Raw genomic sequence first — 115343 nt, 5'->3', positions numbered from 1 at the left:
CAGGCAATCCAAGTAATAATGTTCTAACTTTAAGATTTTCTCTTGCACTTAAATTTTCGTATAAGGGTGGCATCTCGATTAAAGCACCAATATCTGATAAATCATTTCTACTCCATTCATGTCCTTCAAACATAATTTCACCTGACGTCTTGTGTAACATACCTGTAATCATCTTTAATGTCGTAGATTTACCTGCACCATTAGGTCCTAGTAATCCATATACTGAATTTTCCTCAATTTTTAATGACACATTATTTACAGCTTTTTGTTTTCCAAAAACTTTTGTTAGCTCATTTGTTTCTAAAATATATTTGTTCATATTTTATTCCTCCTTTAATCTTGTAAATAGTATAAAAAATAATTTTAAGGATTCTGTAAGGAAAAAATATTTTTAAAAAGTAGCAAGAAAATTCTAATATATTAAATGTTTTGCATTTTTTTCTTTAGTCTTTTATGCCATATTTCATATACTTCATAAATAAAAAAGGCAGAACCAGAGTTCTGCCATAAATAACCATTATTTATCTTACAACTTCAATCTCCACCTTACTCTAAATCAAATTTTAAGGAATTGAAGTATTCTCTTTTTAATCCTATAGATATGCCTATTCTGTTCGAGTTTCAGCTAAATATATTCTCCATTCAGCTAATTCTTCAGGCAAATCATAAACAGTTTTTCCATTACATTCATAGATTTCAGAGATTCCTGGTGAGGTCTTAGAAAAAGTTTTCCAAGCTGTCACTAGTTCTTCTACAAATTGAATATTATGAGGTTCAAAAAAGTCATTAAATTTCGATAGTTCTTTACTATAAATTGTCACAACATTATAGCTATCAAGCATGATCTCATCATGACTTTTATGCCCACCAAATCCAAACTTACTTAGTCCATCATTAACAAGCAAATCACCGTATCTAATCAACAGTTCTAGGCATTCCTCTCTTGAACAACCATCAATATAATAAACATCCTTATGGGATTCCTTGATAATATTCTTTGCTATTACTTTTTCTCTATCAATACTGACAGGCAATTCCAAAATAAAAAACAAGGGCTCGTCATGAATCGCAATAAAGTGTTGAAAAACCTCTAATATTTTTTCTGAGTGTACATTCGCCATCAAATGATGTTCAGTTAACTTTGTAAATGATTCAAACAGGTTTTCTACCAAGGTAACTCGGTGACCTTTTACTAAATTCAACATTATGCGTCCTCCAGAGTATTTAGACAATATCCACATTTATAATTACATTATACCATTAAACCCCTAAAAAGACTGCAACTTCCCAGTCACAGTCTCTTATAAATCTACCTCAGTTCCTTCAAGGAAAGTTATTACAATTTGTCCAGCTTCTGAAATAGATTGATAGCATGTCAGACTATAGTATCCAGAAGCCATACTTGAACTATTACTCTGATTCTTACCCTCTATTCGATTAGAGAAGCTACCTTCACGCTTTTCATTATTTCTTTCGTTCACTTTTAAGAGCAGAGAAACACTCTCAGCGGTTCGCTGTTACCGTATCGTTTCGTCGTAAATTCCTTACTCTAAGACAGCTGTCCCATGGGCAGAACATCTTCTTCTACCTCGCTGATGCTTCAGCTCGTACAAGCAGTGATACCGCCTCAACGTGAGTTTTAGAGGACTAAATGGAGTCTGAATTGCCTGATAGAGATGTAGTATTGATTAAGCAATCAACAAATAATGTACAAAACAAAAATAAAGTACACTGCTTAATGAGTGTACTTTATCCTTCTAATTCAGTTTTATCAATGGTTTAGCTCTAGTTAAGTCGATTAGTTAAATGAATTTAGACTATTGCTTTTTATAACGACCATAAATTGTATGCTTAATGCTATAATTTATCTTCCAAATCTACTTCTTCATAATTTATCGGAATTAAAGCAACTTCACTGCTTAGAGTAGATTGTTTTTCATTTTCACTTATTTGAATGGCATTTTTTAATGAAAAAATAACTTCTCTTACAAGATTTAATAAATCTAATGTACACTCTTGCAATTCAATTTCAGTTAGATATAATCTGCTTTCGTCATTGTCTTTATTTACATCAATAAAATTCAATGTAATATTAGTAAATCTATGCTCTAAATAATTTCTAATAGTTTTTAATAGCTTTGCGTGTGGATTTGCTGTTAAAGAATTATCACCATTATCAAAATCTTTCGATATCCAGAATATAGAAGACAAACCAATATTTTTATCCAACAATTTATTTAAATTACTATTTGTTCTCCAGATTGAATGAAAATTTACTTGTCGAGGCATGATTTTTAGACAATAATATTCATTTATAAGCATTGCTACTTTATCTAATAATGAATATAGTGTTTTAAAAGCTGCTTTTAATCCTTCAATTCTGATAGAGTATTGTACGTAGTCTAGACAATCAATAAGATTAACATACTCGTCAGCATAATGAACCGAATCAATCTCAATGCTATTAAAACAGAGATAACGCGCATAAACATATTCTTGCTTAATTTGATTAAACATAGAAAAATATTTGTTTAAATCTTTATCTGATTGAAATAATAAACTTGGTAGTAAAAGATTATCATCATATCTATTTATATCGTCAGCTTGTAAGTCATTAAGTGGATTAAGATACAGCCCGTTGTTCCAACACCATTCGCGATACTTTTGTGAATTAGGATTATAATCGATGGTTTTACAAGAGCATTCATCTAAGTCTTTATAATTAAGATATTGTTCGTAAAGTTCAATAAATCGCTTTTCTGCATAATCAACTCTGTTTGGATCTGAAACAGTTATACTTGTTTCTATTAAATTTTTAATTTTTTTAATAAAGTGAAGATGTTCGTTATCATTCAAAAAATTACGATAATGATGTAGACAAATAGCCAAGTTACCACTAGCCATTGTGAATCTTGGATTGATTTGTATACATTTACAATACATCTTAATAGCTAACTGTTTTCTACCACAAGCATCTAATAGATTTGCGTAATTGGTGTATAGTGAACATAATAATGGGTGAATAAAGCTATTGTTCTCAGGATCTATATCAATATTATTTGAAATTTCGATAGCTTTTCTAAAGTAATAAATTTGTTGAACTGTACAATCGGTATCTATGTTGAATACTAGGTTATTACTTAGTTCAAATATATCACCATATGCTGTCCCAATAGAATAAAATAATTGAATTTTGGAAATATCATCAATAGTATTTTCCATATTTTTTCCAAATTCTATTAGTCTATAGATTTCCACTATATTTTTATGTTTAAAAGCATTATCGAAATCCTTTGACAATTTAAGTACACTATGATTAATTGGATTATTTGTTAACATCTTCATCCTAAATATTTCGATTTTAAATTTGATTTTCCTTTATTTTCTTGTTCTTCAACTAACATATCAGATAAAAACTCTTTTATCATATTAAGATTAAGAAAAATTCGAGTTGCAATAAATTTAAGTTATAATACCTTATATAAATTATAAATAGGGTAAACCTGATATCTTTCTTGAGTTTCTTTATCTAACTTAGTCCAAAATAAATCAGCTTGTGGTTTTGATTTTAATAACACTGATGCACCAAAACAAATTTCATCATTATCTTTATTATTTAATAAAATATTAGTAAGCTTCTCTATTTCAGTATTATCTAATTCACGATTTCTATATTTAATTTGAAGATCATTTATGATGCTTATGCTATTTTCTTTTATATGGTTCATGTTCCAGTCAGAAAGACGTTGAGCCCAGTTAAGCAACTGTTCTTTTTTTGAAACTTCTTCTGTCATATCGGCTGCAGCAACTATTTTTATTATGGTATCGTCAGCACACACGTTTTCTACACTACAGTCAACTAATCTTTGGTATGAGGCAATAACCGAATCAAAGTTACAGTTATCAATTGTTAACCAATCTTCGGGCCTAAAAACCTCAAATAAAGAAATATCCTCATCCTCGCCTCTCCTGCACCAAGGAGTTTCAGTGAAAATATCTATCATAGTTCCATTATTACCTTCATGAAATGCATATAGAGTACTAATATGTATGTTAGCAATCTTAAGATTAAACAATTTCGATTCCTCGTAATTTAACGCCACCTTGTTTTTTAATACTAGACCTGAATTAAGGATATTTAAATTTCTTTGAGATTGTTCATTAAAGAGGGATAAATCAAGCTCTTTTTTTATCCCCATTTTCTTTATGAAATTTGATATTTTCGACAATTCTTTTATATGGCTATCTAAATCAAGCGAATTAATATCCGATAAAGACCGTTCATCTAGTTCTATACTAATACCATTGAGTGTGAAAAATCCTACTTTTCCTAGTTCTTTAAGTGCCTGAGTACACTTTATAGCATCTGACAGCATATTAGGTCTTGAATAATTAAATTTAGGTTGAGCTTTCCCATTGTTAAAGGATATTTTAAAACCTTCCCCAAAATGAAGCTGTACCTCTCCGTCAGGAAAATAATGTCTCTCTATATCTTCAAAAATATAATCTCCTATCTCAATAATTAAATCTGTTGCTTCGAAAGTTTCAACAATCTCTATTGAATTTTCAAGTGGAATTTCGATGGCAGTTTCAGGATCCCTAAGATAAAGAAAGAGGTCGTGTTCCTTCTGGTAATTAAATATTCCTTCATGCCCCTGACCATAAAAGTAAAGCTTGATCTCTTTATTATTGGGTATATTTTCAATTGACATCCCATCGATATTTATAAAACTATGCTGTTTCTGACTATTAGTAACAAAATCAACTAACATCGAATAAATTTTTTGTTCATCTAGTTTATGAATCTGTACCGAAAGTGTTTTATAATTTGCAGACTTATTTTTTAATTTACTTCTTTTAATTATTTTCTTTATAGAAAAAGGTGGCAGTGATTTATAATAAATATCTTTTAAATTGCTATTCTCATCTAACCAAACTACGAATAAAACTACCCCACCGTTTTTTGAATACAATTCTAAATCACGCATATCTACTGGGAAAGATTTCATTGAATTGTTCTTACGTTTAGTTGCTTTAATTTGGACAGGTACTCTCCCAAATATTTCGCTCTTTTTCTCACTAGCATTTTTAAGAACATGAATTTCCCCATCCCACGCTGGAGTTTTATCATTGTTATCGAAATAAGTCTGAAGCAACTTATTTCTGTTAATAAATGTTGCCAGATATGAAACGCCTAACGTTTCAATTTGTCTATTATTTGCCAAATTATCACCTCATAACATAACACTATGTATTATTTATTATACCATCAACAAAATAAAAATCTATATCTTGTGTTCAATTGAAACTTAAATAAGCTTCAAAAAATGTACAATTGAACCACCACTTCTTCTACACCTATTAGAGTCGAAAATGTACAAATCAATTTCTTCGATTAGATGATATTATGTACTAGAAAACATACAAAATAACACTCCAGAATAATGTACAAAATAAAAATAAAGTACACTATTTAAAGAATGTACTTTATGCTTCTAATTCAGTTGTATCAATGATTTAGCTCTTGTTAAGTCAATTGTACATAAACTTTTAGTTTTTATAGGTTTGTTTTGTATCTCTTTCTATCCTAGATCCCTTTTAAACACAATAAAATCAGCAAATCTCATGGATTTACTGATTGTTTTCTTCTGTAACTTATTTTTCTACATATCGAAATGGAATCTTGCTACCACAGAGCCAATTATAGACTCGATCATTGACTTGAACGTTCATAGCTTCGTGGGCATATTCTGGCATGATTAAATGCTCTTTTGGACATTCTAATCGATTATAAATGGCAAACTGCGTTTCAGGATAACAGACATCATCATCCAGCCCTGTAATCATGTGAACCTGTCCTTTGATGCGATGGGCAAAATTTTTCACATCAATATAGGCTAAAGTCTGCATCAAACGATCTTCGGTTTCGTGAAATGGATCATGGAACTTGAAATAACGGAAAAGCTCGTCATAGGCCTCGCTGGTGTTTCCAATCTCTAATACACGTCTGAAATCTGATAAGAATGGATAAATGGCTACCGTTCGTTGTATACGAGGATTCAATCCAGCAGCAACTAAAGCCAAGGCGCCACCTTGTGAGGCTCCATAGCTGGCAAGTCTGCTGTCGTCAACTTGAGGAAGGCTGGCTACAATTTCAATTAACTGGTAAAGATCTAAGTAGACATCCTTATAAAAGAGCTGATCCGGACCTTCCACGGCTCCGCGTATAATCTGTCCTTTTACCGTATTTCCAAGTGGTGAACGATCTCCGTCTGTTGAATAGCCTGACTGCCCTCTTACGTCCATAGACACAACACCATAGCCAGCTACTGTATAAGCCAGCATGTCGGACCAATCCCAACAACGGCCCATATAGCCATGAAAATGGAAAATAACGGGAACTTTTTGATCCGTTTTGGGGAGAACAACCCGCGCATAAACAAGCCCATCTCGTGTTCCTTTAAAGGTTAATTCATAACATTGAACATTTGGAATGCTGAAATCTCGTTCTTCGAGCTTGTATTCAGGCAGTTCAGTCATCTTTGCTAGGGCTTGATCCCAAAAGCTATCAAAATCATCAGGAACATCATCCCGTCCCTTGTAAACTTTCATTGTCTCTAGTAATTTAGGATCCTTCATAAAATCCTCCTTAGGTATGTGTAATCGCTACCAAAAATGTACCATATTTACTTAAGGATTGCAAGAGACAAATAAAAATTACATAACCGAAATTATGTAATTTAATTATAGATTCAAAAATAGACTTAATTGTTTCACTAGATCTGGATTAGTGGGTAAAGCTGAATGATGAGCCTTACGACCGTTTAAATTCACTTCTGTATAGGCCTGATTGTCAAAAATAGATTGTGCTGCTTGTGCGCTAGAAAGAGGGACGATGCCATCTGATTTTCCAGCAAAGCTACCGACAAAATTAAGGACTTGTACTTCTTTTCCCAGGCGATGCTTCCATTTTTGAAAATCGTCAAACATTTCTTGATTGAATTGGTAAGGACTGCCAATAATAGCCAACTTGCTGACGGTTACCTTCTTTTTCTCTAAAAAGCCACTTTCCAATAAACCAGTCAAAACCAGTCCACCATTAGAATGCCCTACTGCCTTGAACTCTGAAAAATGATAGTGATCAAGAAGGTAGGTTAGAGCTATCTTAAGGGATTCAACTTGCTGCTTGATATTGCTGTAGCCATCTCGATTGTTCTCAAAGCCAATCACAATCATCGGATTCGGCTCTTTCGTATTCAGTCTTCCTTCCATCTCTATAGACTCATCTTTGTTGACTTTTATTTTTAAAAGACTTTGCTTTTTTCTAGAAAATCGATGGAGCATGCGGATGGTTCCATTGAATCGCTGGATACTGGCTGAACTCCCAGGTACAAAGATAATCGGTCTGATCGGAGGTTTCTTCGACCCTTTTGGGAATTCAAAGGGCTTGCTGTGCGAAGAAAACAATCTTGCAAAGAAACGAATGACTTGTTGAAATAGTTTTTTTAACATGTTTCCTCTAGTAGTAGTTTCTAAAAGAACCCAGAACAGTGTGTTCCAGGCCCATATTAGAAACGATTATTTCCGTTTTTTCTTATTCTTGCGCATTTGTTTGGCCATCTTGTTCATCGCCCGTTTCATCATAAATTCGCCGGCTTTTCCTTTGAGACCACCACCAAACATTTGGCTCATATCAGGCATTCCAGCGCCTCCACCAAGAGCTGACAAGTCAGGCATGCCACCTTGTCCCATCATACCTTCGAGGGCAGACATATCAGGCATTCCACCAGGCATATTCTTCGGCATGTTATTTGGATTAAGCCCCATTTGTTTCATCATCTTGTTCATATCGCCAGAGAGGACGCCTTGCATCATCTGTTTGGCTTGGTTAAAGTCCTTGATGAATTTATTGACTTCGACAAAGCTATTTCCTGAACCAGCAGCAATCCGACGACGACGGCTTGGATTTAACAAATCTGGATTTTCTCGTTCAGCTGGGGTCATGGATGATACGATCGCACGTTTGCGAGCAATTTCTCGTTCGTCGACCTTGAGGTTCTTCATGGCTGGATTGTTGGCCATACCTGGAAGCATCTTGAGCAGGTCTTCCATTGGTCCCATATTTTGAACTTGGTCTAATTGATCAATGAAATCGTTGAAATCGAAGGTATTTTCCCGCATCTTCTCAGCGAGTTCAAGGGAGCGTTTCTCATCGTATTCTTGAGAAGCCTTCTCGATCAGCGTCAGCATATCCCCCATACCGAGGATCCGGCCAGACATACGGTCTGGGTGGAAGGTTTCGATATCAGTGATTTTTTCACCAGTACCAGTGAACTTGATTGGTTTCCCAGTAATCTGACGGACAGAAAGGGCTGCACCACCACGGGTATCCCCATCGATCTTGGTCAAAATGACCCCGGTCACTTCGAGTTGTTCGTTAAACTCACGCGCCACATTGGCTGCTTCTTGACCAATCATGGCATCGACAACCAAGAGGATTTCATTTGGCTCGGCAAGGGCTTTAACATCCCGCAACTCGCCCATAAGTTTTTCATCGATTTGCAGACGACCAGCCGTATCGATCAAGACATAATCATTGTGATTGGCTCTCGCCTGCTCCAAACCTTGACGAACGATCTCAACTGCAGGGACTTCTGTACCAAGTGAGAAGACAGGAACATTGATCTGTTGACCAAGGGTCTTCAACTGGTCGATGGCTGCTGGACGATAGATATCGGCCGCAATCATCAAAGGACGTGCGTTTTCTTCATTGACCAATTTGTTGGCCAATTTACCCGCAAAGGTTGTTTTACCAGCCCCTTGAAGACCGACCATCATGATAATGGTTGGAATCTTTGGAGATTTGATAATTTCTGCTGTTTCTGAACCCAAAATGGCTGTCAATTCTTCATCGACAATCTTGACGATTTGTTGGGCAGGGTTCAAGGTTTCGATGACTTCATGACCTACAGCCCGCTCGCGGACGCGTTTGATGAAGTCTTTTACAACAGGAAGGGCAACGTCGGCCTCTAAGAGGGCTAGACGAATCTCTTTGGTTGCCTCTTGGACATCCGCTTCAGAGATTTTCCCTTTCTTACGAAGATTTTTAAAGACGTTCTGTAAACGTTCAGTTAAACTTTCAAATGCCATTATTTTCTCCTATTTTTTCAATTCAGTGGAAATCGTCCGAAATGTTGCAAACATTCTAGTTCTTCGGGTGTGACTTCTTTCATGATTTCATTTGGATATCCCCAACAGCTAAAACCTATTTGCATAGCCTTGGAGATATCATTGGGCGAGATAATCTGTAGTCGAGTAGGAAATACTTCCTCTGCGACTAATAGTTTGCAAGGTATTCCTTGATAAATGACCAGACTGCCCATAATCACTCCCGATTGTCAATGCTTGATAAAATTTCAACCTGCTCTTGTAGAAAAGTATCTTCCGGATAGCGTTCTAAAATCTGATCAAAAATCTGGCTACGTACAATGTAATCGGAATACATATGGAGTTTCATTTCGTAATCTTCCAAAATCTTTTCTGTACGTTTAATATTGTCATAGACCGCTTGACGGCTCACTCCAAACTCTTCTGCAATCTCAGCCAAGCTGTAGTCATCTGCGTAATAGAGCTCGATATAATTCATCTGCTTGTCCGTCAAGAGCGCTGCATAAAACTCAAAGAGCGCATTCATTCGGTTGGTTTTCTCAATTTCCATACCTTTCATTATATCAAAAAAGCCCGCTAAAGACTAGCGGGACTTGATGCTTTTTGAGCTTGAAATAAGAGGATACATCATTAGAGTTTCAGTGCCAACATATTGACCGTCATCCCAGCTGCAGTTCCCATCAAGAAGGTGGTATCTCCTTCCTTCACATAGCCATGATCCAGTGCATAGGCTAGGCCGAAAGGCACGGCCACCGAAACCATATTTCCATAATCACTGACAATATTGAGGTATTTGTCTTTGCCAACTCCCAATTTGTCCATGACGAGTGGTAAGGCACGACTTGCTTGGTGAGGGATAATGTAGTCTACAGCATCTTTAGAAATGCCTGATTTCTCTTGGAATTCTTGGAACATTTCTGGAATAACACGGGCAGAAAGCAAAAGAATCTTCTTCCCTTTCATATCAAACATGAAATCAGTCTTGGTTGCTTCAGAGTACAATTTCGGATGATAAGCTGTCAAACCACCACGAATTTCAGTATCATGGGCTCCCTCAGACCAGGTACGTTGCATACTGGCAATGATTCCTTTATCTTCCTTTGTTGCTTCAAAAATAAAGGCTGCAGCTCCATCACTAAACAATTCAAAGCTTTCTTTTTGTTTGGGATTTAGCCCTAGGCTTCCTACTTCACTAGATACAATCAGAACCCGACGGTATTCACCACCTTCAATCAGATAAGAAACAGTGCTTAAAGCAGATACAAAACTGGTACAAGTGGTATTGATATCCATAGCAGGAATCGTCAGTCCCTTGGCCACGCGCTCATGGATCAAAGCAGCTGTACAAGGAATGGGCTGAACTCCAACCGCACTAGCCGAAACCAGGCAGTCGATGTCTGCCATTTCAAGCCCCGCATGGTTTAAAGCCACTTCAATCGCACGCGCTGCAAGATCAATCTGTGTTTCTTCTCCTTCTTTCACGCGGTAACGAGTCTGGTCTTTGAAAGTTACGGTATGAGCTGGAAGCGCTGTTCCATAGCCTTTAATTTGCAAATGTCTTTTTACAGTAGTCATAGGATTCTCCTTTTATTGAAGTCGTTGAACACGTTTTAATTTACGTGTTGGGTCCCATTGGTAATCGATAAATTGAATACTTGGGAGAATGAATTGTTTTTGCTGAGCTAAGAGTTCAAATTGAGCAAAGATCGCTTGCTCCATAGACTCTGTCCGGTGACTCAAGGCAATGGTAATGGATCCATCTGCCAACTGAGTTACTTGATAGTCCTGAATATTTTCGACAAAGAGAATGCACCGTCGAATAAAATCCGGATAGATTATCTGGCTACTGCCATCTTCTTTATTGAAATAGAAGATATCGTCCGATCGTCCTTCGATCTTTGCGATTCGAGTAAAGACGGAACCACAAGGGCAAGGAGACTTTTCTTCCACCAAAATATCATTGAGGCGGTAGCGATAGATAGGTTGACTGGTTCGTTTGAAATCCGTAATAATCGGATAAAAGCGGCTATCATCAAGATACTCTTTTTCGACAGACAAAATATCTTCGTTGAGATGTAGATTGCCTTCTGAACAGGTACAAGCTAAAAATCCCTCTGTCGCTTGATAGACCTGATCAACCTTGTCTAGTTGAAAAGCTTTGGCGATGGTCTGTGCATCTCGATCTTCTAGGATCTCTGCGACAGAAACAACCTTGACAGGTTGAATCGCAAGTTGCTGATTGCTGACATAGTTGGCTAACTCAATCAAGGTTGAAGCTGGTGCGACCACAATGGTTGGTTGATAGTCTTTGAGACGCTCTAAATGCTCCTTGCTATCCTTGAAAATATCAAAATATTCCAAGCGAATAAGGCCTGAATTAATGGTTTGATAAAGTTCATTGTCCGCTCGTAAGAAAAAGGCAATGCGATGACCAAACAGTTTTCCTTTCGGTAGCATCTTGGCTAAGATCGCTGCAGCCCACATGCTTCTTTCTTTTTCTGTGGTGACAAAAACTCCTCGGTGGCCTGAAGTCCCAGAAGACAAGCCTACTGCTACTTCTCCATTCATCTCAGTAAAATCTCGCGTCTGTTCTCCGCGAATCGCCATTTCTAAAGCCTGATCTCGATCCACCCCTAGGGTATTGAGTTCATTGAAATGTGTCATCATAAACGATTTATCCATCGTTCCAAAGGATTCGGGAGAATGGGTTTGAAAATAGGGAGATTGAGAAGTGATAAATGCATGGTAGCGTGCCAATTGCTTATCTTGGTATCGCTTCAAGGCCTCTTTTGAACGGAATCGGTGGCACCATCTGGTTTCAATAAAGGTTTTCAGAAAGACTGTTTTTTTCATTTAAAATCCTTTCAATCCGATCTTGCGGGTCGTGGCTGACAACAACTTGAATACCATCTTGCAAGAGTGTCTCCAGAAAATCAGCTCCTTTTAAATAAGCCTTCTTATCATCCTGAACCAAGGAAGGGATCAGTCGCATTTGCCGTGTGTAAGGCAAGAGGTCCACTCCCCAAGAAAGATCTGCTCCAATAAAGAGCTTGAGCTCATCCAGATAAAGACAGCCTTGCCCTCTCGCATGCCCATCGATGGACGAAACAAGAATGCTCCCATCCCCAAAAAGATCCGCAGTCGGGCGGTAAGGGAAAGCTGGATGCCTTTGATTTGCTTTGAGACAAGTCACCCGATCCTTGAAGTCAGCTGGCAAAAACTCTTTAAAAATCAGATCTTTAAACTTCGGTTTTTGGTACACCTCATAGACTTCCTGGGTGACAAAGAAATGAGCATTTGGGAAAAGGGCTGCTCCGCCGAGATGATCAGGGTGCAGATGCGAAAGAATCACATAGGAAATGGATGCCGGGTCAATCCCACGCTCATGCAATAAATAATCGATCTGGTCTTCTTTTTTCATCTGCATTGGGGTGGCTAGACGGTACCAGAAATACCGAGCTTTTTTCTTAATCTCGTAGTGATAGCCGGTATCGTACAAAATATAACCTTTTTCACGGTGCTGAATCAAAAAGACACCTGCAGGAAATTGCATTTTTTCATTTGGAATTCCTTTAAATAAGAGACCAGAATGACTGCTACAATAGCCTGCTGGAAAATAATCAATGCGCTTGATCATGTTGGACATAGTTGTCAATCCCTTCTTCAATAGTCATTTTTGGATAGTAGCCAAGTTCGGTTTGGGCCTTTTGAATATCGAGGGTTTGGCTATATCGAAGGAGATAATAGGTATAGCGAGTCAATGGAGGTTCAGCTTTCAGATGGAATAAACGATATACCCCTTCAAGGCTATAGGCCGCACCTGCTACAAGACCTGCCGGAATTTTCCGATAGCGAATCGGTTCTCCCAATCCCTTTAATGTTGTTTCGATCAAATACTTAAAGGACTTTGGTTCCCCATTTGTAATATTATAAACTTGTCCGTGAGCTTCTTTTGCTTCCAGAGCCAAGCGAATGGCTAGGGCAACATTTTCCACGCAGGTCATATCCATGAGTTGCTCTCCTCCTCGAATCAAAGGAATTCCAATTTTTCGACTGAGGCGTAAGACACGAGGCAAAATACTGGTATCCCCCACACCAAATAATCCTCTAGGACGCAAGATGATACTTGGCACATCCGGATAGTCAGAAAAAAGTTTTTCAGACACCAATTTGCTTCGGATATAATTGTTGAGGTGATTTTCTTTTGGAGCATCACTTTCCATGATGTTTAATTGATCTTTTCCAGCCGCGTAAATACTAGGAGAAGATACGTAAACCAAGCGTTTTACCGCATATTCACGGCACAATTCAAGGACATTTTGAGTGCCAACTACATTCGCCTGATAGAAGGCCTTCCAAGGTCCCCAGGCAGTGGATAAAGCTCCTGCATGAACTACAGCATCAACAGACTGAAAGGCTTGTCTTAATTCCTCAATAGAGCTCAAATCCCCTTTGATAAATTGGACGCGCTCACCTTCCAGAGCCTTCCCATTTTTTTCGTTTCGGCCAAAAGCTACAATGGAATAGTCGTGATCTAATAACTCTTCGATCACGTATTTTCCAAGGAAGCCAGTCGCACCTGTTACAAGAATTTTCATAGTTTTCCATCCGTTCCACGTCTTAATAACCGTTGAATCTCAAACTCCAAGGTGTCCAACGGCTTGTAGGTTTTTGAAAGTTTGTTTAGTCTCTCTAACTTTTCCCAAGATTCTTTTTCTAATAGGGCATTGAAACCTGCTTGAATCTCTTCGGTGCGATTGCGATGAGCTTGAAAAGCAATTCCTGCTTCTACTCCTCGAATCGCATAGTCAAATTGGTCATAATCATGTGGCAAGATCAAGGCTGGTTTTTTAAATTCGATACATTGATAAAAGATTCCAGCTCCTCCATGATGAATGACATAGTCCATCTGCGGAATATATTCTTTGTAGGGCAGATATGAGACAACCGTCACATTTGGTGCTACTTCTTCTTCAGAAAAGTCTTTTGCCCCATCACCTAAGGTGACGAAAAAGTGACATTCTGGATGCTCTTTGGCCAAATGCTTGGTTTGTTCTAGCAAATTCTCCTTTGCCCAAGGCAACTGGGTTCCACATGTCACGAGTACCTTCGTCTTGTCGTCGTAAGGACGGAGATCTAAAGGATAATCTTCAGCTTTTTCAAGAGAAGTCCCCAAAGGGCCAAGCCAGGCATATTGATGAGGGAAATGTGTTTTCAACTCAAGCTCCATCATACCAATTCCAAAGATGGCATAAGGAGAGTAGATGGTCTCCACTCCATTTTGATTGTACAACTTGAAATTGTAACGTTTTAAGCGTTTGCGTAAGAGGAAGGCGCCACAGTATTTTCCAATGCGCGTGAGTTTACGGCATAGTGCTTGGATCTTCTCTTCCTTCTTTGTGCGCGCGACTCCCATCCCTCCGAAGAAGCAAGGAGGACCATAAGGAGTTTCGATTGCAAATTGGGTCGCCATGGTGGTAATCCAAGGAATTTCTAACTGTTCTGCCACAAAACCAGCTGATAGAGTGATAAAGTCAGCAATGACAATATCTGGACGATTGACACGCCACTCCTCTAGCAATTGATCCGATACATGATTAATCAAATCAAGACTCCTAGACAATTGCCGATAAGCTGAAAATAGATTGTGTTTCTTATCGTTATTAGCCGCACGTTCAAACTCTTCTACTTTGTCCTCTAGAATCGGAACGACTGTGAAGCCGAGACTTTCTGCGACGGCTTTTTTCTGAGGACCCGTGAAAACTCGGATTTCCATAGTTGGATCATCTAATAAGGGTTTAACGAGATTTAAAGTTGGGTACAGATGCCCACTCAAGGGAACAGCTACCACATCAATTTTAATTTTTTTCATTTTTTCCTGCCTTATATCTCTTATTTAAGCTTTAAAACCTGCATCTATCTATTAATTCGTAAAAAAAATCAAAAATTGAAGAAAAAATAAAATTTTTTTTAAAAATTTTTAAAAATTATCAATGTTGCCTTTACTATCACTATTTAGAAAGAATGAGTTCTCACTAAAAAAGCTCCCAAATGCCCGGAGAATCTGCCTCGGACATTTGAAGAGTTTTCTATTTTTACGATTTGCGAGCCTAGTTATTTTCCAAATAAAATTCGAACCGCTCGCCGACATACTGACTTTTTACATACTCAAAAGCCGTCCCATCTTCAAAATAAGAAACCTGTGTCAGACCTAAAATAGCCTGGCCTTTTGAAATCTGTAAATAGTCCGCAATCTTATCCTTGGCCAATCGCGCATAGATGGTCTGGTGCGACTTTCCAATCTTATAACCATGACGCTCCAAGGTTTGGAAGAAATGGCTGGTAACCTCTTCGCGATTGAAATTCTTAATAAATTTCTCTGGAATAGAGGCCACTTCATAAACAACAGGGATCCCATCAGCATACCGGACCCGTTCCATCCGAATGATGGTTTCTGTCTTATCAATGCCCAATTTGTCCACTTCTTGGAGGCTAGGAATGGTTTTCCGGTAAGAAATCACTTGGCTAGAAGGTTCCTTGCCTTGCGATTTCATAATCTCTGTAAAACTGGTTGTGCCTCGCATTTTTTCTTGAACGCGCGTGCTGGTGATAAAGGTACCACTTCCTACACGTCTTTCAAGCACTCCTTCTTCAACCAGAAGGGTAATAGCCTGACGAAGCGTCATCCGACTCACTTGAAATTTCTCAGCTAGATCGCGTTCGCTGGGAAGACGCTCCCCGATTTTCCATATTTTTTGATCAATCTCAGACTTAATCTGATCATGAATTTGAATGTAAGCTGGAATCATAACCTTGCTCTTTCTCTGTGTTATCTCTATTGTAGCGTAAAATTCCTAATTCTTCAATCAGAGATTGGTAAAGACAAGGCTTTTGTGTTAGAATAGAGGAAAGTAAATTTCTTTAAGAAGGGGATAAGATGACAAACCTATCAACTGATTTGCATGATGTTGAAAAAATCATTGTGCTTGACTACGGCAGCCAATACAATCAGCTTATTTCACGTCGGATTCGTGAAATTGGTGTCTTCTCAGAGTTGAAGAGCCACAAGATTTCTGCTGATGAAGTTCGTGCAATCAATCCAGTTGGGATCGTTCTTTCAGGCGGACCAAACTCTGTATACGAGGAAGGTTCTTTTGATATCGATCCTGAAATTTTCGAACTCGGTATTCCAATCCTTGGAATCTGTTACGGGATGCAATTATTGACCCATAAATTGGGCGGGAAGGTCGTTCCTGCAGGTGATGCTGGTAACCGCGAATATGGTCAATCTGAATTGACTTTGACAGAGTCTTCTGCTCTTTTTGCCGGCACACCAGACAAACAATTGGTCTTGATGAGTCATGGAGATGCTGTTACAGAAATTCCGGCTGACTTTATCCGCACTGGTACTTCTGCTGACTGTCCATTTGCATCCATTGAAGATCCAGACAAGAAAATCTATGGAATCCAATTCCACCCTGAGGTTCGTCACTCTGTTCACGGTTATGACATCTTGCGTAACTTTGCCTTGAACATCTGTGGGGCTAAAGGTGACTGGACCATGGACAACTTCATTGACATGCAGATCAAAAAAATCCGTGAAACCGTCGGAGACAAACGTGTCCTTCTTGGTCTTTCAGGTGGTGTTGACTCTTCTGTTGTTGGGGTTCTCCTTCAAAAAGCTATCGGCGATCAATTGATCTGTATCTTTGTAGACCACGGTCTTCTTCGTAAAGGCGAAGCCGATCAAGTGATGGAAATGCTTGGTGGCAAGTTTGGTTTGAACATCGTCAAAGCAGATGCTGCCAAACGTTTCTTAGACAAATTGGCTGGCGTATCTGATCCAGAACAAAAACGGAAGATCATCGGGAACGAGTTTGTTTATGTCTTTGATGACGAAGCAAGCAAACTCAAAGATGTGAAATTCTTGGCGCAAGGAACTCTCTACACTGACGTGATCGAGTCTGGTACGGATACTGCTCAAACCATCAAGTCTCACCACAATGTGGGTGGACTTCCAGAAGATATGCAATTTGAACTGGTCGAGCCACTGAACACTCTTTATAAAGATGAAGTTCGTGCGCTTGGTACTGAGCTTGGCATGCCAGACCACATCGTATGGCGCCAACCATTCCCAGGACCTGGTCTTGCGATCCGTGTTATGGGGGAAATCACTGAAGAAAAACTCGAAACTGTTCGTGAGTCAGATGCTATCCTTCGTGAAGAAATCGCTAAAGCTGGTCTTGACCGCGATATCTGGCAATACTTCACTGTTAACACTGGCGTTCGTTCAGTAGGTGTTATGGGAGACGGCCGTACTTACGACTACACTATCGCTATCCGCGCTATCACTTCTATCGATGGAATGACAGCTGACTTCGCTAAAATTCCTTGGGAAGTTCTCCAAAAAATCTCAGTCCGTATCGTAAACGAAGTTGACCACGTTAACCGCATCGTCTATGATATCACAAGTAAACCACCTGCAACTGTAGAGTGGGAATAAAAAAAAGGTCCGGGGGACCTTTTTTTTACGAGCTTAGAAATAACAGAGCGAGTTAAAGGTCCGGGGGACCTTGATTCACGAGCCTAACATAAAATATCTAATTAAGTATAAAAATAGGAAATCACACAAAAAGCACTCTGACTTCTTGTCAGGAGTGCTTTCGTACTATTTTTATCCAACTAATCCACTAAAAAATTTGACGATGGCATTCCAGATGGCTCCGAAGAATCCGGCAATGGCATTCCACGCATTTGTAAAGAAGTTTCCACTGTCTTTTAGAATAGCATTTGTATCAAAATTGAGATTGATATTATTAAAGGTATCGCCTGCCTTGTCTACGATACTATCTTTCAGATCCGACAAGGTCTTCGTAAAGCTTTTGCTGCTAATGACGCTACTCTTTGAAAGGTTGACTGCGAAATTTACGATCAAATTGACTTGGTTACCCGTCACAGTTGTATCTAACTTATAATTTTTCAGGGTTTCTTCGACGATCTTTCGAATATCATCCTTGCTTAAATCCTGATTATTCTGTTTGGCATTGGCTACTGCTGTTTTAATGTCGGTCAATGCTACGTTTAACTTATCAGCATCGAAGTTTTTCTTACCAGCGTTTTCTTCATTGATCCCGGATAGAGTTTTTAACTCTTCTTGGGCCAGATCTTTGCTTTCTTGAGAAACCTTGGCACCATTTTTCTCAAGCGAGTAATAAATACCAGCCAAGGCACTTTCACCAGTCACCTGTATAGGAGAAGCTACTGTAATTTGAGCATGCTGCAATCCAAGTGTAACGGCTGCATTACGATACATATCTGCAGTGACCTTGGTGATGTTTTGAGGTGTCACGATATTCACTTCTAGTGGCTTATTTTTGCCCAATTTTTGAATTTTAACAGAGGAATAAAGTTCCAAACTATCATCGTTGGCAACGTTCATAATCGAAGAATAAACCTCTTGTGTCATGGTCTTCCACTCTTCTTTATCTTTCGAACTATCGTAGTTCAAGAGACTCAAAGTTTGTTCGATTTGACTTTGGTCTAGTGAATAGCCCAAAACATAGTCTGGTTTGACATAGGTTTCGTCAATGACTTTCTGCACATTGCTATCTGCAGAAACCCGAGGGACAGCTGTAAATAAGGCTAAAGTCGTCGTTACAAACAATGCAATCTTCTTTAATTTCATCTTTTTCTTCTTTCTAACTCAAATCAACTCCGGGCATCTCTTATTACCTTTCTCACCTCACTAGAGATGAAAAAAGAAGTAAATAAAGAGTTTACCCACTTCAATTTTCATTATACAGTTGATTTCTTAAAACTAGCTTACAGTTTTTTTAAGAATGCATGACATTTTTATTTTCCCCAAAGAAACTGGATCAACAGCTTATCTACTATTGGATTTTCATGAAGTTGGCTATGCTGGGCACCTTTACCATCAATCTTTTCTTCACGGTAGCTTTTTGCGCGCTCTACTACTAGGTAGCGAAGGGCTTTCGAAGAAACATTGAGAACCGATCCATCCGTCTCTCCACCGATATCACCATAGATATTAAGCACATCGATTTGATTTTCAGGATAGACTTCCCGAAGAGCTAAAAGATGCTGGTACTGCTCATTCATTGCGGAGGGTTTACCAGTTTGCGTATCTAGAGTCAACCCCTGGGGTAGGTTCATCCCTTCGAGTCCAGCAACATGGTTTGCAATGGCGACCTGCTTGATAATTTTTGGTAAATTCTCATCACTTCCATGTTCTAGAAGATAATATAAGACAGACATATTTCCCATAGAATGAGCGACAAGGTTCATTTCTTTGAAATGATAGGTGTCTTGAAGCTTTTTGACTACCTGATAGGCATAATTGCTGATGACTTTTGGATCGGGCGTGCGATTGTTTTGGTATTCCACTTTGATAATTGGATTGACTGCACCTTTTGGAATGGTCCCTGTCAGCCTTACCTGCCCATCTTCAGCCACGTTTGCAGTGATGACGGTTTGTGTCACCCCTGCTTTTTTTGCCGCATCTGTCATATGTTTTTCTGCATTGGCACTCGATCCATAACCATGAAAAAATAAGGTAGGACGACTACTTTGTAGGTAATTCGTGTGGTCCAGATGCGTTTTTTGTTGATACTTCCCAAAAAATGAGATACATAGGAGAATCAACCCCAAAAGCAGCCCGTAGAATGATTTTTTGTTCAATAGGAACTCCTCAAGATAATTTAAAACTAACTAGTATTTTATCATAGCTATTCAATGATTTCAAAATATTGAGAATGAAAGAGCCAAAATACACAAAAGATCGAACAATTAAGGAGATAGATAAGAGGCCAGACTACTTGTCCGACCTCTGAATTGATTGATTAAAACCATGAAAATAACTTCATAATCGTCATATTGGTTTCTACTAAACGGGAATAATAAATGTTACCCCCATTAATGTAGAGTTCCATCCCGTTTAAAAGAGAGATAGGGTGGAGGTAAAGATAAGTTTCACCGGTTACATTGCCAAGACTTGGCGCTACTACATCCCGTGAATAAGCGCGGGCCAACTCTAGGGAATTGGTTCCACCGTGTTTTGCGACGTAATCGATGTAGTCTTTCCCAAAATTATAGGCTTGAACCGCAGTCCAGCTATCAACGCCTTTTTTCTTGGCTTCTTTTAACTCATCTGAAAGAGTTTGAATTCCTTGGCGAATACTGGCCTTATTATCACTAATAGTATTGGTCTCACCACTTGCACTCTCACTCGCCTGCATGACATCGTCTTCTCGACCTTTGGTCTCCGTATAGATCATAGCAAGAATGAGGTTTTCATTGGCCGTGGTGTCCTCCTCAGCAAGGACTTCTCTAACCAGGGAGCGGTACTGCATGACTTGTTTGACGTCATGATGGATCTGAATTCCCTTGTAGATTCCAAATATTAGTAAGATGAATAAGAAGATCTTCACTATACGTTTAATCATTATTTACTCTGTATATCCTCAATATTTTTGATCAAAATAGAATAGGTCCCATTCTCGTTTAGAATAAATTCAACAGATTCTGCATCTTCATAGACATTATTCGGAACGATCAGTTCAATTCCATTTGACAATGACAATTTCTGATTTTCGAACTTCTTCAACTGGCGACTTGCATCAATCTCTTCAAAAGTGACAGGCTCTGGTACAGCTTCTTTGACTTGGTCAATAAAACTGAGGCGAGCTGTCAGATTATCATCGAAGAGATCATTCGCTAATTTCTCAGGAGAGAGTTTATTTTCTTCCTCAATATGGTTAAAAATAGCTGATTTAACCTTTGATTGAAATTGAAAATCATCTGTGTTGAAGCTTTCCGCAATCTTCTGGGCTGTTTTTTCTAGTGCCTTGATCGATTTTTTAGGAGAGATCTTGGGTTGCGCCTGCAACAGATTCTCAGAAAAATAGTTCAAGAACGTCCCGTTGTACTTGATCCGTTTTTCAATCAAGTGGTATTTGCGGCTTTGAAGATTGATGACCAAGGCCTCATCAGCACCAGTGCCAAAACCAGGTAGATTATTTTGCGTCAGCTTGATCGGATTGTCCACTTCATCGCCAAGATGGGTCAGTGTTTCCCGTAAGGCAATCCGAAGAAAGGCAAAATGGTCTACCCCTTCTTTTGAGAATTGAATGAACACCAAATCGTTGGTCTTTTGATTCTCAGAGACGACAAATTCTTCCTTCCAACGATTCGCTACTGCGACAGATGTTTCTAACAGATCATCTGAAATCATCTCAAGAAAAGGATTGTCCTCTTCGAAAATACCGGTCCTGGCTTCATCGGAATAAACTCGCTCAATCTTCTTGCGCAAGTATTCCTCAATTTTAGGCGTGATATTGAGGAATTTATCTGCCAGATAGAGATCGGTATCATCTGGGATGAATTGATGAATGATGGCTTTCTTTACGTAAATATCCATAAGATGATTTAGTCCTCGTAAAGTGGGAAGGCATCTGTCAAGGCTTTGACTTGAGCACGCACCTCTTCTAATACTGCTTCTTTATCTGCATTCTTCAGCGCTTTGATCATGAGTTCAGCAACGGTGCGACTTTCTTTTTCACCAAAACCGCGAGCAGTGATGGCTGCTGCACCAATCCGAATCCCACTGGTCTTAAATGGAGACAAGGTTTCATAAGGAATAGAGTTCTTGTTGAGGGTAATGTTGACCTCGTCCAGTAAGTTTTGCGCCACTTTCCCATTTTCAACGACTTTAGTCACATCGACAAGGAAAAGGTGGTTCTCAGTTCCGCCTGAAATGACACGGAAATCAGGATCTTGCAAGAAGACATCAGCCATAGCCTGACTGTTCTTAATCACGTTAGCTGCATACTCTTTAAAGGCAGGATCCAACGCTTCTTTGAAAGCAACGGCTTTAGCTGCAACAACATGCTCTAGTGGTCCTCCTTGAATACCAGGGAAGATGGCAGAGTTAATTTTCTTAGCTAACTCCTCGTCATTAGTCAAGATCAAGCCACCACGAGGACCACGAAGGGTCTTGTGAGTGGTTGTTGTCGTGATATGGGCATAAGGAACTGGACTCGGGTGAAGACCTGCTGCAACTAGACCAGCAATATGGGCCATATCAACCATGAGCTTAGCTCCTACTGCATCTGCAACTTCACGGAATTTTGAGAAATCAATAATGTGAGAGTAGGCTGAGGCACCAGCAACAATGAGTTTTGGTTTGACTTCTTGGGCTTGTTTTAAGATGGCGTCAAAATCCAAGAGTTCTGTTTCCGGATCTACACTATAGGACACAAAGTTATAAGTTTGACCAGAGAAGCTCACAGAAGCTCCGTGCGTCAAATGCCCACCGGCAGCTAGATCCATCCCCATGACAGTGTCACCAGGTTCAATCAAGGCCATATAGGCAGCACAGTTGGCCTGACTACCTGAGTGGGGTTGAACATTGGCAAACTTAGCCCCAAAAATTTCCTTAGCGCGTTCGATGGCCAGGCTTTCGACGACATCTACGACATCAGTCCCACCGTAGTAACGGCGACCTGGATAACCTTCTGCATATTTATTGGTCAGAATAGACCCTTGCGCTGCCATAACCGCCTTAGAGACGACATTTTCAGAAGCAATCAACTCGATATTGTTTTGTTGGCGTTCCTCTTCTTTGGAAATAGCATTCCATAGGTCTGCATCATAGGCTTTGTAATCTTCTTTATCAAAAATCATAGGTCTACTCCTTATTAAATAATTTTTTATATACATTATGACAGAGGAAGGTCATCTTCCTCAAAAGAAAGCTCGGGCACTTGTGCAAGCAAGTCAGCTTTCGTAATCGAACCTTGTCGTAAAATCCTCGCTTTGGAACCAGAAATATCTAGGATAGTCGAATCTTGCCCAGTAAGGAAAGCATCGTCCTCAAAGCCAGGAATTACCTGATCAAATTCTTTTACAATAGCTTCATACTTTGTTCCGCTAGCATGTCCAGATAGATTTGCAGAAGGACCAACTAAAGGACCATATTTACGAATTAATTCCAAGGTCTTTGGATGGGCTGGCATCCGAAAGCCAACCGTAGACATCCCTGAATGAATCCATTCTGGCACCTTTTCATTAGCCTGAAGAATAATAGTTAAAGGCCCAGGTAAAAATGATTCAATCAGTTTTGTTAAATAGCTAGGTTGATTTTTCGAATAAATTCGAACATCTTCTTCGTCAGCTACATTCAAGTTTAGAGCTTTCTCTCTCGGTCTACGTTTTAATTCGTAAATATAATCAACTGCCTCTTGATCCAAAGCTTTGGCAAAAATACCATAGACGGTTTCAGTTGGTAGAATGACTGCCCGGCCAGCTTCTAATTCTTTCTCAAATAGATCCATTGTCCACCACCACCATTCTATCCTGTCCAAATTGGTCTTTCAGAACGCGAACTCGTTTGTTGGGAAAAGCTTCTTGAAAGAGCTCCTTTACTTTTTCTCCTTGTTTATAGCCGATTTCTAGATAGATCTTTCCATCTGGTATTAAAACACTTGGTGCTTGCTGGGCAATCTTTTCGTAGATGGCATATCCATCACGATCCGCAAAGAGAGCTAAGTGGGGTTCAGATGCTAAAACGTTAGCTCCAACTTCTTCTACATCGTCCCGTGAGATATAGGGTGGATTGGAAACAATCAAGTCGTAAGGACCTTTTAGAGCATCCAATACATCTGAAGATTTAAAGGAAAGGACTGCTTCTAATTGTTGAGCATTTTCTTGAGCAAGCTCCAAAGCCATTTCTGACACATCAGTAGCTTGAACCTGCCAGTTAGGTCTAGCGAGGGCTAAGCTAATGGCAATGGCACCACTTCCTGTTCCGATATCCAGAACTCGTAAGGCTTCTCCATCGTTTTCCTCAAGTATGAGAGTCACCAACTCCTCAGTCTCTGGGCGTGGAATCAGCACGCGCTTATCAACTGTAAAAACATGGCCACAAAATTCTGCGCTCCCAATAATATATTGGGCAGGGATGTGATGTTTCAACTGCTCAAAGATGGATAGAAGCAAGGCCTGATCCTCTACTTCCACTTCTTTTTGCAAGGCAAGGACAAAGTCTGTAAAGGTCCAGTTTTTTAAAGCTCGATACGCGAAGGAGAGGCTTTCTGCTTCCTCTCCAACGGCTATTAATTCTTCTTCATACTGGGCTAATAATGATCCCAACAACATTATTTGTTCAACTCTTCTAGTTTTTGTGTTTGATCATACAAGACCAAAGCATCGACCACTTCATCTAATTTACCAGATAAGATAGTATCCAGTTTTTGAAGGGTCAAACCAATCCGGTGATCAGTCACACGGTTTTGAGGGAAGTTATAAGTCCGGATCCGCTCTGAACGGTCACCAGTACCGATAGTTGACTTCCGCTCTGCGTCTTGCTCGTCTTGGGCAATCTGAGCGAAGTGGTCAGCCACACGCGCACGGATGATCTTCATGGCTTTTTCACGGTTCTTCTGTTGGGTCCGTTCTTCCTGCATCTCTACCTTGATATTGGTTGGCAAGTGGACGATACGAACGGCTGTTGCAACCTTGTTGACGTTTTGTCCACCCGCACCAGATGCGTGGTAGATATCAATCCGAAGGTCTTTTGGATCAATGTCGTACTCAACTTCTTCAATTTCTGGCATGACCAGAACGGTTGCTGTAGAGGTATGGACACGACCTTGGCTTTCCGTCACAGGGACCCGTTGTACCCGGTGGGCACCAGATTCATACTTGAGTTTCGAGTAGACCGATTGACCAGAAACCATGGCCACTACTTCTTTGATCCCGCCAACGCCATTGTAAGAGGCTTCCATGACTTCAAAGCGCCAGCCTTGGCTTTCCGCATATTTTTGGTACATCTGCAAGAGGTCGCCAGCAAACAATTGGGCTTCGTCTCCTCCAGCTGCTCCACGGATTTCCAAGATAATGTTCTTGTCATCGTTTGGATCTTTTGGAAGAAGTAAGATCTTCAGTTTTTCTTCGTACTCTTCTTTTTCAGCCTTAGCATCTTTTAGCTCTTGCTTGGCCATTTCTTCCAAGTCCGCATCGCCGCCTGCTTCCTTAATCATTTCCTCAGCGTCGACAATGTTTTGAAGGACTTGTTTGTACTCACGGTATGCTGTCACCGTATCACGAGTGGAAGCCTCTTCTTTTGAAAGCTCCATAAAGCGTTTGGTATCAGAGACCACATCGGGGTCACTCAATAATTCTCCTAACTCTTCGTATCGGTCTTCTACAGCTTGTAGTTGATCATAGATATTCATGTTTGCTCCTTAATTCTTGGTTGTTAGATCATAGATTGCTACAATTTCGTTTTCTATGACTTCGCCAGTTTCTTTAAATCCATAATGGAGATAGCAAGATCTCGCTTGATTATTTTCCGGTTCATAAGATAACCAAAGACTTGTTGCTTTTCCAGCTGGCTCTGTTCGAACAAAGTCAATGACCGCATCCATAGTCGGTTTAAAATAGCCTAAACCTTGAAATCGTTTATCGATCATAAAACGAAATAACAAGTAGTTCCCCTTGCTGATCCCAATTTTCTGGTCATAGGCAATCATAACAAAACCAACCAATACTACCTTATCATAAACTGCTAAGGGAGCTATAAAATCACCATTTTTATCATATACATAGGCTTCAGCTAAACTAATGGAATTGGATGCAATAAAATTCCTTTGGTTTGGATGAACTTCTAGATTTAAAACGTCAAAATAATTCTCTATTGTAACATCTTTTAAACAAATAGACATTATTATCCTCTCTAAAACGTTCTAGACGCTTTCAGTTGGTATGTCTGGATTAAAATAATGTTTGCGGCAAACGGAGATATAGGTCTCGTGTCCACCGATCTGGATCTGCTCTCCATCATAGACAGGTTTACCTGCTTGGGTACGCAAAACCATGGTCGCCTTGCGAGAACAGTATTGGCAGATGGTTTTGATCTCCTCGATCTTGTCGGCTAACAAGAGGAGGTGTTTGGAACCTTCAAAGAGTTCATTTCGAAAATCATTTTTGAGACCAAAAGCCATCACTGGCACATCCAGTTCATCAACGACTCTTGCCAGATCATAGACATGGTGGCGTTTCAAAAACTGAGCTTCATCGATTAAGACACAATAAGGTTTGATTGCTTGGTTTTTAATAAAGCCAAAGATATCGGTTTCGTCTTCGATCGCAACGGCTTCCCGTTTCATACCGATCCGGCTAGAAACAACTCCAAATCCATCACGCGTATCGATTGCTGAGGTCATGATGACGACGCTCTTGCCTTGCTCTTCATAATTATGGGCCACCTTCAAAATCTCAATGGTTTTACCAGAGTTCATGGTCCCATATTTATAATATAATTGTGCCATTTTCCTTCTGTTCTCTCTAAAATGTGTTTCATTATCATTTTACCATAATTTTGCTGACCTTTGTATCCCAAAATGTGATAAAATAGTCCTATAAAAAATTTAGGAGGTGGCCATATGCCATTTGTACGAATTGATCTATTTGAAGGACGCACTTTGGAACAAAAGAAAGCCCTCGCTAAAGAAGTAACGGAGGCTGTTGTCCGCAATACTGGCGCTCCTCAGTCAGCTGTTCACGTTATCATTAATGATATGCCTGAAGGAACCTACTTCCCTCAAGGTGAAATGCGCACCAAATAATATTTCCACTAAAAAAACCTTTCTTGCTTGTGATAACACATAGCAGGAAAGGTTTTTTCTTATTTTTCTTGTGCTTGACGTTCTGCTTTACGTTCTTCGAATTCTTCGTCACTCATCAAGGTTCCGCCGACATTAGCTGATTTAGCAAAGGCTGTATAGCGGCGCAACCATCCACTTGAAATCTTAGATTTGAAAGGTTTCAAGTGTTTACGGCGTTCTTCAAGCGTTACATCATCGACAAGCAAATCAAGGGTACGATTTGGAAGATCAATCACGATTTCATCCCCATCTTCGATTAAGGCGATATTACCACCTTCTGCTGCTTCTGGAGAAACGTGACCAATCGCAATCCCACGAGTAGCTCCTGAGAAACGACCATCCGTAATGAGAGCCACATCCTTACCAAGACCGCGTCCGACAATCTTAGAAGTTGGCGCAAGCATCTCTGGCATACCAGGACCACCTTGCGGACCTTCGTAACGAATGACAACGACATGTCCCTTCTTGACTGTTCCATTGTCAATCAACTCAAGTGCTTGATCTTGTGAATCGCAACAAATAGCCTTACCGCGGAAAGTGGTCACAGATGGATCGACACCACCGACCTTGATAACCGCTCCATCTTGAGCAATATTTCCGTAAAGGATAGACAAACCACCAACTGGTGAGATAGGATACTCAATTGGATGGATAATTTCTTCATTTTTGATTTCCGCACCAGCTACGTTTTCTTTCAAGGTTTTACCAGTAACTGTAATACGATCACCCTTAATAGCACCTTTTTTGATCAACTGATTGATAATGGCTGGAACACCACCAGCTTCGTGCACATCATGCATAGTGTAAACACTTGAAGGTGCAATTTTAGAGAGATAAGGTGTCTTCTTGGCAATTTCGTTGATATCTTTGAGATCATAGTCAATCCCTGCCTCTCGCGCAATCGCAAGCGTGTGGAGAACAGTATTGGTTGAACCACCCATGGCCATATCAAGCGCAAAGGCATCATCGATAGCTTCTTTGGTCACAATATCCCGTGGACGGATATCCTTTTTAATATTCTCAACCAATTGTTTGGCCGCTTGGCGAACCAATTCGCGGCGTTCATCCGAAACAGCTAGGATGGTACCATTACCTGGAAGAGCAAGGCCTAATACTTCCATCAAACAGTTCATGGAGTTGGCAGTAAACATACCAGAGCAAGAGCCACAAGTTGGGCAAGCATTTTTTTCCAAGAAATCCAGCTCATCCATGCTCATATCACCAGCTTGATAAGTACCTACAGCTTCAAACAAACTTGAGAGAGTCGCCTGATGCCCCGTCATGTCAACGCCACCCTTCATAGGGCCACCAGAACAAAATACGGCAGGCACATTGGTCCGCATAGCTGCCAAAATCATTCCTGGTGTAATCTTGTCACAGTTGGGAATATAGAAAACACCGTCAAACCAGTGGGCATTGATGACCGTTTCAGCAGTATCAGCGATCAACTCGCGAGATGGCAAACTATAACGCATCCCGATATGGCCCATAGCGATTCCGTCATCAACACCGATGGTATTAAATTCAAAAGGAATCCCACCGGCCTCGCGAATAGCTTCCTTGGCAATATCTGCTAATTCACGCAAGTGAACATGCCCTGGAACGATATCAATATAGGAGTTACAAATTGCAATAAAGGGCTTTTGCATATCTTTTGCTGATTTTACTTGCCCTGTTGCATAGAGGAGACCACGCGCTGGTGCTCGGTCGATCCCCATTTTGATCATATCACTTCTCATCTTGTTCTCCTTCTAGTTCTTCATTTCTACCTCCTAATCTTACCACTTTGAACTCAATTGTCAAGAACTTTCAGAAAATTTATAATATTCACGGCACATAAAAAGCCTGGTTTCCCAGACTTCATTTTAGTTTGCCTGCTTTTTTTCGATCTGCCAAAGCCGAAGCTGGTAACAAATTCCACTCACGACAAGGCTAGAAATAAGGCCGATCCAATAAGCATAGGGACCCAAGTTGGTCACATGATCAAGGAAAATCCCTAGTGGGATAGAGATACACCAATAACTAAAAACGCCTAATAAGAATGGAACCGTTGTATCCTTATAACCCCGCAAAATCCCTTGTAGGGGTGCTGCAAAAGTATCAGCCACTTGGAAAAAGAGGCTATAAGTCATGAAAATCGCTGTTTGCTGCACAAAGACTGGATCCTTGCCATATAGCCCTGCTAGTTGGAAGCGGAATGTATAGAGAAAGACGAGGGTGACAATGGCAAAGCCAAAGGCTGTCAGCCGTCCCAAACGGCAATATTGTTTGACCACTTCTGGTCTTCCTGCTCCCAGTTCGTAAGATACGATAATCGCCATGGTACTGGAGATACTAACCGGGAAAGCATACATCAGGGTTGAAAAATTCATGGCTGATTGGTGACTCGCAATGGTAAGTGATGGGAATTTTGCCATTAACAGACCAACGAGCGAGAAGATGATGACTTCTGCAAAGACAATTCCACCGATTGGAAGCCCAAGTCGCAATACTTCTTTCATCCCTTTAAAATCATAAGGCTGCGGCTTCCATAATTGGAAAGGTGCTACCTTAGGATGCTTGCACAAGATCAAAACCGCAATAACCAGCAAGACCCAGTAGGCCAGAGAGGTTCCAAGTCCTGCTCCTGCTCCTCCCATCTCAGGAAAACCAAATGCCCCATAGATCAGGATATAGTTAAAACAAGCATTCAAAGGCAAGAGCAAGAGCATCAAGTACATGGATAGACGCGTCATTCCCAAAGTATCGAGGAAGGTCCGCACGATACTAAAGAGCAACAAAGGTAAGATTCCTAGAGAAAGGAAATATAAATAGCGAATGGCTATTTGGGCAACAACATTTTCTAAACCGATCTGCCTGAGAATCATGGGCGCAATCCCCCAAACAAAGCCTATTAAGAGAATGGCCATACCAAATGACAGATAGAGGAATTGGTAAAAATCGCCAGCAATCCGTTCTTTATTTCCCTTGCCTAAATGATGCCCAACAATCGGCGTCAGCGCAGAGACAATCCCTGTCAGGAAAGTAAAAAATGGATTCCACAGACTGGTAGCTGTAGAAACACCAGCCAAATCAAGGGTCCGGTACTGACCAGTCATGGCTGTATCGACAAAGCTGGCTGAATAATTGGCTAATTGGTAGATTAAAATCGGCAAAAATAGACTCAAAAACAAGCGCAAGCGCTCTTTAAAGTGATAGGTTACATACATGATTCTAACTCTCTTCTCATCAAATAAGATTTTCTCCTCTTCCACTCTACTATATGTTTCTTTAAAAGTCAAAAAAACCGAAGATCCAAGGACCTCCGGTTCATGTGAGATTAGTTTTTGTTGCGGTTTAAAATAGCATTGAGAACGATCGCCAAGACACTGGCAACGACAATTCCGTTCGCAAAGAACATTTGGAATCCTGTTGGAAGGCCATTGAAGAGGGTGCTGTTGTTCAAACCAACCCCTGCAGCAATCGATACAGCAGCGATCAAGAAATTGTGCTCATTGTGTTCAAAATCAACACGCGCAAGAATCTGCATCCCTTGAATCGATACAAAACCAAACATGACTAGCATCGCTCCCCCAAGAACTGGACTTGGAATGATTTGTGCCAAAGCTCCAAACTTAGGAAGGAGACCTAGAAGTACAAGGAAACCAGCCGCATAGTAGATTGGAAGACGAGTCTTGATACCAGATAATTTCACCAAGCCAACGTTTTGTGAGAATCCAGTGTAAGGGAAGGTGTTGAAGATACCACCGAGGAGAACGGCCAACCCTTCAGCGCGGTACCCATTGCGAAGGCGCGTGCTATTAATTGGATCTTTGGTAATATCAGAAAGAGCGAGATAGACACCTGTTGATTCCACCATAGAAACTGTTGCGATGATACACATCATTAAGATGGAGGTGATTTCAAACTTAGGAGCTCCAAAGAAGAAAGGTGTTGGAACGTGAACGACTGGTGCTTGCGTCACAGGTGTGAAGTCTACCAAGCCCATAGAAGCCGCAATGGCAGTACCTACGATCAAACCAATCAAAATTGAAATGGATTTAATAAAACCAGTCGTATAGATATTAACGACTAAAATGATGAGAATGGTCACCACAGCCAAAATCAAGCTTTGAACGGTTGGTTTTGGCGCATTATTTCCCATATTTCCAATCGCTACTGGAATCAAAGTCAAACCAATGGTGGTAATAACGGATCCCGTTACAATAGATGGGAAGAGATTGGCAATCTTAGAGAAGAAACCAGAGACAAGGATGACATAAATCCCTGAGACAATCAAGGCACCAAACATGGCACCACTACCATGGCTAGCCCCGATCATGCTGAGAGGTGCCACAGACTGGAAGGCAACCCCAAGGACTACCGGAAGACCGATCCCAAAGTATTTATTGAGCTGCACTTGAAGGAAAGTCGCAACCCCACACATGAAGATATCTGTAGAGATGAGGTAGGTTAGTTGATGAGCATTATAGCCCAAAGCTCCTGCGATCATGATCGGCACCAAAATAGATCCCGAATACATGGCCAAAAGGTGTTGCAAGCCTAGAATGGCCGCCTGTGAATGGCTTTCTTGTTTTTGCATTAGATGTCTGCCTCCTTGAATACAACCTGACCATTTTCAAAACGGTCCAAACGTGCGAGGGATACAACTGGATATCCCAACTCTTCTAACAATCCCCGTCCATCTTGGAAGGATTTTTCAATCACGATCCCAATCGCTTCGACTTGAGCCCCGGCTTGTTCGATGATTTGAATCAATCCTTTGGCTGCTTGACCATTTGCAAGGAAATCGTCAATGATCAAAACCTTATCTGATGGATCCAAGAATTTACCCGCAATCGAAACGGTGCTGGTGACTTGCTTGGTAAAGGAATAAACCTCAGCCGTCAAGATACCCTCATTCATCGTGATGTTTTTCGCCTTCTTAGCAAAGATCATGGGAACATCCAAGGCTTCGGCTACATAAAGGGCCGGTGCGATTCCAGATGCTTCAATGGTCACGACTTTCGTCACACCAGCATCTTTGAACCGGTCCGCAAAGGTCTGACCAATTTCTTTCATCAATTTGAAATCCACTTGGTGGGTCAAAAAGGAATCCACCTTGAGGATATTCTCACCCAAAACATTGCCATCTTTTAAGATGCGCTCTTCAAGTAATTTCATACTTCCTCCTACTTTTTTAAAAAATCCTCTACTTCATTCACAAAACACAAAAAGGCCTGCTAAGCAAGCCTTGAAATCTCTCTAGAAAGAGAAATAATCCCGACTTACTTATTGTTAGGTGTTCCGGCACCTTGTAGAAACATCACGCCCATTCGTGAAATAAATAAGTAATTCAATTAGTGTGCATCGCCATTCCAGATAGAATTCTTAACGATCACATAGTCAACATGTTTCAAATCTGCTAATTTCCGGCCTCCTGCATAAGAGATCGAACTTTGCAAATCTTGTTCCATTTCTGTCAAGGTATCTTGCAAATGACCCTTGGCAGGCAATAAAATCTTCTTACCTTCGACGTTCTTATATGCACCTTTTTGGTACTCTGAAGCAGATCCATAGTACTCTTTGAAAGACTCTCCATCAATCTCTACTGTTTTACCAGGACTTTCAATATGTCCTGCAAAAAGAGAACCGATCATGACCATAGACGCCCCAAAACGAATCGATTTGGCAATATCGCCATGGGTCCGAATACCACCGTCCGCAATGATTGGCTTACGCGCTGCTTTTGAGCACCAGCGAAGAGCAGCCAATTGCCAACCACCTGTACCAAATCCAGTCTTCACTTTGGTGATACAAACCTTACCAGGGCCGATTCCGACCTTAGTCGCATCAGCTCCCGCATTTTCCAATTCACGAACAGCTTCAGGTGTTCCAACATTTCCAGCAATGACAAAGGTATCTGGTAATTCTTTCTTGATGTGTTGAATCATCCGAATGACACTATCCGCATGACCGTGTGCGATATCAATAGTGATATACTCAGGAACATCTGCCTTTAATTGACTTACAAAGTCGTATTCGTATTCCTTAACACCGACTGAAATGGAAGCGATCAAACCTTGCTCATGCATGCGTTTGACAAAAGGAATCCGTCCCGCTTCATCAAAACGGTGCATGATGTAGAAGTAACCACCACGCGCCAACTGCTCTGCTACATTCTCATCTAAAATCGTCTGCATATTGGCTGGAACAACTGGAAGCTTGAAGGTATGCTTTCCAAATTGAACGGTTGTATCTGCTTCTGAGCGGCTATTGATGATACATTTGTTGGGAATCAACTGAATATCTTCATAGTCGAAAATAGGAAATTCATTTAACATAAATTGAAAAATCTCTTTTCTAAAAACTGACCTACCTATGCGCAAGCGCATCGCTACGTCTCTTGACGTTTCCTTGATAGATTATACCAAAGATACGGACCTAATGCAATGGGAATGATTTTATAGGAAATAACGTTCGGAAATTATAAGACAAAAACCTGTTTCAAACAGAGAAACAGGTTTTATTTATGAACATTTTGGAGCCAATTGTTGATTTCTCTAGCTACAATTTCAGGCGCCTCTGTATACAGTTCGTGCCCCAAACCTTCTAGCAAGACTTGCTTGATCTGGGGATCTAGTTGCTTCAGAGCATCTTTTCTCCATTCAGGTTCTTCTTGGTATCGAGGCCCGATAAAGAGGACAGGCAGGTCTACCAGTGGAATCTGGTAAGTCTTGATCTGACGCCGTAGACGCAATAAAGCCATGACCTTTTCGAGATCCAGATTTAATTCATATTGTTCACTCGCTGGATTCCAACGATAGCTAGCCTCTACCGCTTTTCGTGCTATAGGAGTAGGATCTGCTCCATCACCAAGTTCTGCTAACACGGCTTCTTCTAAAGTTGCAAAGACTTGCTGCTTCATGAAAGACGACGTGCCTTCTAGTTCTTCTTCAAGAGGCAGGATCTTTTCCATATCCAGATAGCCACCATCCAAGAGAATCAGAGCCTGGATCTGAGGAAACTCACTAGCCAGATAACGAGCCAAATCTCCACCCAAGGAATGCCCCAATAAACAGATCTCTTCTGCTTGGCCGATCTGACCTTGAAACCAATCACGAAGATCGTTTTCTGTCTCAATCATTTCCCTATAGGGATCTAGAAAGGTCACAGGAAAGCCTAGCTCTTCAATAAGTGGAGCCAGATGGTAGCGATTGCTACCGAGGCCACCAATAAAATAAAACTGCATGTGTTTTGTCCTCCTTTTTCATTTGAATATACTTAGAAGACTAGTTTTCTTCATTTGCTCCAGCCTCTTCAATCCAATATTGATCCTCTTTGGGGATCAAATGATCAAAACGTCCTGAAAAAACCTTCCATCCGTTTGGCACATATCTTTCGTAGTTTTTCATCCCCAGATGGTTTGAATAAAATTCTTCTTTATCAAAATCGATGAAAAGATCCGGAAGCAAGGCTTTTCCTTCCAGAATAATCTCTGAATTCAAGTTATCCTCTTCCATGGAGCGTTTGATCATTGAGATCAATTCTTCAACGGTCACCTTCAGCCAATCATCTTTATACATTTCTAAGTAGGACTCAAGATTGCTTTTTGTAACCACATAAAGATTCTGTTGAATCTCAGGTAAATAGGAAAAATCAAGATTCCAACCCGCTTCCTTGTAGGATTGAATATATTTATCAATATCCATTGTCCACATATCATTGGAACAAACGTACCAGTTAAAGCGATGATTCGCAATAACTCCAACAATATTTATTTCTGGCTTGTTTATTAATTGGTATTTATCCACTAGTATTTATCCTATATCTATTCTTCAATTGTAATTAATCCTCACCATATACATCGCAGCCACAAACCAACCAGAATTTTTCTTCTTCTGGAATCTTATCCCAAAATGATTTATATTGGCCTTTCCATGGTTCTGAAACATATTCTTCAAATGATACGTATTCTGCGTACTGCGAGTACAGTTCCATCTCATCCATATCAATAAACAAGGAAGGTTTAAAATCATAAACCGCGTTCAATCTATCTTCCTGATATGATTTAGCAAATGCTTCTCCTAGCTCATTTCGATCACATTTATATACTTCCATATCTTCTAAGAAATATGGCAATGTTTCATGGGTCAGTTTCGAATAACGTTTTCTCTCATCATACAGAGTATCAAGTGAATAGCGTGCCACCTCATAATCAATATACCAGAATTCTAAATCCGAAACATACCAAGTATATTTATTTTCATGTTTAAAAAGAACAACAATATTTTCACCGTACTTTGGTTCGATCATAATTTATTTACTCTCTTTTTTAATTTTAATGACTCATACATCACGAGACTTATTTTATTGTTCCACCTTCCGCAACCAAGTCATATGGGAAATATGAAAGTCCTTTTAATTCCTTGTAGTCCAATCCTTTAATTTTGCAGAGAGCACCTGATTCAAAGGACCAGTAACCATAATAATTATCAATATTATCTTTATGCAAGTCATACCAACCAGTATCCCGATGTCCAGGATACCATTTCTTGGTCACATATTCTTTAAGCAGCTTGAGTGCCTGTTTAGAATTCTCTTCTTCAATAATTTTCCTAGTAAAGCCATAGGGTCTTTGGAAATTATAGTTTATCCGAATCGTCCACTCTGGATGACGAGATTGAATCAAGTAATCGACAAATAATCCTCTGGATCATCCTTTTTGACTAAGTCTACTAACTGATCAAAAATTTCCTCATCAATCTCTAACAGAATGCCAATAGAAAGCGCCGGAACCATTTGGAGATAGCCCGAATTGCTCTGCCAAACAGGAAGAAGGCTATTGACAAAATTAATATATTCCTCTTTAAAATCTTCAATAGGATAACCTGCTGTATAGGTAGCCACTAAAACTTTTTCGGTTAATACTTTAATTGTTCTCTTTGTATTTGCAATAACTTTGTCATTTGTTAGCTTGTATCTTTGAACTCCTTCCTCCGTATCCTTCATTAAACTCTTAATCTTTTTTCGTTTTTCATTTATTTGTTCTTTCTCAAAATCAATTAACTTTACTAATCTATTGCTCGTTGTTATTTCATCCCTTAAAATCATATTTTTCTCCAATGAATTTATACAATCTCATCCTATACTTTCGCGTCTTCCGCAACTAAATCATATGGAAAATACGGAAGCCCTTCTAACTGTTTATAATCCAATTCCTTCAATTTGCAGAGAGCGCCAGATTCAAAGGACCAGTAACCTACATGATTTTTTACATTTTGATTATGTAAATCATACCAAGCAGCATCCCCACTCCCTTGGTACCATTTCTTAACCAAATATTCTTTTAACAATTTTATTGCCTGTTCAGAATTCACTTCTTCAATGATTTTCCGAGTATATCCATAAGGTTTAGGAAAATTATAGTTGATCCGAATCGTCCACTCTGGATGACGAGCTTGAATCAGATAATCAATCAAATAATCTTCTGGATCATCTTTTTTGACCAAGTCTACTAACTGATTAAAAGTCTCTTCATCAATGTTTAAAAGAATCCCAATAGAAAGCGCCCATAGCATTTGTTCGTATCCCCATTCCTTGCGCCAAATTGGTATTAGAGACGATACAAAGGAAATATATTCCTCTTTAAATGCTGACAAAGAGGCTCCACTAGAATAAGTTGCTAATAAAATGTCTCTCTGATAAGACAAAATAGTAGCTAAAGTTGACTGATAAACTTCGATCGTTGGCTTTTTATAGTTTTCTATTCCATTATCTAAATCACTTTGAAGTTTTCCTAATTTTTCTTGAAAATACAGTAAGGCTTCTCTATTTGATATTAAGCCATCTTTATAATTTTCTTCTGTATTTAAAGTATCTCGTAAACCCATTTCGTGTCTCCTTTAAAAACGATTCGTTAAGTCAATCTGAGATCTCAAGCGATTTTGTTCTACTTCAAAGTCATGTCTCGTTTTGATAAATCAACACCCCACTTCTTTGCTCTCTCAAAATCCGCGTCAGTCGGTTCTAATTTTTCATTGGTAATATGGCCAGCCTCATCGTACTCAATATAAGTTACTCTTGCCCCTAGAACACAATATTCCTGTGATTTTAATGCGCCGTTTTCATAGTATTTCTTTTGAAGCCCATCAGCTGCACCGCAATCTTGAGGATTGATACTTTCAATATTTCCATTAGGATAAAACCATACATTCATTCCATGACGGAACCCATCTTTAATATAACCATAATACTCTAATTTACCATCTGGGTATAAATCATAAGCTAAACCTGTAAATGGAATTTCTTCGCCAGATTCGTTCTCACAAACAATCTGTTCATAATACCATCCACCCCAATCAAGCTCTTCTTCAAAACAAACACCATTTTGAAGCACTTCTTCTTTTGTTAAAATCTTATCTTCCATCATTTTTCAACCTTAGAGTTTATTTTATAGCGTTCCTTCCGCAACCAAATCATATGGGAAGTACGGAAGTCCTTCTAATTCCTTGTAATCCAATCCTTTTAGTTTGCATATAGCAGCTGATTCAAAGGACCAATAGCCATAATAACTTCTGTTATTGGTTTTATGTAAATTGTACCATCCTGTATCTCTGCTGCCTTGGTACCATTTCTTAGTCACATATTCTTTAAGCAATTTTAAAGCTTGTTCACAATCCTCTTCTTCAATAATTTTTCTGGTAAAACCATAAGGCTTTGGAAAATTATAATTCAGTCGAATCTTCCACTCTGGACGTCGATATTGAATCAGATAATCAATCAAATAGTCCTCTAGGTCATCCTTCTTGACCAAATCTACTAGCTGATTAAACATATCCTCCTCAATTTCTAACAAAATTCCAATAGAGAGGGCCCAGACCATTTGTTCATAGCCAGAATTGCCTTGCCAAGATAGTTGCAAACTCTCTACAAACTTAATATACTCAACCTTGAAATCTTCAATAGAATAACCCGCAGTATAAGTCGCTATCATAACTTCTTTTTGGTACCGACTTATTGATGATCTTATATTCGAAATGACAACTTTATTGTCCAAAGAAAATTTTTGGATTCCTTCTTTCTCATCCTGTTCAATTGCTTGAATTCGTTCTTCAGAATCCTGAATGGCTTTTTGAAAAACTTGGATTAGTCCATTGATATTATTTTTATCTGAAAACGTGTCTCTTAGTTCCAACTCTATCTTCTTTCTAAGTCCCTATATAAATTATCTATATATTCCACCTTCCACAACCAAATCATAAGGAAAGTACGGAAGCCCTTCTAACTGTTTATAATCTAAGCCCTTAATCTTGCAGAGAGCGCCTGATTCAAAGGACCAATAACCATAATAATTATCAATGTTGCGCTTATGCAAATCATACCAACCTTCATCTCTACATCCCTGATACCGTTTTTTAGTCAAGTATTCTTTCAAGAGAGATACAGCTTTTTCAGAATTTTCTTCCTCTATAATCTTTCGGGTAAAGCAATAAGGTCTTGGGAAATTATAGTTTATCCGAATTGTCCACTCTGGATGATGAGACTGGATAAGATAATCGATCAAATAGTCCTCTGGATCATCTTTCCTTACCAAATCTACCAATTTATCAAAAGTCGTTTCATCAACCTCTAACAAAATACCAATGGAAAGAGCCCAGAGCATTGCATCATATCCTGAATTACTATGCCACACAGGGACAAGACTATCAACAAATGTAAGGTACTCTTCTTTGAATTTTTCAATAGGATAACCTGCAGTGTAGGTGGCTATCATATTCTCCTTCTGATAAATAGAAATATCAAGTTGTACTGATTTGATAATTTCTTCAACCGGTCGTTTGTATGAATTTTCCCCTTGTTTTAATTTTGTTAATTCTTGAGTCCACTCATCAATAGATAATTTATTAATTTGAATTAGTTCATGAATTTTCTTTTCAATAAAAATAGTATCTCTTTTCACTGCTTATCCTCAAATAGTTATATTGAGCTTTTCATAGGCATTACATAATCAGATAGAATACAAAATAGTTCTTTCCCTCTAATAAATACTACTGATGGAAAATATTTCAGCACCTTCTGGTATAAGTGGGGATAAATGATCAAGAATTTCTTTTGGACTTCTATCACCATTAAAAGTTGGATAATAGGCACTATCCTTTTCTTTTAAAATTTTGTAAGCCTTCGGATATTCCTTCTGAATAGGTAGATCTTTATTTTGGTCAAATAATTCTTTTTTGATGTTTACAGTATTATAGTTCAAATCAAGACCATAATGTAGTAATTTATCTCCTGGTGAAGAATCACCTTGATAATTTTCATTGATTGAATAATATAATCCCTCAATTTTTTTGCTGTCCTTCTGATAGTCAATGAATTTTCCCGTTTCCAAATCTAAATAATATGGTTTAATTTCTGTCTTAGAGACCGGAATGCCATTCACCTTTTTTTCTATACTCTTTTGAATATTGACCGACAAAACTTCTTTTCCGCTAGGTAATGTATTTAAAGATGGACTAACTGTACTCAATCTCCAACCTTCACCTTTTTCTCGAAGCCATTTTAATACATCAACCTCTTTCTTTTTTAAAGTTTGATCTTTTGTATCATAGATTAATAAACGATAGGTACTACCACCTTTTTTGCGCGACATCGTTTTAAAATTCTCTCTAATGATAAAACGTTTACCTGCCATGATAACATCATTGTTATGATATTCAACTTTACTTTGTGGATCGTTCTTAAGGTGCTTACGAATTTGTTTATCTTCTTCCGGATCTTTACTAACCCACTTTGCTACGACGCCCTTATCTCCTAGAAATTCATAATCACCAATTTCGAAGTCACCACTATAAGTGTACACATTATTGTAATAATCTTCTTTTTCTTGTTTATCTTGGTAGTATTTCCAGACAAAAAATCCCAAAATTGCAACAAAAATCGTAGACAATATTGCAATCTTTTTAAAACTCTTCATTCCTTCTCCTTCTTATCTGCAGCCCCTTGTATATTACTCAGTCGGGTCCTCACAAACAAACCGTAAATCTATTCCCTACTATCATACCGAAATACAGTTTGAAGTTCAAGTTAGTCACTAGCTAGGGAAATTGGATAAGCAAAAAGAGACCACAGGGTCTCTATCTGAATGAATAAGAAAAAAATCCACTCACTCGTAGGTGAAATGGATTGTTTCTTTATTAACGGTTCAACAAGAAATTGAACAATTTTTCGACAATTTTTACGACCAACCAGCATAAGAATCCGATATAGCTGAAATAGAAAATGAGTGACAAAATCGTAATAATCATGGTTTCCTCCTTCGTCGATTGCAAGTACTTGTCTTATTATACCTTTTTATGCAATCGAACTCAATAGAATTTTGAAAATTGTCTGATTATTCTTTTTCTTCTTTAGCTTCTTTGGTGTCTTGATCAGCTTCTTCACTGCCTTTATTGACAGCAGTCTTAAATTCAGCAAACATTTTGCCGATGGACTGGCCCAACTCAGGCAGGCGTTTTGGTCCAAAAATCAAGAGGGCGCCTAGGATGATGATGATCAATCCTGGTGCTCCAATATCACGTAAAATTCCCATTAGTTTCTCCTTTTTCTTAAATAGATGACTTTACTGATGGCGACACTCACTTCAAATAAGAGGATCAAAGGGAGTGTCATGGCAAAGTCACTGATAAAGTCTGCAGGGGTTAACACGACGGCTAAGACCAGCAGAACAAAGTAAGCGTAACGTCGGTAGGTTATTAAAAACTGTGGTGTCAAAAGTCCAATCGAGGTCAGAAAAGCGACCAAAACTGGTAACTCGAACAAAACCCCTAAAGGCAAGGTAGTGTGCCATAAGAAGGTTAGATAATTTTGCGCCGTCAATTGGGTATCAAACAGCCCTTCTCCCAAGCGCATCAGGACCTCTAAAATAGCTGGACTGACAAAGAAATAACCAAATGCAAGCCCCAGCACAAAGCAAATAAAGCTAGCTGGGATGTAGGCAAAAACTGCACGCGCCTCCTTCTCCTTCAGAGCCGGCCTTACAAACTGCCAAATCTGGTAGACAATAAAGGGCAAGGTCAGGCTAAAAGCTGTGAGATTAGCCAGCGATACATAGATCCAGAGGATATCATTCGGCCCCAATACCAGCAGTTTTTGATGGAGGCTAGCCGTCAAGGCTTGGTAGAGTTCTCCACCAAATACAAAAGCCACCAGAAAGACGATAATATAACACAAGACCACTGCGATCAATCGTTTTCGAAATTCGACCAAGTGCTCGACAATGGTCATTTCATCTGCTCTACTCTTTGCCATGTTGTCTCACCGTAACGAGTGCGATCAAGGCCACAAAGATACCTTGAGGAAGAAGAACTTCCAAGCTTGGATAGATCCCCGCCCAATCGATGGTTGGAAGTCCATTGACCAAATGGCTAGGGAGGATATTGGTCAACTGAAGGGCGTGAATGCTGACACCGAGCATCTTGAAGGCCAAGACGTAAATCAACCAAGTCAGAATGAAAAAGATTCTGTGAGGTTGGATAGCTTGACTAGCCTTGGTCATAGCCACTGCAATGATGATGAGAACGGCTATAGCAAGCCCGATTCCCAGTAAGAAATTCGCAGTTGTAATCCGCGGAATGATCCCGACATAAAAGAGAATGGTCTCAGCCCCTTCACGAAAGACTGCTAAGAAACTGAGAGCAAACATCGAGACAAAGCTTCCAGTAGCCGTCACTGTCTTCATTTGACGGTCCATAAAGGCATTCCACTGTTTGACTGAAGACTTGCTGTGGAGCCAAATTCCGATGAGGATCATCATGACCACAGCGAAAATCCCAACGCCACCTTCAATGATTTCCCGGTTAGCCCCCGAAGAAACGGCTGGAAATGCTACTTGCAAAACAAGAGCGATCGCTGCACTGGCAAGAACACCAGCAATAGCTCCACCGTAAACCCATTTAAGGCCTTTCCTCATCTTAGCGGCCTTAAGGGTCGTCACAAGCGCCATGACAATCAGAAGGGCTTCTACTCCTTCACGCAATAGAATCAACATGGCATCAAAAGCGTTGTAAGAAGCTGTCGTATCGATCGCAGAAAGGTCCTTGATCAAGGCTTGTAATTTCTCTTGATAGGCCTTTTCTTTCCCCTTGACCATAATGACCGGGGATTCGCTCTCTACGCGCGTGTAGAGACTTGGATTGGTCGTGCTAACATCCCCCTCGATGGTTGGCCAGATCGTGATGAACTGCTTCATAGTCGCTGCAGCAGACTTTTCATCCCCAGCTTGGAATTGGCTTTGCGCCTTCTCCAAAAGCTTGATCCCATCGTTCAGCGTCAAATCCGTACTGGCACTGCTAATGGCTTCTCCTTTTACAAAGGCATCAATTGCATTTTTGAGGTCATCATAAGAGGACTGGATGTTGGTGAAATCGGTAGGCTCTGTTTCAATGCTACTGCGTAAGAGCGAAATAGCCGTCTCGATTTTGCCATAGTAGGCTGTGCTGTGATCTCTTACTACCGCTTCGTTTCGCGTCCAGGTGTTATTAAGATCAGCATAGGTTTGACGGGTTTTATCTAGATCCTTAGCTGTAATGGCCTCTTGTAGGTTCTTAAAATAAGGAGCGAGCCGACTGACAAGTTTGTCTTTTTCCGCCTCTAAATCGACCGGATTTTGCTCTTTTTCAAAAGCCAGCAAGGCAGATGAGATCTTAGTAAGATCCTCTTTTCTTACCTCCCCTTTTATAGCCAGGGCTTGGCTAACTTTTTTCCCTGCTTTGGAATTATGGTGATCTTTGGATTCAAAATCAGCCTGAATCTCAGCGATCAATTCCTTGGCCTTATCCTGATTCTTATTTTCTAGAGCGGTTGTTGCATCTGTGATCTTGATAAAGAGATCGCTATAAGATTCCGCAGCTACTGGATGAGTCCAGATCAAGGCAAGAAGGCCTAACAAGATCAAGAATTTATTCAAAGAGTGCTTGACCAAGGTAGCCTCCTTTCTCAACGCCTGCAAAGCAAGCAAAGAGTCCACTTCCGATATGGGTGATGTACTCGTTCATTTTGTCCACTGCGCCCAAGTTGGTTTGGATTTTGACAAAGCTGTTCGGATCCTTTTGAAAGGCGATAAAGATCAAGCCAGCATCAAATTGCCCAGTCTGTTCATTGATGCCATCCGAATAGGAATAGGAACGACGTAAAATCGGTCGATCCACTTCTTTGGCCAAACGGACATGTGAATCTACTGGTAGTTTAGATAAATCTACCTCATCAAATTCGTTGGTTTTACCAAAGGGAGCACCGGACTCCTTGTAGCGACCAAAGGTGTTTTCTTGCTCCTGCAAATTGGTTCGGTCCCAAGTTTCCAAGTGCATTTGCACTAGGCGAAGGGCCATATAGGAACCACCCTTCATCCAGTCCTTGCTGTCAGTCCAGACGACCTTGTCAAAATCCTTCTCCGTCGTGACATTTGCTGTTCCATCCTTGAAACCAAAGAGGTTGCGCGGCGTTTCTTTTCGGTCGCCAATAGCTGCAAATCCTGATTTGCTCCACTTCATGGTAATGGTATTGCGACCCTTACGAATTAGATTTCGCACCGCATGAAAGGCTACTTGCTCATCATCTGCACAGGCCTGAATGACGATATCGCCACCTGTGTATTTGTCCTGCAACTGCTCCTTTGGAAATGGAGGCAAATCACGAAAGAGCTTGGGACGTTTGGCCTCCAAGCCTAGTTTCTTTAGAAAGGAAGCCGATACCCCAAAAGTCAAGCTCAAGCGATAGGGGTTGAGTCCCACTGTTTCACCTGTATCTGTTGGTGGCAAGAGGGCATTGGAACCATCTTTTTTGACCAATTCTCCTTCAACTAGTTTACTACTATAATCGGTCCAGTCTTTAAAGAGCTGGATGACTTCATTTTTGTCCGTCGTGTGAAGATCTAACACAACCAAGTAGCAAGCCTTTTGCATGGCCGTCGTAATCCCTGCTTGATGCTTGCCATAAAAGGAGATGTCTTCATCCCCGTCATAAGCTTTTTTGCTGGAACTGTCTTGATTAGCGAAAAAAGCAGATGCACCAGAGAGACCCAGCGCTAGACCAGCCCCTCCAATACCTGCTTTTTTAAGAAATTCACGACGGTCCATTTTTTTATCTAAAAATTTTTCGTCAGCCATTTTTCTTATTTCCCATCTAAAATCACACCCATTTGAGACAAAGGTTCACCAAGTTTGGTCACAGCTTCTGCCAATTCCTTGGTATCTTCCTTGGATAAATCTGTGTAAGACTTATAGTTTGAATCATCTGTCATGTGTTTGTCCAATAAAGCATTAACATTCTTAAATTCTGATTCCAAGGTTTTAACCAATTTGGCATCTTTTTTCTCAATCAAGGGTTTAAAGAGAGAGAAGATCTTTTCAGCCCCTTCAATGTTGGCACGGAAGTCGTAAAGATCTGTATGAGAGAAGACTTCTTCTTCACCTGTAATCTTTTGCGTTGCCACTTCATTGAGCAAATCGACAGCTCCGGTCAACATGATATCCGGTGTGACTTCTACTGTAGCAATTTTAGCTTTCAACTCCTTGATATCGTTCACCAGTTGGTCAGCGTATTTGTCTGTTCCATCTGTGGTATTGTTTTCCCAAAGAATACGCTCAATCCGGTGGAAACCTGACCAGCCATCTTCTGATTTATTTTCATCCACATAATCCACCAAGCGGTAGTCGATCTTGACATCCGATTCCCCGAAGGTTTCAGCAATTGGTTCGGAACGTTCATAGGCCATACGGATCAAGGGATATTGCTTTTTAGCTTCTTCCAAATTCCCGTCTTTTAACGTAGCTCGGAATCCTTCTGTATCCTTGAGCAATTGGTCAATTTGCATTTCAACAAAGTCTTTGTATTCAGCTGTCGCATTGTCCAAGGTCTTCTGGTCAGCCTTTGACAACTGCACCGTTGAGCTGGTTTGCGTCTTTTGACTCGACTGTTTGCTAGTAATATTTGCACACCCTGCTAAAAGAGCAACACTCAATAAGAGTAGACTATATTTTTTCATGAAAGACTTCTCCTCATTTGTTCTTGCCCTTATTTTACCAGATATTTTCTCATTTTTCAATAATTGTCTGAAAATTTAATAATAGAAAAACTTTTCTGAGAATCTGTCTTTTACAAAAGAATATCTTTGACCCGTCCGATTTCGGATTCTTTAACCACTACAAAGATGCTATCACCTAGATACAAGCGGGTCGCACCATTGACTGTATAACTCTTACCGCTTCGCATTTGTGTGGTGATCAAGATATCTTGAGGGAGGTGCAGTTCATGGACTTGCTTTCCAGCAATCTTTTCTGATACAGGGATCTCAATTAAAGTCAACTCTCCTTCTTCTTGCGCCTTATCCGGCAACAATTGCTCGAGCATGGCTTCATAGACTGGCGCTCCATGGAAGAGATCCATGATCATATAAGCCAGTAAAGTCACCATACCTAGGGGCATTAAACTGCGAATATCACCGACCATCTCTGTCACCAAGATCATCGCTGTTAAAGGTGCTTTTGAAATAGCCCCAAAATACCCACTCATGCCTAAAATAATGAAGAGAGGCAGCTGATTTTGAGAGATAAAGCCAATGTTTTGGAGGAAGGTTCCAACGATGGCCCCTAAAAGTGACCCTAATGCTAGTATAGGCAGGAAGATGCCGCCTGGCAAGCCACTACCATAGCTCAACATACTCCAGATGAAACGGATCACAAAATAGAGAAGGATGGTCAGCACTGGATACGGTACTCGAGCCAAATCCAAGACCAATTGATTCCCACCACCAAGAATTTGAGGAAGAAAATAGCCGATTGGAAGAATCAAGACAAAGGCAAATAAAGAAGAATAATGAGAAGGAACATGGAAAATCCTCTCTAGCAAACGATACAGGCGACCGATATTGAGAACCACTATTTCGTAGACATAACCTGCCGCCCCTAAAAAGACTCCAAGAAAAAGATAAATCCAGTATTGAGACAGATGGAGTGGCGGAATATTTTGTGGCATATGAAGCACTGGTGTTTGACCAAAGACATTGAGTGAAATAAAATTAGCCGTCAAACTAGCAGCCAAGGTTGAAATCCAAAAGAAGCGTGAAAAATGATGGTAGACCTCTTCAACCACAAATAGGAGCCCCGCTATAGGTGCATTAAAGGCAGCCGCAAGACCAGCGGCAGCCCCACTTGCAATCAAAGACCGCTCCTCAACTGGGCTAACCTTCAAATGATGGGCCACTCCTTTTCCACCCATTGCCCCTAATTGAATACTAGGACCTTCACGACCAAGCATCAAGCCACTTCCGATGGCCAAAACACCTAGAATATACTTCTTCCACAGGGTATCCCACCAGCTCACCGCCAAGAGGCCCTTAAGCTCCGCTTCGACTTGCGGAATTCCTGATCCCTTGATATCCCGATTGGTGCGAATGAGGCGACCAGCAATCAGTACGATCACCCCATAACCCAACAGCATCGCAAACAAATAAAATGGTTGACCAGACATCTCCTTGTATACGCCTTGAACAAAATGAAAAATATGTTCGATCAAAAAACGAAAACTCGAGACGATGCAGCCCACAACAATCCCAACCAGAACACCTCTGACAATATGGGCCACAATCGAACTAGAGGCAAAACGAAATTCCTTTTTTAAGGCTTCTTCTTTAGCAGACATTCCCTAACTCCTTCAAACTCTTATCCTATTCATTATACCTTATTTCACTGCCTCTGAATACATGGAAAGACAGAAAAAAACAAAACTAGCAACGCTAGCTTTGTTTTTCAGTTATTCATTATTCAGCAGTTAAAGCTGCCATAGTGATGTAGTTGTATGGTTTGTTAAAGTGTGGCAAGAAGAACAAGTCCGTCAAAGCCAATTTATCAATCGTCACGTGTTCTTGAATCGCAAGTGAGAACATGTGGATAGCCATTGAAATGGCGCTATCACGAGATACCATTTGAGCTCCAAGGATTTGACGAGTGTCTTTATCGTAGACAATCTTGATGCCAACTTCATAGTTATCGTGTTTGATAAATTCAGGTTTTTGAAGGTCGTTGAAGCCAGTTTCAGTGGCATTGAAGCCTGCAGCTTTCGCTTTTTCAAGCGTCAAACCAGTTGAAACCATGTGAAGGCCGTAGATAGAGATACCGTTAGAACCTTGAACACCGATTCCTTCCAATTCATGACCAGTCGCATTGTAGGCACCGACAATACCTGAACGAACTGCATTAGATGCAAGAGCGATGTAGCTCATTTCGTTACGAGCGTTATCGAAGATAGTCGCACAGTCACCAACTGCGTATACACCTGGAAGTGACGTTTCTTGTTTCTTATCAACAAGGAAAGCACCATTGCGGAAGAGTTCGATCTTACCATCAGCAAGAGCTGTATTAGGACGGAAACCAACAGCCAAGATAACCATATCTACATCGAAGGTTTCTTTATCGGTTACAAGGCGTTCTACCTTACCATCTCCTTCAACCGCTTGAACCGTTTGTCCAAGTGCCAAACGGATGTTGTGATCTTCCAAGTTTTTCGCCATGATGTCAGTGAAGTCTTTGTCGTAGTAGCCATTCAAGACAGTGTCCACGATATCCACCAAGACAACATCTTTACCAAGACGTTCGAAAGCTTCAGCAAGTTCAACACCGATGTAACCACCACCAACTACGGCGATACGGTTCAAATGTTTGCTGTTGTCTTTCAATTTTTCGATCACTTCTTCAGCGTTTTGGTACAATTTAACGAATTGAAGATTTTCAAGAGTTGCTTTGAATTCGCGGTTACCAGGAACAATTTCAACTCCTTTAATTGGAGGAATGATTGGTGTTGATCCAGTCGCAAAGATCAATTTTTCGTAAGATTCTTTGTGTTCTTTTCCATCAACTTCCGCTGTTACCACTTTGTTGTCATAGTCAATTGAAAGAACAGGTGAGTTCATGTAGACTTTTGCACCTTTTGCTTCCAATTTTTCTTTGTCAGAGTAGAAAAGACCTTCAGGACCATCGATTTGTTCACCGATCCAAAGCGCCATCCCACATCCAAGGAATGAAATGTTTGAGTTTTGGTCAAAAACTACAATTTCATTTTCATTTCCGAAATTATCTAACATAGTGTTGATACAAGCTGTTCCGGCATGGTTAGCCCCTACAACAACGATTTTACTCATAGAATAAATCCTACCTTTAATTTAATTTACTTCTTGAGTATATCATAAAAATGATATCGGTTACAATTATTTTGCTCAGAATTTGTGATCTTTTTTTCAATTTTCCAGAAAATCACACTTCACATGTTTCAAAAAATGTCAAACAATATGCTTGAAAGGATTGTGAAAACGATATCTTTTTGATATACTGTAAGTAAGTGAAAATAGGAAAGGATAGATTTTTAGTGGACCTAAGTAGTCGATCCGAACGGTTGATGGGAACGACCATCACTGTTTCGATCTGTCACCCACAAGCGAATGAACTCTTAGCCCGTTGCTTTGAACTTCTTCGCTCCTACGAACATCGCTTCAGTGCTAATGATGCAAGTTCTGAACTCATGGAGGTCAATCACCAAGCTGGTATTGCTCCTGTCCAAGTTCATCCAGATCTTTTTGAACTGATTGCATTAGGTACCTTGCATAGTCAAGCTCAAAACAGCCATTTAAACATCGCCATTGGTCCTCTTGTACAGACCTGGCGAATTGGATTTTCAGATGCTAGACGTCCCCAGCAAGGGGAAATTGATCAAGCTCTGACCATAATCGATCCTCACCAAATCCAGCTCGACCCAGAAAACCATACAGTCTTTCTGACACGTCCTGGAATGAAGATTGATTTAGGAGCTTTGGCCAAGGGCTATAGTGCAGACTGTATTGCAACCTTTTTAAAGAGTCAGGGAGTAACAGATGCCTTGATCGATCTTGGAGGAAATATCCTCACTGTCGGTCAACACCCCGTCAAACAACAACCTTGGCGGATTGGCATTCAAAATCCAGTCGAAAAAAGAGGTCAGCACCTGCTGGTCCTCTCCGTCAAGGATAAATCTATTGTCACCTCTGGTATCTACGAGCGTCATTTAGAAGTGGACGGCCAGTCGTTTCACCACATCTTTGATAGCGCGACGGGCTATCCGGTTGAGACAGATTTAGCCAGTATCACCATCATATCTGATCGATCCGTAGACGGGGAAATATGGACTACCCGCTTGTTCGGGGAATCTCCTGCTTCTATCCTCAACACTGTTGAATCACTTCCTGGTATAGATACCTTATTGGTTTCTCAATCAGGCAAGATCGCCTATACAAGGGGCTTCAATCTTATTTATAATTCTCCTATCAGAAAGGAATTTTCCATGATAAAACTTATTGCGATTGTGGGGACTAACTCCAAACGTTCTACAAACCGTCAACTGCTTCAATACATGCAAAAACATTTTGCTGATAAGGCTGAGATCGAATTGGTCGAAATTAAAGATATCCCTGTCTTTAACAAACCAGCCGACAAACAAGTGCCTGAAGCTGTCTTGGATATTGTTGCAAAAATTGAAGAAGCTGATGGGGTCATTATTGGAACTCCAGAATACGACCACTCTATTCCAGCGGTCTTGATGAGTGCACTCGCTTGGCTCTCATACGGGGTCTTCCCATTGTTGAACAAACCGGTCATGATTACTGGGGCATCATACGGTACGTTGGGATCTTCACGCGCCCAACTCCAACTTCGCCAAATCTTAAATGCTCCTGAAATTAAAGCGAATGTCTTGCCAGATGAATTCTTGCTCTCCCATTCATTGCAAGCCTTTGATCAAAACGGAGACTTGGTGGATTTAGATGTTATTCAAAAATTAGATGCCATCTTCAATGATTTCCGTGTGTTTGTAAAAATTACAGACAAATTGCGCAACGCCCAAGAATTGCTTCGCAAAGATGCTGAAGAATTTGACTGGGAAAACTTGTAAGATAGGAGACAGAAAAGAATGAAATTTGTTGGACTTGTAGGATCGAACTACGATCAATCATATAACCGTAAACTTTTGGAATTCATTCGCCGCCAATTTAAGATCAAATTTGAATTGGAAGTTCTTGAAATCGACGAAGTTCCAATGTTTAACCAAGATGAAAAATGGGACGAAAGTTTCCAATTACGTCTCTTATATAACAAAATCACTCGTGCAGATGGTGTCATCATTGCCACTCCAGAGCACAACCATACGATCTCTGCTGCTCTCAAGTCTGTTCTTGAATGGCTATCATTCGAGGTACATCCATTTGAAAACAAACCCGTTATGATCGTTGGTGCTTCTTACTATGATCAAGGGACTTCACGTGCACAAGTTCACCTCCGTAAGATCCTCGATGCCCCAGGTGTCAATGCTTATACTCTTCCAGGAAATGAATTCCTTCTTGGAAAAGCGAAAGAAGCTTTTGACGAAAACGGCAATATCATCAACGAGGGAACCGTCAAATTCCTTGAAACCTGCTTGGATAATTTTATGAAATACGTTGAGGTTGTATCTAAATTGAAAAAACCAAAACCAATTGAACCAGAAGACTTGGATTGTAATCATCCAATCGCTACAACTGTTACTGAAGTCGATCCTGATGATCCAGATTGGGTAGAAAAAGTAGCTGAAATCACCGGTGCCGTTTCTGGCGATACCTATGTCAAACTCGACCACGGTATCCTAACCGTTAACCAAATTGATATGTTCTTGAAGGCTATGCCATTTGAATTGACTTATGCCGATGATAACAACCAATTCCTCTACTACAACAATGCCCATCAAGATCCAGATACCATGTTTGCTAAACGCGTGCCACCTCAATCAGGAAGCCGGATGTCAACCGTTCACGGCTCCCTACCACCAGCACGTATGAAAAACGTGGAATGGGTGATTGGTACCCTTCGTAACGGTAACCAAGACTATGTTCGGACTATTGTTCCAGGATCTCCTGAAGGCGTGATCAACACTCACAACTACCAAGCTATGTACTATGAAGATGGTTCTTACGCTGGTATCAATGAGATTGTCTTCAACTTCAAACCATGGTTGGACTGGTACCTACAAACAACAGGACAACGTCTAGTTGGCGGAAGCGGTCCATTTGCTCCTGCTAGTGGACACGGTAGTGCAGATGCAACTTCTGGTGCTTCTGATGCTGGAGGACATGGTGACGGAGGGCACGGAGATGCCGATGCAACTTCTGGTGCAAGCAACTAAGAAACTAGAAAAAAATGAAGCTGCGTGCTTCATTTTTTTATTGTAACTCCTTGATGATCTTCTTAGCATCTTCGTTTGAAATAGCCCCTAATTGGACATGTCCAATTTTCCCATGACTGTCTATAAAGACTTCTGTAGGAATAGAGCGAACCTGATAATCTGCAAATGCAGAACCATCTGGGTTGTACAAGACCGGTACGGACTTGTAATCTTGTTGATCAAACCATTTAACGAATTCTTCTTCTGTTTTTTCACCTTGGAGTCCTGGTGCCATAATGGTCAGAATTTCAAAGTCTCTATCCGTATCCTTGACCAATTTCTCTAATTCAGGCATACTTTGCCGGCAAGGGCCACACCAGGTTGCCCAAAATTTCAAATAGACCTTCTTCCCTTTGTAGTCTGAAAGTTTGACCGTATTCCCCTTCATATCCTTTAACTCAAAGTCACTGGCGTTTTTTCCTACCAAAGGATGCTTATTCGTTGTTGTATTCATTGTTGGCTGATTGCCCATACTACTCTCACTGGATTGACTCATAGAACAAGCTGACAGCAAAGTTAGAGAAAGTACTGAGAAACAAGCGTATTTAATACCTTTCATCATGCGTTAAACCTCCGGATTATTTTATGAAAAGATAGATGACAAACTGTTCAATTGTCCCAAAAGTAAGAGAATTCCCATCAGAATAATGATAGCTCCGCCGATTTTCTTCAGCAATAACAAATGGGGTTTGAGACGATTAAAGTAAGGTAGGACCAGACTAGATGCTAAGGCCAACAGTAAAAACGGAAGGGCCATTCCCAAGGTATAAACAAGGAGATAAATAGCTCCCATAAGAGCATCTTGCCCATCTGATGCTGCTAAAGCAAGAACTGATCCTAATACTGGACCAATACAAGGCGTCCAACCAAAACTAAAGCCAAGACCAAGGAGAAAAGCTGAAAACAATTCATTCTTCTGTTTGTTGGCTCCAAAATCTACTGATTTTTGCTTTTCAAGGAAATGAAAATGAAAGACTTCCATTTGATGAAGACCAAGGATAATGATGAGGGCTCCCATCAGATAACGGAACCAATTGGTGTACATGATCTTTCCAAGCAAGCCCGCTCCAAAACCAATGAGGAGGAAAATAACAGAAATACCTGCAATAAAACAAAGGGTTTTCAGCAAGCCATGCCAGCGAATTTTTTTCCCGAACAATTGGATAGCCTTTTCCTGATCACTTCCTAGCAAGATTCCAATATAAACAGGTAGCAAAGGAAAGACACAGGGAGAAAAGAAAGACAGAATACCCGCAAGAAAAACTGTCAATGAAAAAATGATTGGATTCATAGTTCACTCCGTATATTGATATGCTACATTCAGTATAACATTGACTGACAAAAAATAAAAATTTCTGCTACGTTTTTTTACTAAAGTTTGGATTTAGATACTAGTTTCAAAAGAAAAACTCTAAAGCACAAAACTTTAGAGTTTCTAATATAACTTATTCTTCTGCTGTTTGTTTATTTGGTAATACGAGCGATAAAAGAATCCCGATGACTACTGGCACTAACCACGGAAGAGATTGAGACGCAAATGGAAGCAAAGCAATCCCCTTTTCTACTAGTGAAATTTTAAAGGTACTTGCCAGAACACTTGCAAGAGAGACCAAGCTGGCCAAGAAAATAGTCAGTTGCATTCCTGGTTTTGAAAGAGCCACAAATTTATTCACTATCACAATCAATACAATGGTAATGGTGATTGGGTAAAGAATCATCAAGACTGGCAATGAGAAAGCAATAATGGTATTCAAGCCAAGGTTGGCAATCGCAAAACCAATCAGAGTGAAGACACTTGCATAGACCTTGTAAGAAACCTTAGGGAAGGTGCTATGGAAGAATTCACTGGTAGAGACGATTAAACCAGCAGTTGTGGTAAAGCAAGTTACCGTCACCATTCCTGCTAGGAAAATCTGAGCAGTCGGACCAAAGATCGCTTTGGTCGCTTCTGATAATACATACACCCCTTTATTGGTATCAGATGCCATAACAGAAGCCGGAATTGGAAAATGATTCCCCAGATATCCTAAACCGATATACAGCACACTAAAACCAAGCGCTACGACAATCCCAACCAACCAAATGGTCTTGATGTATTCTTTCTTACTTGAAAATCCAAGTTGATTCAGGGTAGTCACTGCGATCACACTAAAGGCAACAGAAGCCAAGGCATCCAAGGTATTGTAGCCCTCTAAAAATCCTTGCCCAAAGGCAGAAGCCTGATAGGCTTTGGTGGCCACCATTGGAGCATGTCCACTGTATTTTAAAGCTCCAAGAACGACCAAAATCAAAATGAGAATCGCAAAGATCGGGGTCAATATACGACCGATCCGATCTAGAATCTTAGATGGATTCAAAGCAATCAGAAAGGCTAGCAAAAAGTAGATCAGAGTAAAAATGAAAAGTGCTAAACTGGCATTCATTCCACCTAATAAGGGGGCTATCCCCACTTCGAAAGATACCGTCGCCGTTCTTGGAATGGCAAAGAAAGGACCAATCGAAAGATAAAGCGCAACTAAGTATACAATCGCGAAAACAGGTGAAATCTTACGAGAAATCTCATCAATATATCCTTTGGGATTAAGTGTACCGATAATCAAGGTCACAATGGCAATTCCCACGCCTGAAAGGACAAACCCAGCAATAGCTGGCCAAAATTGATTACCCGATAAAGCACCAAGAGTCGGTGGGAAAATCAGGTTTCCAGCACCAAAAAAAATACCAAACAGTAATAAACCTGTCAGGGAACCTTTTCGTAACATACGATCTCCTTAAAAAAACGATAATCTTAACTTTATCAAATTCATTTGAAGAATGCAACTTATTTGCATGAACAATCCGCTATTTCTATCAGTCATTATGGTACAATGGATGTAAGATTTTACGAGGTGCAAAACATGTATCTATATCTATTCTGGTTATTTCCAGCTCTTATTTTTTTATTGTTCTTTATGAGTGATCGCAGAAGGCTTTTCAATGCTTATCTCTTTTCGATAAACTTGGGGCTTCTTCTACTGATTTCTGCATTTCTACTAGTCGTTCGAACTGAGCTATGGTTTAATCAACAAATTGCAATTATTGTATTTGTTGTGATTTCCATCCTCGTTTTTCTCAGCATTATTTTCTCATCTATCTTTCTCCTTTTTAACGGCCGTCAAATGATGGTTTTTGAAGGAAAAAGACTGGCCAACCTCCTCTCGCTTCTCTATGGGCTGTTTATTATCGGAACTTTGGCACTACATTTTCTGCCCTATTTTCCAGGGAATGACATCCTCATTTATCTGACTGACTTTGCCCTGTTTTACATGACCTTTCTCTACCTCTCTTATGTATCCTATGGGACCTTTTGCAATCTCTTTCCGGTTCGCAAAGAGCCAGACGCCATCATCATCCTTGGCTCAGGTTTGATTGGATACAAGGTTCCCCCACTCTTGGCCCAACGTCTTGAGAAAGGAAAGTCCATCTATGAGCAGTTCGAGGGACGACCAAAGCTGATTGTTTCCGGTGGCCAAGGGTCAGATGAGCTGATCGCTGAGGCGGAAGCGATGGCCAGATACTTAATGGAACATGGGGTTCCAGAAGACGCCATTCTCATCGAGAATCGCTCTCGTACTACTTTTGAAAACCTGACCTTTAGCAAGCGTATCCTTGAAAAACAGGGGCTTGGCAAGAGAGTCCTTGTGGTGACCAATTCGTTTCACGCGCTCCGTGCAGGTGTCTTTATGAGACGATTGAAAATACCTGGTCGAAGTATCGGTTCAAGAACAGCTTTTTACTATCTCCCATCCGCTTGGATTCGAGAAACCGTTGGCTTGGTTTCACTCTATTGGAAATGGCATGTTACCTTCCTAGCTCTTCTGTTTCTGCCTTGGTTCTTTACACAAATCATGAAACTGATTGAGTTCTTCATTCAACATCTAAACTAAAAGAGGCTGGGCAAAAACTGTCCAGCCTTCTATGCTTGATAGAAGTAACTATATGACACAGTGGTTGATTGGCATCTTTGTTCGCTTTTCAAGCTACAAAGATGACCTAATCAACTGTGCGGGGGTGGGAATACGAACTCTTTTTAACTAATCAGAGTTCTTTCCCACTCCCTTTCTTGCCTAGTGGTCACTAAAGCGTCTATATTTAATGCGGAAATCGAAATAATTTTCTTCCTGCAGTTTGTGGAAAATATCGCGATAAGCCTCTTCGTCAAAGTGATCACCCCGATAGAGAATTTCAAAGCTCAGTCCTTCGTATTCTAAAAAAGCATTAGCAGTTTTAAATCCATTTCGCTTATAGAAATCCATCCGAGACTGACGTTGCTCTAGATTGTCACATTCTTCATCTAAACGTTCCACTTCAAGAATCATGGTTCTTTGGTAAAATTCTACCAATTTTTCAATGATTTCTTGACCATAACCGTGGCTACGTAGGTGGGGCATAATGGCAAAGAAGCTAACATAAAAAGCTTTCTGATTGTAGATAGAGAAAGCAAATCCGACAAATTCTTCTTCGTTATAAAAAGCAAAGAAATTGGCATCGTCATTATCCGTATAGCGTAAGTATTCTGATAAAGGAATCCGTTCCTCTTCAGGGAAAGCCTCGATATTTAACCTCTCGACCTTATCTAGATCAGGGAACGATTCAGTGATTAATTGGCTGGTTAAGCGCATAAAGCCTCCATTTCTGCACTGATTATACCAAAAAATGTAAGGGTATTCAACTAAAGACGCTTGTCCCTGTTTTGTGAAGTTGGTATAATGGCACTATGAAAAAAATTCAACGTGTGGATCTCATAGATGGCCCTATTTTACCAGCTCTTTTGAGTTTTGCCTTTCCTATTCTCTTATCCAATATTTTCCAACAAGTCTACAATATATCGGATGTTATGATTGTTGGGCGTTTTTTAGGTCAAAAATCATTGGCAGCCGTTGGGGCGACCTCTGCTATCTTTGATCTGATTGTCGGATTTGCTGTCGGTGTTGGAAATGGGATGGGCATCATTATTGCGAGAAATTATGGAGCAAAAAACGAAGACCAATTACGAAAATCAGTCGCCGCAACTGCTGTTATTGGCGGCGTCCTCAGTCTCTTCGTGATCTTCTTTGGTGCTGTGGGGCTTTATCCCCTACTCCAATTTTTAGGGACTCCATCAGCTATTGTGTCTCAATCTTATCTCTATATCTCCACCATTGTCAATGGTGTGGCTGTGACCTTTGCCTATAATCTTTGTGCTGGACTTCTTAGAGCGGTTGGCGATAGTTTAGCGGCACTCTACTTCCTGATTATCGCTGCTATTCTCAATATTCTTCTCGATCTATATTTTATTACCCAACTGCATCTCGGAGTCCAATCTGCTGGGGTTGCGACCATTATTGCGCAAAGTTTTTCCGCCCTTCTTTGTTTCTTTTATATCCGCAAAAAAGTACCTTTTCTCCTGCCAAATCGCACCGATTTTGTGTGGGATCAAAGGCTCTATCAGGACTTGATCAGTCAAGGACTGACCATGGGTCTCATGTCTTCGATCGTCTCTATCGGAACCGTCATCTTACAATCGGCTATCAATAAGCTTGGAATGACCATCATTAGTGCCCAAATCTCAGCTCGTCGGATCATGTCCTTTGCTCTTCTACCAATGACTGCTATTTCCTCTAGTATGACAACGTTCACCTCTCAAAACTTTGGTGCCAAGCAATTCCGACGGATTCAACAAGGCGTCAAACAAGCTTGTCTCCTCTCCCTCCTTTGGTCTGTCTTTGTTGCCATCCTCCTCTTCTTTACAAGCCCCTTCTTGACGAGCCTGATTTCTGGATCCACCAATCCTAACTTGATCGCAAATGCCAGTCTCTATCTGCAAATCAGCTCCTGCTTCTATCCGGTCTTAGGATGTCTCTTGATTCTAGGGAATTCCCTTCAAGGCATCGGCCGAAAATTAACCCCTTTGATTTCTAGCTTTATCGAGTTAACTGGAAAAATTCTCTTTGTTCTCTTGATTATTCCCCATACAGGCTATATAGGAGTCATTCTGTGCGAACCCTTGATTTGGGTTCCAATGACCCTTCAACTATGGTTTACCTATCATAAAGCCAGTCATCAGCTTCTTGCATCATCAACCTCAACGAGTCCATAACAAAAGAACTTCTGTTCAAATGAGCAGAAGTTCTTTTGTTTTTCTGATTAGAACAAACCGATGGCTGTTCCATCAGCAGCTACATCCATATTCAAAGCAGCTGGACGTTTTGGTAAACCAGGCATGGTCATCACATCCCCAGTCAAAGCGACAATAAAGCCTGCACCCAATTTTGGAACAACTTCACGAATAGTGATTTCAAAGTTTTCAGGAGCTCCCAAGGCATTTGGATTATCAGAGAAACTATATTGTGTTTTGGCCATACAGATTGGCAACTTATCCCATCCATTTTTCACGATTTGGGCAATTTGTGTCTTGGCTTTCTTCTCAAAATTCACCTTCGTACCGCGGTAAATCTCTGTAACAATCTTTTCAATTTTTTCTTCAACAGAAAGGTTGTTATCATACAAGCGTGTGTAGTTAGCTGGACTTGTTTCAATAGTCTTGACCAGCGTTTCAGCAAGTTCAACTCCACCGTCAGCACCATTCGCCCATACACTCGCAAGTTCAACTGGCACATCAATTTCAGCACACAATTCTTTCAAAGCAGCAATTTCTGCTTCTGTATCGGTGATAAATTCATTGATGGCAACCACTGCAGGAATGCCAAACTTACGGATATTTTCAACGTGACGTTTCAAGTTGGCAAAACCAGCACGAACAGCCTCTACATTTTCTTCAGTCAAAGCATCCTTGGTCACTCCACCGTTCATCTTAAGAGCACGGAGAGTCGCAACGATCACGACTGCATCTGGTGAAGTAGGCAAGTTCGGCGTTTTAATATCGAGGAATTTTTCAGCGCCAAGGTCAGCACCAAAACCTGCTTCTGTAATCGTATAATCTGCTAAATGAAGAGCTGTCGTCGTTGCTAATACAGAGTTACATCCATGGGCGATATTGGCAAATGGACCACCGTGAACAAAGGCAGGCGTTCCATAGATGGTTTGAACCAAGTTTGGCTTAATCGCATCTTTAAGGATCAAGGCAAGAGCCCCTTCTACTTCCAAATCACGGACATAAACTGGACTACGATCATAGCGGTAACCAATTACAATGTTGGCCAAACGACGTTTCAAATCTTCAATATCTGTCGCCAAGCAAAGGATGGCCATGATCTCAGAAGCAACCGTAATATCAAAACCGTCTTCACGCGGAATCCCATTTAAAGGACCGCCAAGACCGACAGAAACATGACGAAGAGCGCGGTCATTCAAGTCCACTACCCGTTTCCAGATAATCCGACGTTGGTCAATTCCTAGCTCATTTCCTTGGTGCAAATGATTATCAATCAATGCTGAGAGAGCGTTATTAGCCGTTGTGATCGCATGCATATCCCCTGTGAAATGAAGGTTGATGTCTTCCATCGGTAGAACTTGGGCATAACCACCACCAGCAGCACCACCTTTAATCCCCATAACTGGACCTAAAGAAGGTTCGCGAATGGCAATCATGGTTTTTTTACCGATTTTATTCAAAGCATCTGCTAGACCAATGGTGATGGTTGATTTCCCTTCTCCAGCTGGAGTTGGGTTGATCGCAGTGACTAAGATAAGTTTTCCTACTGGATTTTTCTCAACTTCACGAATCTTATCAAAGCTCAATTTCGCCTTGTATTTTCCATACAATTCAAGATCATCGTCTACCAAACCAATCTTCTTAACAACGTCCACAATCGGTTGGAGTTCAATGCTTTGAGCAATTTCGATATCTGTTTTCATAAGGGACTCCTTTATATTTGATAGATCTATTATACCGAAAATTCGCGTAAATAACATGGTTTTACCACCTTTTGAATCGAACGTTCGTTTTTAATCTAAATTTTATGGCTACACATAGTTAATCCTAATAGCTTCAGAACTTTACTTACGTATCTTTTTTGTGTAAAATAAGCATATGCATATTTTAATTACATCAGGCGGAACGAGCGAAGCCATTGATAGTGTTCGTTCGATCACCAATCATTCCACCGGGAAATTAGGGAAAATCCTTGCAGAAACAGCTCTTGCTATGGGACATCAGGTGACCTTGATCACAACGCCTACCGCTCTTAAACCCGATCCTCACCCACAGCTTCGACTTCTATTGATCCAGAATGTCGAAGAACTTCTCGCACAAATGAAAACGGAAGTCCCTCATCATCAGGTTTTGATTCACGCTATGGCTGTTTCAGACTACACACCTGTTTACATGACAGGCCTTGATGAAGTTGAGAAAGCTCAAGACCTTCATAGCTTTATCCATCGCGAAAATCAGGAAGCGAAAATTTCTTCCAAAGAAGAATACCAGGTACTCTTTCTAAAGAAAAATCCCAAGATTATCTCGCTCGTCAAAGAATGGAACCCTGCTATTCAACTGATTGGCTTTAAGCTATTAGTCGACGTTTCTTCTGAAGAGTTGATCCAGGTAGCGCGTGAAAGCCTCGTTAAAAATCATGCCAGCATGATCGTTGCCAATGATCTGACCAAGATTCAGAACGGTCAGCATCAAGCCTATCTAGTGACAGACGATCAGGTCCTAGAAGCTTCTACGAAAACAGAAATCGCAGAGGCTATCCTACGTTATATCAAATAAAAAGGAACATATGACACACATTACTTTAGCGGTTACCGGTAGTATTTCCGCCTATAAGGCTGCTGATATTACCAGCCAACTAACCAAATTGGGCTTTGAAGTGAAGGTCCTCATGACTCCTTCAGCCCAAAAATTTATCACCCCTTTAACCTTGCAAGTTCTTTCAAAAAATCAAGTCGGGCTAGATGTTATGATGGAAGACGATCCACAGCGGATCGAGCACATCAACATTGGGAAAGAAACTGACCTCTTTCTTGTCGCGCCAGCCAGTGCCAATACCATTGCTAAATTGGCTATGGGACTGGCAGATAATATGGTCACAAGCACAGCTCTAGCCTTGCCACAAAGAACTAAAAAATTACTGGCCCCTGCTATGAATACAAAAATGCTAGAACATCCCGCTACCCAACGAAATCTAAAGCTCTTACAAGACTATGGTTACCAGATCATCCAACCTCGTGATGCTGTTCTTGCTTGTGGGGATCAAGGTTCTGGAGCTCTAGCCACTGTCGACACTATCATCCAAGCTGTTAAGGAGAATTGTTTATGAGAAAATCAGCCTCTATTTCACGAATTGCCATCTTTTTTGCCGTGATGATCACCATTCACTTTGTGACGTCCTTCATTTTGCAATTTGTCCCATCAGGAATTCAACCAACCTTGGTTCATATTCCTGTCGTGATCGCTTCTATTATCTACGGACCTCGAACTGGAGCAATTCTAGGACTCCTCATGGGACTCTTTAGCCTCACCATGAATACCCTGGTTATAACACCAGCCAGCTATCTCTTTAGTCCCTTTGTCCCTCACGGGAATCTCTACTCCCTTATCATTGCCATAGTCCCTCGGATTCTCATTGGGGTAACCCCTTACTTCGTCTATCGCTGGATTCGCAATCGTACAGGACTTATGATCGCTGGAATTGTCGGCTCTATGACCAATACTGTTTTCGTTCTAAGTGGGATTTATTTCTTCTTTGGAAATAGCTTCGGTGGTGGAATTCAACATTTCCTAGCCTTGATTATATCTACCAACTCTCTCATCGAAGTCATTGCTACAGTCCTCATTACCAGTGCCGTCGTTCCATCTCTTGAAAAATTAAAATAACCTTTCAAGCCAAGACCAATTTATCTTGGCTTTATTTGATGGTGAATTAGCTCTATTTTTTTGAAAAGATTTACATTTATCGCTAGAATTTTCAGAAAAAATTTGCTATAATGTAAGCGATTAAATTATAAGCAAAAAGGAGACGCTTGCATGACCTATCAAGAAAACTACCAAAAATGGCTCGACTTTGCTGAATTACCAGCTTACCTTCGTGATGAGTTGGTCGCAATGGATGAAAAAACAAAAGAAGATGCCTTCTATACCAACCTTGAATTCGGTACAGCTGGTATGCGTGGATTAATCGGTGCTGGTACCAACCGTATTAATATCTATGTTGTTCGCCAAGCAACTGAAGGGTTGGCCCAATTGATCGACTCAAAAGGTGAGGAAGCGAAGAAACGCGGCGTTGCGATCGCCTACGACAGCCGTCACTTCTCTCCAGAGTTTGCTTTTGAATCTGCTCAAGTTTTAGCTGCACACGGAATCAAATCTTATGTATTTGAAAGCCTACGTCCAACACCGGAATTGTCATTTGCTGTTCGTCATCTTCACACATTTGCTGGTATCATGGTAACCGCTAGCCACAACCCTGCTCCATTTAACGGATATAAGGTATACGGTGAAGACGGTGGACAAATGCCTCCAGCAGATGCTGATGCATTGACAGATTACATCCGTGCTATCGAAAATCCTTTCACTGTACAATTAGCTGACCTTGAGGAAAGCAAGGCTAGCGGTCTCATCGAAGTTATCGGTGAAAATGTCGACGCTGAATACTTGAAAGAAGTGAAAGGCGTAAACATCAACCAAGACTTGATTAATGAATACGGACGCGACATGAAGATTGTCTACACTCCACTTCATGGTACTGGTGAAATGTTGGCTCGTCGTGCTCTTGCCCAAGCTGGATTTGAAGCTGTTCAAGTTGTTGAAGCTCAAGCTGTTCCAGATGCTGACTTCTCAACTGTTAAATCTCCAAACCCTGAAAACCAAGCTGCCTTTGCTCTTGCTGAAGAGCTTGGTCGCAAAGTAGACGCTGATGTATTGGTTGCAACTGACCCAGATGCTGACCGCCTTGGTGTTGAAATCCGCCAACCAGACGGTTCTTACCTAAACCTTTCTGGTAACCAAATCGGAGCGATCATTGCTAAATACATTCTTGAAGCTCACAAAACAGCTGGTACACTTCCTGCCAATGCTGCCCTCTGTAAATCCATCGTATCAACTGAGTTGGTGACTAAGATTGCAGAAAGCTACGGCGCAACGATGTTTAACGTCTTGACTGGTTTCAAATTTATCGGTGAAAAAATCCATGAATTTGAAACACAACACAACCACACTTACATGCTTGGTTTCGAAGAAAGCTTCGGTTACCTCATCAAACCATTCGTACGTGACAAAGACGCTATCCAAGCTGTTCTTATCGTTGCTGAAATCGCAGCATACTACCGCTCACGTGGTATGACTTTGGCAGATGGTATCGAAGAAATCTACAAACAATACGGCTACTTCGCAGAAAAAACCATCTCTGTTACCCTTTCTGGTGTTGACGGGGCTGCTGAAATCAAGAAAATCATGGATAAATTCCGTGGCAATGCTCCTAAACAATTCAACAACACAGACATTGCTAAGACAGAAGACTTCTTCGAACAAACAGCTACTACTGCTGACGGCGTTGAAAAATTGACAACTCCTCCAAGCAACGTTCTTAAATACATCTTGGCTGATGATTCATGGTTTGCCGTTCGTCCTTCAGGTACAGAACCAAAAATCAAATTCTACATCGCTACAGTTGGTGAATCTGAAGCAGATGCTAAAGAAAAAATTGCAAATATCGAAGCAGAAATCAATGCTTTTGTAGGCTAAAACACGAGGCTGGGACAAAAATCCTAGCCTCTCAATTATTTTTAGGTTGTCGAGCAAGACGCAGTGGTTGAGTGGGCTCTACTACGCTGATTTCATCAGCTTTTACAGCCCTACTCAACTGTGCAGAGGTGGGACGACGAAATCGAATTCTAACGAATTACCGATTTCTGTCCCACTCTCTCTTTCTTTCGTAGCAAATACCAGCGATTTTATAGAAAATATGGCATACTAGACTTAGAAGAAAGCGAGGTAATCTCATGGAACAATTTTTAGAAGATATTAAAGATCTTGAAGTCACAACTGTCGCGCGTGCGCAAGAAGCGATCGATCAAAAAGAAACAGCAACCTTCTTTATCGGACGCAAGACTTGTCCTTACTGCCGGAAGTTCGCTGCTAAATTAGCAACTGTCGTAGCTGAAACAAAAGCTCATATCTATTTTATTAATAGTGAAGAACCAAGTCAGCTAGACGCATTACAACCCTTCCGCTCAACTTACGGCATCCCAACTGTCCCAGGATTTTTACATGTCGAATCTGGTGAAGTCACTGTTCGTTGCGACTCATCCATGTCTGAAGAAGAAATCAAAGCATTCGCTCATCTATAAAAAAATAGCTAGAGAATAATCTCTAGCTATTTTTCATTTTCCGAAAAAGTCGTCCAAATCTTCTGCTGAGCTTTAGCAAAAGGATAATTGGAAAATTCTTCTGGTGTTAACCAAACAGTCGATTCGCTTGCTGGTTGCTCTCCTTCTTTTACTAGACCGAATCGAATCTGAACCTGCCACTTGCGATGTGAAAAGACATGCTGGACGATAGGATAAGATCTGTCCTGCCAATCAATGGCCAAATCATAGTCCTGTTCAAAAGAAAGAATTTCTGGGTTACGCTCTGCTTCCCCCTTCCCATCCAATAGAGATAATTGGCCTAGGTTCCCAGATAGGCTTTCCACTTCGATCAAGGGGAAATGCCAGAAACCTGATAAAAGCCCTTCTCGCTCATTTTTCTCCAGCAAGTAGCGACCTTGACTATCCTTGATAATAAAAGCTGTTAGATAGACAGGTACCGGTTTCTTCTTGGGAGTCTTAATGGGATAACGATCCATGGTCCCATGTTGGTAGGCCGCGCTAAACTCCTTAACAGGACTCTCTTCTGGCCGTGGGTTGACTGGGGATTCAATATCTGATCCCAAATCCATCAAAGCCTGATTGAAATCACCAGGTCGGGCCGGATCGATCAAGATTTCCATCATGGCTTGAAAAATCTTGCGATTGGTCTGTACACCAATATCGTAGTCCACCTCAAACAAACGGGCTAGAACACGCATGACATTGCCATCCACTGCTGGCTCTGGTAAACCAAAGGCAATACTAGCAATGGCACCAGCTGTATAAGGCCCAATTCCCTTGAGTTTAGATATTTCCTCATAACTTGATGGAAACACTCCTCCGTGATTTTCCATTATCTGCTGGGCAGCTTTCTGCATATTGCGGACACGTGAGTAATATCCCAAGCCTTCCCAAGCTTTTAAGAGTTTTTCTTCAGGAGCTTGAGCCAAATCAGCGACCGTCGGAAACCAGTCTAAAAAACGCTCATAATAAGGAATCACCGTATCGACACGTGTCTGCTGGAGCATAATTTCTGAGATCCAAATTTTATAAGGATCCTGGGTCCTTCTCCAGGGAAGATCCCGTTTATGGGCATCATACCAGACTAATAACTTTTCTCTGAAGGAAGCAATTTTTTCCTCCTCCCACATGGTAATCCCGTAATCGTTTAAATCTAACATATTCCTAGTATACCATAGAATGAGTTAGAGTTTAGAAATTCTGATTTTATAAAGAAAAAGAGACTGGGACAAAAGTCCTAGCCTCTCAATTATTTTTAGGTTGTCGAGCAAGACGCAGTGGTTGAGTGGGCTCTACTACGCTGATTTCATCAGCTTTTACAGCCCTACTCAACTGTGCGGAGGTGGGACGACGAAATCGAATTTTAACAAATTACCGATTTCTGTCCCAATCTCTAAATGCATTTCTTATTGCTCTACAGCTTGAGCAGCCGTAATCAAGGTTAATTTATAGACGTCATCTGCATTACATCCACGAGAGAGGTCATTGACTGGTTTGTTCAACCCTTGCAATACTGGACCTACCGCTGCAAAGCCACCAAGACGTTCAGCCATCTTGTATCCAATGTTACCTGCCTCAATACCTGGGAAGATAAAGACATTGGCTTGACCTGCTACCTTGCTTCCTGGAGCCTTCAAGGCTGCAGTTGCAGGGACAAAAGCTGCGTCAAATTGCAATTCCCCGTCAATTTCAAGGTCTGGACGAAGTTCATGAGCAAGCTTAGTCGCTTCGACAACCTTATCAACACTTTCGCCGAAACCAGATCCTTTTGTTGAATAGCTCAACATAGCAATTTTTGGATCAATTCCAAACATCTTGGCTGTGATAGCTGAGTTGATGGCAATTTCGGCTAATCCTTCAGCATCTGGATTGATGTTGATAGCACAGTCCCCAAACAAGTAGCGTTCAGATCCACGAACCATAAGGAAAGCTCCTGAAGTCCGTTTTACATTTGGACGAGTTTTGATAATTTGAAGAGCCGGACGAACAGTGGCAGCTGTTGAGTGAATCGCACCAGATACCATCCCATCAACAATTCCCATGTGCACTAACATGACACCAAAATAGTTAACGTCATCTTTCAAGACTTGACGCGCTTCTTCTTCTGTCATTTTGCCCTTACGACGTTCTACTAAGGAAGCTACCATTTCTTCAAAACCTGGATAAGAATGAGGATCGATGACTTCATATCCATCCAAAACCCCTTCGATCTCAAGATAAATCCGAATTTTATCCGGATTACCAAGCAAGACAGGGGTTACTTCTGTCTCGTTCACAATGCGTTTTGTCGCTTGGAGGATACGAGGTTCTTCACCTTCTGGTAATACAATACGTGCATTCTTACCAACGAGGTTGGCTTTGAGATTTTCGAAAACTTCCATGAGTTTTACTCCTTTTAATAATTAATAACTAGTTTGAAGCTGTGTTAATACAGCTTGGAAATCTGGAGGCAGTGGACTTTCTATGACCAACTCTTCCTCTAGAAATGGATGATAATAGGATAGGCGATGACAATGAAGGGCTTGGCGCTCAATGCCGTCTTCTAAACTGCCGCCATAGAGATCATCTCCCAAAAGCGGAAAGCCAATATGGGAAAAATGAACGCGGATCTGATGGGTTCGACCTGTGTGTAACTGAATATCCACTAGGTGAATATCACCAAAAGATTGAACAACCTGGTAGCTTGTATGAGCATACTTGCCACCTTTAGCTACCTTTCGGGTGATAATTGAATCTTCATCACGCGCAATCGGAGCAATAATCTCTTCGACAGGATCAAGCTTCCCAGATCCCTTGACCAAGGCATAATAGCGTTTCTGAATCGTTTTAGACTGCAATTGCTTATCCAAGCGAGCATGGGCATAGCCATGTTTGGCAAAGAGCATAACGCCACTTGTATCCTTGTCCAAACGAGTAACAATGTGAACCTGCTGGTTCTCGTAGCCCTGCTTCACATAGTAGCCCTTTACAAAATTTGCTAAGGTATTGGAATGAATCGCACTTGGAATCGATGCAATGCCAAAGGGTTTGTTTAAGACCAAAAAATGATCATCTTCAAACAAAATATCCAAAGGCCGATCCATGGGTTTTAGGGTTTCGAACCCTTCTTCTGCTGGAATATCAATGACCAAGCGATCTCCAATATCCAACAAATAAATCGCATTCTCCGGACGTCCATTGACAAGGATCTGGCCACCACGAAACTTAATCTTTGCTAAGAGCCCCTTAGAAACCTCATGCTTTTTCAGGAAGGTCTTGACCTTGACATGCTCATCGACAATGAATTCAAATCTCATTCTCTATCATCTCCGATAAAGGCATCCTTGACCCGATTCCAGAAGCTGGTGTGACTGGAGCTTGCCACAAAATTAATCTTATGGTTGTCAATCTGGTATTCTACCTTTGCAATATTGCGATAAGAATAGGTTGAATTGTCAACAGAGATAATGTGGAAGCCAGGTCTTGTCGGTGTAATCTCGATCTTATCCTTTTTAGGGACAATGACAGAAGAACCCAAGGTACGATAAACACGGTTGTTGAGACTGGCGATCTCAGCGATCTGTAGCGCTTCAATAGTTGGGTGAAGGACTGCTCCTCCCAAGGATTTGTTGTAAGCCGTACTTCCTGTAGGAGTCGAAACGGTAATCCCGTCTCCTCTGAAGCGCTCAAAATCCACTCCATTAATCGTGAGATCAGCAACCATGGTCCGGTCGCTTCTCTTAATCGTCGCTTCGTTCAAGGCTCTCATGGTACGGGTTTCCCCATTTTCGAAAGTAATCTTGACATTCAAAATAGGGTAAGAAACCTTAGCTCCAGTATCATATTTTAAGTTCTCAACCAGCTTATCGATTTCACTGTCTAAGTAATCTGTATAAAATCCTAAGTGTCCGGTATGGACGCCAACAAATCGCACCCGATCCAACTGGTGTTCATACTTGTGAAAAGCCGATAGCAACATCCCATCGCCACCAATTGAAATCACAATATCCGGGTGCTTCTCCGTCAAAATAAAATTATTTTTCCGAAGCTTGTAGCGCAACTGCTGAAAAACCTCTTCACTTTGACGCTTGCGATTGCGAATAATGGATACTTTTTTACCTGTAGTCTTCATCTGTGTCATCACTATTTCCAACGCCATCATTTAACTTACGATGAAGTGGATCAAACAGGGCTTGAGCCTCCTGAATCGCATCCCGAATTGCCCCCATCTCTTCATCCAAGAGATAGGCCAGGTTTGCTGTCGTCTCTAAGCGTTTTTTGATCTCGTCTGGAAAGTCTCCTTTATATTTATAATTAAGCGAGTGTTCAATGGTTGCCCAAAAATTCATGGACAAGGTCCGAATTTGAATCTCTGCTAAGATCGTTTCATTTCCATCAATGGTATCGACCGGATACTCGACCACGACGTGGTAACTCCGGTAGCCACTTGATTTCTTGTGGCGGATGTAATCTCGCTCTTGGACCACGCGCATATCCTGCCGTTGTCTCAGAACCTCTAGGATCTCTTCGACGTCATCCACAAACTGGACCATGATGCGAAGACCAGCAATATCTTGCATATCCTGAGCCAGATTTTCTTCAGAAATATTTCTTCGGATCATCTTTTCGCGAATGCTCTCAATCGGCTTGACCCGTCCTGTAACAAACTCAATTGGAGAATGCTTTTGTTGCTTACGATATTGCTTACGAATCCCACGCAGTTTGATTTTTAATTCCCCAACTGCTTGGATATACGGATCTAAGAAGTTTTCCCAATCAATTGCCATCCTACCACCTTGTAATCTGAACCATTTTTGTATACAATAAACACATCTCTTATTATATCATGAATCGCTTTTGAAAAAAAGCAAAGGACCACAAAATGAACCATTTAGAAATTGAATACAAAACCATGCTAGACAAGGAGGAATACCAATCCCTCCTTCCACTTTTTGCTGATACAGAATTGGTTGTCCAAACCAATCACTATATCGATACACCCGACCAGCTCATCCGTAAGGAAAAAATGGCCTTGCGGGTGCGTACTTTCACAGATCAGGCTGAATTGACTCTCAAAGTCCCTGAAGATGTTGGCCATTTCGAGTACAATCAAGACCTCAACCCAGAAGAAACCAAGGAGATTCTTCAACACCAACAGTTTCCTGACGGAGAAATCAAAAACCTCTTGATCTCTAAAGAAATCCCCGTTGAACACCTCGCGGTCTGGGGAAGCCTTACAACAGAACGATTCGAAAAAGAAACTGATGCAGGCTTAGTAGCACTAGACCACAGTCTCTATCTAGACACTGAAGATTATGAGTTGGAAATCGAGGTCGAAACTGCTGAGCAGGAAGAAAATTTCCATCAGTTCATCAAAGAGCATGGAATCGTCTACAAAGCTGCTAAAAATAAAATCGCCAGATTGGCGGAAAGATTGTAAAATAGCTGAAATTATCGCAAATTTTTGCTAAAATAGTGCTAAGATCAAAAATCTAAATGAGGTTGGAATCACATGTCAGATAAAAAAAATATGAAGCTCTTCTCTCTCAATTCAAATCCAGAGATTGCGCAAAAGATTGCGGATCACGCTGGGGTTCCACTTGGGAAAATTTCATCCCGTCAATTCTCAGATGGTGAAATCCAAGTCAATATTGAGGAAAGTGTTCGTGGATATGATATTTATATCATTCAATCAACCAGTTTCCCTGTCAACAATCACTTGATGGAACTCTTAATTATGGTAGATGCTTGCCAACGGGCCAGCGCAAATACTGTCAATGTGGTCATGCCTTACTTCGGTTATGCTCGCCAAGACCGGACTGCTGCTCCTCGTGAACCAATCACTGCTAAACTCGTCGCAAACATGTTGGTCAAAGCTGGGGTGGATCGTGTCGTCACACTGGATCTCCATGCAGTGCAGGTTCAAGGTTTCTTCGATATTGCCGTGGATAACCTCTTTACCATTCCACTTTTTGCAGAGCACTACATCAACAAAGGTCTAACTGGTCCTGATGTTGTAGTCGTCAGTCCTAAAAATTCAGGTGTCAAACGAGCTCGTAGTTTAGCAGAATATCTTGATGCACCGATTGCCATCATTGATTACGAGCAAGATGATGCGAACCGTGATTATGGCTATATTATCGGGGATGTCAAAGATAAAAAAGCGATCTTGATTGACGATATCCTCAATACTGGGAAGACATTCTCAGAAGCTGCGAAAATCGTCGAACGCGAAGGTGCTACTGAAATTTATGCTGTTTCAAGCCATGGTTTATTTGTGAAAGGAGCTGTCGAGTTATTAGACCAAGCTCCAATCAAAGAAATCTTGGTAACTGATTCTGTTGCCCCAAACGGATCAACTCCAAAAAATATTAACTATCTGACAGCTAGCGAACTGATCGCTGAAGCTATTGTTCGCATTCAAGAAAGAAAACCTGTTAGTCCTCTATTTGCCTACCACAAGAAATAAGGTCTTAATGTGATATATTTTGATAATGCCGCAACAACTCCCCTTCTACCTGAAGTCATTGATAAAATGTCTGCAACTATGAAGACCACTTTTGGAAATCCATCGAGTCTTCATGCTCATGGGCGGATGGCTAGTAAACTCCTTCGAGAGTCTCGCGAGCAGATTGCTCAGTCCCTCCATACTCTTCCAAATCGGATTTTTTTCACCTCAGGTGGATCAGAAAGTAATAATACCGTTATAAAAGGCTACTGCTTGAAACACCAAGCAGATGGCAAACACATCATTACTACCGCTTTGGAACACCATGCGGTTCTAGAACCCATCGAATATCTTGTAGAACGTTTCGGATTTGAAGTTACGATCGTCCAACCAAGAGATGGACGCATTCAGGCTAGTGATATCAAGGCGGCTCTTAGACCGGATACCATTCTTGTCTCTACCATGTTTGCCAATAACGAGACAGGCGATCTTCTACCGATTAAAGAAATTGGAGAACTCTTAAAAAATCATCCAGCTGCCTTTCATGTTGATGCTGTCCAAGCAATTGGAAAGGTCCCTGTCTATCCCGAAGAGTTGGGAATTGATTTTCTCAGTGCTTCTGCCCACAAATTCCATGGACCAAAGGGCGTCGGCTTCCTTTATGCAGCTGCCCCAGATTTTGATAATCTCTTACATGGTGGGGATCAGGAAAGTAAGATGAGAGCCAGCACGGAAAATCTCATTTCAATTGTAGGGATGGCAACCGCGCTTCAGCAAGCTACACTTCATCAAGAAGAAAATTTCAACCAGGTTCAAAAACTTGGCCAAGAACTAGTCAATGGTTTAGCAACCTACGACTACTATGTAAATGCGAATGACGATCATCTTCCATTTGTTTGGAATCTTGGCTTTCCGGGTGTCCAAAATGATGTCTTATTGATGCGACTCGATCTTGCTGGAATTTCTGTCTCTACAGGTTCTGCTTGTACCGCCGGTACAGTTCAACCCAGCCATGTCCTTGAGGCACTCTATGGAAAAGATAGCTCACGCCTAAAAGAATCCCTTCGAATTAGTTTTTCAGAACTCAATACCGTAGAGGAGGTTCAAGACTTCCTCTCAAAACTTAAAGAAATTTTATCATAGGAGAACAATATGGCTTTTGAAACAAGTGTTTCATTGAAAGATTGCAAATATACCTATAGTCTACACCCAAATGTTAAAAAATATACCTTACGTGACAATACATTCGCTGTTACAAAAGTTGGAAATTACGAGTTAAATCGTTTGCTCGAAGTTGTTCCAAATAGCGGCGAAGGCTTCCTACTTAAAATCATTTTCAATAAAGATTTGACAGGTTTTAAGATCAATATTACTGACAAGTCTGGACTTCGCCTGGTTAATATCTTTAAAAATCCGGAAAATGACATTATCCAACAAAAATTCTATTTCTTAATGGATAGTCTTGTCGAAAGAGAAATTTTCAACAAAACAGAGGCCTAATATGGTAACCCTAACTTATATCGACGCTTACCAAGTAGAACGAACGACTACTTATCCCGACCTTGCAGCCTGCATTCTAGCTTTTTCAGGCTGTGTAACCTTGCCTGACTCTTACTCAATCGTATCCATTGAATACAAGGGGGAAAAGCTCCCCTATACAGGGCGAGTCGATGGACTCTATGCTTTTTTGAAAAAGGTAGAACAAGCTGAAAACTAAGCTGATGCTGATGGAACTCTCCCATCGCCATCAGCTTTTTCTTTAGACAAAAATATTTTTGAAAAACCGCCCTAGATAGTTGATTTTTTCACAATCTTCCTATACAATAAGGGGGAAAGGTTGTGATATTGTGAAACATGATAAAAATACTCCAATTCCACGCGCAACAGCAAAACGCTTATCGCTCTACTACCGCATTTTTAAACGCTTTAACTCTGAAAAAATAGAGCGCGCCAATTCCAAGCAAATTGCTGATGCAATTGGGATTGACTCTGCTACCGTTCGCCGAGATTTTTCTTATTTTGGTGAATTAGGAAGACGGGGATTTGGTTATGACGTAAAAAAACTGATGAACTTCTTTGCCGATCTTTTAAATGACAATGCCATTACCAATGTCGCTATTGTGGGGATCGGAAATATGGGAAGTGCGCTTCTCAACTATCGCTTCCATGAACGCAATAAGATGAAAATTGTTATGGCGTTTGATCTAGACGATCATGAACTGATTAATACTAAAAGTAAGGACGGAATTCCTATTTACGGTATTTCCTCTATTAAAGAAAAGCTCAAACAAGAAGGCATTCAAACAGCCATCCTGACTGTTCCAAGCGTCAAGGCTCAAGAAGTAGCTAGCCTTTTGGTAGACGCTGGGGTCAAGGGAATTCTCAGCTTCTCACCAGTGCATCTGACAGTCCCTAAAGATGTCGTCGTCCAATATGTCGATCTCACCAGTGAATTGCAAACACTCCTTTATTTCATGCGAAAAAACGAAGAATAAAGACTTATAGTTTAACAAGAAAAGAGACTGGGACAAAAGTCCTAGCCTCTCAATTATTTTTAGGTTGTCGAGCAAGACGCAGTGGTTGAGTGGGCTCTACTACGCTGATTTCATCAGCTTTTACAGCCCTACTCAACTGTGCGGAGGTGGGACGACGAAATCGAATTCCAACGAATTACCGATTTCTGTCCCACTCTCTTTTTTATACCAAATAATCAGTTTCTTCTCGGTAACTATAATAGTTTTCTTCAGATACAATCAAGTGATCCAATAGGGTTAAGCCCATCACTTCACAGGCCTCTAAGACTCGATGCGTTACTTCATCATCATTTTTACTTGGAAATACGGCACCAGATGGATGATTGTGAGCCAAAATGATGGAGGTTGCCATGTGTTTTAGTGCATAATGCAGGATTTCACGTGGCTCCGCAATACTTCGATTCACGGTTCCAATAAATATGGTCTGTTGATGAATAATTTCATTTTGCGTATTTAAATAGAGGGCAACCAGGTGTTCCTGTTTCTTATGGCCGATTTCCTGTTGAATTTTATGGGCCAATTTCTGACTGCTCATGATCTGTTCAGAACTCATTAATTCATCTTTATGAATCCTTCGTCCAAACTCAATCACAGCCTGAAGTTCGATGGCCTTCACCCGGCCAATGCCAGAGATTTCCTGTAGCTCCTCTAGGGTTAATTGACTTAACTCCTTTAAACTATTAACCGAACTCAAAAGCCCTTGTGCAATCTCATAAACGCTTTTTTGCTTATTGCCTGTCCGTAAGAGAATGGATAACAATTCTTGATGACTCAGCTTATCCACCCCTTCAGAAACCAAACGTTCTCTAGGAAGCAAAGATGGTTCAATAAATGATATGTCGTACATAATTTCCTCCTCACTTATTAATTCGTAATAAATGGAGAAAACGACGATCTTTCATTATTTACTGGCAATTTCTTGTTTCAAATCATCTAACACTAAGACTTCATCTTTATTAAAGCGGATCTGGTAACCTGTTTGAACTTGCTCAAGCTCCTTTAAAAACTGTTGAATTTCACAGCGGATCAAGTACTCCTGACTCTGAGGAATGGCCTCTAAAGCTTGGTAGACCTGCTCTACTTCGTAGATTCCTTTCGTAATTAAACCATTTCGTGGAAAATCATTTACTAAGAGATTGTAGAAATGATGCAAGAGATGATAAATTCGCTCTTTCGTCACTATTCTACCTCCTTATCATACTCTTTCTCCTCTTATTATATACTGATTTTCCCTTAATATTATGACAAGTTCCTTACATTATATTACCAATCTCTTACAATTTTACAAGAATTTCTCCCAGCCTCCTACATAGAAAAGGCCCAGACATCTCTGCCTCGGGCTTTATTTTCTTAAAGTTGCATTTGATTATAAGACTTGCTGAATGAATCCAGGATGTCTTTTGGAGCCTTGTCATAGTCAATAGAGGTTTCCAAATTCCCTTTTACAATCGTACGGTAAGTCGCTGCAGCATCCTCACAAGTCACCAAGGTGATCTCATTAACGCCTTCACGATCTTGAATAACATCTACACGGTCTGGAGTCACGGTCTCAACAGATGAGATGACATAAGTATAGATTTTTTCTTTGTCCGTGATGTAGATCTTCATACCCGCCTTGGCTTTCTCTAATGGTGAGAATAACATGGCATTGGCTCCAGTTAGGCCAAATACGTGGTGACTAGCAAGAGAATAATTGCCTTGCCCCATGACTTGGTTTTCCTTCATGGTCCCTGCTCCGTAGTAAAGGGCTACATTTTCAAGTCCCTTAAAGATCGGAAGGTTCATGTTTAATTCAGGAATCGAAATTCCCCCAATTACTGGTAGCTTTTGAGCTTGCCATTGGGCATTGATGACGGCTTCCGTCGAGAGTGACTGGACATGTTGGAAATCAAAGCTCGTCTTCACTTCTTTATTCTTTTCAATGGTTTTTTTATCGACCTTGCTAACCTGGTATTGGTTGGTATGCCAAACCATAATCATATTTCGGATCGGAGCATTGAAAATCAAGAGAAGCGAGAGAATAATCAAAAGTGTTGCAACGATGTTGATAAGAGTATTGCGTAAACTCTTTTTCTTTTTTCTTTTGCGTGACATGCTGTCCCCTTATCTATTCGTTTTCTTCCACTACTTCTTCATCTTTTTCATCGGGCTGGACTGTTGTAAAGGTCACAATTTTCGCATCCTGATCCAGTCTCATGACTTTCACACCCTGAGTTGAACGACCCGTTTGAGAAATGTTAGCCACACCTATCCGGATCATAACTCCGGTATCGGTAATGATCATCAGATCTTCATCCCCTTTAACGGTTAAAAGACCAGCTAAAGGACCATTTTTCTCTGTAATATTGGCTGTTTTGATACCTTTACCACCACGGCCTTTGGTTGGGTATTCGCTAGCCATTGTACGCTTACCATACCCTTTTTCAGTGATGATCAATACTTCATCTTGATCCGTAACGACACTAGCCCCAACAACCTTGTCTCCTTCGCGGAGATTCACACCACGTACACCTGTGGCAGAACGTCCCATATTGCGGACTACAGCCTCATTAAAGCGGACAGAATAACCATACTTGGTACCGATAATGACGTCAGCATTGCCATCTGTAAGGAAGACATTGATCAATTCATCCTCATCACGCAGATTCAGAGCTTTGAGACCGTTCTGACGAATATTTGAAAATTCAGCTACATTGGTCCGCTTAACTAAACCTTGTCGCGTCGTAAAGAAGAGATAAGCTTCGTCACTGCGGTCTTGCTCCACATTGATAATGGTTTGAATCGATTCACCTTCGTCCAATTTTAAGAGATTGACGATTGGTAATCCTTTAGCTGTCCGGCCATATTCTGGAATCTCATAACCTTTCAGACGATAGACACGTCCCTTATTGGTAAAGAAGAGCAAGTGATCATGGGTGCTCGTAGAGACCAATTCACGGACAAAGTCATCATCTTTGACACCAGTTCCTTGAACCCCACGTCCACCACGTTTTTGAGCCGTAAATTCCGCTTGGTCCAAACGTTTGATGTAGCCTTTGTTAGAAAGGGTGATCAAGACATCTGTTTCTTCAATCAAGTCCTCATCTTCAAGAGAAAGGACTTCTCCGATCATCAACTCAGTTCGGCGAGCATCGCCAAACTTGCGTTTGACTTCTTCCAGTTCTTCCTTGATGATGGTCGCCACACGTTCTGGTTTCGCCAAAATATCAGCCAAATCAGCAATCAAGGCAACCAAATCATCGTATTCACTTTGGATCTTGTCTCGTTCCAAACCGGTCAAACGACGAAGACGCATGTCCAAAATAGCTTGGCTTTGACGTTCAGAAAGCTTGAATTTAGCCATCAATTCAGCTTGTGCTTCAGCGTCTGTCTGGCTATTGCGGATAATCCGGATCACTTCATCGATGTGATCCAAGGCAATGAGCAAACCTTCTAAAATATGGGCACGTGCTTCCGCTTTTTCTTTATCAAAGATAGTCCGGCGAGTCACCACTTCTTTCTGGTGCTCAATATAAGCACCTAAAATTTGGCGAAGAGAAAGAATCTTTGGAACACCATTTTGGATCGCCAACATATTGAATCCAAAATTGGTTTGCATTTGTGTCATTTTAAAGAGATTGTTCAAAATAACGTTAGCCGAAGCATCCCGGCGAACCTCAATGACAAATCGAACCCCTTCACGGTTTGACTCATCACGTACAGCTGTAATCCCTTCAATCCGTTTTTCTTGCACCAAGCGAACGATATGTTCGTGAACCTTGGTTTTATTGACCATATAAGGGAACTCGGTAACAACAATCCGTTCACGGCCACTCTTGGTCACTTCAATCTCTGTACGAGAGCGAAGGACGATCGATCCTTTTCCTGTTTCATAGGCTTTGTGGATACCTGATTTCCCCATGACCAAAGCACCTGTTGGAAAATCTGGACCAGGAAGAACTTCCATAAGTTCACGGGTCGTTACCTCAGGATTATCCATCATCAGCTTCACTGCGTCAATGGTTTCTCCCAAATTGTGAGGAGGAATATTGGTTGCCATCCCAACTGCAATCCCTGTAGCACCATTAACCAGAAGGTTAGGGAAACGTGCAGGTAAGACCAAAGGTTCGCGCTCGCTGGCATCATAGTTATCAGCAAAATCAACTGTATTTTTGTTAATATCCCGCAACATTTCAAGAGCAATCTTACTCATACGGGCTTCTGTATACCGTTGTGCAGCGGCGCCATCACCGTCCATAGAACCAAAGTTTCCATGACCATCCACTAACATGTAGCGATAACTCCACCATTGCGCCATCCGAACCATGGCTTCATAAATAGAGAAATCCCCGTGTGGGTGGTATTTACCCATAACATCCCCTGTGATACGAGCTGACTTCTTATGTGGTTTATCTGGTGTAACACCCAATTCATTCATTCCGTACAAAATACGACGGTGAACAGGTTTCAAACCATCACGAACATCAGGGAGGGCACGGGCAACGATAACACTCATGGCATAATCGATAAAACTCGTCTTCATTTCTGATGTTAAATTCACATCAATTAGATTCTTATCCTGCATTCAAAAAATGCCTCTCTTTACTTAATTCACCATACTATTATAACACATTTTAGCCTATTTTTCTTCTTAGGAACACAAATGTAAAAACGTTTACATCAAAGGATTTATACTGTTTCAGATGACAAAGACTTTCAAAAGTGGTAGAATGAAGACGTATGAGAATCTATCTCAAAAAAATATGAAGGAGACGTTTAGACTCATGACTTTGACTAAACAACACAAAAAAGTTATCCTTGTCGGTGACGGTGCTGTAGGTTCATCTTACGCTTTTGCACTTGTTAACCAAGGAATTGCACAAGAGCTTGGAATTATCGAAATTCCTCAATTGCACGAAAAAGCTGTCGGAGATGCGCTTGACCTTAGCCACGCCCTTGCCTTCACTTCACCAAAGAAAATCTATGCGGCTGAGTATGCTGACTGTGCGGACGCTGACCTTGTTGTAATTACTGCAGGTGCTCCTCAAAAACCAGGTGAAACTCGTCTTGATCTTGTTGGTAAAAACCTTGCGATCAATAAATCAATCGTAACACAAGTTGTTGAATCAGGATTTAACGGAATCTTCCTCGTAGCTGCTAACCCAGTTGACGTGTTGACATACTCTACATGGAAATTCTCTGGATTCCCTAAAGAACGCGTTATCGGTTCAGGTACTTCACTTGACTCAGCTCGTTTCCGTCAAGCTTTGGCTGAAAAATTGGATGTGGACGCTCGTTCAGTACACGCCTACATCATGGGTGAACACGGTGACTCAGAATTCGCTGTATGGTCACACGCTAACATCGCTGGTGTAAACCTTGAAGAATTCCTTAAAGACACTCAAAATGTTAAAGAAACTGAATTGATTGAATTGTTCGAAGGCGTTCGTGATGCTGCTTACACCATCATCAACAAAAAAGGTGCTACATACTACGGTATCGCTGTTGCCCTTGCTCGTATCACTAAGGCTATTCTTGATGATGAAAATGCGGTTCTTCCACTTTCAGTATTCCAAGAAGGTCAATACGGAATCAAAGACGTCTTCATCGGTCAACCAGCTGTTGTTGGAGCACACGGTATTGTACGTCCAGTAAACATTCCATTGAATGATGCAGAACTTCAAAAAATGCACGCTTCTGCTAAAGAATTGAAAGCAATTATTGATGAAGCATGGAAAAACCCTGAATTCCAAGAAGCATCAAAAAACTAATCTGATTAGAAAAGACTCTCAAATTTGAGAGTCTTTTTTTGAGCTATGAACTTAAGATAAAAAGGCTGAGAGACTTCTCAACCTTTCCTTCTATCCACCCTGAGGGAATCGAACCCCCATCTCAAGAACCGGAATCTTACGTGATATCCATTACACTAAGGGTGGCAACTGTTATAGTATATCAAATTCTCAAGGTTTTTACAAGTAAAAAAAGCTTACCCACAGGTAAGCTTTTTGCATATTACAATTCGATATCGCCAAACAAGTCAGCCATTGAGAATCCAGTTTGAGTTTCTGGAAGATCAAAGTCACGTTTTTCTTGTTTTGGACGACGTGGGCGAGATTGACGTTTTTCTTGTTTTTCGCCTTCTTCTTGAGCTGGACGTTCTTCAAGAGCTTTGATAGAAAGTGATACACGCTCATCAGCAGCATTTACTTCAAGAACTTTAACAGTTACTTCTTGTCCAACTTTAAGAACATCTTTTGGATTTTCAACACGTTTGTGTGAAATTTGTGAGATGTGTACAAGTCCGTCGATACCTGGCAATACTTCAACGAATGCACCGAAGTCAGTCAAACGTTTAACAGTTCCTTCGATAACATCACCAGCAGCCAATTTTTGTTCAACGCCATCCCAAGGTCCAGGTGTTGTAGCTTTCAATGAAAGTGATACACGACCTTCTTCTTCGTTCAAGTCAAGAACTTTCACTTGGATTTCTTCACCAACAGTTACAACTGATTTAGGTGATACGTTGCGTTCGTGTGACAATTCTGTCAAGTGAACCAATCCATCAACACCACCAAGGTCGATGAAAGCACCGAAGCTTGTGATACGTGCAACTTTACCAGTTACAACATCACCAACGTTCAATTTACCAAATACTTCTGCGCGTGCTGCAGCTGATTCAGCTTCAACAACTTCACGACGTGAAAGGATAAAGCGGTTTTCTTTTGGATCTACTTCTTTAATTTTAGCATCAAATTCTTGACCTACGAAACGTTCAGTGTTACGTACAAAACGAGTATCAAGCATTGAAGCTGGAATAAATCCACGAAGTCCTTCAAATTCTACTGAAAGTCCGCCTTTAACAGCGCGAGTTCCTTTAACAGTAACAACTTCTTCTTCACGTCCGACCAATTTGTCCCATGCTTTGCGAGCTTCCAAACGTTTTTTAGATACAAGGTAAGTTACTGTATCAGTATCTTTACCAACTACTTGACGAAGAACAAGCAATTCAAGTGTTTCACCTGGTTTTACCAAGTCATTGATGTCAGCATCACGATCGTTTGTCAATTCGCGAAGAGTCAAAACACCTTCGACACCAGTTCCAGAGATTGCAACGTTAGCTTGGTTCGCGTCAACTGTCAATACTTCAGCAGTAACAACGTCACCTGGTTCAACTTGGCTAACACTGTTTAGCAAATCTTCAAATTCATTCATCTAAAAAATCCTCCAACAATCAAGTTTTCTAAAACTTGACATACTTATAATTATTTTTCCTAAGCAAGCACTCGCAACGAAATCAAAATGATCTACAACGACTTCTTCATATAAAGAAATAAAATACCTGAGTAGATATTTTACCACCTTATCTGATATTACCTAGAACTGGGGTAGCTGGATTCGAACCAACGCATGAGGGAGTCAAAGTCCCTTGCCTTACCGCTTGGCTATACCCCAAAAAGAGCGCTGACATTAGTCACTTTATCATCGTCAAAATGAACGCTAATGGAGAGAGAGGGATTCGAACCCCCGAACCCGAAGGAGCGGATTTACAGTCCGCCGCGTTTAGCCTCTTCGCTATCTCTCCATATAAATCAACAGGATCTATTATACCATTGATTTATTTTGATTGCAAGCCCTTATTTATTCAAATTATAATTTTCTATTAAAATTTCAACAGCTTTTTCAAGTTTTTTGTAAAGAGAATCCACATTTCCATTTTTGATAATGGCAAACTGACCTGCCATGTCTGCAATTTCCCCAATCGTTTTCTTTCCAATGGACAAAGTGAATCCATCAAAAGTGTCTTTTCCGACGGTTACTTTACTATCAACGATTTGAATCTCAATTTTCTTATCTTTTTTACTCATTTCAACCCTCTTTTCACTTTTTCTATTTTACAAAAATTCTCTTGATGACGCAAGAGAAAAGGGAGTGGGCAGAAAGAATTTAGTTCGAAATTCCTTCTTTATCCCACCCCCGCAAGAGTCATTCGGCACTCTTTTGAGTCTAAAAGCGAATGAAGAGACACATTAGCTACTGCGTTCTTTCGTTAAGACTCGTTCTCATTGAAGTCTTGACACTTTTGTCTCAGACGCTTTCGGTTTAATCGACTTTGACAATCCATCCTTCTGGCGCTTCGACATCACCAAATTGGATACCGGTCAACTCGTCATAAAGCTTCCGTGTGACAGGACCTACTTCTGTTTCAGAATAGAAGACATGGAAGTCATCCCCGTGTTGAACACCTCCGATTGGAGAGATCACAGCTGCGGTACCACAAGCTCCTGCTTCTACAAAGCGATCCAAGTCATTGATAAAGACATCCCCTTCAATTGGTGTCATACCAAGACGGTGTTCCGCAAGGTAAAGCAAAGAGTACTTGGTGATCGATGGCAAGATAGAAGGACTCAATGGTGTCACAAATTCGTTACTAGCAGTAATACCAAAAAAGTTTGCAGAACCTACTTCTTCAATCTTGGTGTGCGTCGCTGGATCAAGGTAAATCACGTCAGAGAAGTTACGATCATGCGCAATCTTACCTGGCAACATACTAGCTGCATAGTTCCCACCAACTTTTGCAGCCCCTGTACCATTTGGTGCAGCACGGTCATACTCATCTTGAATCAAGAAGTTCGTTGGAACCAAACCACCTTTAAAGTAGTTACCGACAGGCATTGCAAAGATGGTAAAGATATACTCATCTGCAGGTTTTACACCAATAATATCTCCAACACCGATCAACAGAGGACGAAGGTAAAGGGTAGCTCCTGTACCATATGGTGGAACATACTCTTCATTGGCTTTCACCACTGCCTTACAAGCATCCACAAACATATCTGTAGGAACTTGAGGCATCAGCAACCGATCAGCCGTGCGTTGCAAACGTTTAGCGTTTTGATCTGGACGGAACAATTGGACGCTTCCATCTTTTGTACGGTAAGCTTTCAACCCTTCAAAGGCTTGCTGACCGTAATGCAAACTTGGAGAAGATTCGGACAAATGCAAGGTCGCATCTTCTGTCAATTCTCCTTTTTCCCAAGCTCCATTGCGATAATGTGCCAAATAGCGATAGGGTAATTTCATATATGAAAAGCCAAGGTTTTCCCAATCAAGTGATACTGTCATGATAGTGCTCCTTTTTATTCTTTCTATTCCTTGTCGATCTGATGCAGGTCGATTCAGTTTCTCAATCTATGTACACTATTGTACACCATTTCATGAGAATTTCAAGCGAAATTTTCAATTTTCAGAAAATTTATTTTTAAAGAAAGTCAGTCCTAGAATGGACCGACGCTTTCTTTTATTTGATAGTAGCTAAAAAAACTTCTTGATCCGAAATGGTATCGTTGACAAAGGATCCATTGCTTGTTCTTTCAGAAATGCTTAATTGTGTCAAATCAACTTCTGTCACCTGACCTGTTGTAGAAGTGATCTGAAGGATTTGATCTTGTTCTGCCACTTCTTCTTGGCTCGTAAAGAGATCAAAATCTCCCTGGTCAGTAAAGACTGGACCTGCCTTGAAGACGCGATGTGGTTTATTTTTCAACTCACGCAAGACCTGTAGTCCCCTTTTAGCTCGACTGGTCACAGGAATATCGTCTTGTAACATCCGTTTGAGGCTGCCTCGTTGAGTCAGAATGTACATGCTTGGAGTTGTCGACTTAAAGGCGGCAGCAACTTGATCTCCGTCTTTGAGGTTAATCGCTTTGACTCCTGCTGCTTTGGCTCCTACGACAGGAACCTCTTCAATATTGAAGCGCAACCCGTAACCATTTTTAGTAATGATCATGATATCTTCCAGGACAACCGGCGCAACCGCTACGATACGGTCGTCTTGGTCTTTGAGCTTAGCATACTTAGTCGATTTAGAACGATAAGTCCGCCATGGGCTCAATTCTTTGCGTTCAAAGCGCTTGATTTGTCCTTGTTGAGTTGCTGCAAAGTAGGTTACTCCCTCAAACTGATCCACAATCTCCGCAAAGAGAATTTCTTCCTCTTGCTCGAAATTGGTCAAGGTCTGACTGAGGTGCTCTCCGATATCCTTCCACTTGGTATCTGTCAATTCGTGAATTGGTCGATAAATGGTATTCCCCAAGTTGGTAAAGAGCAAGAGATGCTGAGTGGTCTTAGCAGGCTCTACGAAAATCAACTCGTCATCGTCCCGCTTACCGACTTCTTCCAGTGTTGAGGCATTGAAAGAACGAGGCGAGGTCCGTTTGATATATCCAGCACGGGTTACGCTGACAAAGGTTTCTTCTTCGACAATAAGACTGGCTGTATCAATCTCGATCGTTTTAGCAGTGTCTTGCAATTCGCTTCGACGCGGATTACCAAAAAGCTTCTTGACTTCACGCAATTCCTTCTTCATGAGATTAAACATGGTCCGTTCATCCCCAATGATGGCTGCCAAGGTCGCGATTTGCTCCTTGAGACTAGCATGCTCTTCTTCCAAGGTGACGATATCCGTATTGGTCAAGCGGTACAATTGCAAGGTGACAATAGCTTCTGCTTGTTCTTCTGTGAAATCGTAGCTGACCTTGAGGTTTTCTTTAGCATCTGCCTTATTATCAGAAGCACGGATCAAGGCAATCACTTCATCGAGGATGGAAATGACGCGGATCAAGCCCTCTACGATGTGGAGACGTCGTTCGGCTTTTTCCTTGTCAAAGCGCGAACGAGCGACAATGATATCCCGACGGTGAGCAATGTAGCTAGAGAGAATCGGTACGATCCCCACTTGACGAGGGGTATAATTGTCAATCGCCACCATATTGAAGTTGTAGTTGACCTGCAAGTCTGTATACTTGAACAAGTAGTTCAAGATCAAGTCTGCATTGGCATCTTTTTTGAGCTCAATGGCAATGCGAAGCCCATCTCGGTCAGACTCATCTCGAACCTCAGCGATACCGGCAACCTTGTTGTTAACACGAACATCGTCAATCTTCTTGACCAAAACAGCCTTGTTGATTTCATAAGGAATTTCGGTAACCACGATTTGCTGCTTGCCGCCTTTGAGTTGCTCGATTTCTGTCTTAGAGCGGACAACCACCCGTCCCTTACCTGTTTCATAGGCTTTCTTGATTTCATCCCGTCCCTGGATAATGGCACCCGTTGGGAAATCAGGTCCAGGTAAAAACTCCATGAGTTTGTCTACTTTGGCAGATGGATGGTCGATCATGTAGACCACAGCATCGATGACTTCAGCAAGATTGTGTGGCGGAATATCTGTCGCGTAACCAGCTGAAATCCCTGTAGCTCCATTGACCAAGAGGTTTGGAAAAGCTGCCGGCAAAACAGTTGGCTCTTTTTCTGTATCGTCAAAGTTCCAGGCAAATGGCACTGTGTTCTTTTCGATATCTTGCAAAAGATAACCAGCGATTTCTGACAAACGCGCCTCGGTATAACGCATGGCCGCTGGCGGATCCCCGTCCATGGAACCATTGTTTCCGTGCATTTCGACTAGGATCTCGCGGTTCTTCCAGTCTTGAGACATGCGGACCATGGCATCATAGATAGAATAATCCCCGTGAGGGTGGAAATTCCCCATGATATTTCCGACAGACTTGGCAGACTTGCGGTAGCCCTTGTCATGGGTATTGCCGTCCTTATTCATAGAATAAAGAATCCGCCGTTGAACAGGTTTCAAGCCATCCCGAATATCAGGAAGAGCCCGTTCTTGAATAATGTATTTGGAGTAGCGACCAAAGCGCTCCCCCATGATGTCCTCTAGGGACATATTTTGAATATTACTCATATAGGGTACAACGCCCGTAAAATGCAAAGGAAAATAGAAAATTTATCTTTTTCACACAGCACTTAGGGCGTGTTCAACTCCTTTCAAAGAATGTTGAGTAGTCTTTTAGGAAAAAGGAATTCGGTTACACCAAGTAACCAAAGGATCCTTTTTTTAGTTTAAAATAGATTCATTAATGATTTGAAAGTTTCTCTTTAGCATAAGCTATCATCTTCTCAGCCACTTCCTTATCGTAAGTAAATCCCATCTTTTGGGCCAGAATTTGAGCTTCTCGATCGAATAGCCCCATGGTAGCAAATAAAGACTGAATGATTTTATCGAAACTGGATAAATCAAGCAAAGCTGAGAACTCCTTCTCTTGCTCAGCTGGTAGATACTGGAAGAGGTACTTGTAGTTCTTTCCGATATCAACTACTCCCCTATCGCTTGTCACCTGCAAAGCTAAGACCTTGAGCAGTTCTTGCTGGCAAATGCCATAGAGGTGATCGGTCGCATAGATGAGTTGATTTCTTCGAATGGCCTTGACGACATAAGCCGATACCCACCAAAATTCATTGCAGGAGGCTGCAAAATCTTCTTCGGTAGGCGGAGCGGTCCAATAGGGCTTGGAATTAGGCTGATAGGCTTCAAACAAGCCTTTGTCGTCTTTTATAACTTCAAAATTTGCTTCGCTATCCACCCACTCTTGGATATACTCCTTGGGGCAGAGGGTCAAATCAATGCGATTTCCATCTTCAAAGAGCATGAGATACAGACGACGGTGTCCAAGGACATTGTGCTGTTCGATGAGTCGATTTCCGTACTGATCCAACCAGGATAAATCTGAAATCAGGTCTTCTAGATCATCAACGATATAGACCACATCATAATCTTGGAACTCGTCTTTGGGTGCCTGAGGATTCGTTCGTGATCCGGATAAAGCAATTGCTTCTACTTCTATAGTATCAGCTATTTGCAAAATCAGATTCATCATTTCTGTATCATTTCTCATGTCGATTCCTTACCATTTCTACATCCCAGCTTATTTAATTTATAGTAGAAAGTAATTAAAATACCGTATTTTCTTCTAAGGTAAACTTAACGTTATCTTCAATCCATTGGCGACGTGGTGCAGCCTTATCGCCCATAAGGACGGAAACACGGCGTTCTGCACGCGCTAAATCATCAATGGTGACACGGATCAAGGTACGAGTTTCTGGATTCATGGTGGTTTCCCAAAGCTGATCCGCATTCATTTCCCCCAACCCTTTGTAACGTTGAAGGGTTGCTCCACGGCCAAAGGTCCGACGTAACTCTTCTAATTCGCTATCTGTCCAAGCATAGGCTACTTCTTCTTTCTTGCCTTTGCCTTTCGACATCTTATAAAGAGGAGGAAGTGCAATGTAGACATGCCCTGCTTCTACCAAAGGGCGCATATAGCGATAGAAGAAAGTTAGGAGCAAGGTTTGAATGTGGGCTCCATCCGTATCCGCATCGGTCATGATAATGATCTTATCGTAGTTAGCATCTTCCACTGAGAAATCTGCCCCAACTCCAGCACCAATGGTGTAGATCATGGTGTTGATTTCCTCGTTTTTGAGGATATCACTCATATTGGCCTTCTCAGTATTAAGAACCTTCCCACGAAGTGGAAGAATCGCTTGGAACTTCCGATCCCGTCCTTGTTTGGCAGAACCGCCGGCTGAGTCTCCTTCGACCAGATAGAGTTCGTTTTTCTTAGGATTTTTAGACTGGGCTGGTGTCAATTTACCAGATAAAAGTCCTTTGTCTTTTTTGCTCTTCTTGCCATTTCGGCTTTCATCCCGCGCTTTTCGAGCGGCCTCACGCGCATCCCGTGCTTTAATAGCCTTACGAATGAGATTAGAAGCCAATTCTCCATTTTCCATCAGGAAGAAGGTCAATTTATCAGAAACAATGCTATCGACTACTGGACGAGCCAAGGGACTTCCTAATTTGTCTTTGGTTTGTCCTTCAAACTGCAAATGAGCTTCTGGAACCAAGATTGAAAGAACCGCAGACAAACCTTCACGGTAATCTGATCCTTCCAGATTCTTGTCTTTTTCTTTGAGGAGCCCTGTCTTTCTTGCATAGTCGTTCATAGCCTTGGTAATGGCTGTCTTCAGACCCGTCTCATGGGTTCCCCCATCTTTAGTGCGAACATTATTAACGAAGGACAAGATATTATCTGAGTAGCCATCATTGTATTGCATGGCCACTTCTACCTGAAAACCATCTGATTCGCCACTAAAGTAGAGAACAGGTGTCAAAGTTTCCTTGTCTTCGTTCAAGTACTCTACGAAATCTTGGACACCATTTTCATAATGAAAGGCCACATGGTTGTCTTCTTCCTTACGGAGATCGGTCAGCGTCAGCGTCACGTCCTTCAGCAAGAAGGCTGATTCTTTGATTCGCTCAGCAATGGTATTGAATTTGAAATCCGTCGTTGAAAAGATGGTTGGATCTGGCATGAAGGTGACCTTGGTCCCTGTCTTAGACTTGGGAGCAGAGCCAATCTTTTCAAGGGTCGTAACTGGTTTTCCCCCATCTTCAAAACGTTGCTTGTAGACAGCTCCATCACGAGTAATTTCTACCTCTAACCAGCTAGAAAGGGCATTGACGACAGAAGATCCCACTCCGTGAAGACCTCCAGATGTCTTATAGCCTCCTTGACCAAACTTCCCTCCGGCGTGGAGGACCGTAAAGATGACCTCAACGGTTGGTTTACCCATAGCATGCATCCCGGTCGGCATTCCACGTCCCTGGTCTTCTACCGATAGCGAACCATCTTTATTAATCGTTACATCGATTTGTGAGCCAAAGCCAGACAAGGCTTCATCGACCGCATTATCCACGATCTCCCAGACCATGTGATGCAAGCCATTTCCGTCGGTCGATCCGATATACATCCCTGGACGTTTACGGACTGCATCCAACCCTTCTAGTACCTGAATGGCATCGTCATTATAATTATTAATATTGATTTCCTTTTTTGCCACAAGGAACCTCCTGTTTGTTCATCTTTTCTATATTACAGTTTTTTAGGAAATTTTGCAAAATTTTTTCTCTTTATATGGAGATTTCTATATCTCAGTAAAAAAAGCTGGCTGGACACTTTCTTCAGATGTCACACTTGAACTCCAGAAATTGCTTTTTCTATCGTTGGCTTTTTGATATAATGAGAGTATGATAAAAGAAATAAGTGTTTTAATTTTAGCCTATCTGTTAGGCTCCATTCCTTCGGGATTATGGATTGGGAAAATCTTTTTCCATATAAATTTACGGGAACATGGCTCGGGCAATACAGGAACGACCAATACCTTTCGGATTTTAGGGAAGAAAGCTGGGGTCATTGTCTTTACGATTGATTTCTTGAAAGGAACTTTGGCCGTTCTCCTTCCGACTTTCTTTGGAATTCAGGGGATCTCGCCGATGGTCTTTGGTCTCTTAGCCGTTTTGGGGCACACTTTCCCAATTTTTGCTGGATTTAAGGGTGGAAAGGCAGTGGCGACGAGTGCTGGTGTCTTACTTGGTTTCTCGCCTATCCTGCTACTCATTTTAGCAGTTTATTTTGTAGCCAGCCTGTATTTAACCAGTATGATTTCGTTTTCGAGTGTTACCGTTGCGCTACTCGCCATTCTTTCGGTCCTCCTTCTTCCTTTGACTGGATGGATCTTGCACAGCTATGATCCACTTTTTACAATCATTGTCTTGGCACTAGCGACCTTGATCATTCTTCGTCACAAGGACAATATCCAACGGATCAAAGAGAAAAAAGAAAATCTCATCCCTTGGGGAAAGAATATCACCCATCAACAACCAAAAAACTAGAGCACATCCTCTAGTTTTTTTGATTGGATCCCCCTTATACTTTTGAACAGATCCTCATTATAAAGCATCGACTAAGTCCATCAGTATTTCCATAGGTGTTTTTTTCCTACGACCATTAACCGTTTCGATAAGATGATAAACTTTTAAACGATTGTCATTGCTAAAGACAAACTCAAAGCGGAATTCGCGTCCGTTGGGTGCCACTGTATCAAATTTCGTTTTATATTTATCATGAACGGGGCTAACTGGAAATTTATTGAAGAGCAAGCGTCGTTTCTCCCCTGCTTCTTTCAAACAATTTTCTAGTTCTTGACAATAGTTATAAAACAGCTGATAGAGGTCTTCTTCTGAAATTCTTCTTCTCCGAACTAATGATGTAAAATCCGAAAAACTTCTGCGCGGGATGTCAATACTAAATGAAAATCCCTCCTGATTGATTCTTTCTAAAAATGCATCTCTTGAAATCATAGAACTACTCTTTCTTTTATCAATCTTTAGCGAACCCTTATTGTTTCTATACATCGTCAATCCATTATGTAATCAAGCAGGTCCATCAGGGTGAGTTTCTTGCGACCATTGACGGTCTCAAAGAGATTATAAACTCTTAGTTCTTGGTTCTTTTTAAAAGCAAACTCAAAGCGAAATTCGCGACCATTGCATGCGACTATATAAAATCCGGTCTGATACTTTCTCTTATCGGCTACTGCCTGCATTTGCCGGTCTTCTACCTCTCTACAAAGTAAAAGAAAGATCTGATAGAGTTGCTCCTCAGAGAGCCTTTTTCTCCAGACCAATGACTTGAAGTTATTGTACCGCCACCATGGGATTTGGATGTTGAAGGAAAAACCTTCCTGATTGGCTTTATCGATAAATGCTTTTCTGGAGACCATACCACTTCCCCTTCTATTGGATCATCGTTTGACTCTATTATACCACCTTTTATCCTTTCACAAAAAAAGCATCCCAAATGGAATGCTGTTTTCTGTTTCTTAATAGTATTCCCCTTGGCGGTAGTTCCAAGAGTTGAAATGATCAGATAAGTGCATCATAATCTTATCGATATCCAATCCTTTACGGATGACGACTGGACAAGTATTGACAGAACGGCTACCTGCTCCTTGTTCTGGGATGAGTTTTCCTTCCGCATCAACCATAGAGACCATCACACCTTGTTCATAGCGAGTTTCAATGGTCTTGTCTGGTTGGATAGAAGCTACATAATCATCGGCTTCGATGACCAAGTCCACGGCACCTTCGATGCGCTCACCGATTCCTTCGACCTTCCCGCGGTTTCCTTTACCGGAAGGGTTGGCTGAAGAAGCGTAAACCATTTTGCCTTCTTTTTCCCACATTTCTTTGGCGATTTGCTCACCAGCTTTACCAAATTTGATGACAAAGCATGAAGTTCCACGAACGTCTGTCATGAGTTCTTCACGTCCATCTCCAAAAGCTTGCAATTTTGCATAGGCATCTTCACGCCACGGAAGGATACAACCAAGCAAGATATCTTCATCCCAATGTTTTTGGTAGAAGGCTTCGATTTCAGGATTCAATTGCGCAAGGGCACGAAGTTCATCCATGCTTCCGCAGAGAACCACACCTGGTTTGTTGCGGTTGCGTTCTTTGGCTTCGAATTTACGTTCCAAGCCAGCCTTGTCACTGGTCATGATGATGTAGCCAACTTTGGTAGGGCAGACGATACAGCCACCCTCTCCTTTAAGAATATCAAATCCTTCTTGTGAAAGTTGTCCGTCCCATTGAATGTGTTTTGTCATAAGTCTCTTTCCTTTTCTATTCTTTTTAGTATTGTATCAAAAAATAGTCTCAAATTCAATATATTTTCAGAAAATTCGCAATTCGGTATACAATTTTATCATTGCCAGTAAGCTGGCCGGTTCTTCTCATAAACTGCGATCAAGTCTTCATACTGAAGCGTAATCCCGATATCATCCAAACCATTGAGCAATTTGTGCTTCCAATCTTGATCGATCTCAAAGCGAAACTCTCCAACAGGCGAGATGATCTTCTGCTCTTCCAAATCTACCGTCACTGGATCTGTCGGCTTCAAACTTGCCAATTTTTGACGAACCTCTAGCGGTTGGACAATCGGTAGCATGCCATTATTGAGCTCATTATTGTAATGGATATCTCCGAAGGATCCGGCGATAACGACTTTAAAGCCATAATCGGCTAAAGCCCAGGCTGCGTGCTCCCGAGAGGAACCAGCCCCAAAATTGTCACCAGTGATCAAAATGGTCGCCTTGCGATATTCTGGCTTGTTAAAGATAAAATCTGGATCCTCAGTATACTGGTCATCCAAATAGCGCCAAGCATACATGAGGTATTTCCCAAAGCCTTTTTTATCAATCAACTTTAAGAATTGCTTGGGGAGGATTTGGTCGGTATCAATATTATCGTTCATCAAAGGAACCGTAGTTCCTGTATAAATGGTAAATTTCTCCATGCTTCCTCCTTTTACTCGACTTCTGGCATTTGGCGCACATCGACAAAGCGGCCGGCGATTGCTGCTGCAGCGGCCATTGCTGGGTTACAGAGATGGGTTTTAGCCCCAAATCCTTGGCGGTCTTCAAAGTTCCGGTTGCTAGTAGAGGCACAGTGGACCCCATCTGGAACCTTGTCTGGGTTCATTCCTAGACACATGGAACATCCTGGATCACGCCATTCAAAGCCCGCATCCATGAAGATCTTGTCTAAGCCTAATTTTTCAGCGGCTTGCTTAACCGGACGAGAGCCAGGTACCACAATAGCAGTTAAGTTTGGCGCAATTTTTTTGCCTTTCACAAACTTGGCTGCCAACTCCAAATCGCTGAGACGCGCATTGGTACAAGAACCGATAAAGATATAGCCTAATTCAATGTCTGATGGTTTTTGGCCAGGTTCGAGATCCATATAATGATAAGCCCGTTCATCATTCATGTCGCGAATCTCTGGAAAAGGAGTCTCGAAGTCCACTCCCATAGAAGGATTGGTCCCCCAAGTCACCATCGGAGCAAGATCAGATACATCCATACGGATGACCTTATCATAAACGGCATCGTCATCACTGACTATAGTCTTCCAATCAGCTACTGCGGCCTCAAAATCATCTGGCACACATTCGCGTCCCCGGAGGTAGTCAAAGGTCGTCTCATCTGGATTCATGATCCCCATTTTGGACCCGAACTCGATCGACATGTTACAGATGGTCATGCGTTCTTCCATGGTCAAGCGATCAATTGCTTCTCCCCGATACTCTACGACATAGCCAACTCCACATGCAACACCGTAGCGCGCTATCAAAGCTAGGATGTAATCCTTTGAATAGATCCCTTTTTGTGGGGTTCCGGTAAATTCAACCAACATTTTCTTTGGTTTGACTTGCCAGATGGTTTGGGTAGCAAAGACATGCTCCACTTCACTGGTTCCAATCCCAAAGGCAATGGCACCAAAGGCTCCGTGGGTTGCGGTATGGCTGTCTCCACAGACAATAAATTTTCCAGGCTGGGTCCGACCGGTTTCAGGGCCCACCATATGAACGATTCCTTGCTTAGCAGAACCATGGGCAGCATGATCAATCCCAAAGTCCACCACATTCTCAGCTAATTTATCAATCTGGGCTTTTGAAATCACATCTCTAATATCAAAAATATTGACCGTTGGAACATTGTGATCAAAGGTTCCAAAGGTTAAATCAGGTCGTCGGACCTTGCGTCCTGCGTCCCGTAATCCTTGAAAGGCTTGCGGACTCGTCACTTCGTGGATGTAGTGTTGGTCCACATACATGAGTTGGGGTTGCCCTTCCACTCCTGTAATCACGTGGCGGTCCCAAAGTTTATCAAAGATAGATTTTCCACTCATCATCTTTCTCCATTTATCTTGTTGTTAAGAAATCCATTGAAGGATTAGAAAGAGGGCACCTGCTAAAAGAAGGCTACTGCCCCACCAGGTGGCTTGAAAATACCATTTCCGCACCTTGTGGTGAAAGAGATATCCACTTAGTAGAGCTCCGAATCCACCAAGCACCCAGCTCTCGAGTAACAGGACCTTTTCAGGAATCCGCCACCTGTTTTGGATAGCTTTTCGTTTATCTAAACCATAGGTCAGAAATACGATACTATTCCAAATAGCAATAACAACTAAACAGCGATCTCTCCAAGTCATCTTAGAGATTCCCAATAATGGCTGCAGTCATCTCAGCAGTAGAAGCCTGACCACCTAGATCTCGCGTCAAGATTCCTTGATTCAAGGTTTGATTGACGGCTTCCTCGATCATTTCTGCACCTGCTGTTTCTCCAAAACTGTCTCGGAGCATCATGGAAACAGAGAGGATCATGGAAATCGGATTGGCAATGCCCTGACCAGCAATATCAGGTGCTGAACCATGAATTGGCTCGTACATACTTGGCCCTTGGTCAGAATGACTAGCAGATGGCATCACGCCAAGTGTTCCAGGAAGGACGCTCGATTCGTCCGATAAGATATCTCCAAATAAATTCTCTGTTACGACGACATCAAAGCGAGCTGGATTGGTAATCATGATCATGGCTGCACTGTCTACAAGTTGGTGCTCTAAGGTCACATCTGGAAATTCTTTGGCAACTTCTTCTGCTACTTGGCGCCACAATTTAGACGTTGCAAGGACATTTTGCTTATCGATACTGGTCACTTTCTTGCCACGTCCTTGCGCAATCTTGAAGGCTTGGTGCATAATCCGACGGATTTCTTCTGCGCTGTAATCATTGATATCGCGCGCTGTGTCTTCTTTCAAGATATGCTCTCCAAAGTAAATCCCACCTGTCAATTCACGCACGACTACAAAGTCGACACCCTCGATACGCTCTGGTTTCAAAGGAGACAGATGTTTTAAGGCGTCAAAAATCCGTACAGGACGAATATTGGCAAAGAGATTTAATTCCTTGCGAATAGCGAGCAGGCCTTGTTCTGGACGAACAGGAGCATGGTCATACTCAGGACTCCCGATGGCTGCGAGAAGAATAGCATCCGCTCCTTTAGCTGCTTCGAGAGTATCTTGGGGAAGTGGGTGGCCAGCGGCATCAATCCCAGCACCCCCAAAAGGTTTGTCTTCTAGACTATAATCAAAGCCAATTTTGGGAGCAACGGCTGCGAGAACCTCTAGTCCAGCTGCCATGATCTCAGGGCCAATCCCATCTCCTGCAAGTGTTACAATTTTCTTTGTCATGTTCATTTCCTCTTAGGCTTGTGGAAGATCCCGGTAAGAGACAGTTCGTCCCATTTCACCCGCATTCTCTTTTTGAACCAGCGTATTGGCATTGATATAAGCAATGGCAGAGGCTTTTAATACGTCAAAGTCCAAACCAGAGGCATTGAAGATCGTATCTGTATCGACATTTTCCACCGATACCAAGACACGGGCTTGAGCGTCGATCCCATCTGTCACTGCATCGATATTGTAAGAGGTCAAGCGAACGGTTTGGTTGAAGAATTTATCAATCGCATTAAAGATGGCTTCAACCGACCCTTGACCATTGGCAAGGAACTCAAGCACTTCCCCTTCTTCATTGCTGAGGCTAACTGCTGCTGTAATCGTTTCGTCTGCATTGGTGGTTAAGCGGAGATCGTTAAATTGGAATCCTTCTGGATTTTCCACTGCTGTACCGGCAACAAGGGCGCGGATATCGGCATCTGTGATCTCGTGTTTCTTGTCTGCCAGAGATTTGAACTTAGCAAACAATGGCTTGATGTCTTCCTCTGTAAATTCCAGTCCCAACTCATGCAGTTTTTCGACAAAGGCATGGCGACCAGACAATTTTCCAAGCGGAAGGCTGTTGCTCTTAACACCCACCAACTCAGGGGTGATGATTTCATAAGTAAGAGGATTTTTAAGGACCCCATCTTGGTGGATTCCAGACTCGTGTGAGAAGGCATTGCCACCAACAACTGCCTTGTTTTTAGGAATTGGAATACCAGAGTAACGAGAGACCAACTCAGAAGTGTTGATGGTTTCATTAAGGACAATCGGACTCTCCACTTGAAAATAGTCTTCGCGAATATTGAGAGCAACTGCTACTTCTTCAAGCGCCGCATTGCCGGCCCGCTCCCCGATTCCATTAATGGTTCCTTCGACACGACGGGCACCATTTTTAACAGCAGCGAGGCTATTCGCCACGGCCATACCTAGGTCATCATGGCAATGAGGGGAATAGATAATCTCGCGGTCTGTCTTGACATGGTCAATCAAGTATTTGAAAATGGCACCGTACTCTGCTGGTGTCGTAAAACCGACTGTATCAGGAATGTTGATATAGCTGGCACCAGCATCGACTGCAGTCTGTACGACTTGCAAGAGGAAATCCAATTCCGTCCGGGTCGCATCTTCGGGAGAGAATTCAACAATCTCAAATTTTGAGCGAGCGTAAGAAACGTGCTCTTTGATGGCTTCAAGAATTTCTTCCTTTGTCTTGTTGAGTTTAAACTCCCGGTGAATCGGACTGGTTGCGATAAAGACGTGAATTTGCGGATACTTAGCATCCTTCAAGGCTTCATAACAAGCGTCAATATCTGATTTGACAGAACGGGCCAAACCTGTCACGGCTGTCTTGGTCAAGACCTTGGCAATCTCTTGAACAGCAGTGAAGGAATCCGGACTAGCTGCAGGAAAACCTGCTTCAATAGCAGAAATACCCCATTTTTCCAATTGTTTAGCAATGGCAATTTTTTCTTTGATAGAGAAATTAACTCCTGGAGTCTGTTCACCGTCCCGAAGGCTGGTATCTAAAAATTCAACTTTACGCATAGGGTCTCCTCATTTCTATGTAGTGGATATAAAGAAAAACATCTCACTCGGTTAACCAAGCGAGATGTTTTTGCCCGCTTGGTAAGCCAAACAGGACTAATGCTTCTGCACTAGCCCTTGTACCTCAACAACAAAGTAAATTGAATAAACTTAGCTGTTTTCATGTTTGACTTTCTCCTTTGTTCAATGTCTTGTTTAGTATTTTAGCATAGGGAAAAAGCAATGTCAAGAATTTTCTGTAATATTCTGAATTTTTTGAATAGAAACAAAATAAAGCTTTCAGTTCTAGTTAGATTGAGGATAAAGTCATCTTAGAAACTTTCCGTCATGAGAATAGTGCTAGAAACACTATTGTTTCTAGCACTCGGAATTATTGAACCTAAGGAAATTTTTTAAGATGATTGTGAATTCAATTTGAATAGCCTCTTTCGCCCTACTTCTTCTGATACAAATCAAAAACGATCTTGTCATTATAGAGATCAATGGTATTGGCCTTGACGTAAATTCCAAAATCATTGTCAATTTTTGGTAGTACAATGGTAATGGTAGACTCCTTTGGAGAAATCTGGATAAAATCTGGGATATTTTTATTTTTGCTTAAAAGTCGCAAAACCATTTTTTGTGGAATTTGAAAGGTTCCGACTGAAAAATCCTTCACCGTCAAGAGAATATTCCCGTTTTCCAATTTGGATGGTTGAAAGTAAATATATAAGGGATACTCCTTTCCTAAGAGACTCAACTGCCCTTCTAATAGGATTTGCTGATTGTCCGCATAGACCTTGTAGTCGGACAGCTTATATTTTTTCAGAAGCGATTTGATGGTATCATTGAGTTGATCTCGAGTCGTTGTCATGGTTCCAACTTTGACATCTTTGGTTCCAACTGCTTGATGAAGCTGACTAACATCTTCTCTTGGCGTCGCTAAGCGTCCTTGCACAACTATAGCGAAGGCTAAGAGAAGGCTGACCAAGCCTAAAAACAACCATTTCCAAATATTGATTTTTTGAAGGAAGGGGACCTTCTCTTTGTTGGGATTATTTTTGACTCCAAGTTTTCTTCGTGGCATTGATTTTCTCCAATATTGCTTGTTTCATCTTTTCATAGCCCGTATTGTTGGGGTGAAAACTATCCTCTTCATACAGGGCATCATTGATAACGGTTGTCTTCCCGTCACTGATTTCTGATACGCCCATTTTTCCATCAATTCCTTTATAGAGTAGATCATTGATCGGAACGAAATAGACCTGATCAAATTGCGCGATGGTTTCTTCTGTCGTCTCATTCCAACGATCTACAGCCGTCTGGATACTAGTTAATTCAGGAAAATTCAGGTAAAGAGGATTGTAGATCCCCACTACATAAATAGGAAGATGGGGATTGTCCTTTCTGGCCTTTGTAATAATTTCTTTGAGGTTCGCTGTATAATTCTTGAGCGGCTTTTGGATATCCGATAGGGAAAAGTCACTCAGATGATCGACAACGACTTTGCGCAGGTCATTTCCCCCAACCGTTAAGGTCATGACACGCGCCTTTTTGAGATCCTTCTGAAGATCTGTTTGCTTCTTGAGTCGATCTAAGATCTGAGCACTTGTATTCCCAGCTACTCCATAGTTGACAGGCTGATACTGGCCGTCATTTTCATTGGACAGACTTTGGGCAAGGATGGGCACGAAGCCCCCTTGCTTGGTGCCATCCCCTACTCCTTCGGTCAGTGAATCCCCTAGAGCTACATAAGTATAGGTGATTTCTTTCGCAACCGTTTTGGGCTTGGTCATGCGAGGAGATGCAGTTGGTAGCAGAGCACGAAATAGAAAGACAAAGACAAGAAGGCTGGTTAAAAAGAATACCAAGCCTTGCATCATTTTTTTGAGATTCATATGAATACGATCGCTTATCCTTGAAAAATCACTTGTCCATCACAGATTGTATAAGCAACTTTCCCTTTTAATGTTTCACCCACAAATGGTGAATTGCCAGCTTTTGAAGCGAAATGATCCGATACCAGACGATCTGCTTCTGGATCAAAGATGGTTAAATCAGCCGGTCCATCCACTGCAATATATCCGGCATCAAAATCATAGAGACGTGCTGGATTATAGGACATCTTTTCAAGCAATTGCATCAGGCTTAAATGGCCAGCATGCACCAAGTAGGTCAAACCAAGAGAAAGCGAAGTTTCAAGCCCAGTCATGCCAGATGGTGCTTTGGTAATATCAGGGACATTCTTCTCATCCGCATGGTGAGGCGCGTGGTCCGTCGCAATCACAGAGATGACGCCTGACTTCAATCCTTCAATCACTGCTAGACGGTCTGATTCCAAGCGAAGAGGTGGATTCATCTTAGCATTGCTTCCTTTAGTCAAGAGCAGACTTTCTGTTTTCGAAAAGTGTTGGGGTGCCACTTCTGCCGTCACATGAGCTCCTAATCCTTGGGCAAATTCCACCACCTTGACACTTTCTTCCTTGGAGAGGTGTTGGATATGGAGGTGAGCACCTGTCGCATGGGCAATCATGGCATCACGCGCAGCCATTGAATATTCGGCTACACCCGTCGCCCCACAGACATGAAAGTGTTCCTTGGCAATATTTTCATTCAAACCAAGAATGCCATTCAACTCAGGGTCTTCTTCATGCAGACTAATAAAAGTACCTAGACGCTTAGCTTCTTCCAAAGCTTGGCGGACAACCTTAGTGCTTTGAAGCGGAATTCCATCATCTGAAAATCCTACCGCACCAGCCTTAAGCAAGCCTTCAAAATCTGTCAGCTGTTGACCATCAAAGTTCTTAGTCACCGTCGCAACCGTATGAATGTGAAGATTTTCCTTGGCTGCAGAAGCTAAGACTTCTTCTAAGGTAGCAATATCTGAAATGGTCGGATTGGTATTGGCCATCATGACCACTCGGGTAAAACCACCAGCAGCTGCGGCTAAGGCACCCGTATGGATGTCTTCTTTATGAGTTTGACCGGGTTCACGGAAATGCACGTGTACATCGATCAAACCAGGAGCTACCACCAGACCAGTAGCATCAAGGACTTCTTGTCCATCTGTTGGGAGGTTTTCAGCGATCTCTACAATTTTCTTTCCTTCAATGCGAAGATCACAGACTTGATCCAAGCCAGTTTTGGGATCCATTACGCGACCATTTTTAATGACAACCATTGCATTCTCCTTTATTCATAAAAATCAACATGCGACTCTAACAAGCGGTCGCCGTCATAGCGAAACATTGCTGAAAAGAAGGGTTTATCCTCCAACAACCACTCGACAAAGGTGTGGTCCCCTTCCCAGGTTGGTTTTGAGAGGACTTGATCATAAGGCACCCACTCCAAGGTCCCTTCGTTACACTCGATTAGTTCTCCTTCAAAATCTGTTACCTTGAAGACATAGGTGTACCAGTCTAAATCTGGAGTGAACTCCGGAAAGGTAATGATCCCTTTTAAGACTGGCTTGGCTCTAAGGCCCGTCTCCTCAAAAATCTCACGCGCAGCACACTCCTGTGGAGTTTCTCCGCGTTCTAGTTTTCCACCAACTCCGATCCATTTACCTTCATGGACATCATTGGGCTTTTTATTGCGATGCAGCATGAGAAATTCTTTCCCATTGTCAATGTAACAAATCGTTGCTAATTGTGGCATTTCTTTCTCCTATCTTAACCAATCAATCGGCTCGCGTCCCGCCTCTTTCAAAAATTGATTGGTTTTTGAAAAGGGTTGGGAACCAAAGAATCCTCGGTAGGCCGATAAGGGACTTGGGTGAGCTGATTCAAGGACCAAATGTCGATCGTGGGTAATCAGCGGCTTTTTCTTACGGGCATAAGATCCCCAGAGGATAAAGACAACAGGCTCCTCCAACTCATTGACCACCTTGATCACAGCATCTGTGAAAGGCTCCCAAATTAGTCCTGCATGACCATTAGCCTGACCAGCTGGAACCGTCAAACAGGCATTGAGCAAGAGCACCCCTTGCTCCGCCCAAGAGGTCAGATCGTGGGAACGCTTCTCTCCGATATCTGAGCGCAATTCTTTAAGAATATTTTGCAAAGAAGGTGGCGCTGGTACATGATCTGGAACAGAAAAACTTAAGCCCTGCGCCTGATCCGGTCCATGGTAGGGATCTTGACCTAAGATCAAGACCTTGACCTGATCCATCTCTGTCGTCTGCAAGGCCTTAAAGACCTTGTCACGCGGTGGATAAACCACTCCTTTGCTATAGACTTCATTCATAAAGTCATTGATCTGGTGAAAATACCCTTCTGGAAGATGGGATTTGATGGCTTCATGCCAGGGTGAATGCTGCATGGAAACTCTCCGCTATCCAATAAATTCTTACCTTCCATTATACCACATTTGAAGCAGATCCACTGGATAAAAAAGAGACTGGGACAAAAGTCCTAGCCTCTCAATTATTTTTAGGTTGTCGAGCAAGACGCAGTGGTTGAGTGGGCTCTACTACGCTGATTTCATCAGCTTTTACAGCCCTACTCAACTGTGCAGAGGTGGGACGACGAAATCGAATTCTAACGAATTACCGATTTCTGTCCCACTCTCTGTTTCTGCCTGTCAAACAAGCGAGAGCTTTTAGGTATTTTCTTTCTTGGTAAATCCTGCTAGACCAATCGAAGCGACTAGTAAAATTTGCGGTAAGAATTGGATGAGGTAGCGGGTCTTCCCACCTTCAAAGATGGTCAAGAAGAGCAAACCACCAAAGACCGCTAAGGAAAGGAAGTTAAAGTCATCTGTATCTCGACGCTTGAGATAAGCTCCAACCAAACCAGCCGATAGGACGATCCAGATCACCTGCTTCACAAATTCATAATACTTGTACTGCGGGCGATCAATGCTAAGGAAATAGATCCGCACCCATTTTGCCAGACCATTATTTTTAGTCAGGGGTGCATAGAGAGGATTGATAAAAGGCGTCTTCTCATACTCTACATCTCGGTAGAGCCAGCCCAGGGTCCCTTCTGCAACCGTCAAGGATTGCTTGTAGTAGATATGCCCGATCAAACCGAACGGTCCGTACTCCTTGAGACGGCGCTTGATTTCTTTGATCACATTTTCTTTTTTAAAGAGGCCATTATTGTAATCCGAGCGCTTATCCTCATCGATATAGGCTAACAAGCCATCTTTCATATCTTCTTGGTTGTGCCCCATATCCGTCAAGCCCAGATTGATAAACAAGAGCGGTCCTTTAGCCAACCCTTCTTGTTTCAAGATCGGTACAACTCTTTGATGATTGACCGCCGTATTCAATCCTGCAAAGACAAAGCCCGTCGTCATGACTGTCACCGTAGCAATCTTTCCAAAGGCCTTCCAATTTCCTCTGAAAAAGAGCACAGCCCAAAAGGCAATCATGACAATAATCGTCGTTGGACGGATCAACATGGATACGCCAGATAAGATCCCCAAGCCAACAATCTTCTTCCAGGAGACTGCTTGATCTTCCTTTAAGAGATCCAAGGCCCACCATAATTGAAGGGCAATCAATGGAAGAGGCGGAATGTCCGTGTACATAGAATAGAAATACGGCGAGTAACAGATCAAGCTCACATAGAAGAGATAGACTAGATCAGCCGTTTTTTGATTGAAGTGCTTCTGGGACAGCTTGTACAAGAGGACTGCACCCAGATTGACATAGAGGATATTGAGAGCCTGCATGACCCACAGACCGCTAGAGCCAAATAAGACATAGAAAAACTTCTCGTAAAGAAAGAGCGGAATGTTATTGGGATTGCGACTGAGGTAGTTGGTGATAGAGGATTGCTTAAGAAGATCAAAAGCCCCTTTGAAAACAACCGCAGCATCCCGACGGATCAAGAGCTCCGCACAGACCATAACGATCAACTGAAAGACAACCGCTCCAAGCAAGAAGCCTTTTTTATGCCGAGTCAACCAAGCAAAGGCACTCTTTAGCCCATCGCGTTTCAGCCAGGCTAGCAGAAATAGCAACCCAGCACCTAAAATGGCTAGCCATGAAATCTCTCTCAGATAGGTCACACTGATCAAGAACCAGTGGACCATCACTAGCAACATGACAACATGAAGCATCCCAAATAGAATACGTTTACTTTTCGATAACATAGCTCCATTATATCAAAAAAACAGCATTTCTGCTGTTTTGGACTGACTATCAACTGTAAAGTGAAAAGAAAAGTTGTTCTAAAATGTAATTTATAAACATACTCATTTTATCGAAGCAATTTTTAACTCTTAACCTTAACTAACAGACCTAAAATACTAGAATTAAAATACATAATAATACAAGATAAATTCCAACCGTTAGAATCATTCCGATTTTATAGAAACCGACTAAGCCAGCATATCGTTCGACAAAACCGATCTGTGGGTCGACTGGATTATAAAAGACTGTCATAGGAGACCCGATTGGGAATATCATCCGCAAATCCAGATTTTTGCCGGCTCCAAGAACATAGGTTCTATCGAAAACATTGGTTTGTCTTGACTTAGAAGAAGTCTCTCTGAAATAAGCGTAGGTAAAGGTCTTTTGGTATCTTTCGCCCCCAACTTGATACTCCACCACAGGCAGGGAAATAAGCAGTTGATTTTTGGAATCAAAAGCAACTACTTCTCCCAGAACTTTTGCGGTTGATTCTGTTTTCACTTTTATTTCACGACGATACAAGGTGTAAAAGATGAGCAGCATGATCAAGAAAACAAGGCTCAGAATGCCCAAGCTAAGCCAGAATATTGTTACTGTCATTGATTTTTTTACCCTTTCACATAAACTAGTTGGTTTCAAATCCCTTGAAAAATTTTTATTCTCCCCTTTTCAACCAATTCTGTTGCTGCGCTTTTTCTGCAAAATCTTTTGCTTTGTTTATATCTAGTGAATTTGAATCTGATGGAGCATTGGATTCAATCTCTTCTTTCAATTCTTGTAAAGTTTGAACATCTTTCGGGGTTAAATTAGAGACTGTGCTAGATTCTTTTTCTGTCGAACTTTCTGGCACAGACTGGATCTCGCTATTAGTTTTTATTACCTCAGTTCCTACATCCGTTTTTGGAGCTGGTCGGTATAACATGAAGAATCCAACAATTACAATGATGAAAGATAGGATCGATATCCCATTTCGTTTTTGAATTTCTTCCTGAGGAATTTCTACTCCTTTTGTTGATAAATTCTTCCATTCTGGATGTTCCTTCTCAGCTGCTTTTTTCTCATAAAAGAAAGGTGCAATCAATGACTGATTGATGAAGGTGAGAGTTCCAAGACAGGTTATAAAAAAGGGCACTTCACGAGAGTGGCTAAGCAATATCTGAATATAAAATACACTAGCAATTATACCTAGGACGATAATAATTGTAAATCTAATTTTAAATTCCTTCTTCATTTGCAAATAATGTTCTTTTGTCATCTTATTCTCCCTTAAAAATAGTTTTTCCTTCATCCATAAAAACAATTACTACTATCATACCGGATTTTACTTTGAGATTCAAGTTAATCACCAACTAGTGAAAAGAGTATAAAAAAGAAGCGTTAGAAACGCTTCCGTCCTATTATTTATCTTGCCAAGTTTCTTGGTTTTCCTTGAAACGGTGTAACAACTCTAAACCTTCAGAAGTGATGTAACCTTGTTCTTCTGCTAAATGAATCAATTCTGTGTAGTTAGACAAGGTTTCAAGTTGAACGCCAGCTTCCGCAAATTTCTTATCGGCTTTCTCCAATTGGTAGGTGAAGATGGCAACCACACCAAGAACGTCCGCCCCTTCACGCTTGGCAGCTGCGACAGCATCCAAGACAGATCCACCAGTAGAAATCAAATCTTCCACTACGACCATCTTTTGACCTTGTGGTACACGGCCTTCAATTTGATTTCCAGCACCGTGGTCTTTTGGTTTGCTACGAATGTAGGCAAATGGCAAATTCATCTTGTCCGCAATAATGGCTCCGTGAGGAATCCCAGCAGTTGCTGTACCTGCAATCACTTCCACTTCAGGGAAAGCTTCCTTGATTTTATCTACAAATCCATTTTCGATCAAGGTACGAGTTTCTGGATAAGCGAGGGTTACACGGTTATCGGTATAAATTGGGGACTTGATCCCAGATGCCCAAGTGAACGGTTCTTCTGGTTTCAAATAAACCGCTTCGATTTTCAAAAGATGGCTAGCAATATCTTTAGCTAATGACATGACGACTCCTTTTTACGATTTTAATCATATACGAATTAAATCAATCATTGATTTAAACAACAACTTTACAGGTTAGTGAACGCGTTAGGGAAGGTCCAGTAGGACTTCCCGTAGAGCTACAAAATTTTCACTTTTAGTAGCAATTAGTGTTCCGACGATTATGAGAATAAAACGATACTTTTTATTCTCATAATCTAGTGAATAGTTTAGGGAAGGCCCTATCGGGCTTCCCGTAGAACGTCTTGAAGCACAGCTTCTTAGACGTTCTTAACTATTCCATTGTCTCTTAATTTCATGGTAAGCATCCCATGGGTTTTCTGCTTGGATAATTGGGCGTCCAACGACAATATAGTCAGATCCAATTTTATGAGCCTCTTGTGGGGTCATGACCCGTTTTTGGTCGCCGATTTCAGCTCCAGCAGGACGAATCCCTGGTGTGACACAGACAAAGTCTGATGAAGTGGCGTCCTTGATCAAAGCTACTTCATGGGCTGAACAGACAACGCCATCCAAGCCTGCTTCTTGGGCTTTGCGGGCATAATTAACTACTGATTCTTGGACCGTTGTTTGGATGTTTTGGCAATCACGCATGTCTTCTTCACTGGTAGAAGTCAACTGGGTTACGGCTACCAATTTAGCTCCTTCACCAAGAGCTGCCTTGGCTTCGCGCATCATCTCTACACCACCGGCTGCGTGGACCGTCACCATATCTACTCCGAAAGTACCCAGTACGGACATGGCTGATTTGACTGTATTTGGGATATCATGTAATTTTAAATCAAGGAAAATACTGTGTCCAAGCCCTTTGAGGTAATGTACAATTTCAGGACCAACTGCATAGAAAAATTCCATTCCGATTTTTACAAATAATTTTTCGTCTTCTGGAAAATGCTCTAAAAAGTTTTTGACATCCTCGAAAGCTGGGAAGTCAAGGGCGATAATAGGACGTTCTTCACGCATGGATTACTCCTTTTTTGATTGATCATTTTATCTACAAAAAAACCTTGCCCGAGGCAAGGTTACACGAAAATTAGGTAGGAACAACTACCATGATTCACCGTCTAGACCTTAGGAGCCTCTCTGGACTACTTTAAAGGTTTTTATTTATTGTAGTACGATATTTGGGAAAAGTCAAGGATTTACAGTAGATTTTCCCGTACATGTTTTCGGAAGTTCTCAAGGGTGTCAATACCATAGCGATCCATAACCTGTGGCAGATCTTCGATGATGCTTGGACAAGCATAAGGATCAGTGAAATTAGCGGTTCCAACTCCAATCGCAGAAGCCCCTGCAATCATCATTTCAATGGCTGCTTCTGCTGAATCCACACCTCCCATTCCGATAATCGGAAGTTTAGTGGATTGGGCAACCTGACGGATGAGTTTTAATGCAACTGGGAAAACGGCTGGACCCGACATGCCTCCGGTTCCATTAGCAATGATGGGCTTACCAGTCTTGAGGTCAAAGCGCATGCCCACCAAGGTATTGATCATGGTTAAGCCGGTCGCCCCTGCATCCTCTGCTGCTTTTGCGACCTGCGTGATGTCTGCCACACTAGGCGTTAACTTGACATAGACAGGGACGGAGGACACTTCTACCGCTGCTTTCACAGCCGCATAGGCCAACTCAGGAACCTGCCCGATTAAGAGGCCGTTGTTCCCATGGTCTACGTTGGGACAAGAGATATTGAGCTCAATGGCCTTGACATTTGGTGCTTGCGAGATCTTCCTAGATACCGTTGCATACTCTTCATTGGAGAAGCCAGCCACATTGGCAATAATCGGTAGATCTGGATAATGCTGGGCCAACCAAGGGAGTTTCTCTGCAAGGACCACATCTACACCTGGATTTTGAAGCCCAATGGCATTGAGCATGCCTGCAGGCGTCTCGGCGACACGTGGCGTTGGATTTCCAAAACGAGCTTCCGCAGTCGTCGCCTTGATCATGATGGATCCAAGCAGGTCTAAGTCATAGTATTTAGCATATTCCTGACCGAAGCCAAAACAGCCAGATGCCGGAATAATCGGGTTTTTCAAGTCTAAACCGGGTAAGGATACGGCTAGTCGATTTGCTGTCATAAGATCCTCCTACATCACAATCGTACCGGTTTCAAAGACCGGTCCGTCTTCACACACGCGCTTATTGGCTGCTTGGCTTTCATTTTCTAAATGCACCACACAGGCGTAGCAAGCACCCATCCCACAAGCCATACGGGATTCCATGGAAATGTAGGCGCGGGGATGGTCATGAAATTTGGTATTGACATATTTGAGCATGCCAGGTGCTCCACAAGAATAGATAGCGTCAAACTCCTGGTCCATCTGATCAACGATGGTCGAGACATAGCCCTTAGTGCCATAAGTCCCATCGTCTGTCGTTACAGTGACATGAGCAACCTTAGAAAGCTCTTCTTCCAAAATGACAGCTTCTTTGGTCGCAAAGCCGACAACCACTTCAACTTCCACCCCTTGCTCATGGAGTTGTTTGGCCACTTGGACCAAAGGAGGAACACCGATCCCGCCACCGATGATCAAGGCTTTCTGACCTTTGCCGAGATTGGTGAGATCAAATCCATTTCCCTGAGGCCCCATGACACTGAGTTTGCTACCGATTGGCAATTGGGAAAAGATAGCTGTCCCCCCACCTTCGATGCGATAGATCAAGCGACACGTCTGTGTCTCAGGATCAATCTCAGAAATTGAAATCGGACGGCGAAGGAGCTTGGATCCATCAGGGACGCGGATATGAAGGAATTGTCCTGGCAGCATCTGCGCCACCATTTCGCCCTTCAGGATCATAGAATAGATGCGGGGAGCGATCTCTTCTTGAGCGACCAGCTCCATCTCCTCCATCATGATTTTGCCAAAGCGTTTTTTACAACTGTCACTGACCATTGATTTCCTCTTCTTTCTTTCAGCAAAAAAGACCTCGCAAAAGCAAGGCCCTACAAATGATCAGCTAGACTCCGTCCGCTGATCTTTATTCTGTCTTTCCTTGCAGGCCTCTCTGGACCTCTTAAAGGTTAAATTTGTCTCATTATATCGCGCTCCTTCTCGCTTGTCAAGTAAAATCAGTAACTTAGGAAACTTTACGGGGGTCAAAATCTTCTGGGATCGGTTTGATGTATTGCATGGCGATTCGGTTTTCAGGTTTGCGGTCGACTAGATAAAGAACCAGTAAAAAGAGCCATTCCAAGGGTTTCATTAGGTAATAGATCAGGTCCATAGCCCATTTTTTCTTGATATGTTTGGCAAAGGGATAGCCATAGCGGTCATAATTGCGACGCAAAAAGCGATGGAAACGTGGCGTCTTTTCTTCTAGCACCTGTTCAAAGGCATTGGCGATACAGAGCTGGCGATTGACGACGACTGGATGACCGTGGCGGACGCCCATCCGCTGGGGTTTGACAACTTTTTCATGACCACCAGCCGCAACCGTACAGAGATAGTGCTCATCAATGATGAGATTCTGAGGAGGGATCTTCTGTGAGAAGGCCCAGTCAGCAGTATTGGTCCAGGCCTTGATCATGGAATCCGGTTGCTGCCCAAAGAGCATGAGAATAAGGACAACAAGAGCAAGGGTCGGAAGAGCGACAAGAACTGCTAGCCATGGCCAGTTGCGCGACTTGTTTAAGAGCTGATGGAGCCATTGAAGTAGACGATTCTCATAGGCCATCTCTGTTCGATCTTCCTGCCACTCCTTGATGCGAACCCATAAGAGATGGATGGAATAGATCAGTAAGAAAAAGGTGTGAAAACTTGCTACCTGCAGTTGATTATCAAAAACTAAGAGAAGAACCACTCCTCCTAGAATGCCACTGATGCAGAAGATATTTGCTAACGGCGAGAGTGAATTCGCATCTCTGTAGGAATAAATGATCAAGGCTAGTAAAGTAAGAGCTGCCAGTGTGAAGAAGGTCGGATATGCGCCAGACCAGATCAGGGCATGTTTCTGAGAATTGATCAAGGGCTCATTCCATTCGTAAAAGGTCATATCCTTGACGATGTAAATGAAAATCGCTTCGAGAAAGCAACCAAAGAGACCAAACCAAAGAACAATTGTAGGCTGTTGCTTTTTCTTTTTGGTAGGCTTAGGACTAGGTGATTCTTGCCTTTCTTTCATAAGGAATGCGTCAACTTCTCTTGTCCCTTCTCCTTCCTTTGGCCCTCTATCTTCAAACAAATCAGGATCTTCGAGAGCTTCTTCCTCTGCTTCTTTGAACTGGAGGCTAGACCACCGACCGATCCCATAAATGATGACAAAAATATTGGGAACAAAGAGGGCAATGGTCAAACCGTAAGGAAAGATCTCCATCGTGAAGGCAATGATCTCCCAAACGCTAAATTGGATGAATGGATCCTTTATTGCATAGATCGACTCACTAACAACAAAATAAATGTAAAAGGCTAATAGAATTAGTGCATTGGTCACAAAATTGATCTGCATCAGACCGGCTGTGTAATGGGTTTCCAATTCCTTATCCTTTTTCTTATACCAGGAAACGAGTTTTTTCATAAGATCTCCTCAATCAATTTTTTACCATTCTATCAATCAGCTCACCCCTTAATCAAGGCAAAACTGTATTTTTCCATCAAAATCAGTCCCCAGATGGAGATTTTGCTCCCAATTTTCTATTTTTTAAATATTTGATCTAGCCTACTTCCTATTACCTCCCTCAGCCTGCATTATACTCTGATACAGTCCTTGAAAGACCACATTTTACGGGAAAAACGCTCTTTTTTATGTTAAAATAAAAGCATGAGAATACAACAATTACAATACATTATCAAAATCGTCGAAACCGGCTCTATGAATGAGGCCGCAAAACAACTCTTCATCACGCAACCTAGCCTTTCCAATGCCGTTAAGGACTTGGAAAATGAGATGGGGATTGAAATCTTTATCCGGAATCCTAAAGGGATCACTTTGACCCGCGATGGGATGGAGTTCCTCTCTTATGCCCGCCAGGTGGTGGAGCAGATTGACCTCTTGTCCGAGCGCTATAAAAATCCCGTGGGCTCTCGTGAGCTTTTCAGCGTCTCTTCACAGCACTACGCCTTCGTAGTTGAGGCCTTCGTTTCACTACTGAAGAAAAGCGACATGGAAAAATACGAGCTCTTCCTACGGGAGACGCGGACTTGGGAGATCATTGATGACGTCAAGAATTTCCGAAGCGAGGTTGGCGTACTCTTTTTGAATAGCTACAACCGAGATGTCCTCTCTAAGATGTTGGATGATAATCACCTGGTTGCTACCCACCTCTTTACAGCCCAGCCTCATATCTTTGTCAGCAAGACCAATCCTCTTGCCAAGAAGGAGATCGTCCACTTGTCAGATCTGGAAGATTTCCCATACCTTAGCTATGACCAAGGAACCCACAACTCCTTCTACTTCTCAGAAGAGATCCTCTCTCAAGAGCATCATAAGAAATCCATCGTCGTCAGTGACCGGGCGACCCTCTTTAATCTCTTGATTGGTCTGGATGGCTACACCATTGCGACCGGAATTCTCAACAGCAATCTCAACGGAAATAACATCGTCTCCATTCCCCTTGATATCGAAGACCCGATCGAGCTGGTCTACATCAAACATGAAAAAACAGCCCTCTCAAAAATGGGAGAAAAATTCATCGAGTACTTGCTTGAGGAAGTGAAGTTTGATAAGTAAGGAGGCGATATGAAACCTAAATTCATTCTGTTTTTCGTTGCACTTACATTTATCTTTGGAATTATAGCTTTAAACGACAAATCGAAACCCGATCCAAAAATTGATGTTATTCCAAGTAATCCTAATATTGCTCTAAATGTAAAATTAAATGGTTATTTTGACTCTGTACATCCAGTAAAAAACTTGGAGGAAGGAGACAATAGGTATTATTTAGAATTTAAAATTATTGGAACTGAAGAAATCTCTAAATATGATATCAGTATTTTAGATAACAATAATCAAGAACAAGAGATCTTGGACTTTGAGGATCTAGACGATGGCAGTTACACCCTTTGGTTTGCTGGTAGACCGAATACTAAATATAAATTTGTTCACTTAGATATATACTCGAGACCCAAAGAATATACCTATTTTACAACTCCATCTAACAAGACAAACTTAACTAAAATTGAAAAGTCTGCTAAAGAATTTTTTAAACAAAATCTGGAGAAAGAGATTAAAGAAGACTTATTCCAAAATCTTGACACTAATTGGGAAAACATAACTCTTTATTACATTCCAACAGATAAAGAGAAAAAAGCGATCGTCGAAGCCTACTGGAATGCCTTTATAAAAGGCTGGTATGATACCTATCAGTTTCAGTTATCCTCAGTAAATGATGATACTTATAACTTTGAGATTCACTATAAGTGGTCTCCTCCAGACATGGATGCACTGAATAGAAAAATTGATGAACGAGAAGGCCAATTAAAAAAGGAATTCAAAAATAACCCTAAGAAAGTATACCAAACTATTATTTCTGAACTACCAACAATGGTAAAAGAAACACCAAAGTTAAATGAAACAGAGGATAATAAAGCGAATTTCACTCTTAATCGAGAATATTTTTCTGCTGATGATACCTATTCAGACTTATCTATATCTGATTTATATACCGTTACAAATCCAATAAGGAAAATATATCCATAAAAACTAACACCAGATAGCATAAAGCTATCTGGCGTTGGTTTTTTCCTTATTATTTAGTATTTCAGTCACGTATTGGTCTTTCGTTTCGTTTGTATAAGTTTTTGATCTAGACTGAACTCTGATTCCTTTTTGATCATTTTGCTGATCCATCACATACGTTTCTGTTATCGTCGTTTTAAAATTATTACCTGTCGTACTTAGATGAATTGGTAAATTTTCAAACCGTTCAGAATAAAATAACTGATAGGGGTACCATTCAAGCTTAATATTTAACCTATCATTGAATAGGCTATCTGTACCACCAATTATTCTATCAGAATCTCGTATCCAATAATTTCTTTTGCCATCAGGTTGATAGTCATCAAAAAATTTTTGACGTTCTTCTGCTGAATGTGACTTATCTTGTAAAAAATAGGTCTGTTGAAAAAAATTAAAATCAGGTGCAACGTCATACTCATAATATGTTTGAAGTTTCTGTGTTTTCGGATTTTTTAACTGAAAACTCGTAACTACATATTGATCCCCTGATTTTTGATAGATCGTATCCCCTTGGTAAATCATTAGATAGTTTCTAAACTCACTACCATCTCCTTTTCCAATCCCCGGAAAACGAAGTGATAATTTATTAAACTGTTCATAATTAAAGCTATCCGATTTAAAGAGTGAACCGCTATTATAACGGTCGAATAAGATATCTAATTTTGTCTTATCAGTGAAGGATAAATGTAAAATGGTATAATTCCCATCAGATTTTAAATCCCTTCTTGTAGATTCTATCCATTGCCCCTCAACAGGTTTTGACTCATCAAAATGAACAAACTCAATATTAATATCCTGTATCGTCTTTTTCAGGCCCTTTTTCTGACTAACTTTTAAATTGTAAACCTTATGATAAATATGTTCTGAATCAAACCAATCTGGCTTGATATAATACCGAAGCCCAATGTAGCCAATAAACAAACTTACTAAAGCAAGAAGGATATATTTCTTCTTAATCTTCAACTTCTTCATGCTCACCTCCTAAATATGAACTCTACTAACAAGATTGAAAGCTCTTGTTTCTTACTTATATTTCTCTTCATCTTTTGCTCGATCATTAATTTCGTGGAACTCCAACAGTTTACCAAGGACTTCTTGTACGTATTCCTCTTTATTTTTCTCTGTATAGGTTTTTGTGGCTGTCCGCACTTTCATCTGATCATTGTGATCAGGCTTTATCAACTGCGTACGAGTGACGGTTGTTTTAAATTCAGAACCTGTGAGATCTATTTTCAGAGGGAGATTCGATAGAGCATCTGAATAGAACCATTTATAATAGTGAAACTGATAGGGGTAGGTGCTAGTCAACTCTTTAGGGAAAGGATCGACTCCTCTATCCCAGTAGCCCTTCCAACTGTTATGGTAATCATCATAAAAAGATTGCATGTCTGCTTGGCTCACATCTTTTTTAGTTTTTAAATACACAGGAGAATCTGTTTTCTCTGGCAAATGCCCATATTCATAATAGGTTTGTAACTTTCCAGTTTTTGGATTCTTTAGATCAAAACGCGTAACAGCTTCCGTTTCAGGAAGTTGATAGAGAGTGTCTCCTACATACATCATTCCACTAAAATAAGCAAAGGAAAGATTTCGATTATACTCTGTACTGAATTTCGGGAATCTAGGAAGCATTTTCTCCTCTAATTTATCATTGTATTCCAAATCCCGACTAAATGTTGGACCTAAATGAAATGCCTTTTGTAGCGGGATTCTGATTTTTGAGCCATCTTCTAACAGGGCATGTAAAATGACATCTCCACCGTCATAAGGACCAATATCAGACCGAAGATCTTCCGACCAAGTCAATCCATCAGGAACAGCAGCCCTATCGTCGTATATAAATTCAAGATTAATTTCTTTTACTTTTGCTTTTTTAGGCTCGATCTTCTCTGATTTGTAGTTATATACCTTAATATACTGATCATTCTTATCAAACAAACCAGGATCAACAGATGTTTTCAAATAGTGATAAAGTCCAAAGAAGAATAGTCCTAAAGCTACTAAAACGAGTGGTAATATTCTTTTAAACTTCTTCATACTCGCCTCCTTAAGAAAATCTATTTCATTATATCATAATCAAATACATTCTTATAGCACTAGTCAAAATTGAGACATAAAAACACCTGAAACAAGTGGATTTCCACTTCTCTCAGGTGTTCTTTTATTGTCTTAATTGAGAAAAGATTTGGCCGATTTTTCCTTCGATAACCAGGTCTGCTTGCTTGTCTTGTGGGATACTGGTTTTATTGATGACAACCAGCTTCTTCCCTCGGAAATACTGGATCAAGCTAGCTGCTGGGTAGACCACAAGAGAGGTTCCACCGATAATCAGGAGATCAGCCTCTTGGATGGCTTGGGCTGCTTGACTAAAGACGTTCATATCAAGAGGCTCCTCGTAGAGGGTCACATCAGGCTTGACCACCTTGCCACAGCCCAGACAGTGTGGAACCGGGCCTTCCAAAGCTAGAAAAGCCTCCAAATCATAAAATCGCTGGCAACCCGTACAGTAATTGCGGTCGGCACTGCCGTGGAGCTTCAAGACTTTTTTAGAACCAGCCATTTCGTGGAGACTATCGATATTTTGTGTCACCACTGCCTTGAGCTTACCAGTCTCCTCAAGCCGAGCCAGATAGCGATGGGCAGCATTAGGCTTGGCATCTGGGTAGAGTAGGTATTTCTTATAGAAGTCGAAAAAGTCCTCTGGATAACGCGCAAACATAGTATGGGAGACCAATTGCTCAGCTGTCAAATGTCGCCCCACCTGAACACTATAGACACCATCTGAACTTCGAAAATCTGGAATATTTGACTCTGTGGAAACTCCTGCCCCTCCGAAAAACACGATCCGTTGACTCTGATCAATCATCTCCTGTAGTTGAGCAATCTTATCCATCTACTTCTCCTTTAGTAGCTCTTCCATAACAGCATTGGCCTGATCAAAATAAAAGTTAGCTTGATCATAATGGATGCCTGTGTAGCTTGCAAGGTCAATCAAATTCTTCATAAAATCCTGAGAAGAGAAACCCGTCGTCCGATGGAGCTCTTCTTCATCAAAAGGCTTGATCAAGTGGGCCAAGGGATTGCGAACTGATTTTTCTAACTCCCGCAATTGTTGGGCTTCAACTTTGACGCTATCTGGAAAATCCAACTGCACAATCAACTCCGTCAAACTGGACGAATTGACCACACTTTCGCTGTGGAATTGCTGCAGGATAGGGTTGTCGGACGCATGCAGGCTCTCAAACTTCCAACGGTCATAACTGGATTCTTTGGAGTTATGAATATAGTTGGTAATATCAGGAATTTTCAACTGAATCAAACGCATAAAGATCCGATAGATGGCTGGGCTAACGGCACGAACAAAGTCAATAATCTGCTCATTTCGCAACTTCGCTTCGAGATCATAGAGGTAGTTGGCCAACTGCTCGTCTTCTGGATCCTCATGCCAAAAAAGCTGAAAACCAGTCGCCTCTAGCAACTCGGTTCTCAACTTTTGATTCATGACGGGTTGGATATTGAGCTCTCGACGCTCCGCCATTAACTGTAGTAAACTTACCAACAAATCCGGTACTTCTTCCTGCTGCTTGATAGAGCGCAGAGCCCGGCTGTAGTGATAATTTTGGAGGTCGTAGAGCCATTCATCATGAAAGAATGTTGCCATTAGTCTGCAATCAAGGTCTCAAGACCGACTTTCATCATGTCTGTGAAAGTATTTTGACGTTCTTCAGCGGTTGTATCCTCATCAGGATTGACCAAACTGTCTGAAATCGTCATGATAGCAAGCGCATCCACATGGTGTTGAGCAGCAAGATAATAGAGAGCCGCTGCTTCCATTTCTACAGCTTTCACACCCCATTTACCAAGCTCGATGTTCTTTTCACCATAGTTTGAATAGAAGACATCAGAAGACAAGACATTACCCACGTGAGTGGTCATGCCAAGATCTTTGGCAATATGGTAAGCCTTGTCTAAAAGATCAAAGCTAGCGATTTGTGGGAAATCGTATTGAGGCCAGTCGTTACGGATGATGTTTGAGTTGGTTGCAGCAGCTTGTGCCAAGACCAATTCACGAACATGCACATCCTCGTTCAAAGAACCAGCTGTTCCCACACGGATTAATTTTTTCACGCCGTAGTCGACAATCAACTCACGCGCATAAATAGAGATGGATGGCATCCCCATTCCAGTACCCATGACAGAAACACGGTGACCTTTATAAGTACCCGTGTAACCAAACATGTTACGGACTTCGTTGAAGCAAACAGCGTCTTCAAGGAAATTCTCAGCAATAAATTTCGCACGAAGAGGATCCCCAGGAAGAAGAATTTTATCAGCAATTTCACCCTGCTTAGCAGCAATATGGATAGACATAGTTTATGATACAAAGAGCGACCAGAAAGCGACTGAAAATTAGGAATCTGACGAGAAATCCTGATTTCTCAGTCAGATTATCTATTTTCCGAGCTTTCCGCTCGTGTTCAAATCAGAACACATGCTCTACCTTTCTTTTTTATTTTTTAGAATAGGCGTTAAAGAGAACAAAGTAAAAATAGGAAACTGACGACGCATCGCAGATGCTAGACAGTTTATCTTTTTTACACAGTTCTCCGCCCGTATTCAGTTCAGCGAATACGGTAAACCCATCCTTTCTTTTTTATTGAGTATTTAGGAGAGCTTTCCGCTCGTGTTCAAATTAGAACACATGCTCTTCCTTTCATTTTTATATTTAATTTGTTAATGAATCCAAAAACGCATAGAGTTTGGCATTCATTTCTCGATAATCGTAAGCACGAATGGCTTCAGGTTTTTGAACAAAGGTCAGTTTTTGACTTTGTTCTACCAAAAGATCTTCACCGTCAGCAGCAATCAAGAGATCGACTGCTTCTGGATCAAATTCCAGGTGGGCTTGGAAGGCATAGTGTTTAGGACTGAAGCGAATAATCTGACGTGGACAACCTTGACTGGTCGCAAGAACGATAGCATCCTCTGTCAATCCTGGCATATCACCATGCCAATGACCAGTTTCAAGAGTTGCTCCAAACTCACCGACATGCGGATCTGTGAGTCCTTCAGGCGTTAAGGTCACAGGAAAAACACCAATCTCACGTTCTGGACTGTGCTCATAGTTCGCGCCATAAGCAACAGACAGGAGCTGAGCACCAAGACAGACCCCAACAATATAACGATCTGCCTTCATGGCCTTTTGAATCAGGTCGATCTCTGCCTGAGGATCGTAGTATGGAAAAGCTTTTCGATCTTCGTCTGGCGATTGAGGTCCTCCCATGACGATCAAAAAGTCAATCTCATCCACTGACTCTGGTAAGGTTTCATTCTCATAGACTTTAGTCGTGGTCACTTGATGGCCACGCTCCTGTGCCCATTTTAGATAAGCGCCCGGCACTTCAAAGGTTTCATGCAGTACAAAATGTACCTTCATCATTTCTTCTCCCATCTCTTTCGAATCACGTATGACAGACCAGCCGCAAGTACCAGCGGAATAGTCAAATTCCAAGTTTGGCCTGTAAATCCAAGGCTCAGGGCAATGGCTGTCAGAGGAGCTTGTAGGGTCGTCCCTAAAAAGACTGTAGCTCCAAGTAACATCCCTATAGCTGGATCCAGATGAATCCCAAGGACTGTCAAAAGCAAGGTCACTAGATAGCCAGATCCAATCCCTAAGGCAAATGATGGTGTCAAGGTCCCTCCATAGGCACCATTGCGCAAGAGGAGGTAAACCATAAGCCCCTTCACTGCAAGAGTCAGTGGAAGATAAGGAATCGACTGGCTAGACAAGAGGGCTTGCGCTAGTACCTGGCCATTTCCCATAAAGATA

114 protein-coding genes, 3 tRNA genes, 2 pseudogenes and 1 riboswitch (1 of these 120 running past the window's edge) are annotated in these 115343 nt (G+C 41.4%); of the genes and pseudogenes, 22 read left to right on the top strand and 97 right to left on the bottom strand.

All coding sequences use genetic code 11. The annotated features are described in order from the left end of the window. From pcfF to HMPREF2893_RS02885, 15 genes are all read right to left on the bottom strand, one after another. Positions 1-319: the start of a lantibiotic protection ABC transporter ATP-binding protein PcfF gene (gene pcfF / locus HMPREF2893_RS02955; protein WP_004252834.1), read on the bottom strand. Its footprint begins 383 nt before the window's first position; 319 of the gene's 702 nt are visible here — the first part of the coding sequence; it begins with the start codon at positions 317-319; the stop codon falls past the left edge of the window. A gap of 286 nt (positions 320-605) precedes the next feature. After that, positions 606-1205: a hypothetical protein gene (locus tag HMPREF2893_RS02950; RefSeq protein WP_004252832.1), complete on the bottom strand. Its 600-nt coding sequence runs from the start codon at positions 1203-1205 to the stop codon at positions 606-608. 652 nt (positions 1206-1857) lie between these two features. Further along, positions 1858-3339, bottom strand: coding sequence for an LA2681 family HEPN domain-containing protein (locus HMPREF2893_RS02945; protein ID WP_004252828.1), 1482 nt, complete (start codon positions 3337-3339; stop codon positions 1858-1860). Between the two features lie 128 nt (positions 3340-3467). Beyond that, the gene (locus HMPREF2893_RS02940; protein ID WP_004252826.1) at positions 3468-5225 is read right to left on the bottom strand and encodes a DUF4365 domain-containing protein; all 1758 of its coding nucleotides are present in this window, start codon (positions 5223-5225) and stop codon (positions 3468-3470) included. Between the two features lie 430 nt (positions 5226-5655). Then, positions 5656-6639 (bottom strand): acetylxylan esterase, encoded by a 984-nt coding sequence (locus tag HMPREF2893_RS02935; protein ID WP_070674146.1) that lies wholly within the window; start codon positions 6637-6639, stop codon positions 5656-5658. 105 nt (positions 6640-6744) lie between these two features. Then, entirely contained in the window at positions 6745-7512 is a 768-nt protein-coding gene (locus HMPREF2893_RS02930; RefSeq protein ID WP_070665792.1) for an alpha/beta hydrolase, read from the bottom strand. Positions 7513-7578: 66 nt separating this feature from the next. Then, positions 7579-9150 carry a signal recognition particle protein gene (gene ffh, locus HMPREF2893_RS02925; RefSeq protein WP_070674144.1) on the bottom strand — a complete coding sequence of 524 codons (1572 nt, stop codon included), beginning with the start codon at positions 9148-9150 and terminating at the stop codon, positions 7579-7581. Positions 9151-9167: 17 nt separating this feature from the next. Then, the gene (locus HMPREF2893_RS11185; RefSeq protein WP_037606554.1) at positions 9168-9383 is read right to left on the bottom strand and encodes a hypothetical protein; all 216 of its coding nucleotides are present in this window, start codon (positions 9381-9383) and stop codon (positions 9168-9170) included. Positions 9384-9385: 2 nt separating this feature from the next. Beyond that, positions 9386-9718: a putative DNA-binding protein gene (locus HMPREF2893_RS02915; protein ID WP_003001435.1), complete on the bottom strand. Its 333-nt coding sequence runs from the start codon at positions 9716-9718 to the stop codon at positions 9386-9388. An 80-nt stretch (positions 9719-9798) separates the two neighbouring features. Continuing rightward, a complete protein-coding gene (locus HMPREF2893_RS02910) occupies positions 9799-10743 on the bottom strand; it encodes a 3-oxoacyl-[acyl-carrier-protein] synthase III C-terminal domain-containing protein (protein WP_070674141.1) in 945 nt (314 codons plus the stop codon). A gap of 12 nt (positions 10744-10755) precedes the next feature. Next, entirely contained in the window at positions 10756-12021 is a 1266-nt protein-coding gene (locus tag HMPREF2893_RS02905; protein ID WP_070674138.1) for a F390 synthetase-related protein, read from the bottom strand. Further along, positions 11987-12814 (bottom strand): MBL fold metallo-hydrolase, encoded by an 828-nt coding sequence (locus HMPREF2893_RS02900; protein ID WP_070674135.1) that lies wholly within the window; start codon positions 12812-12814, stop codon positions 11987-11989. Before HMPREF2893_RS02900 ends, HMPREF2893_RS02905 begins: the two co-directional genes overlap by 35 nt. Continuing rightward, positions 12789-13766 carry an NAD-dependent epimerase/dehydratase family protein gene (locus HMPREF2893_RS02895; protein WP_070674132.1) on the bottom strand — a complete coding sequence of 326 codons (978 nt, stop codon included), beginning with the start codon at positions 13764-13766 and terminating at the stop codon, positions 12789-12791. The genes HMPREF2893_RS02900 and HMPREF2893_RS02895 overlap by 26 nt, the downstream gene beginning before the upstream one ends. Beyond that, complete coding sequence (locus tag HMPREF2893_RS02890; protein ID WP_070674128.1) at positions 13763-15040, bottom strand: glycosyltransferase; 1278 nt, start codon at positions 15038-15040, stop codon at positions 13763-13765. Before HMPREF2893_RS02890 ends, HMPREF2893_RS02895 begins: the two co-directional genes overlap by 4 nt. 238 nt (positions 15041-15278) lie before the next feature. Continuing rightward, on the bottom strand, positions 15279-15977 hold the full coding sequence (locus HMPREF2893_RS02885; RefSeq protein ID WP_003016564.1) for a GntR family transcriptional regulator: 699 nt from the start codon (positions 15975-15977) through the stop codon (positions 15279-15281). 128 nt (positions 15978-16105) lie between these two features. Here HMPREF2893_RS02885 and guaA point away from each other — a divergent pair, with 128 nt between their 5' ends. Then, positions 16106-17671 carry a glutamine-hydrolyzing GMP synthase gene (gene guaA, locus HMPREF2893_RS02880; RefSeq protein ID WP_070674125.1) on the top strand — a complete coding sequence of 522 codons (1566 nt, stop codon included), beginning with the start codon at positions 16106-16108 and terminating at the stop codon, positions 17669-17671. 171 nt (positions 17672-17842) lie between these two features. Here the strand turns inward: guaA and HMPREF2893_RS02875 are convergent, their stop codons facing one another. The 10 genes from HMPREF2893_RS02875 to HMPREF2893_RS02830 all read right to left on the bottom strand — a co-directional run bounded on the left by HMPREF2893_RS02875 (position 17843) and on the right by HMPREF2893_RS02830 (position 26516). After that, positions 17843-18853 (bottom strand): DUF1002 domain-containing protein, encoded by a 1011-nt coding sequence (locus HMPREF2893_RS02875; protein ID WP_070674122.1) that lies wholly within the window; start codon positions 18851-18853, stop codon positions 17843-17845. A gap of 167 nt (positions 18854-19020) precedes the next feature. Continuing rightward, positions 19021-19815, bottom strand: coding sequence for an alpha/beta hydrolase (locus tag HMPREF2893_RS02870; RefSeq protein WP_398577634.1), 795 nt, complete (start codon positions 19813-19815; stop codon positions 19021-19023). Between the two features lie 212 nt (positions 19816-20027). After that, a complete protein-coding gene (locus HMPREF2893_RS02865; RefSeq protein ID WP_003007284.1) occupies positions 20028-20630 on the bottom strand; it encodes a lysozyme family protein in 603 nt (200 codons plus the stop codon). Next, complete coding sequence (locus tag HMPREF2893_RS02860) at positions 20630-21604, bottom strand: nucleoid-associated protein (protein ID WP_070674118.1); 975 nt, start codon at positions 21602-21604, stop codon at positions 20630-20632. The genes HMPREF2893_RS02865 and HMPREF2893_RS02860 overlap by 1 nt, the downstream gene beginning before the upstream one ends. A gap of 8 nt (positions 21605-21612) precedes the next feature. Continuing rightward, positions 21613-22869 carry a serine hydroxymethyltransferase gene (gene glyA, locus HMPREF2893_RS02855; RefSeq protein WP_070674115.1) on the bottom strand — a complete coding sequence of 419 codons (1257 nt, stop codon included), beginning with the start codon at positions 22867-22869 and terminating at the stop codon, positions 21613-21615. A gap of 35 nt (positions 22870-22904) precedes the next feature. Next, complete coding sequence (locus HMPREF2893_RS02850; protein WP_070674112.1) at positions 22905-23519, bottom strand: L-threonylcarbamoyladenylate synthase; 615 nt, start codon at positions 23517-23519, stop codon at positions 22905-22907. Further along, positions 23506-24342, bottom strand: a complete 837-nt coding sequence (prmC, locus tag HMPREF2893_RS02845; protein WP_070674108.1) for a peptide chain release factor N(5)-glutamine methyltransferase — start codon at positions 24340-24342, stop codon at positions 23506-23508. Before prmC ends, HMPREF2893_RS02850 begins: the two co-directional genes overlap by 14 nt. Then, on the bottom strand, positions 24342-25421 hold the full coding sequence (gene prfA, locus HMPREF2893_RS02840) for a peptide chain release factor 1 (protein ID WP_003007273.1): 1080 nt from the start codon (positions 25419-25421) through the stop codon (positions 24342-24344). The genes prmC and prfA overlap by 1 nt, the downstream gene beginning before the upstream one ends. A gap of 9 nt (positions 25422-25430) precedes the next feature. After that, complete coding sequence (locus HMPREF2893_RS02835) at positions 25431-25910, bottom strand: GNAT family N-acetyltransferase (RefSeq protein ID WP_070674105.1); 480 nt, start codon at positions 25908-25910, stop codon at positions 25431-25433. Positions 25911-25931: 21 nt separating this feature from the next. Next, complete coding sequence (locus tag HMPREF2893_RS02830; protein WP_070674102.1) at positions 25932-26516, bottom strand: thymidine kinase; 585 nt, start codon at positions 26514-26516, stop codon at positions 25932-25934. Positions 26517-26630: 114 nt separating this feature from the next. Between HMPREF2893_RS02830 and HMPREF2893_RS02825 the strand changes: the two genes are divergently transcribed. Next, on the top strand, positions 26631-26813 hold the full coding sequence (locus tag HMPREF2893_RS02825; RefSeq protein WP_001117401.1) for a 4-oxalocrotonate tautomerase: 183 nt from the start codon (positions 26631-26633) through the stop codon (positions 26811-26813). 59 nt (positions 26814-26872) lie between these two features. Here the strand turns inward: HMPREF2893_RS02825 and ilvD are convergent, their stop codons facing one another. From ilvD to nox, 21 genes and pseudogenes are all read right to left on the bottom strand, one after another. Further along, positions 26873-28591, bottom strand: coding sequence for a dihydroxy-acid dehydratase (gene ilvD, locus HMPREF2893_RS02820; RefSeq protein WP_070674099.1), 1719 nt, complete (start codon positions 28589-28591; stop codon positions 26873-26875). 126 nt (positions 28592-28717) lie between these two features. Beyond that, positions 28718-30061 (bottom strand): MATE family efflux transporter, encoded by a 1344-nt coding sequence (locus HMPREF2893_RS02815; RefSeq protein WP_070674096.1) that lies wholly within the window; start codon positions 30059-30061, stop codon positions 28718-28720. Between the two features lie 110 nt (positions 30062-30171). Continuing rightward, positions 30172-31434, bottom strand: a complete 1263-nt coding sequence (locus tag HMPREF2893_RS02810) for a nucleobase:cation symporter-2 family protein (RefSeq protein ID WP_003001507.1) — start codon at positions 31432-31434, stop codon at positions 30172-30174. Next, positions 31434-32015 carry a xanthine phosphoribosyltransferase gene (locus HMPREF2893_RS02805; RefSeq protein ID WP_003001484.1) on the bottom strand — a complete coding sequence of 194 codons (582 nt, stop codon included), beginning with the start codon at positions 32013-32015 and terminating at the stop codon, positions 31434-31436. Before HMPREF2893_RS02805 ends, HMPREF2893_RS02810 begins: the two co-directional genes overlap by 1 nt. Positions 32016-32106: 91 nt before the next feature. Next, a riboswitch (purine riboswitch) is annotated at positions 32107-32202 on the bottom strand. Continuing rightward, entirely contained in the window at positions 32192-33175 is a 984-nt protein-coding gene (gene guaC / locus HMPREF2893_RS02800) for a GMP reductase (RefSeq protein WP_070674093.1), read from the bottom strand. (Overlaps the previous riboswitch by 11 nt.) A gap of 182 nt (positions 33176-33357) precedes the next feature. Further along, positions 33358-34083, bottom strand: a complete 726-nt coding sequence (locus HMPREF2893_RS02795; protein WP_070674091.1) for an alpha/beta fold hydrolase — start codon at positions 34081-34083, stop codon at positions 33358-33360. Positions 34084-34123: 40 nt separating this feature from the next. Continuing rightward, positions 34124-34645 (bottom strand): hypothetical protein, encoded by a 522-nt coding sequence (locus tag HMPREF2893_RS02790; protein WP_148131909.1) that lies wholly within the window; start codon positions 34643-34645, stop codon positions 34124-34126. Between the two features lie 34 nt (positions 34646-34679). Then, positions 34680-35147 (bottom strand): hypothetical protein, encoded by a 468-nt coding sequence (locus HMPREF2893_RS02785; protein WP_070674087.1) that lies wholly within the window; start codon positions 35145-35147, stop codon positions 34680-34682. A 49-nt stretch (positions 35148-35196) separates the two neighbouring features. Further along, positions 35197-35945, bottom strand: a pseudogene (locus HMPREF2893_RS02780) (PoNe immunity protein domain-containing protein). 32 nt (positions 35946-35977) lie between these two features. Then, on the bottom strand, positions 35978-36724 hold the full coding sequence (locus tag HMPREF2893_RS02775) for a PoNe immunity protein domain-containing protein (protein WP_070674085.1): 747 nt from the start codon (positions 36722-36724) through the stop codon (positions 35978-35980). Positions 36725-36783: 59 nt separating this feature from the next. Continuing rightward, positions 36784-37263 carry a toxin-antitoxin system YwqK family antitoxin gene (locus HMPREF2893_RS02770; RefSeq protein ID WP_083312224.1) on the bottom strand — a complete coding sequence of 160 codons (480 nt, stop codon included), beginning with the start codon at positions 37261-37263 and terminating at the stop codon, positions 36784-36786. Between the two features lie 21 nt (positions 37264-37284). Continuing rightward, positions 37285-38028 carry a PoNe immunity protein domain-containing protein gene (locus tag HMPREF2893_RS02765; protein ID WP_070674082.1) on the bottom strand — a complete coding sequence of 248 codons (744 nt, stop codon included), beginning with the start codon at positions 38026-38028 and terminating at the stop codon, positions 37285-37287. 30 nt (positions 38029-38058) lie between these two features. Continuing rightward, the gene (locus tag HMPREF2893_RS02760) at positions 38059-38793 is read right to left on the bottom strand and encodes a PoNe immunity protein domain-containing protein (RefSeq protein WP_070674079.1); all 735 of its coding nucleotides are present in this window, start codon (positions 38791-38793) and stop codon (positions 38059-38061) included. A 78-nt stretch (positions 38794-38871) separates the two neighbouring features. Further along, the gene (locus HMPREF2893_RS02755) at positions 38872-39807 is read right to left on the bottom strand and encodes a hypothetical protein (RefSeq protein WP_070674076.1); all 936 of its coding nucleotides are present in this window, start codon (positions 39805-39807) and stop codon (positions 38872-38874) included. A 417-nt stretch (positions 39808-40224) separates the two neighbouring features. Then, positions 40225-40422 carry a Sec-independent protein translocase subunit TatA/TatB gene (locus HMPREF2893_RS02750; protein ID WP_003007243.1) on the bottom strand — a complete coding sequence of 66 codons (198 nt, stop codon included), beginning with the start codon at positions 40420-40422 and terminating at the stop codon, positions 40225-40227. Then, the gene (gene tatC / locus HMPREF2893_RS02745) at positions 40422-41141 is read right to left on the bottom strand and encodes a twin-arginine translocase subunit TatC (protein WP_070674072.1); all 720 of its coding nucleotides are present in this window, start codon (positions 41139-41141) and stop codon (positions 40422-40424) included. The genes HMPREF2893_RS02750 and tatC overlap by 1 nt, the downstream gene beginning before the upstream one ends. Beyond that, positions 41128-42813: an FTR1 family iron permease gene (locus HMPREF2893_RS02740; RefSeq protein ID WP_070674069.1), complete on the bottom strand. Its 1686-nt coding sequence runs from the start codon at positions 42811-42813 to the stop codon at positions 41128-41130. Before HMPREF2893_RS02740 ends, tatC begins: the two co-directional genes overlap by 14 nt. After that, a complete protein-coding gene (gene efeB, locus HMPREF2893_RS02735; protein WP_070674067.1) occupies positions 42791-43996 on the bottom strand; it encodes an iron uptake transporter deferrochelatase/peroxidase subunit in 1206 nt (401 codons plus the stop codon). The genes HMPREF2893_RS02740 and efeB overlap by 23 nt, the downstream gene beginning before the upstream one ends. A 5-nt stretch (positions 43997-44001) precedes the next feature. Further along, a complete protein-coding gene (gene efeO / locus HMPREF2893_RS02730; protein WP_070674065.1) occupies positions 44002-44874 on the bottom strand; it encodes an iron uptake system protein EfeO in 873 nt (290 codons plus the stop codon). 110 nt (positions 44875-44984) lie between these two features. Then, positions 44985-46529 carry a ClC family H(+)/Cl(-) exchange transporter gene (locus tag HMPREF2893_RS02725; protein WP_070674063.1) on the bottom strand — a complete coding sequence of 515 codons (1545 nt, stop codon included), beginning with the start codon at positions 46527-46529 and terminating at the stop codon, positions 44985-44987. Positions 46530-46647: 118 nt separating this feature from the next. Then, complete coding sequence (gene nox, locus HMPREF2893_RS02720; protein WP_003001563.1) at positions 46648-48024, bottom strand: H2O-forming NADH oxidase; 1377 nt, start codon at positions 48022-48024, stop codon at positions 46648-46650. A gap of 224 nt (positions 48025-48248) precedes the next feature. Here nox and HMPREF2893_RS11065 point away from each other — a divergent pair. The 3 genes and pseudogenes from HMPREF2893_RS11065 to HMPREF2893_RS02705 all read left to right on the top strand — a co-directional run. Continuing rightward, a pseudogene (locus tag HMPREF2893_RS11065) lies at positions 48249-49166 on the top strand (FAD:protein FMN transferase); the annotation flags it as partial. 30 nt (positions 49167-49196) lie between these two features. Further along, positions 49197-49802, top strand: coding sequence for an NADPH-dependent FMN reductase (locus HMPREF2893_RS11060; RefSeq protein ID WP_070674268.1), 606 nt, complete (start codon positions 49197-49199; stop codon positions 49800-49802). Between the two features lie 18 nt (positions 49803-49820). After that, positions 49821-51065 (top strand): NAD(P)H-dependent oxidoreductase, encoded by a 1245-nt coding sequence (locus tag HMPREF2893_RS02705; protein WP_070661363.1) that lies wholly within the window; start codon positions 49821-49823, stop codon positions 51063-51065. Between the two features lie 37 nt (positions 51066-51102). On the opposite strand, the gene HMPREF2893_RS02700 is transcribed toward HMPREF2893_RS02705, so the two are convergent. From HMPREF2893_RS02700 to brnQ, 3 genes are all read right to left on the bottom strand, one after another. Beyond that, a complete protein-coding gene (locus HMPREF2893_RS02700; protein ID WP_070674265.1) occupies positions 51103-51663 on the bottom strand; it encodes a TlpA family protein disulfide reductase in 561 nt (186 codons plus the stop codon). Positions 51664-51687: 24 nt separating this feature from the next. Then, positions 51688-52395, bottom strand: a complete 708-nt coding sequence (ccdA2, locus tag HMPREF2893_RS02695; RefSeq protein WP_049488771.1) for a thiol-disulfide oxidoreductase-associated membrane protein CcdA2 — start codon at positions 52393-52395, stop codon at positions 51688-51690. Positions 52396-52549: 154 nt separating this feature from the next. Then, entirely contained in the window at positions 52550-53866 is a 1317-nt protein-coding gene (gene brnQ / locus HMPREF2893_RS02690) for a branched-chain amino acid transport system II carrier protein (RefSeq protein WP_049490874.1), read from the bottom strand. 135 nt (positions 53867-54001) lie between these two features. Between brnQ and HMPREF2893_RS02685 the strand changes: the two genes are divergently transcribed. Then, positions 54002-55030: a YdcF family protein gene (locus tag HMPREF2893_RS02685; RefSeq protein ID WP_049490875.1), complete on the top strand. Its 1029-nt coding sequence runs from the start codon at positions 54002-54004 to the stop codon at positions 55028-55030. Between the two features lie 180 nt (positions 55031-55210). Here HMPREF2893_RS02685 and HMPREF2893_RS02680 read toward each other — a convergent pair whose 3' ends face one another. Beyond that, positions 55211-55765 carry a GNAT family N-acetyltransferase gene (locus HMPREF2893_RS02680; RefSeq protein WP_070674061.1) on the bottom strand — a complete coding sequence of 185 codons (555 nt, stop codon included), beginning with the start codon at positions 55763-55765 and terminating at the stop codon, positions 55211-55213. A gap of 95 nt (positions 55766-55860) precedes the next feature. On the opposite strand from HMPREF2893_RS02680, the gene HMPREF2893_RS02675 reads away from it, so the two are divergent. Further along, positions 55861-57222 carry an MATE family efflux transporter gene (locus HMPREF2893_RS02675; RefSeq protein WP_070674058.1) on the top strand — a complete coding sequence of 454 codons (1362 nt, stop codon included), beginning with the start codon at positions 55861-55863 and terminating at the stop codon, positions 57220-57222. 47 nt (positions 57223-57269) lie between these two features. Here HMPREF2893_RS02675 and HMPREF2893_RS02670 read toward each other — a convergent pair whose 3' ends face one another. Beyond that, positions 57270-58940 (bottom strand): formate--tetrahydrofolate ligase, encoded by a 1671-nt coding sequence (locus HMPREF2893_RS02670; RefSeq protein ID WP_070674055.1) that lies wholly within the window; start codon positions 58938-58940, stop codon positions 57270-57272. Between the two features lie 175 nt (positions 58941-59115). Between HMPREF2893_RS02670 and HMPREF2893_RS02665 the strand changes: the two genes are divergently transcribed. The 5 genes from HMPREF2893_RS02665 (at position 59116) to HMPREF2893_RS02645 (ending at position 63371) form a co-directional block, all read left to right on the top strand. Further along, complete coding sequence (locus tag HMPREF2893_RS02665; RefSeq protein WP_003012174.1) at positions 59116-59793, top strand: phosphopantothenate--cysteine ligase; 678 nt, start codon at positions 59116-59118, stop codon at positions 59791-59793. 10 nt (positions 59794-59803) lie between these two features. Next, positions 59804-60343 carry a phosphopantothenoylcysteine decarboxylase gene (gene coaC / locus HMPREF2893_RS02660; protein ID WP_070674052.1) on the top strand — a complete coding sequence of 180 codons (540 nt, stop codon included), beginning with the start codon at positions 59804-59806 and terminating at the stop codon, positions 60341-60343. Further along, positions 60340-60900 carry an ECF transporter S component gene (locus tag HMPREF2893_RS02655; protein ID WP_024056113.1) on the top strand — a complete coding sequence of 187 codons (561 nt, stop codon included), beginning with the start codon at positions 60340-60342 and terminating at the stop codon, positions 60898-60900. Before coaC ends, HMPREF2893_RS02655 begins: the two co-directional genes overlap by 4 nt. 150 nt (positions 60901-61050) lie before the next feature. After that, on the top strand, positions 61051-62766 hold the full coding sequence (locus tag HMPREF2893_RS02650) for a phospho-sugar mutase (RefSeq protein ID WP_070674049.1): 1716 nt from the start codon (positions 61051-61053) through the stop codon (positions 62764-62766). A 257-nt stretch (positions 62767-63023) separates the two neighbouring features. Next, complete coding sequence (locus HMPREF2893_RS02645; protein WP_070674046.1) at positions 63024-63371, top strand: DUF6568 family protein; 348 nt, start codon at positions 63024-63026, stop codon at positions 63369-63371. Between the two features lie 26 nt (positions 63372-63397). Here the strand turns inward: HMPREF2893_RS02645 and mutY are convergent, their stop codons facing one another. From mutY to HMPREF2893_RS02620, 5 genes are all read right to left on the bottom strand, one after another. After that, positions 63398-64552 (bottom strand): A/G-specific adenine glycosylase, encoded by a 1155-nt coding sequence (gene mutY / locus HMPREF2893_RS02640; RefSeq protein ID WP_070674043.1) that lies wholly within the window; start codon positions 64550-64552, stop codon positions 63398-63400. A gap of 246 nt (positions 64553-64798) precedes the next feature. After that, positions 64799-65773: a phosphate acetyltransferase gene (gene pta, locus HMPREF2893_RS02635; protein WP_021153149.1), complete on the bottom strand. Its 975-nt coding sequence runs from the start codon at positions 65771-65773 to the stop codon at positions 64799-64801. A 21-nt stretch (positions 65774-65794) separates the two neighbouring features. After that, positions 65795-66688: an RluA family pseudouridine synthase gene (locus HMPREF2893_RS02630; protein ID WP_070674040.1), complete on the bottom strand. Its 894-nt coding sequence runs from the start codon at positions 66686-66688 to the stop codon at positions 65795-65797. Next, entirely contained in the window at positions 66685-67503 is an 819-nt protein-coding gene (locus HMPREF2893_RS02625) for an NAD kinase (RefSeq protein ID WP_282188909.1), read from the bottom strand. The genes HMPREF2893_RS02630 and HMPREF2893_RS02625 overlap by 4 nt, the downstream gene beginning before the upstream one ends. Continuing rightward, positions 67487-68158, bottom strand: a complete 672-nt coding sequence (locus HMPREF2893_RS02620; RefSeq protein ID WP_023918039.1) for a GTP diphosphokinase — start codon at positions 68156-68158, stop codon at positions 67487-67489. The genes HMPREF2893_RS02625 and HMPREF2893_RS02620 overlap by 17 nt, the downstream gene beginning before the upstream one ends. Before the next feature lie 95 nt (positions 68159-68253). Between HMPREF2893_RS02620 and HMPREF2893_RS02615 the strand changes: the two genes are divergently transcribed. The 6 genes from HMPREF2893_RS02615 (at position 68254) to HMPREF2893_RS02590 (ending at position 72314) form a co-directional block, all read left to right on the top strand. After that, on the top strand, positions 68254-68811 hold the full coding sequence (locus HMPREF2893_RS02615; protein ID WP_024055732.1) for a CYTH domain-containing protein: 558 nt from the start codon (positions 68254-68256) through the stop codon (positions 68809-68811). A 72-nt stretch (positions 68812-68883) separates the two neighbouring features. Next, positions 68884-69840, top strand: a complete 957-nt coding sequence (locus HMPREF2893_RS02610; protein ID WP_070674037.1) for a ribose-phosphate diphosphokinase — start codon at positions 68884-68886, stop codon at positions 69838-69840. Between the two features lie 9 nt (positions 69841-69849). Next, positions 69850-70962 carry a cysteine desulfurase family protein gene (locus HMPREF2893_RS02605; RefSeq protein WP_070674032.1) on the top strand — a complete coding sequence of 371 codons (1113 nt, stop codon included), beginning with the start codon at positions 69850-69852 and terminating at the stop codon, positions 70960-70962. A gap of 9 nt (positions 70963-70971) precedes the next feature. Beyond that, positions 70972-71319, top strand: a complete 348-nt coding sequence (locus HMPREF2893_RS02600) for a DUF1831 domain-containing protein (protein WP_061591372.1) — start codon at positions 70972-70974, stop codon at positions 71317-71319. 1 nt (position 71320) lies between these two features. Beyond that, positions 71321-71536: a DUF4649 family protein gene (locus HMPREF2893_RS02595; RefSeq protein WP_049490891.1), complete on the top strand. Its 216-nt coding sequence runs from the start codon at positions 71321-71323 to the stop codon at positions 71534-71536. 130 nt (positions 71537-71666) lie between these two features. Then, positions 71667-72314 (top strand): redox-sensing transcriptional repressor Rex, encoded by a 648-nt coding sequence (locus tag HMPREF2893_RS02590; protein WP_024055729.1) that lies wholly within the window; start codon positions 71667-71669, stop codon positions 72312-72314. Between the two features lie 202 nt (positions 72315-72516). On the opposite strand, the gene radC is transcribed toward HMPREF2893_RS02590, so the two are convergent. The 4 genes from radC to gyrA form a co-directional block, all read right to left on the bottom strand. Continuing rightward, complete coding sequence (radC, locus tag HMPREF2893_RS02585; RefSeq protein ID WP_003011667.1) at positions 72517-73200, bottom strand: RadC family protein; 684 nt, start codon at positions 73198-73200, stop codon at positions 72517-72519. A 54-nt stretch (positions 73201-73254) separates the two neighbouring features. Then, entirely contained in the window at positions 73255-73533 is a 279-nt protein-coding gene (locus HMPREF2893_RS02580; RefSeq protein WP_070465872.1) for a porphobilinogen deaminase, read from the bottom strand. 170 nt (positions 73534-73703) lie between these two features. Further along, complete coding sequence (locus tag HMPREF2893_RS02575) at positions 73704-74447, bottom strand: class A sortase (RefSeq protein ID WP_070465869.1); 744 nt, start codon at positions 74445-74447, stop codon at positions 73704-73706. A 13-nt stretch (positions 74448-74460) separates the two neighbouring features. Further along, positions 74461-76917 (bottom strand): DNA gyrase subunit A, encoded by a 2457-nt coding sequence (gene gyrA, locus HMPREF2893_RS02570; RefSeq protein WP_070674028.1) that lies wholly within the window; start codon positions 76915-76917, stop codon positions 74461-74463. Between the two features lie 199 nt (positions 76918-77116). On the opposite strand from gyrA, the gene HMPREF2893_RS02565 reads away from it, so the two are divergent. After that, positions 77117-78103 carry an L-lactate dehydrogenase gene (locus HMPREF2893_RS02565; protein ID WP_003011805.1) on the top strand — a complete coding sequence of 329 codons (987 nt, stop codon included), beginning with the start codon at positions 77117-77119 and terminating at the stop codon, positions 78101-78103. A 93-nt stretch (positions 78104-78196) separates the two neighbouring features. On the opposite strand, the gene HMPREF2893_RS02560 is transcribed toward HMPREF2893_RS02565, so the two are convergent. From HMPREF2893_RS02560 to parE, 9 genes are all read right to left on the bottom strand, one after another. Beyond that, a tRNA-Arg gene (locus tag HMPREF2893_RS02560) sits at positions 78197-78268 on the bottom strand. Positions 78269-78344: 76 nt separating this feature from the next. Further along, positions 78345-79544 carry a 30S ribosomal protein S1 gene (rpsA, locus tag HMPREF2893_RS02555; RefSeq protein ID WP_003011990.1) on the bottom strand — a complete coding sequence of 400 codons (1200 nt, stop codon included), beginning with the start codon at positions 79542-79544 and terminating at the stop codon, positions 78345-78347. Positions 79545-79712: 168 nt separating this feature from the next. After that, positions 79713-79784 (bottom strand) — tRNA-Gln (locus HMPREF2893_RS02550). 49 nt (positions 79785-79833) lie between these two features. Further along, positions 79834-79914 (bottom strand) — tRNA-Tyr (locus HMPREF2893_RS02545). 52 nt (positions 79915-79966) lie between these two features. After that, positions 79967-80197 carry a DUF2969 domain-containing protein gene (locus HMPREF2893_RS02540; RefSeq protein WP_003003589.1) on the bottom strand — a complete coding sequence of 77 codons (231 nt, stop codon included), beginning with the start codon at positions 80195-80197 and terminating at the stop codon, positions 79967-79969. A gap of 235 nt (positions 80198-80432) precedes the next feature. Further along, a complete protein-coding gene (locus HMPREF2893_RS02535) occupies positions 80433-81455 on the bottom strand; it encodes a branched-chain amino acid aminotransferase (protein WP_003011844.1) in 1023 nt (340 codons plus the stop codon). Between the two features lie 175 nt (positions 81456-81630). Then, on the bottom strand, positions 81631-84084 hold the full coding sequence (parC, locus tag HMPREF2893_RS02530; protein ID WP_070674025.1) for a DNA topoisomerase IV subunit A: 2454 nt from the start codon (positions 84082-84084) through the stop codon (positions 81631-81633). A 172-nt stretch (positions 84085-84256) separates the two neighbouring features. After that, the gene (locus tag HMPREF2893_RS02525; protein WP_070674022.1) at positions 84257-85075 is read right to left on the bottom strand and encodes an aminoglycoside 6-adenylyltransferase; all 819 of its coding nucleotides are present in this window, start codon (positions 85073-85075) and stop codon (positions 84257-84259) included. Positions 85076-85130: 55 nt separating this feature from the next. Next, positions 85131-87080, bottom strand: coding sequence for a DNA topoisomerase IV subunit B (gene parE, locus HMPREF2893_RS02520; RefSeq protein ID WP_003007156.1), 1950 nt, complete (start codon positions 87078-87080; stop codon positions 85131-85133). Positions 87081-87267: 187 nt separating this feature from the next. On the opposite strand from parE, the gene plsY reads away from it, so the two are divergent. Next, positions 87268-87912, top strand: coding sequence for a glycerol-3-phosphate 1-O-acyltransferase PlsY (gene plsY / locus HMPREF2893_RS02515; protein WP_070674020.1), 645 nt, complete (start codon positions 87268-87270; stop codon positions 87910-87912). A gap of 57 nt (positions 87913-87969) precedes the next feature. Here the strand turns inward: plsY and HMPREF2893_RS02510 are convergent, their stop codons facing one another. The 21 genes from HMPREF2893_RS02510 to HMPREF2893_RS02410 form a co-directional block, all read right to left on the bottom strand. Then, positions 87970-88380: a hypothetical protein gene (locus tag HMPREF2893_RS02510; protein ID WP_070674018.1), complete on the bottom strand. Its 411-nt coding sequence runs from the start codon at positions 88378-88380 to the stop codon at positions 87970-87972. Between the two features lie 56 nt (positions 88381-88436). After that, on the bottom strand, positions 88437-88802 hold the full coding sequence (locus HMPREF2893_RS02505; RefSeq protein ID WP_061591361.1) for a hypothetical protein: 366 nt from the start codon (positions 88800-88802) through the stop codon (positions 88437-88439). Between the two features lie 99 nt (positions 88803-88901). After that, on the bottom strand, positions 88902-89687 hold the full coding sequence (locus HMPREF2893_RS02500; protein WP_003003291.1) for an L-threonylcarbamoyladenylate synthase: 786 nt from the start codon (positions 89685-89687) through the stop codon (positions 88902-88904). Positions 89688-89785: 98 nt separating this feature from the next. Further along, complete coding sequence (leuD, locus tag HMPREF2893_RS02495; protein WP_045759387.1) at positions 89786-90376, bottom strand: 3-isopropylmalate dehydratase small subunit; 591 nt, start codon at positions 90374-90376, stop codon at positions 89786-89788. Between the two features lie 11 nt (positions 90377-90387). Beyond that, positions 90388-91770, bottom strand: coding sequence for a 3-isopropylmalate dehydratase large subunit (leuC, locus tag HMPREF2893_RS02490; protein WP_070674017.1), 1383 nt, complete (start codon positions 91768-91770; stop codon positions 90388-90390). Between the two features lie 24 nt (positions 91771-91794). Then, positions 91795-92073, bottom strand: a complete 279-nt coding sequence (locus HMPREF2893_RS02485; protein ID WP_045759385.1) for a DUF1294 domain-containing protein — start codon at positions 92071-92073, stop codon at positions 91795-91797. 1 nt (position 92074) lies between these two features. Continuing rightward, on the bottom strand, positions 92075-93112 hold the full coding sequence (gene leuB, locus HMPREF2893_RS02480; RefSeq protein WP_070674016.1) for a 3-isopropylmalate dehydrogenase: 1038 nt from the start codon (positions 93110-93112) through the stop codon (positions 92075-92077). Between the two features lie 12 nt (positions 93113-93124). Next, on the bottom strand, positions 93125-94687 hold the full coding sequence (locus HMPREF2893_RS02475) for a 2-isopropylmalate synthase (RefSeq protein WP_070674014.1): 1563 nt from the start codon (positions 94685-94687) through the stop codon (positions 93125-93127). A 433-nt stretch (positions 94688-95120) separates the two neighbouring features. Continuing rightward, positions 95121-95753, bottom strand: coding sequence for a YpmS family protein (locus tag HMPREF2893_RS02470; RefSeq protein WP_021153114.1), 633 nt, complete (start codon positions 95751-95753; stop codon positions 95121-95123). Continuing rightward, positions 95722-96564, bottom strand: a complete 843-nt coding sequence (locus HMPREF2893_RS02465; RefSeq protein ID WP_070674012.1) for an SGNH/GDSL hydrolase family protein — start codon at positions 96562-96564, stop codon at positions 95722-95724. Before HMPREF2893_RS02465 ends, HMPREF2893_RS02470 begins: the two co-directional genes overlap by 32 nt. A gap of 14 nt (positions 96565-96578) precedes the next feature. Further along, positions 96579-97847, bottom strand: coding sequence for a dihydroorotase (locus tag HMPREF2893_RS02460; RefSeq protein WP_070674010.1), 1269 nt, complete (start codon positions 97845-97847; stop codon positions 96579-96581). Positions 97848-97858: 11 nt separating this feature from the next. Continuing rightward, positions 97859-98323 carry an NUDIX hydrolase gene (locus HMPREF2893_RS02455; RefSeq protein WP_003003493.1) on the bottom strand — a complete coding sequence of 155 codons (465 nt, stop codon included), beginning with the start codon at positions 98321-98323 and terminating at the stop codon, positions 97859-97861. 9 nt (positions 98324-98332) lie between these two features. Then, on the bottom strand, positions 98333-98986 hold the full coding sequence (locus tag HMPREF2893_RS02450; protein ID WP_049490676.1) for a uracil-DNA glycosylase: 654 nt from the start codon (positions 98984-98986) through the stop codon (positions 98333-98335). A 279-nt stretch (positions 98987-99265) separates the two neighbouring features. Further along, a complete protein-coding gene (locus HMPREF2893_RS02445; protein ID WP_049491138.1) occupies positions 99266-100768 on the bottom strand; it encodes a glycosyltransferase family 39 protein in 1503 nt (500 codons plus the stop codon). 148 nt (positions 100769-100916) lie between these two features. Further along, entirely contained in the window at positions 100917-101408 is a 492-nt protein-coding gene (locus tag HMPREF2893_RS02440) for a DUF3592 domain-containing protein (RefSeq protein ID WP_023917987.1), read from the bottom strand. A gap of 55 nt (positions 101409-101463) precedes the next feature. Further along, positions 101464-102063: a hypothetical protein gene (locus HMPREF2893_RS02435; RefSeq protein WP_049491140.1), complete on the bottom strand. Its 600-nt coding sequence runs from the start codon at positions 102061-102063 to the stop codon at positions 101464-101466. 142 nt (positions 102064-102205) lie between these two features. Further along, positions 102206-102838, bottom strand: a complete 633-nt coding sequence (gene pyrE / locus HMPREF2893_RS02430) for an orotate phosphoribosyltransferase (RefSeq protein WP_023917983.1) — start codon at positions 102836-102838, stop codon at positions 102206-102208. 267 nt (positions 102839-103105) lie between these two features. After that, the gene (gene pyrF / locus HMPREF2893_RS02425) at positions 103106-103798 is read right to left on the bottom strand and encodes an orotidine-5'-phosphate decarboxylase (RefSeq protein ID WP_013903499.1); all 693 of its coding nucleotides are present in this window, start codon (positions 103796-103798) and stop codon (positions 103106-103108) included. A gap of 179 nt (positions 103799-103977) precedes the next feature. After that, positions 103978-104916 carry a dihydroorotate dehydrogenase gene (locus HMPREF2893_RS02420; RefSeq protein ID WP_049491142.1) on the bottom strand — a complete coding sequence of 313 codons (939 nt, stop codon included), beginning with the start codon at positions 104914-104916 and terminating at the stop codon, positions 103978-103980. 9 nt (positions 104917-104925) lie between these two features. Continuing rightward, a complete protein-coding gene (locus tag HMPREF2893_RS02415) occupies positions 104926-105732 on the bottom strand; it encodes a dihydroorotate dehydrogenase electron transfer subunit (RefSeq protein ID WP_049491145.1) in 807 nt (268 codons plus the stop codon). 184 nt (positions 105733-105916) lie between these two features. Next, a complete protein-coding gene (locus tag HMPREF2893_RS02410) occupies positions 105917-107353 on the bottom strand; it encodes a DUF6688 domain-containing protein (protein WP_070674008.1) in 1437 nt (478 codons plus the stop codon). 243 nt (positions 107354-107596) lie between these two features. Between HMPREF2893_RS02410 and HMPREF2893_RS02405 the strand changes: the two genes are divergently transcribed. Then, a complete protein-coding gene (locus HMPREF2893_RS02405; protein WP_013903495.1) occupies positions 107597-108505 on the top strand; it encodes a LysR family transcriptional regulator in 909 nt (302 codons plus the stop codon). A 9-nt stretch (positions 108506-108514) separates the two neighbouring features. Continuing rightward, on the top strand, positions 108515-109474 hold the full coding sequence (locus tag HMPREF2893_RS02400) for a hypothetical protein (protein ID WP_070674006.1): 960 nt from the start codon (positions 108515-108517) through the stop codon (positions 109472-109474). Positions 109475-109498: 24 nt separating this feature from the next. Here HMPREF2893_RS02400 and HMPREF2893_RS02395 read toward each other — a convergent pair whose 3' ends face one another. The 7 genes from HMPREF2893_RS02395 to HMPREF2893_RS02365 form a co-directional block, all read right to left on the bottom strand. After that, positions 109499-110485: a hypothetical protein gene (locus tag HMPREF2893_RS02395; protein WP_070674004.1), complete on the bottom strand. Its 987-nt coding sequence runs from the start codon at positions 110483-110485 to the stop codon at positions 109499-109501. A 51-nt stretch (positions 110486-110536) separates the two neighbouring features. Then, positions 110537-111550 (bottom strand): hypothetical protein, encoded by a 1014-nt coding sequence (locus HMPREF2893_RS02390; RefSeq protein ID WP_070674002.1) that lies wholly within the window; start codon positions 111548-111550, stop codon positions 110537-110539. A gap of 124 nt (positions 111551-111674) precedes the next feature. Further along, complete coding sequence (locus HMPREF2893_RS02385; RefSeq protein ID WP_070674000.1) at positions 111675-112406, bottom strand: NAD-dependent protein deacylase; 732 nt, start codon at positions 112404-112406, stop codon at positions 111675-111677. Then, positions 112407-113174, bottom strand: a complete 768-nt coding sequence (locus tag HMPREF2893_RS02380; RefSeq protein WP_070673998.1) for a hypothetical protein — start codon at positions 113172-113174, stop codon at positions 112407-112409. Continuing rightward, positions 113174-113884 (bottom strand): purine-nucleoside phosphorylase, encoded by a 711-nt coding sequence (gene deoD / locus HMPREF2893_RS02375; protein ID WP_003007097.1) that lies wholly within the window; start codon positions 113882-113884, stop codon positions 113174-113176. Before deoD ends, HMPREF2893_RS02380 begins: the two co-directional genes overlap by 1 nt. Before the next feature lie 355 nt (positions 113885-114239). Further along, entirely contained in the window at positions 114240-114953 is a 714-nt protein-coding gene (locus tag HMPREF2893_RS02370; protein WP_070674262.1) for a type 1 glutamine amidotransferase, read from the bottom strand. Next, on the bottom strand, positions 114950-115343 hold a 394-nt coding region (locus HMPREF2893_RS02365), incomplete at its 5' end, for a chloride channel protein (RefSeq protein ID WP_186822237.1). The genes HMPREF2893_RS02370 and HMPREF2893_RS02365, both read right to left, overlap by 4 nt.

The sequence above is a fragment of the Streptococcus sp. HMSC072C09 genome, assembly GCF_001813105.1.
Taxonomy (GTDB): domain Bacteria; phylum Bacillota; class Bacilli; order Lactobacillales; family Streptococcaceae; genus Streptococcus.
This window is presented reverse-complemented; position numbering and strand designations above follow the sequence as displayed.

Coding starts and splice junctions, on each gene's coding strand:
- HMPREF2893_RS02750 (WP_003007243.1), bottom strand. CDS start 40,422: ATGGGAATTTTACGTGATATTGGAGCACCAGGATTGATCATCATCATC.
- HMPREF2893_RS02885 (WP_003016564.1), bottom strand. CDS start 15,977: ATGATTCCAGCTTACATTCAAATTCATGATCAGATTAAGTCTGAGATT.
- HMPREF2893_RS02510 (WP_070674018.1), bottom strand. CDS start 88,380: ATGATTTCAAGAGATGCATTTTTAGAAAGAATCAATCAGGAGGGATTT.
- HMPREF2893_RS02795 (WP_070674091.1), bottom strand. CDS start 34,083: ATGCAGTTTTATTTTATTGGTGGCCTCGGTAGCAATCGCTACCATCTG.
- HMPREF2893_RS02810 (WP_003001507.1), bottom strand. CDS start 31,434: ATGCAAAAACAAGAAAGCCATTCACAGGCGGCCATTCTAGGCTTGCAA.
- HMPREF2893_RS02875 (WP_070674122.1), bottom strand. CDS start 18,853: ATGAAATTAAAGAAGATTGCATTGTTTGTAACGACGACTTTAGCCTTA.
- HMPREF2893_RS02390 (WP_070674002.1), bottom strand. CDS start 111,550: ATGAAGAAGTTTAAAAGAATATTACCACTCGTTTTAGTAGCTTTAGGA.
- prfA (WP_003007273.1), bottom strand. CDS start 25,421: ATGAATATCTATGATCAACTACAAGCTGTAGAAGACCGATACGAAGAG.
- HMPREF2893_RS02625 (WP_282188909.1), bottom strand. CDS start 67,503: ATGAAGACTACAGGTAAAAAAGTATCCATTATTCGCAATCGCAAGCGT.
- HMPREF2893_RS02770 (WP_083312224.1), bottom strand. CDS start 37,263: ATGATGGAAGATAAGATTTTAACAAAAGAAGAAGTGCTTCAAAATGGT.
- HMPREF2893_RS02460 (WP_070674010.1), bottom strand. CDS start 97,847: ATGGTTGTCATTAAAAATGGTCGCGTAATGGATCCCAAAACTGGCTTG.
- HMPREF2893_RS02455 (WP_003003493.1), bottom strand. CDS start 98,323: ATGCCACAATTAGCAACGATTTGTTACATTGACAATGGGAAAGAATTT.
- HMPREF2893_RS02930 (WP_070665792.1), bottom strand. CDS start 7,512: ATGTTAAAAAAACTATTTCAACAAGTCATTCGTTTCTTTGCAAGATTG.
- HMPREF2893_RS02450 (WP_049490676.1), bottom strand. CDS start 98,986: ATGCAGCATTCACCCTGGCATGAAGCCATCAAATCCCATCTTCCAGAA.
- HMPREF2893_RS02725 (WP_070674063.1), bottom strand. CDS start 46,529: ATGTCTGCTAAAGAAGAAGCCTTAAAAAAGGAATTTCGTTTTGCCTCT.
- HMPREF2893_RS02565 (WP_003011805.1), top strand. CDS start 77,117: ATGACTTTGACTAAACAACACAAAAAAGTTATCCTTGTCGGTGACGGT.
- HMPREF2893_RS02900 (WP_070674135.1), bottom strand. CDS start 12,814: ATGTCCAACATGATCAAGCGCATTGATTATTTTCCAGCAGGCTATTGT.
- gyrA (WP_070674028.1), bottom strand. CDS start 76,917: ATGCAGGATAAGAATCTAATTGATGTGAATTTAACATCAGAAATGAAG.
- guaA (WP_070674125.1), top strand. CDS start 16,106: ATGACAAACCTATCAACTGATTTGCATGATGTTGAAAAAATCATTGTG.
- HMPREF2893_RS02650 (WP_070674049.1), top strand. CDS start 61,051: ATGACCTATCAAGAAAACTACCAAAAATGGCTCGACTTTGCTGAATTA.
- HMPREF2893_RS02645 (WP_070674046.1), top strand. CDS start 63,024: ATGGAACAATTTTTAGAAGATATTAAAGATCTTGAAGTCACAACTGTC.
- ffh (WP_070674144.1), bottom strand. CDS start 9,150: ATGGCATTTGAAAGTTTAACTGAACGTTTACAGAACGTCTTTAAAAAT.
- HMPREF2893_RS02890 (WP_070674128.1), bottom strand. CDS start 15,040: ATGAAAAAAATTAAAATTGATGTGGTAGCTGTTCCCTTGAGTGGGCAT.
- HMPREF2893_RS02905 (WP_070674138.1), bottom strand. CDS start 12,021: ATGAAAAAAACAGTCTTTCTGAAAACCTTTATTGAAACCAGATGGTGC.
- efeB (WP_070674067.1), bottom strand. CDS start 43,996: ATGGCTGACGAAAAATTTTTAGATAAAAAAATGGACCGTCGTGAATTT.
- leuC (WP_070674017.1), bottom strand. CDS start 91,770: ATGAGTGGAAAATCTATCTTTGATAAACTTTGGGACCGCCACGTGATT.
- HMPREF2893_RS02475 (WP_070674014.1), bottom strand. CDS start 94,687: ATGCGTAAAGTTGAATTTTTAGATACCAGCCTTCGGGACGGTGAACAG.
- HMPREF2893_RS02385 (WP_070674000.1), bottom strand. CDS start 112,406: ATGGATAAGATTGCTCAACTACAGGAGATGATTGATCAGAGTCAACGG.
- HMPREF2893_RS02415 (WP_049491145.1), bottom strand. CDS start 105,732: ATGGTCAGTGACAGTTGTAAAAAACGCTTTGGCAAAATCATGATGGAG.
- guaC (WP_070674093.1), bottom strand. CDS start 33,175: ATGTTAAATGAATTTCCTATTTTCGACTATGAAGATATTCAGTTGATT.
- glyA (WP_070674115.1), bottom strand. CDS start 22,869: ATGATTTTTGATAAAGAAGATTACAAAGCCTATGATGCAGACCTATGG.
- HMPREF2893_RS02595 (WP_049490891.1), top strand. CDS start 71,321: ATGGTAACCCTAACTTATATCGACGCTTACCAAGTAGAACGAACGACT.
- HMPREF2893_RS02620 (WP_023918039.1), bottom strand. CDS start 68,158: ATGGCAATTGATTGGGAAAACTTCTTAGATCCGTATATCCAAGCAGTT.
- HMPREF2893_RS02755 (WP_070674076.1), bottom strand. CDS start 39,807: ATGAAGAGTTTTAAAAAGATTGCAATATTGTCTACGATTTTTGTTGCA.
- HMPREF2893_RS02785 (WP_070674087.1), bottom strand. CDS start 35,147: ATGATCGAACCAAAGTACGGTGAAAATATTGTTGTTCTTTTTAAACAT.
- HMPREF2893_RS11185 (WP_037606554.1), bottom strand. CDS start 9,383: ATGGGCAGTCTGGTCATTTATCAAGGAATACCTTGCAAACTATTAGTC.
- plsY (WP_070674020.1), top strand. CDS start 87,268: ATGATAAAAGAAATAAGTGTTTTAATTTTAGCCTATCTGTTAGGCTCC.
- HMPREF2893_RS02440 (WP_023917987.1), bottom strand. CDS start 101,408: ATGACAGTAACAATATTCTGGCTTAGCTTGGGCATTCTGAGCCTTGTT.
- HMPREF2893_RS02575 (WP_070465869.1), bottom strand. CDS start 74,447: ATGTCACGCAAAAGAAAAAAGAAAAAGAGTTTACGCAATACTCTTATC.
- leuD (WP_045759387.1), bottom strand. CDS start 90,376: ATGGAGAAATTTACCATTTATACAGGAACTACGGTTCCTTTGATGAAC.
- nox (WP_003001563.1), bottom strand. CDS start 48,024: ATGAGTAAAATCGTTGTTGTAGGGGCTAACCATGCCGGAACAGCTTGT.
- HMPREF2893_RS02675 (WP_070674058.1), top strand. CDS start 55,861: ATGAAAAAAATTCAACGTGTGGATCTCATAGATGGCCCTATTTTACCA.
- HMPREF2893_RS02835 (WP_070674105.1), bottom strand. CDS start 25,910: ATGTCTATTTGTTTAAAAGATGTTACAATAGAGAATTATTTTGACGTT.
- HMPREF2893_RS02945 (WP_004252828.1), bottom strand. CDS start 3,339: ATGTTAACAAATAATCCAATTAATCATAGTGTACTTAAATTGTCAAAG.
- HMPREF2893_RS02380 (WP_070673998.1), bottom strand. CDS start 113,174: ATGGCAACATTCTTTCATGATGAATGGCTCTACGACCTCCAAAATTAT.
- radC (WP_003011667.1), bottom strand. CDS start 73,200: ATGTACGACATATCATTTATTGAACCATCTTTGCTTCCTAGAGAACGT.
- HMPREF2893_RS02685 (WP_049490875.1), top strand. CDS start 54,002: ATGTATCTATATCTATTCTGGTTATTTCCAGCTCTTATTTTTTTATTG.
- ilvD (WP_070674099.1), bottom strand. CDS start 28,591: ATGAGAAGTGATATGATCAAAATGGGGATCGACCGAGCACCAGCGCGT.
- tatC (WP_070674072.1), bottom strand. CDS start 41,141: ATGGCAAAGAGTAGAGCAGATGAAATGACCATTGTCGAGCACTTGGTC.
- HMPREF2893_RS02775 (WP_070674085.1), bottom strand. CDS start 36,724: ATGGGTTTACGAGATACTTTAAATACAGAAGAAAATTATAAAGATGGC.
- HMPREF2893_RS02655 (WP_024056113.1), top strand. CDS start 60,340: ATGAGAAAATCAGCCTCTATTTCACGAATTGCCATCTTTTTTGCCGTG.
- HMPREF2893_RS02505 (WP_061591361.1), bottom strand. CDS start 88,802: ATGGTCTCCAGAAAAGCATTTATCGATAAAGCCAATCAGGAAGGTTTT.
- HMPREF2893_RS02525 (WP_070674022.1), bottom strand. CDS start 85,075: ATGAGAAATGATACAGAAATGATGAATCTGATTTTGCAAATAGCTGAT.
- HMPREF2893_RS02630 (WP_070674040.1), bottom strand. CDS start 66,688: ATGAGATTTGAATTCATTGTCGATGAGCATGTCAAGGTCAAGACCTTC.
- parC (WP_070674025.1), bottom strand. CDS start 84,084: ATGAGTAATATTCAAAATATGTCCCTAGAGGACATCATGGGGGAGCGC.
- efeO (WP_070674065.1), bottom strand. CDS start 44,874: ATGAAAAAATATAGTCTACTCTTATTGAGTGTTGCTCTTTTAGCAGGG.
- HMPREF2893_RS02805 (WP_003001484.1), bottom strand. CDS start 32,015: ATGAAATTACTTGAAGAGCGCATCTTAAAAGATGGCAATGTTTTGGGT.
- HMPREF2893_RS02405 (WP_013903495.1), top strand. CDS start 107,597: ATGAGAATACAACAATTACAATACATTATCAAAATCGTCGAAACCGGC.
- HMPREF2893_RS02420 (WP_049491142.1), bottom strand. CDS start 104,916: ATGACAGCAAATCGACTAGCCGTATCCTTACCCGGTTTAGACTTGAAA.
- HMPREF2893_RS02700 (WP_070674265.1), bottom strand. CDS start 51,663: ATGAAAGGTATTAAATACGCTTGTTTCTCAGTACTTTCTCTAACTTTG.
- prmC (WP_070674108.1), bottom strand. CDS start 24,342: ATGTTGTTGGGATCATTATTAGCCCAGTATGAAGAAGAATTAATAGCC.
- HMPREF2893_RS02535 (WP_003011844.1), bottom strand. CDS start 81,455: ATGACAGTATCACTTGATTGGGAAAACCTTGGCTTTTCATATATGAAA.
- HMPREF2893_RS02830 (WP_070674102.1), bottom strand. CDS start 26,516: ATGGCACAATTATATTATAAATATGGGACCATGAACTCTGGTAAAACC.
- HMPREF2893_RS02610 (WP_070674037.1), top strand. CDS start 68,884: ATGTCAGATAAAAAAAATATGAAGCTCTTCTCTCTCAATTCAAATCCA.
- HMPREF2893_RS02860 (WP_070674118.1), bottom strand. CDS start 21,604: ATGGATATTTACGTAAAGAAAGCCATCATTCATCAATTCATCCCAGAT.
- HMPREF2893_RS11060 (WP_070674268.1), top strand. CDS start 49,197: ATGATAAAACTTATTGCGATTGTGGGGACTAACTCCAAACGTTCTACA.
- rpsA (WP_003011990.1), bottom strand. CDS start 79,544: ATGAATGAATTTGAAGATTTGCTAAACAGTGTTAGCCAAGTTGAACCA.
- brnQ (WP_049490874.1), bottom strand. CDS start 53,866: ATGTTACGAAAAGGTTCCCTGACAGGTTTATTACTGTTTGGTATTTTT.
- coaC (WP_070674052.1), top strand. CDS start 59,804: ATGACACACATTACTTTAGCGGTTACCGGTAGTATTTCCGCCTATAAG.
- HMPREF2893_RS02865 (WP_003007284.1), bottom strand. CDS start 20,630: ATGATTAAACGTATAGTGAAGATCTTCTTATTCATCTTACTAATATTT.
- HMPREF2893_RS02850 (WP_070674112.1), bottom strand. CDS start 23,519: ATGGATCTATTTGAGAAAGAATTAGAAGCTGGCCGGGCAGTCATTCTA.
- HMPREF2893_RS02935 (WP_070674146.1), bottom strand. CDS start 6,639: ATGAAGGATCCTAAATTACTAGAGACAATGAAAGTTTACAAGGGACGG.
- HMPREF2893_RS02470 (WP_021153114.1), bottom strand. CDS start 95,753: ATGCCACGAAGAAAACTTGGAGTCAAAAATAATCCCAACAAAGAGAAG.
- HMPREF2893_RS02910 (WP_070674141.1), bottom strand. CDS start 10,743: ATGACTACTGTAAAAAGACATTTGCAAATTAAAGGCTATGGAACAGCG.
- ccdA2 (WP_049488771.1), bottom strand. CDS start 52,395: ATGAATCCAATCATTTTTTCATTGACAGTTTTTCTTGCGGGTATTCTG.
- HMPREF2893_RS02665 (WP_003012174.1), top strand. CDS start 59,116: ATGCATATTTTAATTACATCAGGCGGAACGAGCGAAGCCATTGATAGT.
- HMPREF2893_RS02445 (WP_049491138.1), bottom strand. CDS start 100,768: ATGTTATCGAAAAGTAAACGTATTCTATTTGGGATGCTTCATGTTGTC.
- HMPREF2893_RS02615 (WP_024055732.1), top strand. CDS start 68,254: ATGAACCATTTAGAAATTGAATACAAAACCATGCTAGACAAGGAGGAA.
- HMPREF2893_RS02395 (WP_070674004.1), bottom strand. CDS start 110,485: ATGAAGAAGTTGAAGATTAAGAAGAAATATATCCTTCTTGCTTTAGTA.
- HMPREF2893_RS02500 (WP_003003291.1), bottom strand. CDS start 89,687: ATGACAAAACACATTCAATGGGACGGACAACTTTCACAAGAAGGATTT.
- deoD (WP_003007097.1), bottom strand. CDS start 113,884: ATGTCTATCCATATTGCTGCTAAGCAGGGTGAAATTGCTGATAAAATT.
- HMPREF2893_RS02485 (WP_045759385.1), bottom strand. CDS start 92,073: ATGACTTGGAGAGATCGCTGTTTAGTTGTTATTGCTATTTGGAATAGT.
- mutY (WP_070674043.1), bottom strand. CDS start 64,552: ATGTTAGATTTAAACGATTACGGGATTACCATGTGGGAGGAGGAAAAA.
- HMPREF2893_RS02670 (WP_070674055.1), bottom strand. CDS start 58,940: ATGAAAACAGATATCGAAATTGCTCAAAGCATTGAACTCCAACCGATT.
- HMPREF2893_RS02915 (WP_003001435.1), bottom strand. CDS start 9,718: ATGGAAATTGAGAAAACCAACCGAATGAATGCGCTCTTTGAGTTTTAT.
- HMPREF2893_RS02370 (WP_070674262.1), bottom strand. CDS start 114,953: ATGATGAAGGTACATTTTGTACTGCATGAAACCTTTGAAGTGCCGGGC.
- pyrF (WP_013903499.1), bottom strand. CDS start 103,798: ATGCGTGAAGAACGTCCTATTATCGCCCTTGACTTCCCAGCTTTCGAG.
- HMPREF2893_RS02465 (WP_070674012.1), bottom strand. CDS start 96,564: ATGAATCTCAAAAAAATGATGCAAGGCTTGGTATTCTTTTTAACCAGC.
- HMPREF2893_RS02540 (WP_003003589.1), bottom strand. CDS start 80,197: ATGAGTAAAAAAGATAAGAAAATTGAGATTCAAATCGTTGATAGTAAA.
- HMPREF2893_RS02825 (WP_001117401.1), top strand. CDS start 26,631: ATGCCATTTGTACGAATTGATCTATTTGAAGGACGCACTTTGGAACAA.
- pyrE (WP_023917983.1), bottom strand. CDS start 102,838: ATGTCATTAGCTAAAGATATTGCTAGCCATCTTTTGAAAATCGAAGCG.
- HMPREF2893_RS02680 (WP_070674061.1), bottom strand. CDS start 55,765: ATGCGCTTAACCAGCCAATTAATCACTGAATCGTTCCCTGATCTAGAT.
- HMPREF2893_RS02400 (WP_070674006.1), top strand. CDS start 108,515: ATGAAACCTAAATTCATTCTGTTTTTCGTTGCACTTACATTTATCTTT.
- leuB (WP_070674016.1), bottom strand. CDS start 93,112: ATGACAAAGAAAATTGTAACACTTGCAGGAGATGGGATTGGCCCTGAG.
- HMPREF2893_RS02815 (WP_070674096.1), bottom strand. CDS start 30,061: ATGTATGTAACCTATCACTTTAAAGAGCGCTTGCGCTTGTTTTTGAGT.
- HMPREF2893_RS02705 (WP_070661363.1), top strand. CDS start 49,821: ATGAAATTTGTTGGACTTGTAGGATCGAACTACGATCAATCATATAAC.
- HMPREF2893_RS02600 (WP_061591372.1), top strand. CDS start 70,972: ATGGCTTTTGAAACAAGTGTTTCATTGAAAGATTGCAAATATACCTAT.
- HMPREF2893_RS02895 (WP_070674132.1), bottom strand. CDS start 13,766: ATGAAAATTCTTGTAACAGGTGCGACTGGCTTCCTTGGAAAATACGTG.
- HMPREF2893_RS02410 (WP_070674008.1), bottom strand. CDS start 107,353: ATGAAAAAACTCGTTTCCTGGTATAAGAAAAAGGATAAGGAATTGGAA.
- pta (WP_021153149.1), bottom strand. CDS start 65,773: ATGGAAGTTTTCGAAAATCTCAAAGCCAACCTCGTTGGTAAGAATGCA.
- HMPREF2893_RS02435 (WP_049491140.1), bottom strand. CDS start 102,063: ATGACAAAAGAACATTATTTGCAAATGAAGAAGGAATTTAAAATTAGA.
- HMPREF2893_RS02950 (WP_004252832.1), bottom strand. CDS start 1,205: ATGTTGAATTTAGTAAAAGGTCACCGAGTTACCTTGGTAGAAAACCTG.